The 83,352-nt window shown below is 55.1% G+C and carries 78 protein-coding genes and 1 pseudogene (1 of these 79 cut by a window edge); 36 read left to right on the top strand and 43 right to left on the bottom strand.

The window, feature by feature from the left end; genetic code table 11:
- The coding region (locus HGO37_RS25660) for a hypothetical protein (RefSeq protein ID WP_250985846.1) at nucleotides 1-278 on the top strand (278 nt) is incomplete at its 5' end.
- 93 nt (nucleotides 279-371) lie between these two features.
- Here the strand turns inward: HGO37_RS25660 and HGO37_RS25655 are convergent.
- Complete coding sequence (locus HGO37_RS25655) at nucleotides 372-1,346, bottom strand: MBL fold metallo-hydrolase (RefSeq protein ID WP_250985845.1); 975 nt, start codon at nucleotides 1,344-1,346, stop codon at nucleotides 372-374.
- Nucleotides 1,347-1,437: 91 nt separating this feature from the next.
- Here HGO37_RS25655 and HGO37_RS25650 point away from each other — a divergent pair, with 91 nt between their 5' ends.
- Nucleotides 1,438-2,376, top strand: coding sequence for a LysR substrate-binding domain-containing protein (locus HGO37_RS25650; protein ID WP_250985844.1), 939 nt, complete (start codon nucleotides 1,438-1,440; stop codon nucleotides 2,374-2,376).
- A gap of 69 nt (nucleotides 2,377-2,445) precedes the next feature.
- Here HGO37_RS25650 and HGO37_RS25645 read toward each other — a convergent pair whose 3' ends face one another.
- On the bottom strand, nucleotides 2,446-3,339 hold the full coding sequence (locus HGO37_RS25645; RefSeq protein WP_250985843.1) for a LysR family transcriptional regulator: 894 nt from the start codon (nucleotides 3,337-3,339) through the stop codon (nucleotides 2,446-2,448).
- A 154-nt stretch (nucleotides 3,340-3,493) separates the two neighbouring features.
- On the opposite strand from HGO37_RS25645, the gene HGO37_RS25640 reads away from it, so the two are divergent.
- Nucleotides 3,494-4,138 (top strand): hydrolase, encoded by a 645-nt coding sequence (locus tag HGO37_RS25640; protein WP_250985842.1) that lies wholly within the window; start codon nucleotides 3,494-3,496, stop codon nucleotides 4,136-4,138.
- 78 nt (nucleotides 4,139-4,216) lie between these two features.
- Nucleotides 4,217-5,182 carry a quinone oxidoreductase family protein gene (locus HGO37_RS25635; protein WP_250985841.1) on the top strand — a complete coding sequence of 322 codons (966 nt, stop codon included), beginning with the start codon at nucleotides 4,217-4,219 and terminating at the stop codon, nucleotides 5,180-5,182.
- Nucleotides 5,183-5,361: 179 nt separating this feature from the next.
- Here HGO37_RS25635 and HGO37_RS25630 read toward each other — a convergent pair whose 3' ends face one another.
- Together HGO37_RS25630 and HGO37_RS25625 are read right to left on the bottom strand one after the other, a co-directional pair.
- Entirely contained in the window at nucleotides 5,362-5,973 is a 612-nt protein-coding gene (locus HGO37_RS25630) for a response regulator transcription factor (protein WP_250985840.1), read from the bottom strand.
- Between the two features lie 12 nt (nucleotides 5,974-5,985).
- Nucleotides 5,986-8,025, bottom strand: a complete 2,040-nt coding sequence (locus tag HGO37_RS25625; protein ID WP_250985839.1) for a two-component system sensor histidine kinase NtrB — start codon at nucleotides 8,023-8,025, stop codon at nucleotides 5,986-5,988.
- Between the two features lie 178 nt (nucleotides 8,026-8,203).
- On the opposite strand from HGO37_RS25625, the gene HGO37_RS25620 reads away from it, so the two are divergent.
- The 4 genes from HGO37_RS25620 (at nucleotide 8,204) to HGO37_RS25605 (ending at nucleotide 11,616) form a co-directional block, all read left to right on the top strand.
- The gene (locus HGO37_RS25620) at nucleotides 8,204-9,208 is read left to right on the top strand and encodes a TRAP transporter substrate-binding protein (protein ID WP_250985838.1); all 1,005 of its coding nucleotides are present in this window, start codon (nucleotides 8,204-8,206) and stop codon (nucleotides 9,206-9,208) included.
- Nucleotides 9,209-9,283: 75 nt separating this feature from the next.
- On the top strand, nucleotides 9,284-9,910 hold the full coding sequence (locus HGO37_RS25615) for a TRAP transporter small permease (RefSeq protein ID WP_250985837.1): 627 nt from the start codon (nucleotides 9,284-9,286) through the stop codon (nucleotides 9,908-9,910).
- A complete protein-coding gene (locus HGO37_RS25610; RefSeq protein ID WP_250985836.1) occupies nucleotides 9,910-11,232 on the top strand; it encodes a TRAP transporter large permease in 1,323 nt (440 codons plus the stop codon). The genes HGO37_RS25615 and HGO37_RS25610 overlap by 1 nt, the downstream gene beginning before the upstream one ends.
- Before the next feature lie 165 nt (nucleotides 11,233-11,397).
- Nucleotides 11,398-11,616 carry a hypothetical protein gene (locus HGO37_RS25605; protein ID WP_250985835.1) on the top strand — a complete coding sequence of 73 codons (219 nt, stop codon included), beginning with the start codon at nucleotides 11,398-11,400 and terminating at the stop codon, nucleotides 11,614-11,616.
- Between the two features lie 35 nt (nucleotides 11,617-11,651).
- On the opposite strand, the gene HGO37_RS25600 is transcribed toward HGO37_RS25605, so the two are convergent.
- The 4 genes from HGO37_RS25600 to HGO37_RS25585 form a co-directional block, all read right to left on the bottom strand.
- On the bottom strand, nucleotides 11,652-12,155 hold the full coding sequence (locus tag HGO37_RS25600; RefSeq protein ID WP_250985834.1) for an SRPBCC domain-containing protein: 504 nt from the start codon (nucleotides 12,153-12,155) through the stop codon (nucleotides 11,652-11,654).
- A 166-nt stretch (nucleotides 12,156-12,321) separates the two neighbouring features.
- A complete protein-coding gene (locus HGO37_RS26600) occupies nucleotides 12,322-12,969 on the bottom strand; it encodes a ZinT family metal-binding protein (protein ID WP_502941463.1) in 648 nt (215 codons plus the stop codon).
- A gap of 1,274 nt (nucleotides 12,970-14,243) precedes the next feature.
- The gene (locus HGO37_RS25590) at nucleotides 14,244-14,525 is read right to left on the bottom strand and encodes a hypothetical protein (protein WP_250985832.1); all 282 of its coding nucleotides are present in this window, start codon (nucleotides 14,523-14,525) and stop codon (nucleotides 14,244-14,246) included.
- Nucleotides 14,522-15,646, bottom strand: a complete 1,125-nt coding sequence (locus HGO37_RS25585; RefSeq protein ID WP_250985831.1) for a CobW family GTP-binding protein — start codon at nucleotides 15,644-15,646, stop codon at nucleotides 14,522-14,524. Before HGO37_RS25585 ends, HGO37_RS25590 begins: the two co-directional genes overlap by 4 nt.
- A gap of 322 nt (nucleotides 15,647-15,968) precedes the next feature.
- Here HGO37_RS25585 and HGO37_RS25580 point away from each other — a divergent pair.
- The 5 genes and pseudogenes from HGO37_RS25580 to HGO37_RS25560 form a co-directional block, all read left to right on the top strand.
- A pseudogene (locus tag HGO37_RS25580) lies at nucleotides 15,969-16,984 on the top strand (zinc-binding metallopeptidase family protein); the annotation flags it as partial.
- Nucleotides 16,985-17,056: 72 nt separating this feature from the next.
- Nucleotides 17,057-17,773, top strand: a complete 717-nt coding sequence (locus tag HGO37_RS25575; protein WP_192490289.1) for an ABC transporter permease — start codon at nucleotides 17,057-17,059, stop codon at nucleotides 17,771-17,773.
- On the top strand, nucleotides 17,770-18,489 hold the full coding sequence (locus tag HGO37_RS25570; protein ID WP_250985830.1) for an ABC transporter permease: 720 nt from the start codon (nucleotides 17,770-17,772) through the stop codon (nucleotides 18,487-18,489). The genes HGO37_RS25575 and HGO37_RS25570 overlap by 4 nt, the downstream gene beginning before the upstream one ends.
- Complete coding sequence (locus tag HGO37_RS25565) at nucleotides 18,486-19,280, top strand: ABC transporter ATP-binding protein (RefSeq protein ID WP_192490287.1); 795 nt, start codon at nucleotides 18,486-18,488, stop codon at nucleotides 19,278-19,280. Before HGO37_RS25570 ends, HGO37_RS25565 begins: the two co-directional genes overlap by 4 nt.
- A 66-nt stretch (nucleotides 19,281-19,346) precedes the next feature.
- Nucleotides 19,347-20,198: a transporter substrate-binding domain-containing protein gene (locus HGO37_RS25560; RefSeq protein WP_250985829.1), complete on the top strand. Its 852-nt coding sequence runs from the start codon at nucleotides 19,347-19,349 to the stop codon at nucleotides 20,196-20,198.
- A gap of 144 nt (nucleotides 20,199-20,342) precedes the next feature.
- On the opposite strand, the gene HGO37_RS25555 is transcribed toward HGO37_RS25560, so the two are convergent.
- A complete protein-coding gene (locus HGO37_RS25555; RefSeq protein WP_502941462.1) occupies nucleotides 20,343-20,828 on the bottom strand; it encodes a MarR family winged helix-turn-helix transcriptional regulator in 486 nt (161 codons plus the stop codon).
- Between the two features lie 106 nt (nucleotides 20,829-20,934).
- Here HGO37_RS25555 and HGO37_RS25550 point away from each other — a divergent pair, with 106 nt between their 5' ends.
- Nucleotides 20,935-22,116: an MFS transporter gene (locus tag HGO37_RS25550; protein WP_250985827.1), complete on the top strand. Its 1,182-nt coding sequence runs from the start codon at nucleotides 20,935-20,937 to the stop codon at nucleotides 22,114-22,116.
- Here the strand turns inward: HGO37_RS25550 and HGO37_RS25545 are convergent.
- On the bottom strand, nucleotides 22,104-23,957 hold the full coding sequence (locus HGO37_RS25545) for a GAF domain-containing protein (protein WP_250985826.1): 1,854 nt from the start codon (nucleotides 23,955-23,957) through the stop codon (nucleotides 22,104-22,106). The genes HGO37_RS25550 and HGO37_RS25545 overlap by 13 nt on opposite strands.
- Nucleotides 23,958-24,128: 171 nt before the next feature.
- Between HGO37_RS25545 and HGO37_RS25540 the strand changes: the two genes are divergently transcribed.
- Together HGO37_RS25540 and HGO37_RS25535 are read left to right on the top strand one after the other, a co-directional pair.
- Nucleotides 24,129-25,352, top strand: a complete 1,224-nt coding sequence (locus tag HGO37_RS25540; protein ID WP_192490282.1) for an MFS transporter — start codon at nucleotides 24,129-24,131, stop codon at nucleotides 25,350-25,352.
- A gap of 9 nt (nucleotides 25,353-25,361) precedes the next feature.
- Entirely contained in the window at nucleotides 25,362-26,753 is a 1,392-nt protein-coding gene (locus HGO37_RS25535; protein WP_250985825.1) for an amidohydrolase, read from the top strand.
- 240 nt (nucleotides 26,754-26,993) lie between these two features.
- Here the strand turns inward: HGO37_RS25535 and HGO37_RS25530 are convergent, their stop codons facing one another.
- The 5 genes from HGO37_RS25530 to HGO37_RS26440 all read right to left on the bottom strand — a co-directional run bounded on the left by HGO37_RS25530 (nucleotide 26,994) and on the right by HGO37_RS26440 (nucleotide 31,578).
- A complete protein-coding gene (locus tag HGO37_RS25530; protein ID WP_250985824.1) occupies nucleotides 26,994-28,268 on the bottom strand; it encodes an NtaA/DmoA family FMN-dependent monooxygenase in 1,275 nt (424 codons plus the stop codon).
- Nucleotides 28,269-28,279: 11 nt separating this feature from the next.
- Nucleotides 28,280-29,104 carry an ABC transporter ATP-binding protein gene (locus tag HGO37_RS25525; protein WP_250985823.1) on the bottom strand — a complete coding sequence of 275 codons (825 nt, stop codon included), beginning with the start codon at nucleotides 29,102-29,104 and terminating at the stop codon, nucleotides 28,280-28,282.
- Nucleotides 29,101-30,183, bottom strand: a complete 1,083-nt coding sequence (locus HGO37_RS25520; RefSeq protein ID WP_250985822.1) for a FecCD family ABC transporter permease — start codon at nucleotides 30,181-30,183, stop codon at nucleotides 29,101-29,103. Before HGO37_RS25520 ends, HGO37_RS25525 begins: the two co-directional genes overlap by 4 nt.
- Nucleotides 30,180-31,256, bottom strand: coding sequence for an ABC transporter substrate-binding protein (locus tag HGO37_RS25515; protein ID WP_250985821.1), 1,077 nt, complete (start codon nucleotides 31,254-31,256; stop codon nucleotides 30,180-30,182). The genes HGO37_RS25520 and HGO37_RS25515 overlap by 4 nt, the downstream gene beginning before the upstream one ends.
- A 187-nt stretch (nucleotides 31,257-31,443) precedes the next feature.
- The gene (locus HGO37_RS26440; protein ID WP_259149273.1) at nucleotides 31,444-31,578 is read right to left on the bottom strand and encodes a hypothetical protein; all 135 of its coding nucleotides are present in this window, start codon (nucleotides 31,576-31,578) and stop codon (nucleotides 31,444-31,446) included.
- 315 nt (nucleotides 31,579-31,893) lie between these two features.
- On the opposite strand from HGO37_RS26440, the gene HGO37_RS25510 reads away from it, so the two are divergent.
- Nucleotides 31,894-32,409 carry a GNAT family N-acetyltransferase gene (locus tag HGO37_RS25510; protein ID WP_250985820.1) on the top strand — a complete coding sequence of 172 codons (516 nt, stop codon included), beginning with the start codon at nucleotides 31,894-31,896 and terminating at the stop codon, nucleotides 32,407-32,409.
- Between the two features lie 691 nt (nucleotides 32,410-33,100).
- Complete coding sequence (locus HGO37_RS25505; RefSeq protein WP_250985819.1) at nucleotides 33,101-34,279, top strand: GGDEF domain-containing protein; 1,179 nt, start codon at nucleotides 33,101-33,103, stop codon at nucleotides 34,277-34,279.
- Between the two features lie 475 nt (nucleotides 34,280-34,754).
- On the opposite strand, the gene HGO37_RS25500 is transcribed toward HGO37_RS25505, so the two are convergent.
- The 5 genes from HGO37_RS25500 to HGO37_RS25480 form a co-directional block, all read right to left on the bottom strand.
- Nucleotides 34,755-35,789, bottom strand: a complete 1,035-nt coding sequence (locus tag HGO37_RS25500; protein WP_192490275.1) for a porin — start codon at nucleotides 35,787-35,789, stop codon at nucleotides 34,755-34,757.
- A 550-nt stretch (nucleotides 35,790-36,339) separates the two neighbouring features.
- Complete coding sequence (locus HGO37_RS25495) at nucleotides 36,340-37,134, bottom strand: ABC transporter ATP-binding protein (RefSeq protein WP_250985818.1); 795 nt, start codon at nucleotides 37,132-37,134, stop codon at nucleotides 36,340-36,342.
- Nucleotides 37,131-37,850 (bottom strand): ABC transporter permease, encoded by a 720-nt coding sequence (locus tag HGO37_RS25490; RefSeq protein ID WP_250985817.1) that lies wholly within the window; start codon nucleotides 37,848-37,850, stop codon nucleotides 37,131-37,133. Before HGO37_RS25490 ends, HGO37_RS25495 begins: the two co-directional genes overlap by 4 nt.
- Nucleotides 37,850-38,566, bottom strand: a complete 717-nt coding sequence (locus tag HGO37_RS25485; RefSeq protein ID WP_250985853.1) for an ABC transporter permease — start codon at nucleotides 38,564-38,566, stop codon at nucleotides 37,850-37,852. The genes HGO37_RS25490 and HGO37_RS25485 overlap by 1 nt, the downstream gene beginning before the upstream one ends.
- Before the next feature lie 40 nt (nucleotides 38,567-38,606).
- Nucleotides 38,607-39,356, bottom strand: coding sequence for an SDR family NAD(P)-dependent oxidoreductase (locus HGO37_RS25480; RefSeq protein WP_192490272.1), 750 nt, complete (start codon nucleotides 39,354-39,356; stop codon nucleotides 38,607-38,609).
- Nucleotides 39,357-39,438: 82 nt separating this feature from the next.
- Between HGO37_RS25480 and HGO37_RS25475 the strand changes: the two genes are divergently transcribed.
- From HGO37_RS25475 to HGO37_RS25460, 4 genes are all read left to right on the top strand, one after another.
- Complete coding sequence (locus tag HGO37_RS25475; protein WP_250985816.1) at nucleotides 39,439-40,230, top strand: IclR family transcriptional regulator; 792 nt, start codon at nucleotides 39,439-39,441, stop codon at nucleotides 40,228-40,230.
- Nucleotide 40,231: 1 nt separating this feature from the next.
- On the top strand, nucleotides 40,232-40,999 hold the full coding sequence (locus HGO37_RS25470; RefSeq protein ID WP_250985815.1) for an SDR family NAD(P)-dependent oxidoreductase: 768 nt from the start codon (nucleotides 40,232-40,234) through the stop codon (nucleotides 40,997-40,999).
- A 59-nt stretch (nucleotides 41,000-41,058) separates the two neighbouring features.
- Nucleotides 41,059-41,898 carry a polysaccharide deacetylase family protein gene (locus tag HGO37_RS25465; RefSeq protein WP_250985852.1) on the top strand — a complete coding sequence of 280 codons (840 nt, stop codon included), beginning with the start codon at nucleotides 41,059-41,061 and terminating at the stop codon, nucleotides 41,896-41,898.
- A 235-nt stretch (nucleotides 41,899-42,133) separates the two neighbouring features.
- On the top strand, nucleotides 42,134-42,979 hold the full coding sequence (locus tag HGO37_RS25460) for a transporter substrate-binding domain-containing protein (protein ID WP_250985814.1): 846 nt from the start codon (nucleotides 42,134-42,136) through the stop codon (nucleotides 42,977-42,979).
- A gap of 751 nt (nucleotides 42,980-43,730) precedes the next feature.
- Here HGO37_RS25460 and HGO37_RS25455 read toward each other — a convergent pair.
- From HGO37_RS25455 to HGO37_RS25410, 10 genes are all read right to left on the bottom strand, one after another.
- Nucleotides 43,731-44,354 (bottom strand): outer membrane protein, encoded by a 624-nt coding sequence (locus HGO37_RS25455; RefSeq protein ID WP_192490268.1) that lies wholly within the window; start codon nucleotides 44,352-44,354, stop codon nucleotides 43,731-43,733.
- Nucleotides 44,355-44,936: 582 nt separating this feature from the next.
- Entirely contained in the window at nucleotides 44,937-46,556 is a 1,620-nt protein-coding gene (locus HGO37_RS25450) for a GMC family oxidoreductase (RefSeq protein ID WP_250985813.1), read from the bottom strand.
- A gap of 57 nt (nucleotides 46,557-46,613) precedes the next feature.
- Nucleotides 46,614-48,086, bottom strand: coding sequence for an FGGY-family carbohydrate kinase (locus tag HGO37_RS25445; RefSeq protein ID WP_285201283.1), 1,473 nt, complete (start codon nucleotides 48,084-48,086; stop codon nucleotides 46,614-46,616).
- Nucleotides 48,087-48,099: 13 nt separating this feature from the next.
- Nucleotides 48,100-48,942, bottom strand: coding sequence for a class I fructose-bisphosphate aldolase (locus tag HGO37_RS25440; protein WP_250985851.1), 843 nt, complete (start codon nucleotides 48,940-48,942; stop codon nucleotides 48,100-48,102).
- Nucleotides 48,942-50,669, bottom strand: a complete 1,728-nt coding sequence (locus HGO37_RS25435; RefSeq protein WP_250985811.1) for a glycerol-3-phosphate dehydrogenase/oxidase — start codon at nucleotides 50,667-50,669, stop codon at nucleotides 48,942-48,944. The genes HGO37_RS25440 and HGO37_RS25435 overlap by 1 nt, the downstream gene beginning before the upstream one ends.
- A 161-nt stretch (nucleotides 50,670-50,830) precedes the next feature.
- Complete coding sequence (locus HGO37_RS25430) at nucleotides 50,831-51,829, bottom strand: aldo/keto reductase (RefSeq protein ID WP_250985810.1); 999 nt, start codon at nucleotides 51,827-51,829, stop codon at nucleotides 50,831-50,833.
- Nucleotides 51,822-52,799 (bottom strand): sugar-binding transcriptional regulator, encoded by a 978-nt coding sequence (locus HGO37_RS25425; RefSeq protein WP_250985809.1) that lies wholly within the window; start codon nucleotides 52,797-52,799, stop codon nucleotides 51,822-51,824. Before HGO37_RS25425 ends, HGO37_RS25430 begins: the two co-directional genes overlap by 8 nt.
- A gap of 32 nt (nucleotides 52,800-52,831) precedes the next feature.
- The gene (locus HGO37_RS25420; RefSeq protein WP_250985808.1) at nucleotides 52,832-53,833 is read right to left on the bottom strand and encodes an ABC transporter permease; all 1,002 of its coding nucleotides are present in this window, start codon (nucleotides 53,831-53,833) and stop codon (nucleotides 52,832-52,834) included.
- A 14-nt stretch (nucleotides 53,834-53,847) separates the two neighbouring features.
- The gene (locus HGO37_RS25415) at nucleotides 53,848-55,368 is read right to left on the bottom strand and encodes a sugar ABC transporter ATP-binding protein (RefSeq protein WP_250985807.1); all 1,521 of its coding nucleotides are present in this window, start codon (nucleotides 55,366-55,368) and stop codon (nucleotides 53,848-53,850) included.
- Between the two features lie 76 nt (nucleotides 55,369-55,444).
- The gene (locus tag HGO37_RS25410) at nucleotides 55,445-56,428 is read right to left on the bottom strand and encodes a substrate-binding domain-containing protein (RefSeq protein WP_441296700.1); all 984 of its coding nucleotides are present in this window, start codon (nucleotides 56,426-56,428) and stop codon (nucleotides 55,445-55,447) included.
- Nucleotides 56,429-57,075: 647 nt separating this feature from the next.
- Here HGO37_RS25410 and HGO37_RS25405 point away from each other — a divergent pair.
- Nucleotides 57,076-57,216, top strand: a complete 141-nt coding sequence (locus HGO37_RS25405) for a DUF1127 domain-containing protein (RefSeq protein WP_192490258.1) — start codon at nucleotides 57,076-57,078, stop codon at nucleotides 57,214-57,216.
- Between the two features lie 158 nt (nucleotides 57,217-57,374).
- On the opposite strand, the gene HGO37_RS25400 is transcribed toward HGO37_RS25405, so the two are convergent.
- The 6 genes from HGO37_RS25400 to HGO37_RS25375 all read right to left on the bottom strand — a co-directional run bounded on the left by HGO37_RS25400 (nucleotide 57,375) and on the right by HGO37_RS25375 (nucleotide 66,683).
- On the bottom strand, nucleotides 57,375-58,139 hold the full coding sequence (locus tag HGO37_RS25400) for an ABC transporter ATP-binding protein (protein WP_250985805.1): 765 nt from the start codon (nucleotides 58,137-58,139) through the stop codon (nucleotides 57,375-57,377).
- On the bottom strand, nucleotides 58,136-59,173 hold the full coding sequence (locus HGO37_RS25395; RefSeq protein ID WP_250985804.1) for an ABC transporter substrate-binding protein: 1,038 nt from the start codon (nucleotides 59,171-59,173) through the stop codon (nucleotides 58,136-58,138). The genes HGO37_RS25400 and HGO37_RS25395 overlap by 4 nt, the downstream gene beginning before the upstream one ends.
- A 33-nt stretch (nucleotides 59,174-59,206) precedes the next feature.
- A complete protein-coding gene (locus HGO37_RS25390) occupies nucleotides 59,207-60,040 on the bottom strand; it encodes an ABC transporter permease (RefSeq protein WP_250985803.1) in 834 nt (277 codons plus the stop codon).
- A gap of 107 nt (nucleotides 60,041-60,147) precedes the next feature.
- A complete protein-coding gene (locus HGO37_RS25385; RefSeq protein ID WP_250985802.1) occupies nucleotides 60,148-62,586 on the bottom strand; it encodes a membrane-bound PQQ-dependent dehydrogenase, glucose/quinate/shikimate family in 2,439 nt (812 codons plus the stop codon).
- A 697-nt stretch (nucleotides 62,587-63,283) separates the two neighbouring features.
- Nucleotides 63,284-64,453, bottom strand: coding sequence for a sensor histidine kinase (locus HGO37_RS25380; protein WP_250985801.1), 1,170 nt, complete (start codon nucleotides 64,451-64,453; stop codon nucleotides 63,284-63,286).
- A 139-nt stretch (nucleotides 64,454-64,592) separates the two neighbouring features.
- Entirely contained in the window at nucleotides 64,593-66,683 is a 2,091-nt protein-coding gene (locus tag HGO37_RS25375) for a response regulator (protein ID WP_250985800.1), read from the bottom strand.
- Between the two features lie 213 nt (nucleotides 66,684-66,896).
- Between HGO37_RS25375 and HGO37_RS25370 the strand changes: the two genes are divergently transcribed.
- Nucleotides 66,897-68,021, top strand: a complete 1,125-nt coding sequence (locus tag HGO37_RS25370) for a PAS domain-containing protein (RefSeq protein ID WP_250985799.1) — start codon at nucleotides 66,897-66,899, stop codon at nucleotides 68,019-68,021.
- Nucleotides 68,018-68,440, top strand: coding sequence for a response regulator (locus HGO37_RS25365; protein WP_250985798.1), 423 nt, complete (start codon nucleotides 68,018-68,020; stop codon nucleotides 68,438-68,440). The genes HGO37_RS25370 and HGO37_RS25365 overlap by 4 nt, the downstream gene beginning before the upstream one ends.
- A 125-nt stretch (nucleotides 68,441-68,565) precedes the next feature.
- Here the strand turns inward: HGO37_RS25365 and HGO37_RS25360 are convergent, their stop codons facing one another.
- Nucleotides 68,566-68,742 (bottom strand): hypothetical protein, encoded by a 177-nt coding sequence (locus HGO37_RS25360; protein ID WP_250985797.1) that lies wholly within the window; start codon nucleotides 68,740-68,742, stop codon nucleotides 68,566-68,568.
- Between the two features lie 253 nt (nucleotides 68,743-68,995).
- The gene (locus tag HGO37_RS25355; protein WP_250985796.1) at nucleotides 68,996-69,754 is read right to left on the bottom strand and encodes an inositol monophosphatase family protein; all 759 of its coding nucleotides are present in this window, start codon (nucleotides 69,752-69,754) and stop codon (nucleotides 68,996-68,998) included.
- A 149-nt stretch (nucleotides 69,755-69,903) separates the two neighbouring features.
- Between HGO37_RS25355 and HGO37_RS25350 the strand changes: the two genes are divergently transcribed.
- The 6 genes from HGO37_RS25350 to HGO37_RS25325 all read left to right on the top strand — a co-directional run bounded on the left by HGO37_RS25350 (nucleotide 69,904) and on the right by HGO37_RS25325 (nucleotide 75,867).
- Nucleotides 69,904-70,911: an extracellular solute-binding protein gene (locus HGO37_RS25350; protein WP_250985795.1), complete on the top strand. Its 1,008-nt coding sequence runs from the start codon at nucleotides 69,904-69,906 to the stop codon at nucleotides 70,909-70,911.
- 120 nt (nucleotides 70,912-71,031) lie between these two features.
- The gene (locus HGO37_RS25345; RefSeq protein ID WP_250985794.1) at nucleotides 71,032-72,123 is read left to right on the top strand and encodes an ABC transporter ATP-binding protein; all 1,092 of its coding nucleotides are present in this window, start codon (nucleotides 71,032-71,034) and stop codon (nucleotides 72,121-72,123) included.
- A complete protein-coding gene (locus HGO37_RS25340) occupies nucleotides 72,120-73,811 on the top strand; it encodes an ABC transporter permease (protein WP_250985793.1) in 1,692 nt (563 codons plus the stop codon). Before HGO37_RS25345 ends, HGO37_RS25340 begins: the two co-directional genes overlap by 4 nt.
- 58 nt (nucleotides 73,812-73,869) lie before the next feature.
- Nucleotides 73,870-74,811, top strand: a complete 942-nt coding sequence (locus HGO37_RS25335; protein ID WP_250985792.1) for a sugar-binding transcriptional regulator — start codon at nucleotides 73,870-73,872, stop codon at nucleotides 74,809-74,811.
- Between the two features lie 127 nt (nucleotides 74,812-74,938).
- Nucleotides 74,939-75,559, top strand: a complete 621-nt coding sequence (locus HGO37_RS25330; protein ID WP_250985791.1) for a flavodoxin family protein — start codon at nucleotides 74,939-74,941, stop codon at nucleotides 75,557-75,559.
- Between the two features lie 131 nt (nucleotides 75,560-75,690).
- Complete coding sequence (locus HGO37_RS25325) at nucleotides 75,691-75,867, top strand: hypothetical protein (RefSeq protein WP_192490248.1); 177 nt, start codon at nucleotides 75,691-75,693, stop codon at nucleotides 75,865-75,867.
- A gap of 12 nt (nucleotides 75,868-75,879) precedes the next feature.
- On the opposite strand, the gene HGO37_RS25320 is transcribed toward HGO37_RS25325, so the two are convergent.
- A complete protein-coding gene (locus HGO37_RS25320) occupies nucleotides 75,880-76,098 on the bottom strand; it encodes a hypothetical protein (RefSeq protein ID WP_250985790.1) in 219 nt (72 codons plus the stop codon).
- 135 nt (nucleotides 76,099-76,233) lie between these two features.
- Between HGO37_RS25320 and HGO37_RS25315 the strand changes: the two genes are divergently transcribed.
- Nucleotides 76,234-76,749, top strand: a complete 516-nt coding sequence (locus tag HGO37_RS25315) for an MgtC/SapB family protein (RefSeq protein WP_192490246.1) — start codon at nucleotides 76,234-76,236, stop codon at nucleotides 76,747-76,749.
- A gap of 25 nt (nucleotides 76,750-76,774) precedes the next feature.
- Here the strand turns inward: HGO37_RS25315 and HGO37_RS25310 are convergent, their stop codons facing one another.
- The 3 genes from HGO37_RS25310 to HGO37_RS25300 form a co-directional block, all read right to left on the bottom strand.
- Nucleotides 76,775-77,566, bottom strand: coding sequence for a formate/nitrite transporter family protein (locus HGO37_RS25310; RefSeq protein ID WP_250985789.1), 792 nt, complete (start codon nucleotides 77,564-77,566; stop codon nucleotides 76,775-76,777).
- Complete coding sequence (locus HGO37_RS25305; RefSeq protein WP_250985788.1) at nucleotides 77,563-79,842, bottom strand: FdhF/YdeP family oxidoreductase; 2,280 nt, start codon at nucleotides 79,840-79,842, stop codon at nucleotides 77,563-77,565. The genes HGO37_RS25310 and HGO37_RS25305 overlap by 4 nt, the downstream gene beginning before the upstream one ends.
- 73 nt (nucleotides 79,843-79,915) lie before the next feature.
- Entirely contained in the window at nucleotides 79,916-80,392 is a 477-nt protein-coding gene (locus HGO37_RS25300) for a hypothetical protein (protein WP_250985787.1), read from the bottom strand.
- A gap of 221 nt (nucleotides 80,393-80,613) precedes the next feature.
- On the opposite strand from HGO37_RS25300, the gene HGO37_RS25295 reads away from it, so the two are divergent.
- Nucleotides 80,614-81,318 (top strand): cytochrome c oxidase assembly protein, encoded by a 705-nt coding sequence (locus HGO37_RS25295; protein ID WP_250985786.1) that lies wholly within the window; start codon nucleotides 80,614-80,616, stop codon nucleotides 81,316-81,318.
- Entirely contained in the window at nucleotides 81,318-81,818 is a 501-nt protein-coding gene (locus HGO37_RS25290) for a CopD family protein (protein ID WP_250985785.1), read from the top strand. Before HGO37_RS25295 ends, HGO37_RS25290 begins: the two co-directional genes overlap by 1 nt.
- Here the strand turns inward: HGO37_RS25290 and HGO37_RS25285 are convergent.
- Nucleotides 81,796-82,293, bottom strand: coding sequence for a DUF2231 domain-containing protein (locus tag HGO37_RS25285; RefSeq protein WP_250985784.1), 498 nt, complete (start codon nucleotides 82,291-82,293; stop codon nucleotides 81,796-81,798). The two genes, HGO37_RS25290 and HGO37_RS25285, sit on opposite strands and share 23 nt — an antisense overlap.
- Before the next feature lie 12 nt (nucleotides 82,294-82,305).
- Here HGO37_RS25285 and coxB point away from each other — a divergent pair, with 12 nt between their 5' ends.
- Together coxB and ctaD are read left to right on the top strand one after the other, a co-directional pair.
- Nucleotides 82,306-83,016: a cytochrome c oxidase subunit II gene (gene coxB, locus HGO37_RS25280; RefSeq protein ID WP_250985783.1), complete on the top strand. Its 711-nt coding sequence runs from the start codon at nucleotides 82,306-82,308 to the stop codon at nucleotides 83,014-83,016.
- Nucleotides 83,016-83,352: the start of a cytochrome c oxidase subunit I gene (ctaD, locus tag HGO37_RS25275; protein ID WP_250985850.1), read on the top strand. The gene runs 2,159 nt beyond the window's last position; the window shows 337 of its 2,496 coding nt (coding positions 1-337); the start codon lies at nucleotides 83,016-83,018; its stop codon lies beyond the right edge, outside the window. The genes coxB and ctaD overlap by 1 nt, the downstream gene beginning before the upstream one ends.

Raw genomic sequence — 83,352 nt, 5'->3', positions numbered from 1 at the left:
TAAGGTCCCGCAAGCTTCGCCGCCCACGTTTCTCTTTCTTCTCATATTCAATTGTCAAAAAACTGACACACATCAGTGTCCAAAAATCCAACCCCAAAATCCGAAAACCCTGGGAACAAACCAGCCATAAAAGCCAATCTATCGTGATTTCTCTAGAACGAAGCAGTCCGTCGCTAGCAGCGCCGCCGCCCTCGTTCAGTGAGCGGACTTATAGAGGGGACATTGCCTTATCGTCAATAGGCCTTTGGAAAAAAATCATAAAAAATATTCGCTTATGATGACGACCTGTGGAAAACGGGACGTCTACACCCTCCGAAATCCCTGGCTGGCAAGGCGAAAGGGCGCCATCCCCCGACGGCGCCCGGCTTTATTCAGTAGCCAGCCTTATAGACAAGCGGCACCCAATCGTAATTGCTGTCATCACGACGGACATGGCCGATCCCGGGAAAGGCGTGATGGGCGCCAGCCACCAGATATTTCTGATCCGCGGCTTCCGCAAATGCAATGCCGCGGCTGGCTGCTGCAGCCTTCTGATCAACGTCAAAATCAACGGTGACTTCGGGTTGATCAAATTGCAGGACGTCGCCATGGGCGATATCTCCCCAGAAGATGATCTTCTCGCCTTTGCTCTCGACGATAATACCGCTGTGTCCAGGCGTATGGCCGGCATGCAGCACCGAACCGAAGCCTGGAATTGGCGCAGCGTCATCAGCAAAAGTCTCGAACTTGCCAGCTTCGACATAGGGACCGACGCATTTTTCTGCCTGGGCAATCTGCGGGCCGAGTACCTTGTCTACCTTTGCCTTAGCATCTGCCTTCAACCAGAAATCAGCCTCGCGCTGGTTTACATGCAGCACGGCATTTTCAAACACCCGCTTGCCGCCAATAACAAGACCGCCGGAATGATCGGCATGGATATGGGTGAGGATAACGTGGTCGATCTCAGACGTCTTGTAACCTGATGCTTCGATATTGGCGACCAGCTTGCCAAGCGCCGGTCCCATCAGATCACCTGTCCCGGCATCAACAAGCACAAGTTTTTCGCCAGTATTGATGAGGAAGGCATTGACTGAGGTTTCGGCGTCACCGGCCTGAAAATGACCTTCAAGATAGGCCTCGGCATCCGTTTCCTTGATATTCCGGTAGATCTTCGCCATCGGCAATTTGACCGTACCATCGGAAAGCGCGGTGATTTCATAATCGCCAAGCTTCAGACGGTAATAGCTGGCGGCTTGCCTGCCGATGATTGCTGCCTTGGCAAGCACCGTGGACGGCAAGGCAGTGATGACACCGGCGGCAAGAGCGATACCGGCAGAGGATTTCAGTAGGTTGCGACGGGTTTGCATAAAAGGCTCCAGGGATTGTGTTGACATGGTCTTGAACTGACCCGGAGAGCATTTATGTATCGGACTATCAGTGAACAAATCGATGCGGCTCATGGTAACTATCGATCATTTCAATCTTCGCTCTTTTGATCTCAATCTGCTCATCGCTTTTGATGCTTTGATGTCGGAAGGCAACGTGACCAAGGCGGCGAAGCGGCTGAAAATCCAGCAGCCCGCCATGAGCCATTCGCTCTCCACCTTACGGGTACTTTTACAGGATGAGCTTTTTATCCGTGTCGGCCAGGTCATGCAGCCGACTGCGAGGGCAAGCAGTCTTGCTGTCCCGGTGCGCCAGGCGTTGCGGCAGGCTCAACTTGCACTGTCAGGCGGCGTTGCCTTTGATCCGGCGAGCGAGGAGCGCACATTTCGTATCGCCATGTCGCCGGAGATAGAATTGTTGCTGATCCCTGATCTCACCGCACGACTGCGGCAGCTTGCACCGGGCATCAAGGTGCTTGCCCGGGTTTTCCCCTATGAGGCGATGGAGCCTTCGCTGGAGGATGGCAGCATCGATCTGGCCGTCGGCTGCACTTACACCAAAACCAGCCGCCGTGCCTTCGAACCACTATATGCGACGGATTTTGCCTGCTGTTTCAACCCTGAGCTTCTGGATCTATCGAACCCGGTAGATCTTGAAGCATATCTTGCCGCCAAACATGCAACGATCTCACAGAACGAAACCTTGCAGGGCTGCATCAAGGACGCACTGGAAATTGCCGGCGTCGAACTCGACGTGGTGATGGCAGGGCCGGGTTACATGTCGGTACTTTCCGCAGCGCAGATAAGCCCGGTCATCGCGACTGTGCCAAGCCGCATTGCCGAGCGTTACGGGCCTCTGCTTGGTCTAGAAGTAAGCCCGCTGCCAGTACCACTCAGCTTTCCACCCGTTAACATGGTCTGGGCGCAACACGCTGATGGCGACGCCGCCAACGCCTGGCTGCGTCAGCAAATCCGTGAGATCGTCGCTGATGTCGGCATAACCAGGGAATAACTGTCAACGACAGCTGCTCATTGAGATGACGCGGTTGAAACTCCATCCCAAACGCTTTACCGGGGCCTTTTAATTGTCCGCGCCCCAAAGGTCCGGGTTCTGTGTGAAGTATTCGGCCAGCATTTCGGTAAGTACTCGCACTTTACGGTTGGGATGCTGGCTGGGTGGACGCACGACGTAGACTGCACCCGGAGGAACCGGAAAACGCGTCATGATCGGAACCAGGGTGCCGGCGGCTTCGTACTCATGCGTGATGCACTGCGGGAGCCATGCGACGCCGAGACCTGCCGCAGCGGCGGCGGCAAGTGCTGTGGCGCTATCGGCCTTGAACTTGCCCTGCGGCTGCACCGTAACGATCCTGTCGCCGTCCATGAACTGCCAGGCCTCCGTTCCCTGCATGAGGGCCGGATGGTTGACAAGTTGTTCTATATTGTCCGGCGAGCCGTGTTCCTTGATGTAAGCCGGGCTGGCGACAAGCTTGCCATGGATTGGCCCAACGCGTTTGGCAATAAGGTTCGAGTCCTGAAGATAGGCGCCCCGGATCGCGCAATCAAACCCCTCTGCGATCAGATCGACAAAGCGATCGCTATAAGACGTATGGATGTGAAGCTGCGGATGCAAACGCGCCATTTCCGCAAGTACGGGGGCAAAGTGAGTTGGGCCGAAGGTAAGCGGCATGGCAACCCGCAAACGGCCATGCAGTTGGCCTGTGGGATGGATGGTTTCCCGGGCGGTATCAATCTCAGCACTGGCGCGGGCTGCGTGGTCCCTGAATGTTACTCCCGCTTCCGTCAGCGCGGCACCTCGGGTCGTCCGCGCAAGAAGCTGCACACCAAGCTCCGCTTCAATCCTAAAAAGCCTGCGACTGACAATCGACTTTGATACGCCGAGACGACGGGCGGCCGCCGATACTCCTCCGGCATCAGCCACGGCAACAAATGTCTGGAGGTCTTCGATATCCAAGTCAGCGTTCCTGATTTCGCGACACAGCTAGTCCGGCCTCGAGACTATTACAACATCAATGGGAACGGCAAATTGCCTTCTGGCAGCATCGCCCGCTGGCGTGTGTTTCCTGTGAACCCCTAGCCGTCCACAACGGCAAAAAAAGGAACTCTTGATGACCCCTCGTAACGGCCTCGATTCTCTTCTTCGTCCCGAAGATTCGGTCCTCGTTCTGATCGACCATCAACCTTATCAGCTCGCGAACCTGAACAGCCACGATCCGCAAGCTGTCGTCAACAACACGACCGCGCTGGCGAAGCTGGCAAAAGCCTTCAATGTTCCAACTATTCTTACCAGCGTCATCGCGGCGCGCGGTGGACTGCTTTTCAAGCAGATCACCGACGTCTTTCCGGGCCAGGATGTCATCGATCGCACCTGGGTAAACACCTGGCAGGACGAGAATGTCGTCAACGCCGTCAAGGCGACAGGAAGGAAGCAATTGATCATTGCCGGTCTGTGGACCGAGGTTTGCGTTGCAATGCCTGTAATCCACGCCGCCGGAGAGGGCTGGGACGTGACCGTCATCACCGACGCATCAGGCGGGATTTCGAAGGAGTCCCACGAGGTTGCGGTCCAGCGCATGATCTCGGCCGGCGCCAACGTCATGACCGTCATGGCTTTAGCTGGTGAATTTCAACGTGACTGGGCGCGGACCGAACATGTCGACGAGCTGACCGAAATTCTCATTCAGCACTTCGGCGGCAGCGGCATCGCCTACCTTTGGGAGCAACAGCTACTCAACACACCAGTCCCAGGCTGATCAAGCCAGTAAATCAAACATTTCGGTGAGGGCGGAGATGCCCTCGCCGCCCTTCTCTCAAGCAACGACAGGGCAACCATGAAAGCAGCAGTCTACGATCACGCCGGAGCGCCGGATGTCCTCCGTTTTGTGGAAGTGCCCGATCCAGTCTGCCCAAGCGATGGCGTTCTGATCCGCGTTGAGGCCGCCGCCATTGAAGGTGGCGATTTGATCAATCGTGCGTCCACGCCTCCTCCCCATGCAGCCTTCATCGTCGGTTATGCTGCCTCAGGAGAAATCATTGCGGTCGGGAAAAACGTGGCGGACCGCCATGTCGGCGAGAAGGTGACGAGTTTTGATCTTGCCGGGTCACATGCAGAATTGCGCGCTGTTGCGGCCAGCCGGACATGGCTTGTGCCTGATGGGCTGGACATGGCCGCCGCCGCTGCTTTGCCAATCGCATTTGGTACGGCGTACCACTGCCTCTTCGCAAGGGGAGATATCAAACGCGGCGAGACGGTCCTCATTCAGGCGGGCGCTGGCGGCGTGGGGCTTGCCGCCATCCAACTGGCGCATCAGGCAGGTGCGACGGTGCTTGCAACCGTCTCGGGGGCTGAGAGGACGGAACGCATTCTGCAGCTTGGCCTTGACCATGCAATCGATCACCACTCGACAGATGTCGTCGACGCGGTAATGCACATGACGGCAGGTCGTGGCGTCGATCTGGTCATCGACCCGGTCGGAGCAACCCTGCAAAATTCTCTGGCGGTTCTGCGTCCCGAGGGACGTCTGGTTTTCGTCGGCAATGCCGGCAGTTCAAAGCTTAGCCTTGAACTGTGGCCAGCACTGCAGGCGAACCAGTCGCTTTTTGGCGTTTTCATGGGAACGCAATTGGAAAAGCCGGATGTCTACGACGCAATTTCCCGGATGCTAAAGTGGGTTGCGGCCGGGACACTCAAAGTGGTCGTGGACAGGACGTTCCCGCTTGAAGCGGCAGCGGAGGCGCACGCCTATGCCGAGGACAATTCCATCCTCGGTCGCGTTGTCCTCCTTCCCTCGGGTTGAACGCTAAAGACAAAGAGTAACCGATTTCCAAGTTGCCATTCTGCGGAAAGCATACGGCGAATGGCAGCCCAGCGTTTTATGATGCGCCACCAGACGATGGCTCCCTGTGAAGGAAAGCAGTGAAGCGGCAGGCTGATTACGGTTTCATGGGTTATCGTGTTGCACGCGCCCCAATCGCATCAGACTTTGTGTCTCTCCTGCTTCCGATTGATTGCAGCAAGTTCCAACGCATTGCGAACCCCCATCTTCATCAACACCTTGCCGCGATGGGCCTCCACCGTTCGCATGGCGATGCCAAGAGTGTCGGCGATTTGTTTGTTCATCGCACCAGTCAACATCAAATCCATGACCTCGACCTCGCGCGCAGAAAGTGAAGCATGCCGGGTCTCGAGATCGCGGCGGCTTTCCGCCTGTGCCTGCATCATCTGGCCGGCTTCGATGGCATTAAGCGCGAGATCCACGATTTGATTGTCGTTAAACGGCTTTTCGACAAAATCGAAAGCTCCCGCTTTTAATGTACGTACCGCCACGGGCACGTCAGCGTGACCGGTCAGGAAAATGACGGGAACCTCAGATCCCATAATGCGTAATCGCTCGTAGACCTCAGGCCCGGACAGCGCTCCCATCCGCACATCCATGATGACGCAAATCATGTCGTCCAACGGCTGCGCAGCCAGAAAATCTTCCCCTGAAGCCCATGTCCGGGTCTGCACGCCACGGGAGGCAAGAAGGAAAGACAGTGCGTCGCGAATTGCCTCCTCATCATCGACGATGTCAATCAAGTTACTCATCCGTATCCTCCCTCATACATCCTCCAGTTCCTCCTGCTTCGAGTAGCCCACTTCAGCAAGCGGAATGGAAACACTGAATATGGTTCCTCCCCGATCCGCTGGCCGATGCATCAAGTGGCCTCGATGCAATTCGATAATCGTGCGGCAGATTTTCAACCCCATGCCCATGCCCTGCGTTTTTGTGCTCGCAAAGGCATCGAAGATCGTATCGACCATTTCGGCGGGAATTCCAGAGCCTGCATCCTCGACTTCAATCACCGCCTGCCCGTCGCGTTCAAACAAACGAACGGTGACCGCACCATCTCTTCGCGTGTCGGCCATCGCCTCCATTCCGTTGCGAATGAGGTTGATGAGAACCTGCTCAAGCAGAATGGCATCAGCCGCAACCGCGCAGGCTCCCTCCCCCTCGCGCAGAAGCCGCACGCCATGTTCGCGCGCATCGGCCTGAAGGAAATCGAGTGTCTCATCGATGACATCGGACAGCTGCAGATTGGTAAACCGTGGTTCGCGTTTTTTGACCAGATCCTGAATACGTCTGATGATGAGCCCTGCCCGATCCGCCTGACGCGCCAGCTTTTCCGTCGCTCCCCGCAAAAGTGTGAGATCCGTGTCCGGCCGGTGCATAAGATTGAGCATGCCAGCCGCATAAGACGCAATTGCCGATAGCGGCTGATTAAGCTCATGCGACAATGTTGAGGCCATCTCGCCAAGCGTCACCAGCCGGCCAGTTCTCGCCAGCGTCTCATCGTGGAGACGAGCCCGCCGGGCGGCCTGTCGTGCTTCGGTTACATCGATGATCGAGCCCATCCAGCCACGATGCTCACCACGCGCGTCAATCAATGGCGCCTCATAGACCTCGACTTCGATCTCGCGTCCATCGCGTGACACAAAATAGGTCTCAAATCGCTGGCTGACGGCACCGCCCGCCGCAAGTCGACGATGGCGCTCTTCCGTTTCAGGCAGATGGGCCGGGTCCCAGTAAGGCAAGGGTGGAGAGCGCCCGATAAGTTCATCTGCGCTCCATCCAACCAGCTTGCAGAATGCCGGATTTACAAAAAGAATCCGGCCATCGTGATCTTTGGCCCGCAATCCGACCGTCAAACTTTCTTCCATTGAGCGCCTGAACGCGGTTTCTGCCCAAAGACGCACCTCCGTCGCCCGCCTTCTTTTGCTCGACCGGTGCAGGATAATCATCGTCAAAACAGCGAATGCAGCAAGGCCGGCAATTGCTCCAAAAAGAGCTGTCGAAAGAAATGTCAGCGGGCGGCCATAGGCACTGATGCGAAGCCAGGTGCCGTGTAGAGGCGGATCGATACTGATCACATGTGTCGGGTTTTCAGGATCGATTTCCAACCGTTGCCGGCTGGCGAGCACATTGCCGGACAGATCGACCAGCGTCACGCCATATTGCTCGGCAATCCACCACGGCAGATGCCGATCAAGCACCGACGGCAGTGAAATGGTGGCGGTCAGAACGCCGCGCTGGTCGGCCAGCAAGATGCCGAAAGTCACATAGCCTTCGGGTGTGATTTGTCCATAGACGGGTCTCGATGTGACCGTTGCAACATCCAGAATCTGCGCCGCCAGTGTCGGGTCACCGGGTGCTGCGTTGTCCGGGAGGCCTTTTTGTACCTGACCGTCAGAGCCATACCAGAGAATGGAGAGAACTTCAGGGTTGCTCGTGATATGACTACGCGCTCTGGCCGCAATAACCGGATCTGCCGTTTCGCCGGCATGATCCATCGCCAGGCGAACCAGCATATCTTCATCAACACCGAGCTGAAACCGCAGTGTCTGCTCGACCCACAAGGCATCCGTCGCCAACTTGATACGCGCACTTTCGCTATCGTCACGCGCAACAGCCCAGACGAATGCCCAGACCATTCCTGCCAAAGCAATGATTGCAATCAATGGAACAATCGACAACAAATCAATGCGCATGGCCAATGGACTGGGATTATCATCCGACCATGGATACCAGGCAGCATTTGAAGGATTGTTGGTCTGCGTTAGAGAAGAACGCGTTGATTTTCGAGTTTTCTTGTCTCTCAATACCGGTTCCGTCCCCCAAACGTCCGCGAGCCTTTGCAGGCCTTGTCCGCACCATAGCCTTGTGTGCGTCAGGCCACTATTGCGGGAATCCACAATAGCGAGATTGCAAACATGGTGGCAAGGAAGCGGATGATAATTGTGTCGCAGCTGGAGGGTTGCGACTTTCAGGAGGAAAAGAATGTTCACTCGTCGTTCGTTAGCGGCCCTCGCCAGCGCAGCTATCATCTCGTTGGCTTCGGCCTTGCCAGCTCTGGCAAACCCTGTCGTCATCAAGTTCAGCCATGTTGTCGCCCCAGATACCCCCAAGGGCAAAGGCGCGCTGAAGTTCAAGGAACTGGCAGAGCAATATACCAATGGCGCGGTACTGGTCGAAGTTTATCCCAACAGCCAGCTCTACAAGGATAAGGAAGAACTGGAAGCACTTCAGCTTGGTGCCGTCCAGATGCTGGCACCATCCCTCGCCAAATTTGGTCCATTGGGCGTCCAGCAGTTTGAGCTTTTCGATCTGCCGTATCTGATGTCTAACTACGATGATCTGCGTAAAATAACCGATGGCGAGGTCGGGCAGCATCTTCTTGGCCTGCTCGACAGCAAGGACATAAAGGGCCTGGCCTACTGGGATAACGGCTTCAAACTGATGTCGGCAAATTCGCCGATTGCATCAACCGATGATTTCCTTGGCCTGAAGATGCGTATTCAGTCATCGAAGATCATCGAGGGGCAGATGCTGGCTCTTGATGCAGTCCCGCAGGTTCTGCCATTCTCGGAAGTTTATCAGGCACTGCAAACGGGCGTTGTCGACGGCACCGAGAATCCGCCGTCCAACATGTTCACGCAAAAAATGCACGAAGTACAAAAGCACGCGACCCTGACCAACCACGGCTATCTCGGTTATGCCGTCATCGTCAACAAGGGGTTCTGGGACGCACTGGACCCGGAAATTCGCACACACATTGACCGTGCGATGGACGAATCCACGATCTACGCAAACTCGATCGCCCGCGAAGAAAACGAATGGGCTATGGCCGAGATGGTCAAGACCGGAACGACTAAGTTCCACGAGTTGAGTGACGAAGAGCGTGCCGAATGGATCGAACGTCTGCGTCCACTGCACGAACAGATGTCGTCTCGCATCGGTGCGGACCTCGTCAAACAGGCCCATAGCGTTTTGGGTATCCAGTAATTTCTTCAAAGAACTTGTCCAGTTGCCCAAAGGGGGTGCCTATCGCGCCCCCTCTCTTATTCGTGAGGTTTGACTATGCTGCGCATGCTCGACCGTTTCGAAGAAATCCTTATCGCGGCGCTAATGGCGGCTGCCGTGACATTGATCTTCGTCGCTGTTCTTCACCGTTTTTCGATCGGTTATGCTGCCGATCTCGTTCGTTTCGCTCGTGCCAACAACATGCCCGAACTTCAGGCATGGGCGCGCTGGGTGTTTGCCAACATCAACGCCATCAAGCTGACATGGGCTCAGGAGGCTTGCATCTATCTTTTTGTCTGGATGGCTAAATTTGGCGCCGCCTACGGCGTACGTATCGGCATCCATGTCGGTGTCGACATGCTGGTCAACATGCTGGATGACAACCGTCGTCGGGTCGTGACGATAATTGCAATGTCAGGCGGCGTGATCTTCACCGCAATACTTGTCTGGATCGGCTCGACATTTGTCTACCACGTGGGTGTTGGAGGCCAGATTTCCGCCGACCTCGAAATGCCAATGTGGATCGTCTATCTCGCGGTTCCCCTGGGCTCCGCCTTGATGTGTTTCCGGTTTATTCAGGCGCTCCATCTTTACATCACCAAGGGCATCATCATTCACCACGAACTTGGACACGTGGATGGTGTTGAAGACGAGTCCGCCATTCAGCATGGAGGACATCGATAATGACCGCCCTCATCATTTTTACAATCCTGACCATTCTGCTGGCGACAGGTATGCCTGTCTCGATCGCCCTCGGTTTGACGGTGTTCAGCTTCCTGTTCGCCTTCACCAATATCCCCATGGATTCCATCGCCCTGAAACTTTTCACAGGCATCGAAAAGTTCGAAATCATGGCAATCCCGTTTTTCATTCTGGCGGGCAATTTCCTGACCCATGGCGGTGTCGCGAAACGCATGATCGGGTTCGCCACCTCCATGGTCGGTCATTGGCATGGCGGCATGGGCCTCGCGGCGGTTCTGGCCTGTGCGTTGTTCGCTTCGATCTCAGGCTCAAGCCCAGCAACGGTCATGGCCGTCGGCTCCATCATGATCCCGGCTATGGTCAAAATGGGTTATCCACCGCAGTTTGCCGTCGGTCCGGTCGCCGCAGCCGGTGGTTTGGGAATCCTCATTCCACCTTCCATCGTCATGGTGATGTATGCCGTCGCAACGTCCGGCATGCTCGCAGTAGGACCGGATGGTGAAACGGTATTTTCTCCATCGATCGGACAGATCTTTATCGCCGGTGTGGTGCCGGGGTTGATCCTTGCTGCCATGTATGCCGCAACCACCGTCTGGCGTGCCTGGAAAAATGGTTATCCGCGTCTGCCAAGAGCCGGATGGCGCGAAAGATTTGTCGCGTTTCGAAAGTCGGTGTGGGGCCTTTTGCTGGTCGTTATCATCATGGGCGGCATTTATGGTGGATTGTTCACGCCAACCGAAGCGGCTGCAGTCTCGGCCGTGTACGCCTTCGTGATTGCCGTCTTCGTCTATAAAGACATCCGCATGAAGGATGTACCGCGCATCCTGTTATGGTCCGCAGCCATGTCAGCCATGCTGCTATACATCATCACAAATGCCGTGATGTTCGCGTTCATCCTGACATCGGAACAGATTCCGCAGCTGATGTCCGACTGGATCGTCTCGCTTGGTTTCGGCAAGATTGGCTTTCTGTTGATCGTCAACATCATGCTGTTGGTGATTGGCATGGTTATGGAGCCATCGGCAATCATCCTCATCATGGCGCCAATTCTTTATCCGATCGCCGTCAAATTGGGGGTTGATCCGGTCCATTTCGGGATCATCCTGATCGTGAATATGGAAATCGGTCTCGCCACGCCGCCAGTTGGACTTAACCTCTATGTTGGTTCCGCGATCTCACGACTGGGTCTGACGGAAGTCTCCAAATCTGTCGTGCCCTGGCTGCTGACAGCCATCGTTTTCCTGATGATGATCACCTACATTCCGGAAATCACGCTCTTTTTGCCAAGGCTACTAGGAATGTAAAAAAGCAACGCCTCTTGCCCCATAAGCCGCGGTCGACCTTGCGTCAGCCGCGGTTTTGTTTTGCACATGCCATTGCCTTCGTCGCTCCTCAAAAGCCGCTTGCCAGGACCTTCTTCTGCGGTAGCTTGGTTCTGCACAAAACACGGCAACAAGGGGGGAATACATATGGAGAGTTTTCGCAAAGGCCTGCTGTTTCCTGTGGCGCTTATCATTGCTGGCGTGGCGATATTCTTCCTCTATCTGTTCATCATCGGCCATGATCCGGATGAGCGCCCGCTGACCGTCACGCAATGGGTAATCGGTGGAATATTGATCGGTCCCGGTTTCGGCTATCTGCTGAAGTGGAGGAAAGCGAAGGATAGCCAAAAGGCGAAATTGGACTGAGCCAAAAATCACATTTTTTCATCATCCAAACGACCTTACTCCGCGTGACTGGACAGCAATGCCTCGAGTTGATCCAATTGCTCGGGCAAAGCGGCCGCCGATCCGTGTAGCGCTTCTTCAAGCCCATCACTTGAAGGATAGGCCTCATGGTAAGTCAGCAGTGTTTGACCATCTCGGTCCTCAAAGGTCACGGTCGTGATTGCGCCTTCTTCGCCCTCGTCATTGGTCCAGGCCATACGCGCATTCGGCACGACCTCGAGATACTTGCCGTAAAAGGCCATGGTTTCCGCGCCTGTTACAGCAAACTCCAGCCGATATTTACCGCCGGTTCGAACATCCAGCTCACACGAGACAAGCGAAACACCGGACACCGATTTTGGGAACCACCACCGCCGGAACAGTTCAGACTGGCTCCACGCTTCGTACACCCTGCTCCGCGGCGCATCGAACACCCTGATCACAACGAGTTCGCGATCTCCTCTGCGCTCGACTGACGTACGGTTCCGCGCAGAACCTGCATTGCTAGTGCGCTCGCTCATCGCTTCCTCCTGTTCCACCTCTTGGGTGATGTCACCCAATGCTAGAAATGGATTTCGAAGAATTTGCGGCGGCAATGTCTCCGTCACTCCCGCATGCAAGAGACACATGGTCTTTCACAGGAGCCCTGCGCCCAGCCTTTCCGGCCAGGCGCCGGTTTTAATTGGTTTAGTGAGCCTTCATCTCGCTAACAATCTGTTTTGCGTCCATCGATGACGGATAATAGGTCGGCCAATTCGTGACTTCTTCCAGAAGAGCGGCGCGGTCATTACCCCAGTAGAGATGGTAATGGTCGGCTTTTTTCGGTGCGATACCGTGGTCGCTGAACTGGATGAACTGCGGGGCAGCGGCATCACCTTCGGTTTTCTTGAAGATAAACCGCACACCACGATTGCCCTTCTTGTAGGTCAGAGTTTCCTTGCCGTCATATGCATAGCTGCCTTTCGTCGGCTTTCCGCCCTTGTAGAAACTGACAATATCACCCTCGATGGTGATCCGATCCACATCGGTCTTGTAACCGATCTCGTATTCGGCACGGTATTCCTCGGCACTCATGGAGCCCTTCTCGGCCTTGTGAGCCCATACTGGGTCAAGCGTGCCGTCCTGCAGGAACGGATAAACCGACTGCCAATCGCCGGCATAGTCGGAGATTGGGCGGTCTTTGACCTGCGCATCTTCGAAATAGCCTGCGTAGATCTTCGGATCACCGTGGCTGTGGCCAGCATGGTCATGGTCTTCACCATGTTCATGAACCTTGCCGCTGCCACCTGCTACCGCAATGTTGTAGGGTTTGCCTTCAACAGCGATCGTGCCAATTTCCTTGAGGTCATCCTTGGAGATACGGCGTACCAAGCCGGCATTTGGATCGCTGATGACAATCTCATCACCGGCCATCGCGATACGGGGCCGAGGATCATTCCAGTGGCCATCCATGGAGTAGGGTTCGGTCACTTTGGCAGTCTTGGACAGTGTACCGTCCAGCACATCAACCTGATGAAGGGATCCATCTTCTGTCAGGACATATCCAAACCGGGCATTGGCCGGATCGAGGACAAAATCGATGCGACGGAAGGGAAGCTCGATATAACGGAAGTTGGGGGCATCGACAGGGTCAACGACAACCACGCCCTTTGCTCCATAATTTCCAAGGAACACCTGCATGCTTTTGGCACCAAGCAAGGTGCCTGTGGTCTCGCCTGCAGAAAGGTCATCGGGATAGTTCAGCATGCTGGTGACCAAACCACCTTTACCTGATGTCACCGTGATGATCCCCTCCTTGCACCCGGCCGCCAGATAGGCACCCGAAAAAGCTTCGCCATGGATGCCGGTGCACGTTGCAACATCGCCAACCGGCGTGCCGTCGACGCTTACAACTTGCAAGCCGACGCGTGATGGTGCTGCGTCGCCTTCTACAGGTGCGTCAGAGGCAACCGTCGTCACCCAACCCTTGCCAACAGGTGCGACAAATCCATGATGGGCACGCGCTTGTGTCAACCGTGTTGATTTTATTTCACCTTTGGACAAATCATGTGCCGCGATGATGTCGGCATATCCACCTTTGTCGAAGTGAACGACCACCTTGCCGTCATGATCGATGACGTGGAATGGGCGCGGACCAATCAGCGTTTCTTTTACCGCAGCCGGGTCAGCAATCTCGATGTCAGAATGATTGCCGTGCGAATGAAGGGAAATACCGCTATTGATGAAGTTGACAGCATCATTGTCCGATTGAACGGCAACGATGCCTGCCCCCTCATTGACGCTATAGAGTTTGTTCTGGCCGGTGGTATCAAATGTCCAGCGATTATCCGGCTTTTCCAGATCAAACGCGGTAATCTTGCCCTCGTCATGGTCTCCAACAAAGACGCGGTACAATGTTACATTCTCACTAGCGCTATCATCGGCAAAGGCCATGGGTCCGATCAAACTTGCCGATAGCGCAAGGGCGGATACGCCCAAAAGTAAGTGTCTCACGTTTCTCTCCTTTTTAATGATATATCATTACGTTTTACGGTTGTTGAAACCGGGGAATATCGGGGTTTCAGCCACCGCCTATCGCAGCGGCCAATGTCGAAGTTTCATTCCACACCTCACGAATGCTGAAGCGCTCGAAAAGCATCAGCGACATCGTGTTCCAAGACGTCCGCCATGGCTTTGTGAATGGAGACCTGGATCGTGTCGCCATTGCTCATCACGAGAATGACGGTTTCCTTTGGCGGGCAATCCGGCAGAGCACATGAGATTTCATTGACAGAAACAACCCCAACATCCGGAATTGCCAACACCTGCCGGGCCCATTGTTTGATGGACCGCGCCTTTGCGATGATATCTGAGGTGCCACGCGCCAACGGGTTTTGGAATGCTGCTCTCATGTCCTTGCACCTCGTTTTCGCGAAGGACTTGCTGCCACGGCGCGAAACAGGTCGCGAATTGGACCAAGCGGCATATCCAGCCCGATCAGTACGACACGACTGGAACGGTCGTGATCGGGCCACGCACTCAGCCGTTCAATCGGATAGAGTCGGTGTTGCACCGCGTGAGCAATGGCCGGCTTTTCCAGATTGTCCGCAAGGGCGAATATGCCTTTTAATCTCAACAGGCCGGACCGGGTATTCGTCGTGATAACATGGAGAAAAGTTTGCAAAGCCTGCTGAGACAGGGGCACATCATGCGTCAACACCACAGCTTCTATCTTGTCACCATGCCGGTGAATGTCGTGTGTATGGTCTGCATGTTCGGTCAGCGCTTCCATTGCCAACCAGCCGCCCACATCCTCGGCCTTGCCTGAAATGGAATAAGCATCACCGTCCAAGAGATCCGCAATCTTGAAATCGGCATCATTTTTATCGTGAAAATGTGCTGCCGGGTTGAGCAACTTGAGCTCACGCACCCAATCCTTCCTCTCATCGGCCAGATCTGTTTTTGTCAAAACAATATGATCAGCAAAAGCCAGCTGCTTCCAACCTTCGATGACGCTTTGAAGTGTCATGCGGCCGTTCAAAACATCGAAAGTGGTCACAACTCCAGAAAGTCGGAATTGCCTGGCAACCACATGATCTCTCAGAGCGGTGGCAGGCGCACCTCCGGGTATGATGCTGTTTATGATGGGAGCAGGATCGGCCAGTCCGGTGGTTTCTATGATGACACGATCGATAGCCGGTATTTTCCGCTTTTGCATAGCATCGTGCAATTCATATAAGGACACGCGAATATCGCTGGTCGCGGTACAACAAATGCATCCGGTTGTTGTTTGAAAATACCGTTCCGATCCGACACGCACCAAACCGTGATCAATAGGCACACTACCAAATTCATTGACGATAACAGCCGTGCCCGCCATGCGTGGATCGGTCAGAATCTCATTAAGCAAAGTGGTCTTTCCAGAACCAAGAAACCCCGTCAGGAGCAATACCGGCACGGAAACTTCGTTGCTGTGGCCATCGACTTGAGACGGACCAGACGGTTGCGATCTTTTGAACAGCTGGTGGAGCATTACCATCTTGCAGTAAGGACATGAGAATAGTCTTGTTGTCCGCGGCACCCGGATTCGCTGAACTAGGTGCGTTGGGTCAGCGCAACTCGAATATGTTATGACATTACGTGCGTCAAGCATTATGTATTGTTATAACGTAACTTTCTATCTGATAACCCATTTTGATAATGTCATCGATGCTCTCACTGGGCCAAAAGCGCAGAAACTTATCTGACAAATTGAGCTGCCCGTTAAGCCATCACTCTGATAAATTGAGTGCGATCCTGCTCAGCAGACGCCAATTCGACTCTCACGAGTTAAGATCGATTTTTCGCCTTACAACAAATATTATGGATGTCCGGCCGAAGAAGGTGGTTCAGGCAAAGGTTTCATGGTCCGTGAAGGCCTGTTCGACGATGTGGACATTGCTTTTTGCTGGCACCCGGCACCGTTTTCCGGCGTCAATGATCCAGTTTCACTCGCCTGCAATGAGATAACGTTCCATTTCACCGGCCGTGCCGCCCATGCCGCTTCCGCCCCTCACCTCACCTAGGCCGAAGTGCACTGGATGCAGTCGAACTGATGAATGTCGGCGAAAATTACATGCGTGAGCACATGCAATCCTCTGCACGTATTCATTACGCCGTGATGGATACTGGCGGGTTTGCCCCCAATGTCGTGCAGGCAAAGGCCGTTGTTCGTTAACTGATACGCGCCCGTAGCCTTCCGGACATGCAATCCCTGCTCGAACGCGTCAAAAAGATTGCGGAAGATGCAGCCCTGATGACCGAAACCACAGTACGAAGTGAAATCGTCAGTGGTGACGCGAATCTGATCGGAAATGTCCCGCTCGAACTCCTCATGCAGCGCGAGTTTGAGCGGCTCGGGCCGCCTGTCTTCGATGAAAAAGATCAGGAAACAGCGCGGCGCTTTCAAGCAACGCTGACCAAGGAAGATATCGCTGACGCCTTCCGCCGTTTTGGTGTCGAGCCAAAGACCGATCTCGCGTTATGCGATGCTATTTATCAGCCCTACCACGGCGATAATTCCCTTGTCGGGTCGACCGACGTTGGCACGGTAAGCTGGGTTGTCCCCACCGTGCAGATGCGTGGTGCGACCTGCGCTATTGGCACGCCGCTTCATTCGTGGCAGATGGTGGCGCAGGGAAAATTGCCTGCTGCTCATAAAGGAATGGCTCATGCTGCCAAAGTCATGGGCAACACGGCGGTCGAACTGTTTCGAAATCCCGATCGGATTGCAGAAGCCAAGCGAGACCACGCGCGTAAGCTGGACGGCGTTACGTTCGTAAATCCGATCCCTGACAGCGTGCAGCCGGCTCTGCCCGTCGAAACGAAATGAAAGACAGCTCCTGGAGTTGACGGAAAGTGAAATGACGTTCAATTGCCCCCTCAAATTATGGCCTGATACACCATGAAGGCCTTTTTCGACATTCTCAGCTTCGGTCCTGACGGCTGGGGTTATGTTTTAACCATGGCTGTCCTTGTGACGGTATCGCTGGCGGCGATGGGCTTTGCGCTTGGTGCAGCCATTGGCGTCTTTGCCGCCTGGGCAAAGATTTCCGGCGGGCGTACATTGCGGACAATCGCTGATGGTTACACGACGATCATTCGTGGCATTCCCGACCTGCTGGTTATCTATCTGTTTTATTTCGGCGGCAGCGCGGCCGTGACCGCCATCGGCAAGTTTTTCGGGGCGCAAGGTTTTCTCGGTTTTCCGGCTTTCCTTGCCGGGGTGCTGGCCATCGGCATTTCCTGTGGCGCCCATCATACCGAAGTGTTTCGCGGTGCATTCCGTGCCGTGTCGAAGGGAGAGCTGGAAGCAGCCTCTGCCTGCGGCATGGGACAGGCACTGAAGTTTCGCCGCATCATCGCGCCGCTGGCGCTTCGCCACGCTTTGCCCGGTCTTGGCAATGTCTGGCAAGTCGCACTGAAGGAATCCGCGCTCATTTCTGTCGTTGGTGTTGTTGATATTCTGCGTCAGGCGCAGATCGGTGCCGGGTCTACGGGGTTGCCGTTCAACTTCTTCCTGATCGCAGGCGCGCTCTATCTGCTGATCTCCTCGGTTTCAGGCACGATGCTGCAGGCCGCCGAGCGACACTTCTCACGTGGTGTCAGGAGGGCAAAATGAACCTGGAATTTTACACCGAAGCCTTGATGGCAATGATGGGTGGCGTGCCCCTTACTCTGCAACTGGCAGTCAGCGCCATTATCTGCGGCGCAGTGCTTGCCCTGTTACTGGCGCTGATGCGCCTGTCCGGCGTCACTGTGCTTGACTGGATTGCACGCCTCTACATCTTCCTGTTCCGCGGCACACCACTTCTGGTGCAGATATTCATCATCTATTATGGGCTTAGCCAGTTTCCGGCGATCCGTTACTCCTTCCTGTGGCCCATTCTGCGCGAACCCTACTGGTGTGCGATCATAGCGCTGACCTTGAACAATGCCGCTTATGCCGGTGAAATCATCCGTGGCGGTCTTCTGTCCGTGCCTCACGGCCAGGTTGAAGCAGCCAGGGCCTGCGGCATGTCGCGTTTCACCTGCTTCCGACGCATCGTGATGCCACTTGCCATCCGGCAGGCCCTGCCCGGTTACGGCAATGAGATGATTTCCATGGTCAAGGCAACATCGCTTGCCTCGATCATTACATTGATGGAAGTCACCGGTATTGCGGCGAAACTCATCTCGGAAAGCTACCGCGTCATTGAGGTATTCGTCATTGCCGGTGCAATCTATCTGGCCATCAATTTCGTTCTGACCCGCCTGCTTCTGATCGCGGAATACAGGCTTACACCCTATCTGCGCCAGCCAACGGTCAGCATCCTCACCGAAGGAAAATCACTTTGAGTAAAGTTATCTCTGCCAATGCCCCGGTGGCGCTGAACGTTGAGAACCTGCGAAAAAGCTTCGGCCCGAATGAAGTGCTGAAAGGCATTTCGCTTGAAGCGCGAGAAGGCGAAGTCATTTCAATTCTTGGCTCGTCGGGCTCGGGAAAGTCCACGTTGTTGCGCTGTATCAATCTGCTGGAAATCCCGACCTCCGGCACGGTGACTGTTTCCGGCGAGACCATTCGCATGGCCAAAAATTCGAAGGGTGAGGCTTTTCCTGCCGACAAACAGCAGGTTTCACGCATCCGCTCTGAGCTGGGCATGGTTTTCCAAAGCTTCAATCTTTGGTCACACAAGACCATCCTCGAGAACATTATCGAAGCTCCGATCTATGTTCAGGGCCGCCCCCGTGCCGAATGTGTCGATGAGGCGGAAGCCTTGTTGGCCAAGGTCGGTATCGCGGACAAGCGTGACTTTTATCCGGCTCACCTGTCCGGTGGACAGCAGCAGCGCGCCGCGATTGCCCGTGCATTGGCAATGAAACCCAAAGTCATGCTGTTCGACGAACCTACATCCGCACTCGACCCGGAACTGGTCGGCGAAGTTTTGCGTGTCATGCGTGGGCTAGCCGAAGAAGGACGGACCATGCTGGTCGTCACCCATGAAATGGGTTTTGCCCGCGACGTATCGAACCGTGTCATCTTTGTTCATCAGGGCGTGGTGGAAGAAGACGGCGCGCCGGAAGACGTGTTCACCAACTCCAGATCGGAGCGGTTTCGTAAATTCATCAGCCACGAAAATGCGGGCTGAATATTTTAAACGGCATTCATTCATGCCAAACGCGGTTTGGCATTTAACTGCAGTAAGGGAAGTAAAATGAAGACCAAGGGATTTTTGAAAGCCCTGTTCGTTTCAGCCATCGTTGTGACCGCCGCTTCGGCACACGCTGAAGAAAAGACATGGACCAAGATCACCATCGCGACCGAAGGCGCCTTCCGGCCCTACAACTTCACCAAGCCTGATGGCACGCTGGATGGTTATGAAATTGAGTTGAGCAAAGACCTTTGCGCACGCATGAAGGTGGAATGCACCATGATTGCGCAGCCGTTCGACGGCATCATTCCGGCACTCAACGCTGGCAAGTTCGACGCGATTATGGCAGGCCTCACAGCGACCGCAAAGCGTGAAGAAACCATCGATTTCTCGGTATCTTACGGCCTGACACCACAGACTTTTGCGACGCTGAAGGACAGCCCGTTCGCCAAGCTGCCACACACGGGTGAAACGCTTTATCTTGCCAAGGACGAAGCTGCGGCCCAGAAGGCGATTGACGACGTTGTTGCGGAAATCAAGGGACGGACGATCGGCGTGCAGACTGCGTCGCTGGGCCTGACGCTTCTCGAAAAATATTTCAAGGATTCCACTGATATCCGCGAGTACAAGACCACCGACCAGCACGATCTCGACCTGAAGTCCGGTCGCGTTGATCTCGTTGTCGCATCGCTTGCCTATCTGAGCGACACCGTCAAAAAGCCAGGCAACGAAGACATCGTTATGACCGGTCCATTCTTCAAGGGTGGCATTCTTGGGCGTGGTGTTGCCGTTGGTCTGCGCAAGGGCGAACCTGAGCTGCAGAAGATGTTTAATGAGGCGATCGACGCTGCGAAAGCAGACGGCACTGTGAAGCGCCTGTCTGAAAAGTGGTTCGGCTTCGACGTCACGCCATAATCTTTGAACACGTTTTTAAAAAAAAGGCCGCCTCAGGGCGGCCTTTCTTTTGAGGCGTTACGAGATAAGCAGGTTCTCCGCATTGATCATTTTGAAGGTCATGGCGCATGCCATCAAACGTGCGATCGCGTCACATGAACAATCTCATCGCTGCGAAGACAGCAGCTTTTCCAACAACGCAGACAGGGTTTCCTGCTCATCCTTGCTCAAACCCTCCACAATCAGGTGTTGGTTTGCAACATGGGCAACGACTGCTTTCTCAATCAACGCTAACCCGTCTGCGGTGAGCGCAACGAGCGTACCGCGCTTATCGGATGGGTTTGGGCGACGCTCGATCAGCCCGGCTTTCTCCAACCGATCAATTCGGTTCGTCATGCTGCCGGAGGAGATCATCGCCACTTCGTAAAGTTCCGTCGGCGTCAGCGCGTAGGGAACACCACTGCGTCTAAGCGTCGCCAACACATCGAATTCGCCGGGTTGCAGTCCAAAGCTTGTAAAGACCGGACCAAGCCGGTCGCGACCAATGACCAACGCAGCCTCGTTCAACCGACCAAGCAGGACCATGGGACCAGTCTTTATCGTCGGCATTTCATGGGCCCACTGTGTGGCCGCAAACATCGCTCTATCCATACCCCACCTATCTTGACGTCAAGATATATTGTCTCTACATCGAAACATATAGCTCTACATAGAGATATAATCCTCGAGCCTTCCCGGCAATAGTTCTGGCAGAAAAATGAACAAGTGTCCTTCTTCTCTCCTGTTTTTTACAAGCGTCATACTCGTTGGCCTTAACCTCCGCCCCATTCTTGCATCCATCGGCCCGTTACTCGATGGCATACAACGAGATACCGGCCTTAACGACAGCGCCGCAAGCCTTCTGACAACACTGCCTGTCGTCATGATGGGCGTTTGCCTTCTTGGAACATCATGGCTTCGACGGACTATCGGCGAAGACAGAGGAATCCTTCTTGGGCTGGCACTCATTTTCTTAGGCGCTCTCGCTCGGATCAGCGGGCCGACGTCGACAAAATTGCTGCTCACGGCAACGTTAGGCGGCATTGGCATCGCAATCGTGCAAGCACTGATGCCGACCGTTGTCAGGAGACGCGCTGGTTCTCAGACCGCTCAACTCATGGGGTTATATTCAACCGCCATTATGGGCGGTGCGCTGCTCGCCAGCATGATATCGCCGTGGCTTGCAAATATTTGGGGTTGGCCGTCAGCACTTGGCGCATGGGCACTCCCTGCCCTTTTGGCAATTGCCAGCTGGCTGATAACGCGAGACAGCCCGCAGGTCATAGCAACCTCGTCAGCTTTGAACATTCACAGGTCGCCACGGGCCTGGGCACTGCTTGCTTTTTTTGGATTGGGAACCGGGGCCTACACCCTTGTTCTGGCTTGGCTACCACCATTTTTCACCCAGCTGGGCTGGTCGCCTCAGGCAGCAGGAAACATTCTCGGCGCCCTCACAGCCGCTGAAGTCGTCGCGGGAATTGCCGTCTCTTTGTGTGTGGATCGCAGCCATGATCGCAGACCGGCATTGCTAACCGCATTGGCATCTCTGCTTGTCGGAATGCTTATGCTTTGCCTTGCGCCTCTTGCATTGGCCTGGCCAGCTGCAATTTTTGCGGGACTGGGGATCGGCGCACTGTTTCCTTTGTCGCTAATCGTCTCGCTGGACCACGGTGAGGGTAGTGAAGCTGGTGTAATCCTAGGCTTTGTCCAAGGGGGAGGATATGTACTGGCCGCTACACTCCCCTTTGTCGCCGGCATATTGCGACAAAACCTCTCTGACCTGACACCCGCATGGTGGCTGATGTCTGGGCTTTGTGTGGTGCTTGCCAGTATCGCCATTCGTTTGCGTCCCACTGACAGAATTTGCTCGTCAGAGATACAATCAACTCAATCTGCGTAGGCAACATGAAGCTGGCAGGCGACGCTCAGCAAGGTAAAATCCGCAGCATCAGCAATGTTGCGCCCCGTCAGGGTCTCGATACGGGTCAGTCGCTGATAAAGCGTATTGGTGTGAATTTGTAACGCATCAGCTGTGCGGCCCGCCGACTTTCCCTCCTGCACGTAGCGAAACAAGGTCTGGTAAAGGACGCGATGTTTTTGGTCATTGAGAAGTGGATCCAGGACCTGGCGGGTAAAGCGCAATACTTCTTGCCGGTCACGCCCACCTAATAGCAGCTCGATGCCCATGTCCCTATTGGTTAGTATACCTGGACGGCCCCGTCGCAAAAGGCACTCAGCCGCCTTTATGGCTTGGGCCTGCGCAGACCTGTGATAACCCGGCTGTTCGTAAATATCGCTCGCCCCAATGCATACCGACACCGCACTTGTTGCATCCATCAATACCGCAAGGTTTCTCTCAAGCGCCGCCATGGTCGAGGCCGAAAAAAGCATGACGATCTGCTCGCGCTCATGAAACACAAGAGCATTGGTCAACTTAGTTGCGTTCTGGAGTTCGACCTCATGTTTGTGCAAGGCCAGTTGCGCTCCGACGAGCGCCCGCTCACCGGGAGGCGTCGCAACTAGGATTTGGCTGAAACGATCCGGTCTGAAGCCAAATTGCGATCTGAGAACGTCGCCCTCTATGCCCTCAGCCAGATCCTCGAAATAGGCTTTTTTGCTGGCGTTGAGCACATTGACGCGGGACATGTCTCGAACGAAATCCAGCGCGACAAAGGCGGCCAACGTACCAAACAAAGCGCGGTGAAAACTGGTGTCACCAGACACATCGAAATGGAAGTATCCAACCGGCGCCTCAGCCACCTCAACGACTTGCTGCAGTGTTTCGCGCTCGCTGCTCCACTGCCCGGAGTGATAGTCCATACCAAGAACGTTTTCGAACCGAAACTCGACATTGAACAGCTTGGCGACCATGGCAAGTTGTTCAGCCAGCCCGCCGCTGGTCGAGAATATACGCAGCAATGTGTCGTGTAACTGAACCGCACGATCAAGCTCTGCATTCTTGCGGGCAAGATCGCTCCGCATCGCTTCCAGCCGGTCAGATGTCGCAAGCGCGTTCTGGTAGACAAGCGACCTCTGGTAAGCGATCGCAACCTGCGCCGCTAGGGATTCAAGAACCTGCCGGTCGAACACCGAAAAAGCACCGTCGCGTGAAAAACACAGCGTCGTCAGAGTACCAAGGCGCTTACCTTCGGCCATGACGGGCACACACAGTAGCGCATTGGAAATTTGCGAGCGTTCCATGAAGGATTGATTTTCAGGGCGCATGACCCGGTGGGCATCAATAATGTTTTGACGACCGTTATGGATCGAAGGCCGGCCGGTGGTGAACACTTCACCGGAAACGGATTCGTTTGGTTGCAGGCGATAGTCTTTGTAATCATCAGGAAGTCCGTCATACGAAACGGGGATAAGATAACCGCTGTCTTCATCAAACAAGCGAAATACCCCGGCATCCGAATGAGGCAAGACGTGCATCACTTCGCGCAAGACGTTATCGACAATTTCATTGTCGTCCAGCGAGTTGATGACAGCAGCGTTGACCGATGCCAGCATGCTGACCGTCTTGCTTTGAACAGAAATGATTTCATCCCTGACGATTTGCAGGATTTCGGCGACAATCATCTCACTCTTGCTGCCGAAAATTTCAAACCGCGTTTGCTTTGCAGTAAAATGCGAATGGTCAACAACGAGCAATAAACTGCCACCTGCACGCGTGATGGAGTGGTTCAAAGACAGCGGTGCGTTTTCAATGTCGACATCAAAATCCTGAAAACGGATCATCCCGGATCTCGCCAATTCGCGCAGCCGAGAATGAGAGTGCAAATCGATTTTCATAGAAACCTTTATGGCTGAACACACATAACAATAATCATTCTCATGTATGTTTCAACATAGCTTTATTTTGAGGGGGTGCCACAAAGAACAAAAGCCAAAGCAAGGGGAATTCTAGACATGTTTTCGAATATACAACGTCGCCATGTGATCATAGGAATGTTGTTCCTGTGCTGGGTTGTCGGTTTTATCGACAAGACCGCAATCAACATCGCCATCATCCCGATCAGTGAGGAGTTCGGCCTTAGCTCAGATCATCAGGGCATGATCATCAGCGCGTTTTTTCTTGCATATTCGATGACCCAGCTGATCGGCGGTTATCTGGTGGACCGTTTCGGAGCGCGGCGTGTTCTCAGTTCCGCTGTCGCCGTCTGGTCGCTTGGAACGGCAGTCTCCGGCGCGGTGAGTAACGCAGTGGGTCTTGCCGCTGCGCGTGCCGTTACTGGAGCAGGTGAAGCGGTGTTTCCGGCAGGCGGATCGGTTGCCATCACGGAACATTTTGAAAAGTCGCAGATGGCGCGCGCCAAGTCGGTGCTGCAGTCCGGCGCATCGGTTGGTTTTGCCGTCGGCTCCATCGTCATTACAGCACTGATTGCCGCCCATAGCTGGCAGATGATGTTTTATGTACTGGGCGGCGTCGGCATCTGCATGTCAATCGCGCTTTTCTTCGTCATGAAGCCAGTAGATGACCAGTCCGTTGCCAAGGCAAAGGTTGAAAAGGTTTCCGAAAAGAAACGCATTGGTGCGTTGCTGAAAAACTCGCTGACCTGGAAAATCACGCTCGTCTATTTCTTCACCAACATCGTCTTCTGGGGTCTGCAGTCCTGGCTGCCGTCCTACTGGGTGAAGGTGAAAGGTATGAGCATGGTGCAGATGGGCGCCTATTCGATGATCCCACCAGCACTCGGGTTTATTTCCTTCCTGACTTGCGGCTGGCTGCTCGACCGCTACTTCCACCAAAAGGAAAAGTATCTCATCTGCATCGGCTCTGCCGTGTCTGCGATCTTCATCTACCTGATGGCCAATGAAGAATCCATTCCGCTCGCCTTTGCCTATCTCTCGGTTTCCAACGTCTTCCTCAATGCGATCTCGATCAGCGTCTTCGTCAGCATTATGAAGCACTTCCCACAGAACACCGTCGGAACGGCGACTGGCCTGATCAACTCGCTCGCCCAGCTTGGTTCCTTTGCATCCCCGATGCTGATCGGAGCTGTCCTTTCGGCCACCAATCAAAATTACGGCATCGCGTTCTCGGTGATTGTCGCCTGTGCGGTTCTGGTCTGCATCATCGCCACCACCTTTCCCGCCGTGCACGGCAAAAAGCCTGTCGAACAGACCGCCTGAAGGAATAAAATGACTTACCTCGACATTATCGAACGGACCGTCACGTCCCAATCCGACAATCTCAAATCCGTATCCGATGCGATCTGGTCCTTTGCTGAAATCCGTTATGAAGAAACGCGCTCCGCAGCCCTTCTCGCCGATGAGCTGGAAAAGGCTGGCTTTGATGTGACGCGTAATGCCGGCAACATCGAAACCGCCTTCGTCGCCAGCTACGGCGAAGGCCACCCAGTCGTCGCAATCCTCGGTGAATTCGATGCTTTGACCGGCCTCAGCCAGAAGAGCGGTGTCACCAGCCACGATCCAATCGTTGCAGGCGGTAACGGTCATGGTTGCGGCCACAACCTTCTCGGCACCGGCGCGCTTGCTGCCATTCTGGCGCTCAAGGCCTGCAAGGACGAACTAGGGCTGAAAGGCACGATCCGTTATTATGGCTGCCCCGCAGAAGAAGGCGGCGGCGGCAAGGCCTACATGGCGCGCGAAGGCCTGTTTTCGGATGTTGATGTGGCATTCACCTGGCATCCGTGGGATGAAAATCTCGCCTATAATGCCCGCATGCTGGCGACCAATCAGCTGTATTTCACGTTTCGTGGAACAAGCGCTCACGCAGGTTTTGAACCCCATCTGGGACGCTCGGCGCTGGACGCAGTCGAACTGACCAATGTCGGCTGTAACTATCTGCGCGAACACATCCTTCAGGATGGCCGCATTCACTACGCGATCACCGATACCGGTGGGCGCGCGCCGAATGTAGTGCAGTCGCAGGCACAGGTACTTTACAAGGTGCGTGCCCCGCGCATGGATCAGGTCCGTGACATTACCGAACGGGTCGAGGACGTGGCACGCGGTGCAGCGCTGATGACCGGCACTCAACTGGAAATTACCTTTGATGCGGCATCGGCTGATCTTGTGCCGAATGTCACGCTGGCACGGATGATGCATCAGGAGTTCGAAAAGTTCGGTGTTGCCGGTTTTTCAAACAGCGAAAAGGATTTTGCCGGTAGCATCCAGAAAACGTTTTCGAGTGAAGTTCAGGCCCGAATTGCCAAACGCGGCAAGATCCTGTCAGAGGACCTGAACGCATTTGAGGATGTGCCAACATTCCTGCATGGTTCGACCGATGTCGGCGACGTCAGCTGGCTTGTTCCAACAGGCCAGGTCTATGTGGCGACCGAAGCCTATGGCACACCTCCACACACATGGCAGATGGTGACGCAGGGAACCTCGGGTTATGCCCATAAGGGCATGCTGCAGGCTGGCAAGGTGTTGGCTGCATCCGCTGTTCGCGCATTGACCGACCCGGAACTGATTGCCGTCGCAAAACGCGAACACCAGGAGCAGTTGGGCGGCGAAAGTTACATCCCACTGATCCCGGCAGACGCCACCCCGCAGCGTCTCCGCTGACAGACAATCCGCACCAGATCCAACCGCCCTGACTTGAGAAGCGGATGATTACGTGAAGCCAGACATGTTGACCCGCCCGCAGCCTCTTATCAGCGAAGTCGCCAAACGAACGCTCGCCGGCATCAAAACCATTTGTGCGGTCAGGTTAGCGCAAAGCCTTTGTCCGAAAAGGACAAAGGCAGCCTGACTATCTCTTCCGAAGTCGATACTATCGCCCCCTTGCGTTTCCTCATTGGGAAATCAGGCAGCATCTTTCCTGCGGCCGCCGTAGGTGCGCGGATAGACACCGCGCCGTTGCAAAATCGGCACCACTTCATCAACGAACAACACGAGATCATCTGGCAGATAACGAGGCGAGATGGTGAACCCATCGGCGGCACCGGCCTGCCACCAGGAAATCAGATAGTCTGCAATGCCATCGGGTGTGGCGATCAAACCGGGCAGTTTTTCAACCTCCGCCAGTCCGCGCAAGGACAGCCCATTATCAAGGGCGACGGTCCGTCTTGCCCGCACCACACCGATGGGGATGACGCTTTGCGACACATCCTGGAAGTCTGATACTGACAGAACCTTCTCAGCAGTTGTTCGCGTCAAATCGACACCAAGTACACCCGCCAACTGTTCTATATCCTTGTCGGTGACCGGTGCTGCGGCAAGCCTTTCGCGTTTAAAGGCAGCGACCTCTTCCTCCGTCGATCGAATGATCGGCGATATCGCCGGCATCAACTTAGGCAAGGTATTGTTCGGTCGTCCCAGGGCAAGCGCCGCGTCTCGCAACTCGGTACGGAAAGCGCGAGATCCTTCGAGCGAACCACTGGGCGCATAAACATAATCGGCGTAGCGCGCAGCAAGAGCAACGCCGTCGCGCGAGCCACCCGCCTGCACGATCTTGGGCCGACCCCAGGACGGGCTTGGAAGATTGAGCGGTCCGGCAACATTGAAATACTGGCCTTGGTGGTTGATAGGCTTTACATCGCCGTAGAACGGGCTTTGATCTCCTGCTGTTCCATTCCATGGGAATTGCCAACTGTCCCAGAGCTTATGCACGACGTCCACAAACTCCTCCGCTTTGGCGTAACGGGCCGCGCGACCCGGCAACCCATCGGCTGAAAAATTGGCGGCAATTTCAGGATGCCAGCTTGTGACGATATTCCAGCCGATACGACCGTTTGTCAGAAGATTGAGGCTCTGCAGCTGCCGAGCCATCGTGTAGGGATCGCCATAGGTCGTCGACGCTGTGACGATAGCCCCGATATCCGGGACCTGCGACAGCACCGCAGCGAAAATGACGAAGGGGTCAAATGTCTGTTCAGGGCGGGTATTTTCATTGATTAACAACTGCGGCCTGTCCGACATGAAGATGTTGCTAAACACCCCTCTATGGGCAATCCGCGCGTTATCGACATAATAATCCAGGCTGAAGATACGATCGAGCGGCAGATCCGGGCGTCGCCAGGAATCATTTGCCGAGCCGGACGAATTGATCCAGGCATTGAGTTCAAGTTGCTGCGTCATAATAATTCCCGTTAGGCGGAAAGTTGATGGAACTGGCGCTCGGTATGCCGGAACGACGACGTCTCCAATACGTCCTCATCTTCAACTGGCCGCACAGTCGTGATGCCATCCTGCGTGCTGACATCGACTTGCAGATCAAAAACCTGGCTGAGAATATCAGCGTTGAAAACGGCTTGCGGCGAGCCGTCACTAACCAGCCGCCCTTCGGCAATAATCACTGCCCGGTTACAGTAGCGGGCGGCATGATTGAGATCGTGGACAGCCATAAGCGCTATGCCGCCGCTGCGGGTAAAATCTCTGACAAGCCGCATGGTCTCAACTTGATAGCGGAGATCCAACGCGCTGGTCGGCTCATCAAGCAGCATAACGCGTGTTCCCTGCGCCAATGCGCGTGCGATCATCACCCGTTGCTGCTGGCCGCCAGATAGCTCGTTCACATAGCGATCAGCCAGTGCGGCAAGGCCGAGTTTGTCGATGGCGGCGCAAGCCTTCGCATGGTCCTCCTCACTAAAGCGGATGCCTACGTAAGGGCTGCGGCCAAGCATCACCGCATCATACACCCTCAGATCAAATGGCACGGGTGAGGATTGTGGCACATAGGCGATACGTTTGGCGCGATCACGACGCGATAGTCCCAGCAGATCTTCTCCGGCAAGTTTGACAGAACCGTTGGATATGGGAGCAAGCCCGAGCACGGCTTTCGTCAAGGTCGATTTTCCGGATCCATTCGGCCCCAGCAGTGCACAAAAGTCACCCGGTTCGAGCGAAAACGAAATGCCATGCAAGACCTGCCTGCGCCGGTAGTGCAGATTCAGATTCTCGATCTCAAGGCTCATAGCGTATTCCTTTTCCGTAAGATGAGGTAGATGAACAGCGGCGCCCCGACGAGTGCCACGACAATCCCCACAGGGATGACGCGAGGGGGCAGGATCATCCGCCCGACCGTATCTGCAAGAAGCAGCAAACCGCCGCCTGTGACCATCGAAAACGGAAACAGGAAACGGTGGTCCGATCCGACGATCAGGCGGGCGATATGCGGTGCCACTAGCCCGACAAAACCCACCACGCCGATGAAGCTGACAACAAGGCTCGATCCGCTGACGGCCAGGAAAATCAGCGAGATACGCAAAAGATTGACGTTTACGCCAAGGCTTTTTGCGGTGTCATCACCAGCAAAGGCCAGGCTGTTAACCTGCCCCGCCTTCAACTGAAAATATGGCGTTATAACAAGGATTGTCGCCGCCAGCACTACGACATGGGTCCAGCGTGCTTCATTGACCGAACCAAAGGTCCAGCGTGTGATTGCCGCAAGCGCCTCATCATTGGCGATGTATTGCAGACCGGATGTCAGCGCACTGAAAATCGCGGTCAATGCAGTGCCTAGCAGGATCAGGACTGTGATGTTCATTGATTTTGCCGAAGCAAGACCGAGCACTATCAGTGAGCAAGCCAATGAAAACGCGATGGCGCTGAGGCTGATGGTGATGCCGACGCTTGTTCCATTGGTTTGCGCCACAAGAATAGCAAGCGCCGCACCAAAGGCCGCGGCTGGCGAAAGACCCAACGTATACGGGCTGACCAGGGGATTGCGCAGCAGCCCCTGCATGGCGGCGCCGGACAATGACAGTATCGCTCCGGCAAAGATCGCCAGGAGAACACGCGGCAGCCTGAGCTGCAAAAGCACATTGGCAAGCCGCTCATCTTCGCGGGTCAGCTCGACGCCCAACAGCTTTGCGTAAGCAAGTCGATAAAGTTCGCTGAGCGAATAGCTCGATGTCCCCGATAAGGTCGCATAAACAGCCAAGGCGATCAGAAACGCTATGGAAACGAAAATCCAGAATGCTGTTCGCTTGTGGCGGTGGATGCTGTCACGCGACAGCACCACATCTTTCCGGCCTGCAAAAGCCATGTTCATTGTCCGGCCGTCCCGGCCTTGATGAAGTAAACGCCGTTGTCACCCTTGTACGGCACGCCAAGAAACTCTTCATCCCAGCGACGGGCAATGTCCTCGGGGCGATAATCTTTGAACGCTTCGGGATAAAGCCAATCGGCCACATAAAGGGAAGTCAGGGTCTTCGCCTGCTGGCCCAGATGATAGGCGTTGACGATATAGATATTATTGTTCTTGGCCGCTTCGAGATTGACCCAGCCTGGCCGAGACTGAAGTTCCTTCCACTCTCCGTCAAAGACATCTTTGGTAGAGCCCGTATAGTTGTTGCCAAATTCGCGAATGACGAGATCGGGTTCTCTTGTGAGAATTTCAGCCGCATCAATCGGCGTTTTCCAGACAGTCCCCTGCGTGTGGCCTGCCTCACCAAAAACGACATCTTCAAAGAGGCTGCGTCCGCCACCCTTGACGATTGCCTCATAGAAACCAGACCCCTTGGTCGGAGTCTGGTAGGCGATTTCGTTTTCGTAATAGACAGATTTTGGCGTCAGACCGGCTGTGCGTTTTGCAATCTCGGCGTAGATGTCGCTGCGGAAATCCAGAACCTTTTTCGCTCCGTCTTCGCGACCGAAGATCGAGCCGAACAATTCGACATTTTCGTTGAAGCGATCATTGCGCCAGCCGCTGGCAACAACAACAGGGATCCCGAAGGCCCTCAACTGCCGCTCAATCTCTTCCCAACCGCCATTGGCATAGGAAATGACAACATCCGGATCGGCATTGACGATCGCCTCATAATTGACCTCGCCCGTCTCGCCAATATTATAGGAATTGTCCCATTTACCACCGGCCAACTTGTACTGTTGGACATCGCGACCGGTTACGCCCACGATTTTGTCTCGAGATCCGATCGCAGCGACGATATCGACATTGTAGCTGCCAATGACGATGGCACGTTCGGCAGGTTTTTTGAGTTCAACCGTGCGACCCGCCTCGTCTGTCACGGTAAGCGCGGCAGCGGGTGCTGCCCACACCGTGGCAGCGAGTAAAGCGCCCGTCAGCAAGGCCTTGGATTTTGAAACATTTACAATCGCACTCATGATAAACCTCAAAATAATCTACTAATTTAATAGACTATTTTGATGAATGATAATTCTAAAGCGATGGGGTTCTCAAAAACGGCTCAACACTAAAAAATTAATGCGATTGGAGTTTGCACCTCTGCACAATCATCGGGGTTTGAGAAATGGGGGGCGGGAATGAGGATGCAGGGCAAGTTTAAGAAGGTCAGGAATAATAGACATCGACGACGTCCATCCGATGTCCGCCATCAACAGTCATTCCATTGTTCTTCGTGAGAATGTGTGGCGCATAGCGATTGGCGTGGTCAAGATCATGCATCTGGCCCGAGGCTGAAACCATCGCGGTCTTATCAGCACGAAAAAGCCCGGCATTGCTGCCGGGCTTTCACTAATCGACTGAGCGTCAGATCAGAACGAACGGGTCAGACGAACCCAACCGGAAGTCGCGTCGTCGATATTCGCGCTTTGGGTATAACCTTGTAATTCCAATTCAATCAGTGAAGTTCTGCTGATCAAGCCCGAGAGGCGCGGCAAATGCGCCCGAGCATGAGAGCCAGCGCGCATCATGGGGCAGAGAAATTACAATCTTCCGTTGCAAAGCGTAAGGAGTTTGATAGACAAATAGCCCGATAGGCTTTTTGATGACGAGTGACATATGATCGAAACTGATAGGCTGTTGTTACGGCCATACGTGTTGGCTGAATGTCAGTCTTATCTGGCAATGTGCTCCGATCCCCTCGTACTCAAATTCCTGGGTGGAAAACCCTTTTCACCCGAGGATGCGTGGCATCGGATTTTACGCTACACGGGCCACTGGTCATTGCTGAATTATGGCATCTTCGCCGTCATTGAGAGAAGTTCGGGCGAATATATCGGTGAAACCGGGATCGCGGATTTCCACCGGGGACTTGGTGACGCCTTTGATGGGTACGGTGAAGCCAGCTGGACATTCGCTTCGCGGGTGCACGGGCGTGGATTCGCATTGGAAGCGGCCGAGGCAGCGCACAAATGGTACAATGCCAATTTACACCAGAACCGAACCGTGTGCCTTATCGATCCCGATAACGCAGCGTCTCTTAAAATGGCTGGTCGACTGGGCTACACCGCCTTCGATACGAGAGATTATAAAGGGCAGTCCATGATCGTGCTCGAACGCACGGCCTCTGCTTAGTAAACTATCGGCAGGCCTGTATAGGAGGCAGGTCGGCGGAATGATGAAGTACGATATCGACAAAACACGCACATTGGTGATTATTTCTGCTGGCTTTGTAGGGTGTTGACCCGAAGCCCCGTCAGCTCACCGTCAAACGCGATGACGCTCTGGATGATTTAAAATCACTCAGCGATTTTATCGATTTACCGTCATCTATCGATGCCAGATCGAGTATCACAGTATTGGCAATTGTCATGGGCACGACAAGCAACTGCGATTAACCTCGGTCTCCGCGAGACACCAGGATTTGATGATCGGGCGTGGGGTCGATGCGGGTGCCACCAACTTCTGCCACGGCCAATATTTTTGCTCCTGGTTTTGCCGCGAAGTCACGGATTTCCAGAAGAAGAAGCAGCGGCGCCATTCGGAAAGCAAGCAACCATATAACATCATCCTCAGATAAGGTCTTTCTGCTAACTGGTGCATTTGGCTGGCATGATCGATTGCGACAGAACCGGAACGGTTGAGGCGCAGGCTCTGGCGCCTTTGCCTTACAGATCTGTGCTCACCGATAAGTCGAACGAGATGCAATGATCCAGCAGCGTGAGCCGATGGGTGAGTTTTTAGCAGCGCCAGTAAGAGATTGGTCATGGAAACCCCATAGGCTTCTACCGATATGAAAGGCGGTGGCTGCCATGGTTTTATGGGCATGATCGTTGATTACAGTTCACTTTTGATTGCGCTTGCCGTCTCAACGACGTGTCTTGGTGTGACCCTGCTTGGCAGTTGGTTCGCACGCCGCTCCGAGACCTTTCTACTCAGCTGTACGCTAGGGCTGGTGCTTATCGTTGGCGGCATTGTGACCTACGGTTTCTATGTAGACGATCCTGCTGTGTCGTTTGGCGTTGTGTCGTTCATACTTCTTCATGCAGGTTTCGCAATTATCTGGGGAGCGGGCTGCCAATTTCGCAGCAACATCTTGCCGCTGCGAGTGACAATTGCCTGGGCTTTGACAGCAATGCTTGTCTCCATCCCTCCGTTGCTGATCGGTTATGACGGGATCGCATTTATCGCTCAAAATACGGCGATTGCCGCAATGCTCTTCGCGACTGCCTCGCAATATTGGCGCGCCCGCAGGGAAGCACTTGTTCCTCTCATCGGTATTTCCATCCTCTATTGCCTGGCGGCAACATCCTTTGTTGTCTGCGCCGCCGTTCTAGTTGCCGACGGAAAGACCGTACTGGGAGTTGCGCCAAACAATTGGGCCGAGGATCTCAACATCGCTGTCTGCATCGCCGGCATGACCGGCATCGGCGCCCTTTCACTGGCCCTTCACCAATGGCGGCTCGCCGCACGTCACCTTCTGGAAGCCATCACAGATCCACTAACCGGCCTCCTAAATCGCCGTGCGCTATTCGAGCGCTACGGTCAGCGTTTGATCGGGCCGGAAACGGCAGTATTGGTCTTCGACCTCGATCATTTCAAATCCATCAACGACACTTTCGGGCACGCTGCCGGCGACCGGGTGTTGAAGATTTTTGCTGCTGAGCTTGCGGCTAATTGTGGACCCGGCGACACTGCTGCGCGTCTTGGTGGCGAGGAATTCGCACTGATTCTGACCGACGTCATGCCGAATCGTGCCGAGATGGTGGCAGAGAGCATTCGCAAAGCCTTCGAAGATCACAAAATCCATGTGGAAGGCGACACCTTCACGTCCACGGTCAGCGCCGGGATCGCCTTGGGATGTTCTGTCCCGATGGATTTCGACGCTATGCTGAGTGCGGCAGACAAGGCACTCTATATCGCCAAACGCGCGGGCCGTAACCGGATCGAGCTTGCAAGCCACCTGCACGCTGTATCGATTGGTGCCGCTCGAACCGTATCGTAGGCGAACTGTTCATCAAGTGAACCAAGTACAAGGGCGTCACACCGCTCTCATCGTCGATTACAGCCGAAGCAGTTCGACAACTAACTCGACCCTTCGTGCTTGATCGGCCTCGGGCCTGGCGACGACACCATACACGCAAGAAACGCAAGGTCCATTGGCAGGAAGAGCCCATCAGCCACTGCGGACATAAGCGATATCGCCACCATGATTTACCTCGGTTAGCCGAGGCAAACGATTAGGTCCTGGCCTCGCAAACCAAAGATGTGCCCTGGTAGCACACCTAGCCAAGGAAATCAGGGCGTTGTCGGGGCTGCCGTCGTAGAAAAGGCGATCGACCGTCTCCAGACGACTCCGCTGAGAAAATCGAGTTATTCACGACGCGTCAACTGCGGAACAAGGTTCATTCACGCAAATTATGCGCAAAGAAAAAGCCCGGCATCTCTGCCGGGCTTTCATTAATCGACTTTTCGTCAGATTAGAACGAACGTGTCAGGCGCAAGAAGCCAGAAGTGTTGTCGTCGCCAACGTCTGGGCTAACGTAGTCAACAGTCGCACCAACCTTAAGGCCCGTTGCAAGCTGGTATTCAGCCAATACACCAACACCCCAGATGTCGTTGTTGTCCTGCGTGCTCCAGTAAGCAAGGGAAGGAGCGATTGTCAGCTTCTCTGTTGCCTTCAGAGCGTACGAACCGGAAACGGTCCACTCGTAGGAAGTGGCGGCGAAGTCAGAGTCAAAACGGTCGACGTAAACGTTGTCACCCGAAGACCAGCCTGCGCCGAGTTCCAGAGTGCCTGGGCCGATCGGAGCAACGAGCGTTGCGTAGATGGCGCCTTCTTCAGCTTCGTTGTCGTAAACACCGCGCAGTGCAGCGTTTGCGGAACCGAAATCAACCTGTGCGTAACCCTGCAGACCAAATTCGGAACCTGCACGGTCGGAGTATTCGCCAGACAGATCGTTGATGCCAACACCAATGCGGAATGTACCTGCGTCGTAGAGGTAGCTGACAGTGTTGAAGTTTGTTGCAGCTTCAAACGCGTCAAGCTCACCGTAAATGCCGATGTCATCCCACCAGGTCAGAACTTTACCTGCAGTCAGGCCGCCGATGCTGACCCAGGCCTGCTCAAGCTCGAGAGACGAGGAAGCGTTTCCATCGCGAGGACGGTAGTCACCCTCCAAACGAATGTAGGTGCCGATGGTGCCGAGTTCTGAGTCGGTCTTCGTGTCGAAGAACACGCGAGCACGAACCTGGGAGTTCCAGTCAGACGAACGACCGCCTGGAGCCAGACCACCAATGTCCTCGCCGAATGCGACGGTCGCACGAACTTCGCCACCAATGCGCAGGCAGGTTTCAGTGCCTGGGATGTAGAAGTAGCCAGCACCAAAAGCGTCGCAAACGCGTACGTATTCCAGAGGCTCTGGCTCGGCAGCGACGATAGCGTCAGCGGCATGTGCGCCAGAAACTGCTGCGAGTGCTGCAGCGGAGCCGATGAGAAGGCTCTTGATGTTCATAATGACCTCCAGTGAAGGATTAGATTGCTATCGGTTAGATTTGAGAAAATCATCTCAAAACCTAAACCAGTTAAATAAAAACAGACGAAGCCCGCTTCTTGATCGTTAAAATACGCGACGCACCCACGGTTGCAATCACGTCGCCTCAATTAGTGCAAGTTTTTGGACGCTTCCCGCCGAGACGTTGCAAAATACACACAAAAGTAATGAAGCGGCATCAATCGTCACTTATTTCGATATCCATCTGAAAAACAACGAATTGTGTTAGAAATCTGGTCGAATTACGGCAAAAATATGCCATTTTTTTCGGAATGAAAGCATCAGACAAAGAGGCCGACACGCCTCTTCCGTGAAAACTGAGCGTCTACAAATTTAGCCTGACGACAACAATCATAGATTGTATTTCAATTCAAACATCAGGTCCTCCCGAGCTTTTAAAGCTTGTCGTTAAGGAGAAATCTGAGAAGAGATGCGGACCATCGAGAAGCCATCAAGCCGGTAAATTTGACTTATCTTTCGATCCAGCTGATTGCGTCATCTTCTCGGCACGTTACTCCAAGAGAGCGTGCTGCGTGTTGGAAATGAACTTTCGGAACCGCTCTGATTTAGGATTACGAAACACCTCTTCAGTCGGACCGTCCTCCTCAATGACGCCCTCGTGGAGGAAGACAATACGTGTTGCCACATCGCGTGCGAAAGCGATTTCATGCGTCACTAGCAACATGGTCCTTCCTTCTTTGGCAAGCGCACGCATTACGGCCAGAACCTCGCCCACGCGTTCGGGATCCAGTGCCGAAGTCGGCTCGTCGAACAACATGACCTGGGGATGCATGGCGAGCGCCCGGGCAATCGCAGCACGTTGCTGCTGCCCACCGGAAAGATGACCAGGATAGGCATCGCTTTTGTCGGCAATCCCGACCTTTTCCAGAAGGGCACGAGCTTCAACAACACATTCTGCGCGCGGGCGCCCCTGGACGTGGACCGGTGCCTCGATGAGATTCTCAAGAATGGTCATGTGAGACCATAAATTGAAGCTCTGAAAGACCATAGCGGCGCGTGCACGAATACCATCGATCTGCCGACCATCGGCAATGGCAAGACCGTTACCCTGCTGTTTGAGCTTGACGGCTTCCCCTGTCACCACGACCTCACCAGCTGTCGGAATTTCCAGCATGTTGATGCAACGCAGCATCGTACTCTTGCCGGAACCCGAAGAACCAAGGATCGCGATGACCTCGCCTTTACGGGCATCCAGCGAGATGCCTTTGAGGACTTCGAGCGTCCCGAAGCTTTTGCGCAGGCTGCGCAGAGAGATAACGGGTTGCATGGCTGCCTCTTCAGTCATTGGGCGTGCTCCATTTTGCCGGTTGTCGGAATGCTGCGCAGATGGGGTGTCAACCACCAATCCAAAATCGAGATTGCGCGCGTCAGGAGGAAATTGATGATCAGATATATTGTCCCTGCAGCAATAAACACTTCCACCGGACGGTAAGTCTCGGAGATCAGTCGCGCCGCGATGCCAGTGACTTCCATCATGGTGATGATTGAGACGAGCGAGGTCGCCTTGACCATCAGGATCAGTTCGTTTCCATAAGCCGGCAACGCTTGACGCAGTGCCAGTGGCAGGATGATACGACGGTAGAGTAACAGGCCGGACATGCCGCAAGCACGACCTGCCTCAATTTCGCGTTTGGAGACTGACATCAGGCCGCCACGCAGTACTTCGCTTCCATAGGCAGCGCTGTTGAGCGCCAGCGCAAGAATGCCGCACCAATAGGCTTCGCGGAAGAACTGCCAGAGCCCAAAGCTTTGCAAGGTCGGCCGGAACTGGCCGAGACCATAATAGATCAGGAAGATCTGGACGAGCAGCGGGGTGCCACGAATGGCAAAGACATAAACACTGGCCGGAGCACGCAATATCCAGAAGCTGGAAATTTGCATCAGTGAAATCAGCACTGCCAGCAGCAAGCCCAGACTGAAAGCAAAAACGGTTAGCTCGAGCGTCAGGGGCACACCGGCAATAAGCTGGACGAAGCTGTCGTAGACGAAGCGCGGATCCATCAGGCAAGCCCTCCGGCCATGCGGCGGCGCGCCCGTCTCTCAAGCCATGAAAACACCCGTTGCGACACCCAGGTGATGACAAGGAAAATCGCCCCCGCGATGAGATAGAACTCAAACGGCTTGCGGGTAGATCCAGCGGCGATTTGAGACTGGCGAAGCAATTCGACCAGACCCGTGACGGAAATCAGTGCAGATTCCTTCAGGGCCATTTGCCAGATATTGCCGATACCTGGCAGTGCATGGCGAAAAACCTGAGGTGCAATGATACGACGGAACAGCAAAATAGGGCTCATGCCCGCCGCTTTGCCTGCCTCGATCTCGCCCTTTGCGAGCACGCGGAACGCCCCACGGAACACCTCTGCCTGATAAGCACCGGAAACGACACCGATGGCCGTTGCACCGGCAGCAAAAGGTGGCACGCCGACAAAGCCGGTCTCGCCCCAGAGGTTGAAGAGCCCGGTCACGGCCATGCTACCGCCGAAGTAGAAAAGGTAAATCACCAAGAGGTCGGGAATGCCGCGCAGGACAGTGGTGTAGGCATCGGCAGACAAGCGGACCGGCAAATTACCAGCCAGCTTGCCCCAGGCGATGAAGGCACCAATGATAACACCGATTAGGAAGCCACATCCCGCCACCGCGACAGTCATGAGAGCGGCTGTGAGCAAGGCTGGGCCCCATCCATCGGGACCGAAACTCACCAGTTGCAATAGCTCCATCATCTCTGCCCTGTCCTTCTAAAATCGTTCCGGCAGCGGCTCAAACGTTGAACTGGAAACCGTCGACTGTTAGCGTTTGGCCAGTCATGAAGCACGGTTCGGAGGTTGCGAGGAATGTTACCAGCCGCGCGACGTCATCGGCACAGCCAAGCCGACCGAGTGCAATGCCCTTGATCACCTCATCGGCACGGTCAGTGACGTTGGTGTCGATCTCGGTGCGAATGACACCCGGGCATATAGCGTTGATCGCGATCACGGGCCCAAGTTCCTTGGCCAGTGCACGTGTCATACCGAGAATGCCGGCCTTTGCGGCAGCATAGGCAAAACGGCTGACGGCCGCAGTGACACCACCCGATAGTGCATTGAGGGACGACATGGAGACGATGCGACCCCCGCCCTGCTTCAACATGTGTGGCGCAGTGTGCTGGATATAGTTGAAGCAGCTCTTCAGGTTGATCGCGATGGCCCGGTCGAACTCATCCTCGGAGATATCAAGGATACCCACTGGCGCCGAACGGCCAGCATTATTGAGGAGAAAGTCAATCCGGCCGAAAGCCTCGATGGTCTGCGCAACAACCTCGCCCGCACGCTGATGGCTCGAAACGTCGGCAACGAATGTCAGGACCTTGCGACCTTCCGCCGAAATCAATGCTGCTGTCTCGGCAAGTTCTTTTTCCAGGAGATCAACGAGAACCAGCGTGTATCCCGCTCGTGCAAGATCCATGGCACACGCCTTGCCGATTCCGCGCGCACCGCCAGTGACGATTGCGACCTTCTCATGTGCACTCATGTCTCAAACTACTCCTTTTCAAAATTTCCCACACATGGTATGGCTGCAACAATATTCTTCAATGAGAATTTGGTTCACATATATGAACAACAATACTGACTCTGAAGTGAAGTCCGCCGTTCGTGTTCTGGAAGTTCTGGAGCTTCTTGCCCGCGCACAGAAACCCCTGACCCTGAAGATGATTGTCTCGGAACTGGGATACCCCAAGAGCAGCACCTTCAATTTGCTAGCGACCCTGGTGTCCCGCGCTTACGTCACGCGGGACGAGTCCGAGGCCTATCGTATCCACGAGGCCTTCCGTAACGGACCCGGCTGGTCAAGCGGGCGTGATGCGCAGTTGATCGCGACGGCACAGCCGATCATGGATGCCCTGCGCGATGCCGAGGGAGAAACAGTCTTTCTTGGCGCACGTCGCCGCGATGGTCGCATCAAGCTTCTCGCCAAAAGCGTCAGCCACCAACTGGTGCGGTTTGATTCTGACCTGACCGGGTCAGATGCCTCCTTCTGCACCGCGATGGGCCGTGTTCTGCTCGGTTATTGGAAACCGGAAAAAACGGCAGCCTATCTAGCCCGCGAACGCATCGTGCAGATTACGGATCACACCGTCATCGACCGTGTGCAAATCCGCAGGATTATCGAAACAGCCCGTCAAAACGGATATGCAATCAGCGACCAGGAGGCCGTTGCGGGCGGATCCGGCGTTGCCGCACCAGTTCGCGACGCAACGGGTGAGGTCATCGCTGCTCTCAACATCGCCACTGTCACGGCGCGCTTCGATGCAAGCCGTGACAGAATGATCGCCGCCGTCATCCGCAATGCGGACGAACTCAGCTCCCGGCTCGGCTACAAGAGCCCAAACACGGAAAATCAGTGACATGGATATTCAATTTGAAGGTAAGCGCGTGCTCGTCACGGGTGCTGCCCGCGGTATAGGACGCGCCATCTGCGAAGCCTTTGCAGCCGATGGTGCCGCAGTCGTGGCAACGGATGTCAATCTGGCCGAATTGGAACCCCTGCGCAACAGCTCGATCGCCAAACGCGGAGGCTCAATCATCACTGCCAGGCTGGACGTGACAGATGAGGATAGCATTTCAGAAGTGGTAGCCGAACAAGGCGGTGAATTCGACATCTTCGTTCATGTCGCAGGCGGCGTATTGGGGCAGAAACGTCAGCCGGTCGAGACCGTCCTCGCAGCGGACTGGGACAGCATCTACAACGTCAACGTACGCGGCGCGTTCCTGGTCGCACGCGCCGTCGTTCCCGCCATGAAGGCGCAGGGCGCTGGCAAGATGGTGTTCATTTCGAGTGGTGCTGGGCTCGGTGTCAGCCTCACTGGCATTCAGGCCTATGCCAGTGCCAAGGCGGCCCTCATCAGTCTAGCCCGGCAGCTTGCCCATGAGCTTGGCCCCTTCGGTATCAACGTCAATGCGGTTGCGCCCGGCTTCCTGCGCACCAGCCCGGACTACGAACGCCAATGGGCGTCATATGGCGATGACGGCCAGCAGGCCATGCTCGACCAGATCCCACTGCGTCGTATCGGTCAGCCGGACGACATCTCAAACGCCGTCCTCTTCCTTGCCTCACCCTTTGCCAGCTGGATTACCGGCCAGACCCTTTCAGTCAGCGGAGGACCGGCCTCGTGAGCACCGAAAACACAGTACTTCCCACATGGACCTGGCCTGAAGACCGGCTTCAGGGTTTGATGAACCGTGCTCGCGCCGGGCGTAGTCTCAAACCGACAACCTGGCCAAATGATGCGAAATGTGCCGTCGCGCTTTCGTTTGATTCCGACCACGATACGTTCGAACTGCGCGATGGCGGCAAGTCGATATCCGCCCTGTCGCAGGGTCATTTCGGTCCCCGGCAAGGTATACCGCGTATCCGTCGGCTACTGGCAGAAAAGGCCATCCCGGCAACCTTTTTTGTGCCAGCCATCACCGCCCTGCACTATCCGGACGAACAGCGCGCTGTGATTGCCGAAGGACACGAAATCGGCCTGCATGGCTGGATCCACGAACGCAACACGCTGCTGGATGAAACGACGGAAAGAGATTTGCAGTATCGCGCTGCCGATACTTTAGAAAAGATCACTGGCAGCCGCCCTGTCGGCATTCGTACGCCGTCATGGGATTTCAGCGAAAACACATTGAAGATAACGGCCGAGATGGGTCTGCTTTATGACTCTTCGTTGATGGCGGACGTGGACTGCTATGAGCTGCTGCTTGACGGCGCACCATCAGGCGTCATCGAACTACCTGTCGAGTGGATCCGCGATGACGCCGCCTATCTGGTCATGGATCGCTGGGGCGGACTTCGTCCCCAGATCGCACCGCACGATATTCTGAAAATATTCATGCGGGAATTTGACGAGGCCTATGATGAAGGTGGCCTTTTCCAGTTGACCATGCATCCCGACATCATAGGACATCGCAGCCGGCTGTGGATTTTGAGGGAGCTGATCGGGCACATCCAGACGCGCCAGGATGTCTGGTTTGCAACGCATGCGGATGTTGTGACATACGCAAAATCCTCCTGCCCATAAGGGTAGGCCGCGTTTTACCAAACGCCCCGACCCGGCGCATTCAGCTGCGCCGGGTGTTTTCGTTTTGCATCGAAACATTAGTTGTTTTTCTGAACTTAATTCACATACATGAACGCCATTTCTCTTTTCAGGGACAACGCGCAGGTACAAACTGATTGTTAGTCAGGCCCGGCATCACCTAATCCAGGTGCCGGATGTCGGTCTCCGCTACCCAACCAATAAAAATGAGGGAACCATGTTCAAGAAATCCGCTCTCGCAACAGCCACCGCGCTCTGCGCATTTTCGATGCTTTTCGGCAGCACGGCACTCGCCAAAGACTGGAAGCAGGTCACCATTGGTGTCGAAGGTGCATTTCCGCCCTTTAACTCCACCACCGCCAGCGGTGAACTCCAGGGCCTCGACCTCGATGTAATCAAAGAGGTTTGCAAGCGCGCTCAACTCGAATGCAATATTGTTGCACAGGACTGGGATAGCCAGATTCCGTCGCTTCTTGCCGGCAAGTTTGACGCCGTCTTGACCATGGGTCCGAACGAGGAGCGCCGCAAGGTCATCGACTTCTCTGACCCTTACGTCATCACGCCCAACACGTTCCTGGTTGCCGCAGATGGTCCGCTGACGAAGCTGCCGCACACCGGCGAGCATCTCAACACCGACACCGACGAAGGCAAAAAGGCGATTGCCGAAATCAAGGATGCGCTAAAGGGCATGACACTTGGTGCCTCTCTTTCCACCAGCCAGTTGAAATTTGTTGAGCAGAACTTCGGAGACGTCGTCGAAATCAAGACTTACAAGTCCTCCGAGCAGGTGCAACTTGACATCGAAGGCGGCCGCCTTGACGGGCAGTTCGACAATGTCGTGTTTGCCCGCGACCGCGCAGAGGCCAGCAAAGGTACGCTGGCAACCAGCGGTCCACTGCTTGTCGGCGGCATTCAGGCGACCAATGTTTGCATCGGCCTGCGCAAGGAAGAACCGGAACTTAAGGCCATCCTCGACAAGGCACTTGGCGAAATGGCCAAGGATGGCACGCTCGCCGAACTTTCGACGAAATGGTTTAAGGCGGATCTCAGCCCGAAGGGTTAATTCAAAGCAGTTAACTTTAGCGCATCATATCGACCCCGCGAGACAGCGGGGTTGTTCAATCAGAACCTTTTCACAATGAAAACTTCGGCTCTTGACCCTTTCTAGAGCTCCAGACTTCCGCTAACGCGGATCTTTAACTCGGCACTCTCAACGCATTGACGGCATCAAAGCGAACGAAGACGCCAACGACGTCACTAGTTATGATCTCGCGTCTTCCATCTCATCCACTTCCGGGCCGAATATCATGGCTCGCACGTCCATCTGATCGACCGTGCGTTGTCGCAGATATCCTCTTCAGCTTGGGCCTACTTCGATAACATCGGAGCCGAGATCATGGGAGCCGGCAAATTCGGCCTGCACAACCTCCTAGATAACATTCGCCTGCGAAGACGACTTTGGACCGGTCGTGTTGAGGAACTCGTCATTGTCGTAGCGACCGGAACGCTGCTATCTCCTCGCTATGGCAAGGGAACGCAATGCCACCACGGTGGCTTAATGATAAGTGTGGCATCTACGTTTTGTAGCTGGGGTGATACGGGTGCAGAACTGTTCGCTCTATTGTCTAGCCACGACGTGCGCGGTTTCACCCGCACTGGACTCACCCTCTATTACCCCGGCCAGCGACAGGCTGGCCAAGGGTGATCATCGACAGGTGGTAAATATTGCACTCCCATACGGGATCAACATTTCAGCACCTATTGTCGTCATATGGGGCACACAGCGCTGCTCCTGCCCCATACGAGTGTAGATTTTAGAAGTGGTAGTTCACGCCAGCCTTGACTGTGTGATCGCTTACGGTCGTTTCGCTAAGCGGGCCACCGGTGCTGCTGCGCACATCGCCAGTGCGCGCGTAGTTGTATTCTACTTTGCCGGAAATCTGCTGGTTGAACTTGTGTTCAACGCCAGCGCCGACCAACCAGCCGGGCTTCCAGCCGTCGGGACCCTGCGCCGTACCGTCGCGCATGCTGGTAATCGTGGCGCCTGCCGTGCCGTAGACCAGTGTATCGCCAAGAGGCATGCCTGCCTTGGCCTTGGCAGAGACGCGGTAGCGCTCTTCCAGATTGCCGCCTGGTACGAGCACCTTGGTGTCGCCCAGGTGTGACAGTTCCCCTTCGCCGCCGACGACGAAACCGTTCGTTTCCATGTTGTAGCCACCCTGGATGCCACCCATGAATTCACGGTCGCCGGAGAAAGGATTGCCATGGCGCGAAGCCGTACCGGCATGAAGACCGACATAACCACCGGTCCAGCCGGAAGACTGGGATGCCGGCTCGTTGTACGACGGTGCTTCATAGGAATTGGTGAGGTCGGCTGCGAAAGCAGGACCGGAAATGACAGCGGCTGCAAGCACTGATGCGATGTACTTCTTGATCATGACTTTACTCCATACACAGCCCGCAGATGGTGAATGCGCAGGCGAAACATCGGCTTTCGCCACGGGTGAGTTCAAATCGGAACAGCTCAGTCGCTGACCGTAAGCACACCCGCACCGGTATGCCTTTCATTTTCATTAAAACATTAACAGCCTGTTAACCGAGAGAGGCGAGGTGCCGAGATGAAGTGTTCAATTGGTCGGCTTATACGGTGGCTCACACCGCAATAGTGTAGGGGGGCAGAACGCGAGAGACAACGGAATCAAATGCTTGCAATAGATCCAGGGATCGCCATCCTTCGATTTCCAAACAGAGAACATTTTTTCGTGAGCGTTGCGCTAAAATTACGTGATCGCGACGTCTCGAAACACGATCCATAGACTTTCGTCTGCAGGTGGTATGACAATCGGGTTTCCCGCGGCAATAACCGGCGGCCCTTCTATCATCGTACTCCATTGGCACTATTGCGGCGCTCTGACCAACTTCATCGCGCAATGTTCAAACAACGTGCCAACACCAGGGCCGGTATTGCCTGGCACCGTCTTGGGACGACCTTATGAGCGCATGTTATTCTTGAGCCCACTCTAGGCGCCCCTGCGGTCCATCCGGATCATATCCGCTGCCTTTTCGGCAATCATCACCACTGGCGATGCGGTGTTGCCGGAAATGATACGCGGCATGATAGAGGCATCGACAATACGCAATCCTTGAATGCCTTTTGCCCGCAACGCCGGGTCAACGACCGCGTCGGCGTCCACTCCCATGCGGCATGTGCCGACCGGGTGGAAGATGGTAGTGGCAATGTCGCCTGCTTTTTCCAGGAGCGCGTCATCACTTTCGAACTGGCGGCCGGGAAGAATCTCCTCGGGCTGGTAGGGGCGCAATGCGTTGGCCGCCATTACTTGCCGGGCCTGACGGATCGCTGCGATAGCAACAGAGCGGTCATGGTCGGTCGACAGATAGTTTGGCCGGATTTCCGGTTGCTGGTGCGGATCGGTCGAGCTGATGTGGCATGTGCCCACACTGCTCGGGCGCAATTGGCAGACCGAAACGGTAATGGCCGGGAACGGATGCAGCGGATCGCCGAGCTTGTCGGTGGAGAGCGGCTGGACGTGGTACTCTATATCAGGACGGTTTGCGCCAGGAGTGGATCGCGTGAACATGCCAAATTGGCTCGGTGCCATCGACATCGGTCCGGAGCGCATCAGCGCATATTCCGCTGCGATCCTGATCTTGCCCCGCCAGGAGTTGGCAAGCTGGTTGAGTGTGATGGTGTCCTTGACTTTAAAGACGGTCCGGATTTGCAAATGGTCCTGCAGATTTTCACCGACAGTGGATTTCGCCAGATTGACCTTGATGCCAAGCGATCCGAGACGGCCGGGATCACCGATGCCGGACAATTCCAGCAGCTTCGGTGAGTTGATGGCGCCGGCCGACAGGATCACTTCACCGCTGGCTTTCGCATGAAATGAGCCTTCGGATGTGCGATACTCGACACCGGTGACGCGGCTTCCCTCCATCGTCAACCGCTCCACCAGCGCATGTTTGATGAGGCGCAGGTTTGGGCGCTTCAGAGCGGGTCGCAAGAAGCCGCGCGCCGTGTTCCAGCGCACGCCCTTATACTGGTTCACGTCGAAGAAACCCGATCCTTCATTGTCGCCATCGTTGAAGTCCGCACGAGGCTCAATGCCGAGTTCGCGGGCACCCGTCTGCACCGCCTCGAGGATCTTCCACTTCAGCCGCTGGCGACTGACCTTCCAAGGTCCACCGGTCGAATGCATGTCGCCTTGCGGACCATGGAAATCTTCGGAGCGTTTGAAATAGGGCAGCACATCCGACCACCCCCAACCGTCATTGCCGAGTTCGCGCCAGCCATCATAATCGGCCGCTTGACCACGCATATAGATCATGCCGTTGACCGACGTGCAGCCACCCAGCACCTTGCCGCGCGGGTAAGCGAGACTGCGCCCATTGAGGCCTGCCTCGGCAGCTGTGCGCATCATCCAATCGGTCCGTGGGTTCCCGATGCAATAGAGATAGCCCACGGGGATCTGCACCCAATGATACCGATCGGAGCCCCCGGCTTCCAGTAGCAGGACACGCACGGTTGGATCTTCCGTAAGGCGGGCGGCCAACACACAGCCTGCCGTCCCTGCCCCGACGATCACATAGTCATATTGGCCATCCAGGCCTGTCGCTTCCATGGTTCCTGTCCTCATTGACAACGGTAGTCGCGTTACGTCCTTGCGAACTAACTCACCCTAATTTTTCAAAGCGTTCCAGAAATTCCGCATCTGGTCTGTGAGCGCCGCGTAGATGGCATAGCGTCTGCGAAAATGCTCGAACCGCTTGGCTTCAGGGCGAAAGTCGCGGGCGACCCGTGTCATTGCCTGAACGGCATCTTCGTAAGACGGATAATGGCCAACGGCGACCGTCACGCCAATCGCAGCCCCCAACGCTCCCGTCTCCCTCGCCTCTGCCACGGTCAGAGGGATTTCCAGAACATCCGCCATCATTTGCGGCCAGTGTGGGCTTCGCGAGCCACCGCCCGACATGACAGCCCTACTGACAGACAGTCCGGCATTTTCCAGTACCTCGATATGGCGGCGATGCTCGAAACATACGCCTTCGAACAGCGCCCTCAGCATATGCCCTTCACCGTGCCAGCCCGCCAGCCCATAGAAGCCACCGCGAAACTCCGCCCCTAAACGCGAGCCGAAAATGAAGGGATGGAAGAACGGATCGTCGGCGCGTGGCACGACTTTGCCGACTTCCTGATTGCAGCGCTCGAAGGCCTGGTTACCATGGTCGCCGCGCATGCGGTGAACATACCATTCAAGATTGGCAGCAGAGGTGGCGCTGGACTCGATGTTGACATACCGATCCTTGCCGAAGACTGTCACCATGAAGACATCGTCACTGATAACCGGCTTATCGGCAAAGACCTGGTTGATACTCCAGGTTCCGGCCACCACCGAGGCCTCGCCTGCGTGAATGATGCCGGAGCCCAGCGCGCTCGACACCACATCGAAGAAACCACCGATGACGGGTGTTCCTTCAGCAAGTCCGGTGGCCTGTGCCGCCTTGGCGCTCACACGTCCAGTGATCTCCGCCGATTCAACACGATCAGGAAAGAAGGAAAGCGCATCCTCCAAATGGTAGAGGCTCAGCAAAGCTTCGTCGAGCACGCTTTCCGGCATGGCGAGAAGTCCGGCTCCACTCAGGTCGGAAATGTCGTTGGTCAGACGGTCCGTCAGGCAGAAGTTGATGTAGTCCTTGCAGAACAGTACGGCGCCGATCCGGGCGTAAAGCGCTGCTTCGTGACGTTTTACCCAAGCAAGAAGTGTCGGCGTTTGCGATGGCCAGGGCCGTTGCAAGCACCGTGCCTGAAGAGCCGCGCCATTTTCATGGTCGAGTTCGGTGGCAATATCACAGGCGCGGCTGTCGAGAGACTGGATGCCCTTCAACGGGCGCATCTCCTTATCGAGCAGATAAAGCCCGTTGCCATGGCCGGCGCAGCCGATACCGAGGATCCGGCTGGGATCGACCCCGGAGCTTGAAATCACCTCGCGGATAGCCCTGCAGCCATTCTCCCAGAGCTCGGATAGATCGCGTTCGACATGCCCAGGTTCCGGGAGGCTCGATTTTCCGTCGAGCGCGCATTGCGCAACCTGATGCCCTTTTGTGTCGAACAGCACAGCCTTGATAACCGTGTTGCCCACATCGACGCCCAGAACGTAATTTGTTTCAGCCACGGTTGTAGATATCCCACGCTTCTTCGCCACCGGCACGCTGATGAATGATAGCCATCAGCGCCTTTACGACGGCCTTCGGATTATCATGTTGATAGATATTGCGGCCATAGACCATACCGTTTGCGCCCTGCTCCATGATAGCAGCAGATTTTGCCAGCACGGTACGCAAATCCTCCTTCCCGCCGCCCCGCACCAGAACCGGGCAACGGGCTGCTTCGATCACCTTGTGGAAATCCGCAGGGTCCGTCGTCGGATCGGCCTTGATGATATCGGCGCCCATTTCTGATGCCAGGCGCACCAGGGTTACGATCTTTTCGGCATCTCCATCCACCTGATAACCGCCACGGACATCATTGGGCAGCATCACCAGCGGCTCGATCATCAGGGGCATGCCGTAGCGATGGCAATCTGCGCGCACGCGGCTGATGTTTTCGACGCATTGGCGAAACAGTTCCGGTTCGTCCGGCAGCATGAACAGGTTGACGACAACGCAGGCCGCATCCATTTCCAGCGCGCCAATGATCGGCTCTTCGTGATTTTGCAGTTGCGACCACATGCTGCGGTGGCGCGTGGAATTGTAAGGATTGCCCATATCAATGCGCATCACGAGTGCCGGCTTGTCGCGCTCCGGTCTGGATTGCAGCAGGTCGGCCTGACCATAGGCCATCTGAATGGCATCTGGTCCGGCTTCAATGAGTTTGCCGACAACTCCGGCCATATCTTCCAGACCGACGAGAAAGCTCGGCTCGTTGCAGACCCCGTGATCGAGTGCGACATCGAGGCAGCCGCCTTGACGAAACAGCCTGTTCATTCTTGCCTTGCGGGAAACGCGTATCATGATGCCTTGTCCTTTGCTTTACATCTATCCTGAAGCATTTCGATCGACACGCCGTAATAGGCCTGAAGTTCGTCGATCACCTGTCGCCGTTCGGCGAATGCGTTATCAGCTGTCCAGCCGAGTTCGCGCGACGCGACGGCAAGCAGCGTGTCGAGGATGTCGAGATCAAGCTCGCCGGTAATGGCGAGGCTAGTGCGTCGCAGCACCAGATCGGACAGGTGCCGCACATCCTCTGCCTGGATAAGCCAGGCGATCTCGGCGAGCGTCATGGCCGTCGCGGCAGAGAACGAGACATCGTCGGAGCGCGATCGGCAGAAGTTCATCAATTCGAAGGCCCGCGAGCCATAGGTGGTCGCCAGATGATCGGCACGCGCCTTGCCGATGGCGAACTCACGGGAGAGCTGTTGGGACAAGAGATCCGCGTTACCCGGGTGGTTCATGCCGCCGCCAATCGGGCGATTGTCAGTGGAGGTGACGCGCGACCGTCCTATTCCAGCCAACACCTCGTCGGTAAGCTGCTCACCAAATGCGCGGAAGGTCGTCCACTTGCCGCCGACCATGCACAATTGCGGCGGGTTGGAATCGACGCGATGGATCAGGTGGCTGCGCGAAATCTTTCCTGTGAACTCCGCTTCGCTGCGCGGCAGAGGGCGAATACCGCTATAGCTGAAGACGATATCCGATGCCGCAACATTGACGTTCGGAAAAACGGTGCGCACCGCATCAAGGATGTAGTCGCGCTCTTCCGGTTCGCAGCGTGTCCGGCCAGGCGTGTTCACCTTGATATCAGTCGATCCGGCAAGCACGCGTCCGAGATAGGGAAAGAGAATACAGACCCGATTGTCGACATTCTCAAAGAAGACCATGTGCCCGTTCAACGCCTCATAGAGCGCCTGATTGGCAAGGATGATATGGGAGCCCTTGGTGCCGGTAACGCTCGGCTCACTGGTTTTCGCGGCATTGCCAAGAGCGCCGATCGTCTCGTCGATCCAGGCCCCCGTTGCATTGACGATCATCCCTGTGCGGATCACCAGTGGTTCATCCGCCTCTTCCGCCAGGAGATGATAAGCGTCGCCGCTTCGGTTCAACTGCGCATAGTTCAGGGCGATTGCCTGCGGCGCGTCGCGACGCGTATCCAGCACCAGTTCCAATGCCAGCCGCTCGGGCTGGCGGATCCAGGCGTCGAAATAGGTTGCCGAGAAGCGCACGCGCTCATCCAGTTCTGGCCAGCGCGATCTGGTGGTGCGATTGTTGTGAAACTCGTGCCGTGGCAGGAGACGGTTCTTGCGAGTGACGAAGTCATAAAGCGCAAGCCCAATCTTGATCGCCACCGCCCCACGGCTTGCAGGCTTGCCCGATGAGCCAAAGAACGTCGCCGCAGCATTAAAAAGGCCGCCAAAGATCGAATGAATTGGGATCGTCGTGGGCAAGGGATGAACCAAATGCGGCGCCAGGCGCAGCAGTGTATCCCGCTCCATCAGCGATTCCCGCACAAGGCCGAACTCGCCATTTTCCAGATAGCGGAGACCGCCGTGGATCATGCGGGACGGCGCTGCACTGCATCCGGAAGCAAAATCATTGCGCTCCACAAGAAGCACTCTCAGGCCCTGCAAAGACAGATCGCGGTATGCACCGATACCATTGATCCCGCCACCCACAACGACGACATCGAAATCGGCATCTTGTCGAATTCGTCTGAGCGCATCCTCGCGGAAATTGGACATGGAAATACCGTTCGCTGGTTTTCAAGCCAACGTCCCAATCTGGTGTTGCGGTGTTTAAGACTTAGAGCACCTCCGGGGAACATGAGTTCACCTGCTCTGCTCTAACTATTTGTTTTTACACATTTCCTGGCGCAAAGCCGAGTAAGCGTTCAGGAAATGCTCTAACGGTCCTGGTCGACCAGATGCTCTGCAATGCCATCAGATATGATCGACACCTCGTGCGCTGTCAGGCGCAAGCGCGCCGCTCCAGCATTCTCGATGGCTTGTTTGGGATCACGAGCCCCGCACAGGGAAAAAGTGATCCCAGGCTGGGCCAGCGTCCAGGCAATCACCACCTGCGCGATGGTTGCCTGATGACGATCCGCCACCGGAGTGACAACCTCCATAAGGCGCGCCACTTTCTGGCGATTGCCGGGACTGAAGCGCGGATTGTCTTTCCTTTGGTCATCACCGGTGAAGACCCTGTCCGGCCCCATCTTGCCAGAGAGAAGACCAAGCGCCAGCGACGAGTAGCTGAGGATGGAGACGTCATTGGCACGGCAAGTCGGCACGAAACTGGTTTCGATGTCGCGCTTGACCATCGAGTATTCTTCCTGGATGGCATCGAGCGCACCGGTAGCGATGTAGGCGGCTAGGTCTTCCTTCGAAACGTTGCTTGCGCCAATCGATCGGATCTTGCCCTCCTCCTTCAGCCTCGCCAGTTCACCGACTGTGTCTGCGATCGGTGTCGTGGCATCCTGCCAATGGGTGACGTAGTGATCGATGTAGTCGGTGCCGAGCCGTTTGAGGCTATGTTCGATCTCGTAGCGAATGGAGTGCGGACCAAGATAGCGGTGCACGGGCTTGCCATCCTGGTGAAAGAAATAGGCACCTTCCGCCACATTCCAGACCAGGCCGCATTTGGTCACGAGCACCACCTTGTCGCGCTGGCCAGCAATGGCTTTGCCGACGATCGCCTCTGCAAGACCCATGCCGTAGGCGGGCGCCGTGTCTATGAGAGAAATGCCAGCGTCGATGGAGGCCCGGATCGCATCGATCGATGTCGTCTCGTCGGTGCCACCCCACATCCAGCCGCCGATCGCCCAGGTACCAAGCCCGACAGCAGACGCTTCGATGCCGCTTTTTCCGATGGGCCGCTTCAAGACAGGTGCGTCATTCATTCGTGTTATCCTTCCCAAAAGTTTCAAGCGCCTTGGCGATTTCCTCATCGACAACCAGCGAAGTCAGGAACCGCCCCGCAAGCGCTGCGGACACCGGGCCCGCCTTCAATTCACCCGCAGCAACCCCGATGACCGAAGGGCAATTGGCCAGTTGCTGCGGATCGAGAGCCACGACCCGCGAGTTCAAGTCACTGTCGGCAAGCGAACCATCCGCGCGGATCAGGTGCGCCAGGAACTCGCCTGCAATACCTGCATCCATCAGCGCCTGGCTGCCTCGGGCCGGATCCGGTAAGAGATCGTAGTAGCCAGAGCCCGGAGCCTGGACAGATCCGATGCCGACCAGCGCTACCGTTGCCTGACGCGCCAAATCGAACACGTCGCGGATCGAGGCGACATTCATCAGCACGTCACGTTGCTGCGCGTCCTCGACGAACAGAGGGGCATGAACCAGCTGTGCTGTGCCGCCGAGCTTTTCCGCCAACTGGGTGGCGAGATGGTTGACGTCGGTATAGTGCTTCCCCTGCACTCCCCCTGTCAGCGGCACCACCCGCACGTCAAAGCGCCGCTCCGCCTCCAGACTTTCGACGACTGCGCTCACTGCCTTGCCGCCGGTGATGGCGATGACATCGCCGTCACGGATCGTTTCAAGCAGATGGTTCGCAGCAACGCGTCCGACCATCTGCAAGGTTGTCTCGGGATTGTCCGAAACGGTCGGCGTCACCATGGCCTGCTTGAGACCGAACCGTCCGACGACGTTATTTTCCAGATCGACGAGCCGCTGGTAGGGGCTTGAGATGCTGATCTTGACCATGCCCGCCTTGCGGCCAGCGGCAATCATTCTGTTGACTTTCGTGTGAGACAGATTGAGCTTTTCAGCGATCTCAGACTGTTTCACACCCTCGATAAAATGCAGAACGAGAACGGAATACATCTGGCGCTGCTGATCGAATTCATCCCTGTAGTCCACCATGATGTATCGTCTCCTTCTTGATCGTCGGCACTTTAGCGGCGGCGCTTGACCAGGTAATGGTCGAAGAGCACGGCGGCGAGCAAGATGCTACCCCGAATAATGTCCTGCCAGTAAACGGAAACGTTGAGCAAGGCGAGCGAGCTTGAAACAACCGAAAGCAGAACGGCACCGAGAATTGCGCCGAGGATCGTACCAGATCCGCCCGAAAGGCTTGCCCCACCGATGACTGCAGCAGCGATCACGTTAAGTTCCATGCCGACACCGAAGCTTGGTTGAGCCGAGCCGAAGCGGGCCATGTAGATCACCCCTGCCACGCCGCAAAGCATTGAGCAAAGCGTGGTCGTGGCGAAGACGACGCGGCCGACCCGGATGCCAGAATAGGCGGCGGCTTTCGGGTTGCTGCCGACGTAGAAGACTTTACGGAAGGCCGTCGTGCGGCGCAGCATCAGATCGAAGGCAACGACGACCAGCACGAAGATGATGAGCACGAGCGGAACGCCATAGACCGAACCTTGGCCGATGAACTTGAATTCCGGCGGCAGAGAAAAGAGGCTAAGTGGCCGGCCACCCGTCGCAAGCAGGCACACGCCTCGAGCAATGACCATCACGCCAAGCGAGACGATGAAGTGGTGCAGTCCAACGACCGTCGTCAGAAAGCCCATGGCCATACCGATACAGGTGGTGGCCAGAATTGCGAGAGCGGCGGCGGCCCAGGGGTCTACACCGTTCAGGAACAGCCAACCGGCAACCACCATGGCAAGTGCCGTGACCGAACCGACCGACAGGTCGATGCCGCCGGAAATCAACAGGATCGTCATGCCGACGACGACGATGCTTTCCACCGCGAAGGCCATGGCCATAGCTCGAAGGTTGTCGACCGTCAGGAAGTAGGGCGAGATGAAGGACATCACGGTAAAGAGCGCCAGGATGATGACGATAAGGCCTGTCTCGCGCGCCTTGATCGCGGGCGTCCACCACCGCACACGGGCTTCTGCCGCCGTCGGTGCGTGATGCTGTGTATCGATCGTTGCCATGTCTGCTATTCCCCTCACGCTTCGCAGAGCTGCGATTGACTGCTGATCGATGCGAGATGCATGATCTGTTCTTCCGTCATGTCCGCACCGGTGACCTCGCCGGTGATCCGCCCTTCCCGCACCACGAGAATTCGGTCGCTCACACCGATGAGCTCGGGGAGTTCGGACGATATGACCACCACACCGACACCCTCATTGGCGAGATCGCGGATCTGTCGATGGATTTCCGCCTTGGCGCCGACATCGACACCGCGCGTCGGCTCGTCGAGAAAAACAACCTGCGGCTCGACCGACAGCATTTTCGCCAAGGCCACTTTTTGCTGGTTGCCGCCGCTCAGCGTATTGACCGCCTCACCGACACCATTGGAGCGCAACTTCAGCCGGTCGCCGAAGTAGCTCGCACGCGCAGCCTCTTTCCGTCGGCTGATAAGGCCCAACCCGTTCGAGACGCGTCCGACATCGAGAGCCGAAACATTGGCAGCAATCGACATGTTGAGAAACAGACCGTCTCCCTTGCGGTCTTCCGAAACGTAAACCAGCCCCTCGCGAATGCTGTCGCGATAGTCGCATAACGAAAGCTTTCGACCTCTGAGTCTCACCTCGCCCTCCGGCTTGCCTTCCAGCCGACAGATGGCGCGCACGATCTCGCTGCGCCCTGCCCCGATCAGGCCCGCCAGCCCAAGAATTTCACCGTTATGCAGATCGAAGTTGACATCGCGGACGCGACGCCCCTCGTTAAGTCCGCGCACCGACAGGATCACCTCGTCGGACTTTGCATTCGGTGCCTGTTTTGGCGGATAGAGCTTGTCGAGCACGCGCCCGACCATGCTGTTGACAACATCTTGCGGGTTGACCGAAGCAATATCCGCCGTCTTGATATGGCAGCCATCGCGCATGATGGTGATCCGGTCGCAATGCTGGAAGATTTCCGCCATACGATGGGAAATATAGATAATCGCAATGCCGCGCTCAGCGAGGCGATGCATGATCTTGAACAGTGTCTGCGCCTCGGACTCGGTCAAGGCGGCGGTTGGTTCGTCAAGGATGAGAATGCGGCAATCGAGCGTCAGCGCCTTGGCGATTTCGACGATCTGCTGCTGCGAGATCGAGAGATCGCCGGCACGGCACCTCGGATCGATATCGCCAAGTTCCGTCAGGATGTTTTCGGCACGCACGCAAAGCGAACGATAGTCCATCAATAGCGTGCGGCTACGACCTGTTTCCGCCATGAACATGTTTTCTGCGACCGAGATTTCCGGGCAGAGTGCAATCTCCTGATGGACGAAACCAATACCGAGGCGATTGGCGGCATTGGGTGAGGATATGCGAACTGGCGCACCGTCCAGACGGATTTCACCGCTGTCCGGCTGCAGAATGCCGTCGATGATATGCATCAGGGTCGACTTGCCGGCACCATTTTCACCCGCCAAAGCGTGGATCTCGCCGCGGCGCAATTCAAGCTCGGCGCCCCGCAAGGCCCGGACAGGCCCGAATGACTTGTGAATATTCGTCATGCTGAGTACGACCTCTGCCATGACACCCTCCCGATCAATCATTGTTGATGCCCCCGGCAGTGCAAGCCGCACCGCCGGAGATCTCTAGGGACGTCGCTCAGCGACCCTTCATGTAGGTGTTGAGGTCGAAGGAGTCGGCGTTGTCCTTGGTGATCACAGCAAAACCATTGTCCATTGACGGGATCTGCATCGGATTGAAACCGGAGACCTTATAGTCGTTGAACGGATCGCTTAGATCGGGATGCGCGCCGAGGAAGGTATTGATAAACCCCATGAAGCCCTGAATGCCCTGGTTAGGGTTGATCGCCATATGGATGTTTCCCTGCTTGATCTGCTCAAGCGTTGCGGGCGTGATATCCGCGTGCAGAATAAGGACCTTCTTCTTGGCGGCAAGGACGGCAGCAACTGCACCTTCGGCAGAACCCGCTTCAGGAATCCAGAGAGCGCCGAGGTTCGGATTGGCCTGCAGCATGGCGGAAACCGCCTGATAGGCCGCGTTGGAATCTTGGTTCGTCGCCTGGCGGGCAACGAGCTTCATGCCAGGATGAGTGGTGCCCATGTAATCGACAAGTGCGGTGACGCGCAGGTCATGGTTGCTCTGGCCGGGATTTTCGAGGACGGCATATTCACCCTTCTCACCCAGCACCTTGACGATTTCGTCCGCGGCAAACTTGGCCTCAGCGACGTTATCGGAGGTGATGTAAGCCGTGCGCTTGGATTTCGGAGAGTCTGCGGCGAAGGTTGTGATGGAAATACCGGACTCGATTGCCTTGTTGATCGGCTCGATGAATGGGTCGGCCTGCATCGGGTGCAGCAGGATGCCCTTCGGCTTCTTGACCACCTCCTGCTCGAAGGAGGCGATCTGCTTGGTGATGTCATATTCCGGCGTGCCGGTGAAAACAGCCTCGCAGCCAAGAGACTTGGCGGCCTGCTTGAAGCCTTCGAAGACTGGCACCCAATAAGGATGGCTCGAGACCATCACGTTCATCGCATAGGTTTCACCTGGCTCGCAGGCAAACTTTCCCTCAGCATTGGCAGACTTAACAGACCAGCCAGCAACAACTGCAGCAATCAGAGCCATAGCGGTCGCGGCTTTCAAAGACTTCAGCATTTTCCCCTCCCAGAGATAATTCGGTCAATGAAATAAAAATCTCTATGAGAAATTTATTGCACGAAGGGATAACTAACCTACGGCCCAGCTCGCGTCAATGGCTCTGCATAATATTTCTATCTGTGCAATTTATTTCACATCGGGGAATGATTAAGATAAAAAGCAAATGAATCTCGGTCCGCATGCGCATCAGCTGTACGCCGTCCCAGACCGAAACACCGTCCGACGCATTGCTTGCTCTGCAGCGCAAAACTTGACGGGAGCCACGTAATGTCAGCTTCGACATTCTCCGTTCCACCGGACAACCTGTAAGCTTTCTGTTGCTGGAGGCATTCGAAGATGAAGAGGCGCTTGCTACAATTGCGTGGATGGCTTCCTGCCGTGTACCACAACGTTGAAGTAACCGCTCGGCGGCGTGCTCATATAAGCCAACGAGCGTGTCGTTTGCTGACATTTCCCACATTCCTACGATCGCCTTTCGCGACAAAGTCAGCAATCCGCGAGATGAAGGTGGCGGAAGCTCGCCAAGATTTGCATGCCTCCCGTGCAAGCAGATGCCTACTATCCTCCCTTCAGTTTGCTTATTTTACAGGCAACAGTGTTACTGGAGAACGATCATGAAATTTCGTGAGAAGCTTAAGAAAATGGTTCAAAATCGCCGCGCATTCCGCGAACTGTCGTCGCTTGACGATCGCACATTGGAAGATCTTGGTGTATCGCGTTCGAACATTCTCGCGGCTGTAGAAGGTCGTCGTTGAACTTCAAAATATGCAAACTGACGAATGTTACATCAGGTTGCAAAAGTCTCTACAGGGCGAGCTATCGCCCTGACTTTCCGGAAATCGCGAGTTTTTACGGTCCGCATTCGTGGAAATGTACCGACGTATGTTCCAATTTGTTCTACCGCTGTCCTTTATCAAGCCCTTGCGATGGATCGGAGTTGGTTCGAAATGTCTGCCAGATGTGTGTAAAACTCTGGTGATGCACGACGATCTTCACCATTTGCGCTCAGTGACAAACGGATCTCTTTGACAAAGCGACCCGGCGATCTGGCCATCAAGATGATCCGATCACCAACAATCAGTGCTTCTTCTACCGAATGGGTGACAAGAACAGTTGTCACGGATGCCTCCGATGATAGCGATGTCAGGTTCGTTAACACGCCCTGCATGTCTTCCCTAGCAAGGGGATCGAGATTGGCAAAGGGTTCATCAAGCAGCAAAAGAGGAGCTTGCAGAGCCAGCGCCCTGGCCAGCGCCAGACGCTGTTTCATGCCACCCGAAAGTTCATGTGGCCATTTGCATGCATGATCCTGCAGCCCAACTCGCGACAGCAACTCATCGATGCGCTGTTTTTTCTGCTGTTTTGAGTTCGATTTCAAAACCACGCCGATGTTGCCTGCAGAATTTCGCCATGGCAGCAAGCGCGGATTCTGGAACACCAGCGCCGAACTTACACCCGGCTGTGGCGCTTTTCCCTCAATGTCGACGGTACCGCTGCGGGCGGACATAAGACCACTCAGTATGTGCAAAAGGCTCGTCTTGCCGCAACCGGAAGGTCCCAAAATGACGACCCTTTCTCCCGTAGCAACCTCAAGATTGATGTCGCTCAATACCGCGACACCTGAGTAGTCATGGTTCAGAGCCTTAACATTCAAAAGGGGGCGTTGCGCGCTGGTCATTCACGATCCAACGTATCGCCAAGATCGGAAGTGCCGATTTTTGTGAGAACACGATCCATGGGAGAGAAGTTTGCCCAGTTTTCAACCTCGATACGAAATGGTGTATCTTCGCCATCCACTTTCAGAACAACACCTGACTGAGTGTTCTTGGCAGTATAAATCAGCTCTCCAAATTGCAAGCCGCCATTTACGGTCCAGCTACCCTGATAAATTTTTGCCAGTTCGGAAAGTGTTGCGAATTTGACATCGGGTCGCGCCCGTTCCATGGCTTCCACCCATTTTTCAGGTGACTGTGCATAATCCCTGGCCGCCAGGGTCAGGGCCTCAAGGACCTTGTCCACCTCGTCTGCGCGTGTCTCAAGTGTATCGCGCCGCAAGACGTCAACCTTGGTCACCAGCGGAACGGTCTCGAAGAAGTCGGTGACATCGACCAAAATCTTGAAACGGTCACGTTCAGGCATGGCAAGAAACGAACCGATCGACATGGTGGTTGCGTCGATACGTCCAGTCGCCAGCGCCTGGGCGCGAACCTTTGGTTCACCAAGGGGCACAAGTTGCAAGGTGTCGATATTCACTCGATGACCCTCCAGAACTCGGCTGGACAATTCATGGTCGAGGCTACGGATACGGCCTATTCCAAATGAGGATCCGGCCATGGTTTCAAGCGTCAAATCTTTTCGGCCGGCAATGACGTAGGGGATCGTTTTGCCCGAGGAATGAATGGCAACCACATCATTCACGCCTTCACGATGCAAGGAAATCAGCGCATCAACGGAGATGTTGGCCATTTCGCCCTGCCCCGAGCGAAGGGCCGCCACGGCCATGGGCGTTTGCGCTGTTGGCACCAGCTTCACGTCGACACCAGCCCTGTCGAAGTAACCTTCTTCCTTGGCCAGATAAAGAAGCGAGTTTGGAACGAGCGGTGTTTCGGTTTCCGTCACAATAATGCGAAACGGATCAGCAAGCACAGGCCCCGCTGAAAAGCTCAAGCCGAACGCTATGGTGACACCAATAGCCTTGATAATGTGTTTCATCTCAATTGTTGCCTATCAGGATACGGTAAGATTTCAGGCCAGGTAGCGGCGTCGCGATGGCGGTGAAAGACGATTTTCCAGCAAGGATAGCAGGCCGGTGAACACCGTGCCGATAGCCGCATAAGTCAGGACAACCGCCAGATAACGGTCCATGCGGAAACTGTTGCCATATGCCTGCAGGAGGGCGCCAAGACCGGTCATTGCGGTGTAGAAATCTGCAATAACCGATGTGACAAGGCCGGCAATCGCTCCAAGACGTAAGCCGGCCATGATCTGCGGCAATGCTGCAGGCAGGTAGAAATGCCTGACGCGGCCTGTCAAAGAAATATTATATGCGGCGGCCATCTCGCGCAAATCGGAGTCCAAGGTTTGTACCCCTGTCTGGGTGTTTACAAGCACAGGCATGACCGCACCGAGTGCGATAATCAAAACCTTTGCCTGCCAGCCCAACCCAAGAAGCAGAACGATAAGCGGTATCAGTGCAATGACGGGCAACGCTGCCACGGCATGGATGAAGGGCGCGAAAGTTCTAGACAAAAGCGGTATGCCGCCAAAAAACGCACCGAGCAAAATTCCTACCACGGCGGCGAGCAGAAATCCCGCGAGATAGACAAAAAGTGTTGTCCCCAACGCGATCAGGAAATCCTGACGATTGTCAGCCAGCATCAGGAAAAAGGCATCAATGGTCAGTGTTGGCCCGGCAAAGAAGCCGTTTGGAAGGACGCGGGCCATCCATATCCATGCCAACAAGACAAGCAGCAATACAGGAAGCCGAAGCCAGACATGCAATGGCACACGCCAAAGCCAATCCAGGTCATCGCGGAACGAACCCAGCTCGTTGCATATCCATGCCTTAAGTGACGTCATGAAATTCATCCCGCCGCAAAAGACGCGGCATTTTACAGAATATCACCTGCGACCGACGTGTAACCGGCGCGGTCGAGTTTGCCCGCGCCGGTCTCTCATAGTCTAACTTAATCCAGCCTATAGGCTATGACGGAGTCTCCGGCAGTGGTGCCCAACGATCCGTGGCCGCCTGCGGCAATGACAACATATTGTTTGTCGTCTTTACCACGGTAGGTCATCGGGGTCGCCTGACCGCCTGCTGGCAACTTGTGCTGCCAAAGCGTCTTGCCGGTCTGCATGTCATAGGCGCGGATGATGTCATCAAGAGCCGCGCCCGTGAATGCTACGCCACCTGCCGTTGTCAGTGTTCCGCCATGGGCAAGCATGCCCATTTCGAACGGGATCGGGAACTGGATGCCGGCGACCTTCTGGCCGGCAACAGTGCCATTGCGGTGTTTCCATGCGGTCGTGCCATCAGCGAGATTGACGCCAACCCGAACACCCCATGGCGGCGTGTTGCATGGCACCTGCAGCGACGAACGCATGTGGGAAATGGATACGGCATATGGACCGCCGAGGTTTTCGTTGCCCGGTTTGGACTCACCGCCTGCTTCACCCGGCTTGCCGAACATACGCTTGTTCAAGTCGCCTTCCGGACGCGGAAACAGCTTGTAGACGTATGGCAGATATTGCGGTGTGGCGATCATCCACCGGTTGACCGGGTCAACCGCGACCGAACCCCAGTTGAAGACACCGATATTACCCGGCCAAACAATCGAACCAGTCGTTGTTGGAGGGGTGAACGAATTGCCGTCATAGCGGTTTGAGCGGAACGTGACCCTGCATTCGATCTGGTCGAAAGGTGTTGTTCCCCACATGTCGGCTTCTGTCAGCGGTGCAGGCGTAAAGCTCAGGCCCGACATGGGCTGCACAGGTGACAGTTTTTCGTTCGGTATATCGGTTTCAGTCGATACCTTCATGTCCCGAACTGGCTGGATTGCTTTGCCGTCACGGCGATCTAGAACCCAAATATTACCAATCTTGGTCGGGATGAGGATCGCAGGAACGTCTGCACCATCATGTGGCAGATTCAGCAGAACTGGCTGTGACGGGTTATCACGGTCCCAGAGATCGTGGTAGGACGTCTGGAATTTCCAAACCATTCGGCCGGTCTTGACATCGAGTGCTGCAAGAGCATCGACATAGGCCTGATCTTCTTCCGAACGGAACACGCCAACCTGGTCTGGAGACTTGTTGCCAAACGGCACATAGACGAGACCGAGGTTTTCATCTGCTGCAAACTGTGTCCAGGCAACTGCCGAGTTTGGCTCGTAGAGTTCACCGGCTTGTAGCGGACGTGTGTCGTCCGGTTTGCCAGCATCAAATTTCCAGACGATTTCGCCGGTGCGCACGTCATATGCGCGAATGACGCCCGATGGGTTATTCTCGTAGTAGTTATCGGCAATTGCGCTGCCGAGGATGATAAGATCCTTGGTCACGAGTGGAGCGGACGTTTGCTGATAGGTCGCCCGTTGCAGGTTCGGCATCTGCGCTTTGAGGTCAACATAGCCGTTCTCGCCGAAGGTCGTGCAAAGCGCACCGGTATCAGCATTCAAGGCGTAGAGGCGCGCATCGACAGACGAGGCGATAATGCGGCGTGGGCACTCGGCCACCGCGGCAGAAATCGCCTGTACCTTGACAGGATCGGTGTCAGCAGGTGGAACATAGGCGCTGGAATCGTCGTAGGATACACCACGGCACGTCTGATGCTGGAACTGGTTGTCGCGCTGCATCTTCGGATCGAAGGACCATGCGAGCTTGCCGGTTTCCGGCTCCAAAGCCTGGACGATGTTGTGCGGCGTGCAGAAATAAAGCAGGCCGTTCACTTTGATCGGCGTCGCCTCAAAAGTGTATTCTTTCGCGTCAACTGCGTCACCTTCGCGAAGATCGCCCGTATGGTGCTCCCACGCGACTTTCAAACCGGTGATATTGGTGGTGTTGATGTCTTTCAGCGCGGAATAACGCTGGCCGAGATTTGTGCCGCCATAGGCAATCCAGTCATTGGCAGGATAGGCCACACCGCTGGGATCGACTGCGGTGTCGCCAGCCGTCGCAACCTTTTCAAGGGTGCCCTGCTTTTCCATCGGATCGATGAACCAGACGGCAAGTCCCATGACGGCGATGAGGGCAACCACAGTGCGCAATGCAAGCGGACCGTTGGTGAGGCTGAAGGACCAGAGTTTTGCAGGCTTGTCGCGCAAACCATTGACGACAAATGGCAGGGAAAGCAGCAAGCCGATGAAAATGATCAGCGCGCCTCGTGGAATCCACTGCCACTTATCAAGCCCAACTTCATAGAGGGTCCAGATGAATGACGCAGCAAGGGTCAATGCATATATGCCCAAGCCGTTCTGACGTTGCCGGGCGATTTGAATTCCTGCGATCAACAGGCCGATGCCCATAACCACATAGAAAAAGCTGCCGCCGATGATTGCAAGCCGCGCTCCATAATAAAGGATCGCAGCTCCCAGTAGTGCGGATACAATACCGCCTAACCGAGCTAGCATGGCTCAAACTCCTATTTAATTTCATTGGGGAGGACTGAAAGTCCCGAGATGAGTGCTGAGGCAGAATGTCACATCAGCCTCTATTTAACGTGATAAATGTCAATGCTGCATTGCACAATAGATTAATCAACCGATCTCGAAAATGTTGGATTTTTTATCTACTTTATAGGCGCCTCCAAGAACCTGCATGCGCTGGCCATCGTTTTAAGTCACGGTAGGCGTGTGTAGATCACTTTGATTTCGCTGACTATTTTTACTGTTGCACCCCATCACGTTGACACGTTTGCCTCTATTCCCGCTACGAGGCTTGTTACTTTTCAAGGCGCGCCGGTGGGTGTCTCGCGCGTGCTCAAGGCTGTGATGGTCGTTAATCAGGTTGCGTTACTGTTAGCCTGTCTGTGGCAAATTGAACGCCCCGCTCTGCTGCCTGTCGCAACGGCAAATCGGATAACCGCAGTGGTTCGTCTCATCGACAGGACTGCTGCGAAAGATCGCACATGGCCCGCACAATGTGAGAGATGCCTTGGCAGCGGACATTTTGACAATCACGTGATCATATGAGCAGGCGAGTATGCAATTCACGATACTCCCAGCACCGGTCAACGTCACCATGGCCGCCTCCCGCTATAGGAAACGCTGGCCTGAACTCCTCAACGCATCATCGCGTTAAACCGGACAGGGTTCCTAGGAGAAGCAGTCAGACCAGAAGTGTGCCGAACGGCAGGTCAATGATGATGTCTACACCGTCATTGCGCCATTCGTATGTAATCCTGCCATTCAAATTGCCCACGGTGCGCTTGATCAGCGTCGAACCAAATCCGGTATGATCCGACACGCTTTTTGCCGGTCCATCCCGTTCACTCCAGGTGATTTGCACGCTGTCAACATGTCGACATGAAATGACGAGGTGGCCTTGATCAGAACTTAACGCCCCATATTTCGCGGCATTGGTGGCAAGCTCATGGAGGATCAGGGCAATACCGGTAATGTGCGCCGACGGAACGCGAATATCATCTGTTCCGACAAAGGTGATTTTTTCAGAGGACGCTTCACCGTCATACGGTGCCAGAATATCCGCCATAATCTGCCGAAGCGGAACGGCAGCGTCCGAAAGGTCCTGTGTTGCAGAGGTAGTCTTGGGACGAACGAGATCATGGGCAAGTGCGAGTGCACGCAGACGCCCCCTGACCGCTGCAGAAAAATGATCTACGCCGGTCGCAGATTTCGCGGTCATTGCGACCATCGCATCTGCCAGCGCAAACACGTTTTTCACCCGGTGGTTCAGTTCATGGATGAGAAGAAGACGCTGCTCTTCAGCACGTTCGCGGGCCAGTTCGTTGCGATAGCGCTCAATGGCAATCGCGGTCGTTCGCGTCACCATGCCAATAACTTCGAGGTCTCGCTCGGTCGGCTCACGTGGTTCCTGGTAGTAATTGGCGAAGGTTCCCAGGATGGTGCCATCCGCAGCGCGGATCGGCATTGACCAGCAGGCACGTAAACCATGCTTCAGCGCAATATCACGGTAGTTTGTCCAAAGCGGATCGACAGCGATATCGCTGACCATGACCTGCTCTCCCGTAAAGGCAGCAGTACCACAGGATCCAACCCCGATGGCAACCGGGATACCGTCCACCGCCGCGTTGTATTCCGCAGGCAGGCTTGGCGCCGCTCCTTCAACGAGATTTTTGCCATCCTCTGTGGTCAGAAGTATCGACGCAAGCAACTCGCCATTCGCCGGCTTCTCAATGAGAAGAATAATGTCCCTCAGCACATCCTTGAGTGGGCCACCCAAGGCAACACGTGCGAGAATGTCTCGCTCGGCGATTATCAGGTCAGACGAGACCGACGGGCTGTTTATGTATGTCATCGTCCGTTCTTCTCTGTTGAAGAGAGCCGAATGTCAACGACAGCGGCAAGTTTGTTACAATAGGATATTTGAATCAAAAGTCATCCCAATTGCGGCGCTGAAAGAGGCCTGCGCAAAAATGCAACTTGAACAGGAATTCTCATGACTTACCCGTCAAATCCGCAACGCGTCTCGCAAGTGCATCGGCTGCCACTGGTTTGGTGAGCACCTGCATGCCTCGCTCAAGATGGCCATGGTTCAAAACGGCGTTTTCAGCATAACCCGTTACAAACAACACTGGCAGATCCGGCTGACTGCTGCGCGCGGCATCGGCAAGTTGTCGTCCATTTATACCGTTTGGCAAGCCAACATCAGTGACAAGAAGGTCTATGTCATTGCGGGACGCGAGGACCTTCAACGCGGAGGGTGCGTCTTCCGCTTCAAGAACAAAATAACCAAGTTCCTCAAGCACTTCGACCGCTACCATACGGACCAGAGGTTCGTCATCAACGACCAGAATCGTTGTTTTTCCTGACGCTGGCGCTGCAGGGGTTTCCAGCGCAACAACCTCTACCACTTCGCCATCAGCGTGATGTCGCGGCAAATAGATACAGACCATCGAGCCCTTGCCAACCTCGGAATATATTCGTGCCGCGCCACCCGATTGACCCGCAAAGCCGTAGACCATTGAAAGACCAAGTCCGGTTCCCTGCCCGGTCGGTTTTGTCGTGAAAAATGGATCGAAGGCCCGGGATATAACGTCCTGTGTCATACCCGTCCCGGTATCGCTGACGCACATCGAGACATATTGGCCGGGCTGGACGCCGCGCTCCCTGGCGGCACGTTCGTCGAGCCAGCGGTTTCCCGTCTCAATGGTCAGCTTGCCACCGTCAGGCATCGCATCTCGGGCATTGATACAGAGGTTAAGCAGTGCATTTTCAAGTTGGCCCACATCAACGAAGGCCGTCCAAAGCCCGCCTGCGCAGGCAATTTCGACATCGATTGCCGGCCCGACGCTGCGCGTCACCAGGTCCTGCATGTCCGTGACGACGCGATTGATATTCGAGGGTTTTGGATCAAGTGTCTGGCGCCTTGAGAACGCCAACAGACGCTGTGTCAGACCCGCGGCCCGTTTAACAGCGCCTTGTGCTCCCGTCAGATAGCGGTCAATGTCACCAATACGCCCCTGAGCCATTCGCATCTTCATCAGCTCAAGGCTACCGCCAATACCAGCCAGAATGTTGTTGAAGTCGTGAGCAAGTCCACCCGTGAGTTGCCCAACGGCCTCCATTTTCTGAGACTGTCGCAAAGCATCTTCGGCCTGCATGAGGGCTTTCGTTCGATCCTCGACGCGCTGTTCAAGCGTTTCGGTCAAGGCACGAAGTTCACTTGTCGCCCTGTCCCGTTCCTGCTCAATGGCACGGCGATTTTCGATGTCGAGCAGCACTCCGGGAAAAAGCATCGCACGGCCGTCGGGGCCAAGATCAACACGACCATTTGCCTCCAGCCATCGGTAGTGTCCGTCCGAGCGCCTTGTTCTATACTGGTGAAGAAACGGTCCTCCCCGTTTCAGCGCCTCATCAATCGCTTTGGACAAACTGGCCTGGTCGTCAGGATGGACCGTCTCGACAACCTGCGCCAGACTGAGCCCTGTCCTGCCAAGAGAATGGTCAAATCCGAATGCTGTTGCAAAGGCATCATCGACGGTGAATTTGTCCGCTTGAACATCCCAAGACCATGTGCCGATAATGGCCCCGGCAGCCAGCGCAAGCTGAACACGCTGGATATTTTCTCTTGCCACAGCCTCGCTTTCGCGCAGAGCTTTTTCCGCTTGTTTGCGGGTTGTGATATCCCGGAAGAGAACAGAAACCTGCTTGAGGCTTGCAGGCTCAAGTCGCGTTGCAGATACTTCAATGTGGCGATTGATCGCCTTGAACTCCTGCTCGAAGCGCACCGTCACGCCAGTTGTCAGGACATCCCCGTAAATCTTCAGCCAAACGTCGGCGTTATCAGGTTCGATCTCGCGAAGACGCTTTCCCACAATTCCTTTGATACCAGTCTGGCGTTCATAGCCCGTGTTGGACTCCACATGAACATAATCACTCATCGGGCCATCGGGACCGTCGATAAATTCTATGATGCAAAAACCGTCATCAATCGCTTCGAACAAAGCACGCCTTCGAGCGTCGCTGCGAAATAGCGCATCATCGTCATCACGTTCGGGCTGCTTGACCAAGTTTTCGTTTGTCACCGATGATCCTCAAGGCACACTCGTCCGCTAATAGATATGTGGCTTCGTCTCGAAGTCAATGAAAACACTTGACGATTCGAAAAATTACAAAGGCCAGTAAGCCTCTTGGCTTAAGGGTTGCGTACAACTTTGGCCTATTCTAGTTTTTGCGGCTCAGGAACCAAAATCAACCAGCTTCATTGTGAAGTAAGTTGTGCAGAGTACGGAACCAGAATGACGGATAAAGAGCAGCAACAAACTGATGCCCGCAGTGCCGGTGATCGCCTAGTGTCCGGGCACGTTAGCGAAGATCCATTTGCTGCAGCCTTTAAGGCAACACGGATGCCGATGATCGTCACCGACCCCAATCAACACGACAATCCCATCATCTTCTGCAATGCTGCGTTCAATAAACTCACCGGCTACACCAATGAAGAAGTCATTGGGCAGAACTGTCGCATCTTGCAGGGTCCCGAAAGTGATCCCACGGCCGTTGAAAAGATGCGGAAAGCAATTGCGGCCGGTGAAGACGTCGCGGTCGACGTCACCAATTACCGCAAGGACGGGTCGACATTCTGGAATGCAGTGTTCATCAGCCCCGTGCGAGACGATAGTGGCAAGATCATATACTTCTTCGCTTCGCAACTTGACTTCACGCATGTGAAAAGCCGTGAGGCAGACCTTGCCGCCGCTCGACACAAGGCCGAGGAGGAAGTTGCCAGCCAAACCGCCAACCTTCGATCTGCACTGTCTGCCAAATCACTCCTGGTTCATGAAGTTGATCACCGCGTAAAAAACAACCTACTGACGATGGCCTCCATCGTAAAAATGCAGGCGCGCGTAACCACTGACCAGGGGCAGAAGCAGGCGCTTGAATCCGTTCTTAACAGGATCGAGGCCCTGAGTACCGTTCAGCGCAAACTTTTCACCTTGGATGATGTCTCGAAGTTCGACATTTCCGAGTTCACCCGTGAACTCGTCACCGACCTGGTCGAGGCAACTGGCCGAAAAGACATACACCTGTCCCTTGATCTCTCACCCGTGCATGTTCCGGCCGTCAAAGCAACACCACTATCGCTTGTCGTCAACGAGCTGGTCGGTGATGCGGTATTGCGAGGACTGAGTCAAGGGGGAGATATACATGTTGTCGTCCGACGGACTAACGGTCATTTTATCATCGTGGTTGAAGATACATCAGAGCCGATTGAGGTGGATAAGGAGCGCGCGCAGTTCAGTCGAAAGCTGCTCGAAGCTTCCGCTTTGCAGCTTGGTGCAAAAATCGAGCGGACCGTACAGAACCGAAAGACAAGTGTAAGCGTTACTGTGCTTGTTGATGTAAACTTGGAGACGACGCATTGAAGGTAATGATAGTTGAGGATGAAATGCTGCTCGCAATGGAGCTTGAGAGCGAAGTCGAGCTGGCAGGTCATGAGGTTACTGACATGGTAATGAGCAGCGACCAAGCCCGAAGGGCACTAGCCTCGACAAAACCAGATTTTGCATTTGTCGATATTCATCTCATGGACGGAGCTACCGGCATAGATTTCGGACGCGAACTATCCCAAAACGGCGTACCCTACGTCTTCGTCAGCGGAAACATCAAAAAAATCCCGGACGATTTTGCCGGAGCACTCGGTGCGATCGAAAAACCGTACACCGCAAACGGGATGAAAAATGCTCTGACCTATCTCTCGGCAATCGTCGACGGAGACGAAAGTCTTGAGCCGCCAGCAAGCCTTGTATTGGCGGATGATGCGCGGGCAAGCCGCCGCTCTTAAAAGTAAAACGAGCGTCTGCCACCGGGCTGGCTAACTCCCAGCGACCAGCCCGTCAGCCGTTCGAAAACGACCTCGAATAGCGAACGCAGTTGACGCAGAAAAGCTGAAACACCTACCGAAGTGGATCAGATCTCCTCTACCTCGTTCTGGCTGCTCTCTTCTTCAACAGCCGAATGTGCGACAGTCTTGTGATAGCTGTCATCGGAAAGCTCCGCCGCTTGCTCTGTATTCATGATGCCGAATGGCGTGAGATTTCCGTCCGAGTCAGATACGGACACCTCGATTAGCGTTTTTTTCGTCAACGTCATTTCCTCAGCAATTTCCTGGAGCGGCCACAGACCGATCAATAAAAAAGGCAGCAACCTGTGCAGAAAATGCGCTCGACGAATCATTGTTCCATGATGTGGTGCCGCAAAGGGACGATTTCTGAGCTAAAACCTGCTGTGTGTCTGGGATACATCGGCGAACAGAACGAGGCCCATGATGACCTCGCCGATTTGCGCGAATTAGCCGTGGAATTGTGTTGCAGTCGACTTCGCAGTTGTCGCACTGAGCCTAGAGTGCTGGCTCGAAAAGATCGACAATTTCGGGCGTCCCTGCAACATATGCAAGCCTATCTTCCAGGCCTGTCGCATTCCAGTCGATTGAACATTTACCGCCCATTCGATCAACAATTGCCAGTCCTGCCATCACGTCCCAGCTGCGTGCGCCAAAGCCAAGAACTGCATCGATTTGACCCGTGGCCATCATCATGAAGGCGACTGTCGTGGAGCCGCAGTTGCGGTAGGAAAACTTCAGATCCTCGAGGATAAAGCGCAGTGCCTCAACTTCCGAAGCGACGGGGGTGTCGGTGCTAAAGCCAAGCGATACCACCCCTCTTGAACGATCAAGAACCGCCAGTTGGTCCAATCGCTTTCCGTTGAAGACAACGTCAGCACCTACCCCCCCCGAAATGGTCTCCTGCCGTGCGGGGGCGTGGATCACGCCGTAAATGGGTTTTCCGTTTTCAAAAAGGCCAATTGAAACAGCCCATTGATCCATTCTTCGTACGAAATTGAATGTGCCGTCTATCGGGTCGATCACCCACTGCCGTGCCGCCGCAGGGTTGATCACGGATCCTTCCTCTCCAACTATTCCGTCGTCGGGATAGCGTTTCAGCAGTTCTGCAACGAGGAAGCTCTCCACATCCTTGTCGGCGCGGGTAACAAGATCGAGGTGTCCCTTCTCTTCAACTTCTGGAGCGATGTCTCCGTTGAAATAGGCCAGTGCGATCTCGCCAGCCTGCTGCGCAATTCCGATTAGTACTTCCCGCATTTGCTCTCTCCCTCAACGCTGAAAACACAAATGTCATACGGCATTGACAACTGTCAACAGCCGTGACTAACATTGTGACAGTCGGGAGGAGAGACCGGCTCGTCCGGTTAAATGCCGGACCAATTTCTGGTTTGTGGAGGACCGAAATCATGTCAAATACGCTTTTGAACGTACTCGCATTGACAGGACTATCGTTGCTGGCGGGGACTGCTGCTTGGGCGCAAGGCGCCGATCACGAGAAAAATCTCGTTGTTTATGCTTCCCACCCCTCGGAGATGGTGGATTATTTCACGCAGGAATTCGGGAAGAAATACGGCATCAACGTCACGACTGTGAAGGCCGGAACGGGGGAATTGCTCAACCGTATTCGTGCTGAAAAGGACCGTCCGGGCGGTGATGTGCTCTGGGGTGGATTTTCCGACACCGGGGGCTCGGCCCCTGAACTCTTCGAGCAGTATAAGTCAACGGAACTTGCCAATATTGAGCCTGCTATGCTCGACGCGAAAGGTTACAACACACCGTTCGCAGCCAGTCTCATGGTCATCATGAGCAATTCAGGCCTTGTCAAGCAGGAGGACGAACCAAAAAAATGGACTGATCTCACTGCTCCTCAATGGAAGGGCAAGGTCGTTCACGCCGATCCATCCAAATCAAGCTCGTCGCTTGCAGCGCTGAATACCTGGCTCATGATATACGGTCGCGGTGACGAGGCATGGAAAATCGTCGAGGATATGACGGTCAATATGAACATCGTTCTCAAGTCGAGCCTTGTTTTCCAGCAGGTCGGCCGTGGCGAATACCCTCTCGGCGTCACATATGAAGAAGCAGCCTTCAATTACGTGCTCGCCAACACCGCCAATATTATCTACCCGGAAGACGGCACCCTGGCACAGCCGGAAGGCATGTTCCTGATTAAAGGCTCCACCAATCCCAATGCTGCCAAGCTTTTTTCGGATTATCTGTTGTCTGAAGAGGCTCAGAAGAAACTCGTTGAGCATTTCCCAGGTCGCAGGCCGACCCGTAAGGGCATTGAGAGCCATCCCAAGATGACGCCTTTGAGCGAAATCAAGATCATCGATTACGATAGTGACTGGGCAAGCGCAAAGCGCGGCGAGATTCTTGCACGGATGCAGAAAATCATCATCAAAACCCAGTGAGATTAAAACGATGCAGGGTTTGAATGCCCTGCATCTTCTCCAGCGGCTTTCTACCCTTCGCTTGCCTCGTGGTTTTCTCCGCGCGGACAGGGACATTCATGCAATCAAGGTGCCTGCAAGATGACGACATCTGTCACGATCAATTCTGTAACCAAACGTTTTGGCGATACGACCGCGGTCAACAACGTGAATTTCGAGATCGCCAAGGGTGAATTCTTCACGCTGCTCGGCTCCAGCGGTTGTGGCAAAACCACGCTTTTGCGCATGATCGCCGGCTTTATGCGTCAAACATCCGGCAATATCAGCTTCGGGGACCGGATCATCGACGATGTGCCGCCGCACCAGCGAAATACCGGCATGGTGTTTCAGAATTACGCGATTTTTCCTCATCTCACCGTCTTTGACAATATAGCCTACGGTCTGCGGGCGCGCAGGCGTAGCGCTGCCGACATTGAAAAAGAAGTTCGCCGAATGCTTGATCTCGTCCGCCTAGGCCATCTTGCGCACCGGCGACCGCGTGAGCTTTCCGGGGGGCAACAGCAACGGGTGGTATTGGCCCGTGCCATGGTCATCCAGCCGGACGTGTTGCTGATGGATGAACCACTTTCCAACCTCGATACCGAAATGCGTGTGCATTTGCGCTCGGAAATTCGAAGCCTGCAACGGCAGATCGGCATAACCACGATTTACGTTACACACGATCAGGAAGAAGCCCTGCTGATGTCCGATCGCATCGCGGTGATGAGCGGCGGGCAGATCGAACAGATAGACACGCCGCACAGGACCTACTCGGAACCACAAACGCTGTTCGTTGCGGGCTTCATTGGCGAAAACAATCTTCTTCCGGCATCCATTATTGCCACGGACGCGGATGGCACAACTCTGATTGAGCTTCCGGGCGGCGGACGCATCAAGGGCACGGGTTTTGGCAACCGACAAGCCGGCAGCAGCTGTACGGTATCCATCCGCCCTCAAGACATCGATATTTCGCCCATCGACGGTTCACCCGTCGACGCATTTCAGGGAACGCTGTTTGACCTGCAGTTTCTGGGCGGAGCATTGAAGTTGATCTTCGACATCGGTGCAGAACGATTGCTGACAGTTTCGCTTCAGGGACGACGCGGCATGGAAATGCCAATCATCGGTGGGCGATATCTCCTCAACGTGTCGCGACAGGCTGTCAGAATATTCGAACAGGGGGCGCAATCATGAGCCCTTCAAAGACAAGCCAGATGCAATCCGGGCAGAGTTCCATCGGAAGAATCTTCAGCTTCTGGCCCATTGTTACCGTGTCGGCGCTGGTTATCACCACCCTGCTGCTGCTGTTGCCAGTCTACAATATTATCGGCCTGAGTTTTTCCGGCAAGGATGCCCATCAGAGCATCTTTGATAACTACATCATGTTCTTCTCTGAACCGTATTACTACCGGTCCATCATAAACAGCTTCATTGTCAGCATAAGTGCGACCGTACTGGCGCTTCTGGTCGGGATACCCGCAGCATATTACGTCAACCGCTACAACATCTGGATGCGCAGCCTGATCAAGACGGTTGTTGTACTAACCTTTGTTTCGCCGCCATTTATCGGGTCTTACTCCTGGGTGATCCTGCTCGGCCGAAGCGGCTTGCTAACGACATTTTTTGCACAATACGGCATACCGCTCCCTTCAATCTATGGCGCACCTGGCATCATCTTTGTCTTCACGCTGCAATATTTTCCCTTCGTATTCCTACTGGTCTCGTCCGGTTTGAAATCCATCGATCAGAGTGTTGAAGACGCGGCACGCAATCTCGGTTCAGGGGAGTTTGCAACGTTTGTGAAGGTCATTGCTCCCCTGCTTTTGCCCTCGATCACAACAGCGGGTTTGCTGGTTTTTATCGCATCCTTCACCGATCTTGGAACGCCAATTATTCTTGGCGAAAAGTTCCGTGTTCTGCCGGTCCTGATTTACGGCGAGTTTGTGAATGATTTTGGCGGACAGCCGGTGCTTGCCAGCACACTTTCAGTCTTACTTTTGGCGGTGACAACTGCGGCATTGCTGTTACAGCGCTGGTTTTCGGCCCGCTTTTCCTATGCGACGGCGGCCATACGTCCTTTGACCTTGCAGGAGCAGACATTTGGCAAGCGGCTCGCCGCAGCAGCATATGTCTATACGTTGATGGGTATTGCGGTTTTACCGCTGATCAACATCCTCGTCTCGTCGTTCCTCAAATCCAACGGACCCGTTCTGACTGCAGAGTTCACGCTTGATAACTATCGCAGGATTGCCGCCACGATCTCGAAACCCCTCTGGAACACCATTCTTTACACCAGTAGCGCGACAATACTGTGCGCAATAATTGGCACCATGATAGCCTACATCATTGTCAGAAGACCGGGCAGGATCAGTGCGCTGCTCGACACGATCGTCATGTTCTCCTACGCGGTTCCAGGCATCGTGCTGGGCGTTGGGCTGGTGGTGACATACCATCATCCTCCCTTTGCCCTGACAGGGACAGCACTCATCCTTATCCTGGCCTATTTCATCCGTCGCTTGCCATTCTCTGTCCGCTCGTCGGTCAGCACGCTTCAGCAATTGTCACGCGACACGGAAGAGGCTTCGGTCAATCTGGGGGCCGGGCCAGCCATGACGTTTGTAAAAGTCACGGTGCCCCTTCTCTCCATGGCAATCCTGTCGGGCGTGCTTCTTACCTGGTCGAACACGATCCGCGAACTCAGCGCCACCCTGATCCTGCAATCGGGAGCAACCACGACAGTGAGCATCGAAATCTTCAATGAGGTGGTCAATGGCAATTTCGGGGTCGCATCGGCACTGGGCGGCGTCCTAATTTTGCTGACATTTTTACCCCTTATTGTACTTTTCACATTCATGGGCAAAAACGAGGAGGCATTGGTATAATCACAGCCCCCCAGCCAGATTTCAGGAGCAAAAGGTGCCGCCAAAAAAAGCAGTATCAATGAGCCGCGGCCAGCCGTTTGTTGATGACATCATCCTCGAGGCGGCATGGCTCTATTATTATGAAGAGCGTAACCAGAACGAGATCGCTGAAGCTCTTGGTGTTTCCAGAAGTTCAGTGGTTGGTTATCTACAGCATGCCCGCGAGCGCGGTATCGTTGAGGTCCGCCTCGATCCTTCCAGCTTCGCACGCCATCGATATGCCCGTGAGTTGAAGGAAAGATATGGCCTCATTGATGTTCAGATTGCGCCAGGTGACGGTTTTTCGCTGGATCGGGTCGCTATACTGGCAGCGCGCTGTCTGCCCGATCTCGTCGTGGCAGGCGATACACTCGGCGTTGCCTGGGGACAAACCGTTTTCACGCTCTCCGAACATATCGTGCCGCGGCTTATTCCTGAACTGACCGTTGTGCAGATGGTTGGTGCGATGAGTTCGCCTTATGGCTTCGATACCGAAAGCTGCGCGTCCCAGATTGCCGCATCACTGGGTGGGCGCTGCGTCAATTTGCATGTGCCCGCCATCGTCTCCAGCCATGCCATGGCAGTCGCCATCCAGCAGGAGGCCATTATTGCATCGCAACTTGAAGAGCTGACGCATATCAACAAGGTGCTGTTTGCCGCCGGGTCTTGCAATGCAGACAGCCATATCGTTTCCAGCGGCATAGCATCACTTGATGATCTCGCGGAATATCAGCGCAACGGCGCAGTCGGTGTCGTCTGTGGCCGCTTCATTGACAACCGTGGTCAGCACATCAAAGGCCACCTTGATGATCGGCTGATCGGGGTAACACCGGACCGGGTACGCGGACTTGAGACTGGAATACTGGTCTCCTGTGGTCCGGACAAGATTGAGGCGATCCACGCAGCACTGCTGGGCGGCTATGCTACCCACCTGTTTACGGACATGCCGACTGCGGCAGGTATTTTGCGCTTGAACCAGTAGGAAACGCTGATCCCGGCCGTTGCGGCCACCGTCAAATGTCTATGTGTCTGCAAAGCGGGAACAACATCTGCCCTCGATGGTTCGGCTCAATAACCAACAGCCGACGGTTCGACCGAGGAGATGCCACATGCCACTCAAAGCTCTTGCCCTGAACGGAACTCTGAAACCATCCTCGACGAAAGACAAATCCTCCACGGAAAAGATGCTGCAGCTTATCGCTGACGAATTCTCCGCCCATGATGTGCAAACAGAAATCCTGCGCCTGGCCGATTACGACATCAAGCCGGGCGTCACATCAGACGAAGGCGACGGCGATGCATGGCCGGAAATTCGTGGGAAGATTCTTGCCGCCGATATACTCGTTGTCGGAACTCCAATCTGGCTTGGACATCCATCCAGCGTCTGCAAACGCGCACTTGAACGCATGGATGCCTTTCTCGAGGAAACCGACGACAACGGAAGAATGGTGTCCTACGGAAAGGTCGCTGCGGTTGCGGTCGTGGGGAACGAAGATGGAGCCCACCATGTATCTGCCGAGTTATTCCAGGCCATGAACGACGTCGGTTTTACACTTGCCGCCAACGCAGTGTCATATTGGGTGGGTGAAGCCATGGGCAACAAGAACTTCGTGGATTTCAAAAAGCCGCCTGAAACGGTCACAACCATGGTTTCCATGTTGGCGCGCAACACGGTTCACCTCGCCACGCTGCTCAAGAACAAACAATATCCCGGAGAAAGCGCGAATTGAGGCACGTTGTGAGCAAGTAAAGACGGCGAGAACGTATCGCTATTTTGACTGGTATCGTTGGGTGCGATTCAAGGCCTTGCACTCCGTTTAATGCTTCCCATCTGAGCGGTATTACAGAAGGGAGCATCGTCATGAAACAGTCCAAAGCCGATACTCTGTCGGAATGCAAGATCGAAATCCTGCCACCTGACCGCAGATGCGCACCGGGTCCCAAAACCGTCACCTGCCCTTGCTGCCAAAAAGCGCGACCCGCCTCGACCATGGACGCCGATGGCTGCGGTATTTGCGACGAGTGTCTCGCACCATGATAAATGATGCAGTTAACGAGCCAAAATCTCGACAACGTCTCCTTTTTGGAACTCCAGGGCGTTCGCGGCGTTTGTGATGAGAGTATTTAAAGAAAGGTATTTCATGACGCCGAACGCCCCTGACGACCCAATCTTGCGCAAAACGGAACCGAACGACAGCAAACCGGAAAAGCGGCGGGCTGGTAAATTCGTTATGGCGGCAATCATCATTGTCTGCGTGGTGGTCGTCATAATTTACGCAGCTCTCATCGGCTTCAGTGTTTCGGGGGCTTAGGTGTCTAAATCGACCGATTGCCACGACTCATCGCTGACAGCTTCGCACCTCGAGCTTCCAAATGAGCCCCTGCAATGCGGGGGCTTATCCTTATGATCGAATGGCTCAACTCGCTAGGCGTTCAAATCAATATTGTCCCACACCTGGTCGCACTCCTTTTCGCCTACCTCCTCGCATTGCCGATAGGGTGGGACCGGGAACGCAACGAACGGAGTGCAGGCCTTAGAACGTTTCCGCTGGTGGCAATTGCTGCCTGTGGCTTTATCCAGGCAGCCGAAACAGTGACAGCCGACAATCCCGAGGCCACAGCACGCATTGTTGAAGGCCTTATCAATGGCGTTGGCTTCATTGGTGGTGGCGCCATCCTTGTGGGCAAGGCAAGTACCCGTGGAACCGCGACAGCCGCCAGTCTTTGGGCAACCGGGGCAGTGGGCGCCGCTGTAGGCTTAGGGGCTTACGACACTGCAATCGTATTATCGATTATGACATTTGCAACCTTGCGGCTCTTGTCCGGCTTCAAGTCGGAAACCAATGACAAGGAGCCACCTGCCGGTGATAGCACTGGCGAAAAGGTGGTTTCCTCCGTCAAGAGCGGCGCCGAGACATAGGCAGTAACTCGCCGTTATGGTGTGGTTATCGGTCTCGCAAATAGAGATAACCATAGGTCACGCCGACGATCGCACCCCCGAAGATGTTTCCAAGTGTCGCGGCTGCGATGTTGCTGGCGATTGCCGACATCGCAATGCCGGACAATTCATCTGAGCTGAGCTGAACAATATACCCGTACGGCAGCAAAAACATGTTTGCAACCGAGTGCTCGAACCCACCTGCCACGAAGGCAGCAACAGGCAAAAGCAAACCCAGCAGCCTATGTGAAACAGTATGTCCGGCAAGTGCCAGCCATACACCCAGACACACAAGGAAATTAGCAATTACGCCGCTGAAAAACACCGCGGTGAATGCCTTGTTACCCTTGGTGACGGCAAGTTCCACTGCAGCACCGGCCACGGCATCATCGCCGCCAAGATGAAAGCCGGAGAGAAACACTATCCCTGCCAGTAGCAGAGAACCGGCAAAATTCGCCAGGTAGGCCACGCCGAGAACACGCATAACCGGCCAGAAGGCCAGTTTGCCAAAGGCAACTGACCCAAAGAACAGAGTATTGCCGGTGAAAAGCTCCGCTCCCGCGATTACGACCGCCACTAGGCCAAGCGCAAAAACCAGTCCGGAAAGCAACTGGGCAACACCAAACGGCATGGCGTCAGCACCCGATAAAACTGTGATCGCGAAAACGCCCCCCAGACCAATGAACACGCCCGCAAGGGTGCCGAGGATTGCTATCGTCTTCAGCGGTTGAGAGGCTTTGTCCTCAAGCGTTTCAAAATTCGACGCTGTCAATTCTGCAGGTGTCGGGAATGTACTCATACCGGCACCACGCGCACCGGGACCGATTTGGCGGCGGGTGTTTTACTCTCTTCAGCAAATTGCCACAGAGGGATCAGATTATTGCATTCGGGGTAATAGGCTGCGCAGCTGCCCGGAGGAATATCGTAATCGATAACCTGCAGAACGATATCCCGGACGATGCCGTCATCAACGGCAGTGGACACTTTCGCAAATCCGTCCTTTTGAATGCCTGCGCGAACTCGATCATCGGCGTTCATCATGATGATTAATCGGGACTTGTGAATGCCTCTCAGACGGTCATCGTAGCCATAGACCGTGGTATTGAACTGGTCATTCGATCGAAGGGTTATCAGCCGGAAGATGTCACTGTCGTCAATGCTTGCGAAACTCGAAGAGAGCGCCTTCGGCAGCAGGAAGTTCGCCTTGCCGGTTTCCGTCTCCCACTCGCGGTTACGCGCCGCCACAGGTCTGGGAAATCCTCCTGGAATGTCCAGTCGCTTGTTGAATTCACAAAACTGCTCTGGGAAGGTCGCTTCAATCGCATCTCGAACCAGGGCGTAATTACCGACCCATTCGTCCCACGGAACCGCCGGGTTTGGTGGCAGTGCATGCTTGGCAATCTCTGCAACAATGGCCGGCTCCGACAGAAGCGTATGGCTTGCCGGCTGGTATTTGCCACGTGATGCGTGAATACATGTCGTCGAATCCTCCATCGACACGATCTGTGGTCCCGATGCCTGCTTGTCGATCTCGGAGCGCACAAGGGTGGGCAGGATATAGGTCGTCGCGGTGGTGATCAGGTGGCTGCGATTGAGCTTGGTGGCAATTTGCACTGAGAGATCAAGGTCACGCCATTTTTCTTCCATCAGGTCGCGCTCAGGAATGGCACGCACGAAGTTGCCGCCGAGACTGATGAATGCCTTGATGTGCCCTTTGACGATACTTTCACACGCCTCGACAGTGTTGAGGCCGTCATTGCGTGGTGGCTCAAAGCCATACTGCTCTGCGAGCCGGTCCAGCGGCACCAATTCGGTTTTTTCCGCAATGCCGACTGTTCGCTGGCCCTGAACATTCGAGTGCCCGCGCACAGGACAGATGCCGGCGCCCGGTCGACCGATATTGCCGCGCATCAACAGCAGATTGATCAACATCTGCACATTGCTGACACCGTAACGATGCTGTGTCAGCCCCATGCCATAGATGGCAATGACGGATTTCGCATTCGCGTAGGTACGTGCAGCGGCCTCGATCGACGCCCGGCTCAAGCCGCTGACGTGGAGAATATCCGTCCAGCTCGTGGTGCGGACCATTGTCTCAAAATCAGAAAAACCGTGTGTATGCTCTTGAATGAACGTTTGGTCGATGACCCTTTCGCGGCCATGTAGCTGTGCCTCATCATCCCATTCCAACAGGAACTTGGCCATTCCCATCATGACCGCGATATCGCCACCGGCATTGACCTGATAATATTGCGTGGCAATTTCGGTAGGCTTGTTGGTGATCATCTGGCCGGGTCGTTGTGGATTGACGAACTCTTGCCAGCCGCGTTCTTTCAGCGGATTGAAAACGATCACTGGAGAGCCGCGCTCCCGCACCTCCTGCAAACTGTGAAGCAAGCGCGGCGCATTTGTTCCGACATTTTGACCGAAGGAAAGGATGCAGTCCGTATGAGCGTAATCCTCCAGCAGAATGGTGCCGACAGGCGTGCCGATACTCTGGGGAAGTGCAACCGAGGTTGTCTCATGACACATGTTGGAACTGTCGGGCAGATTGTTGTTGCCATAAAGTCTGGCCAACAGCTGATACATGTAAGATGTCTCGAGAGATGCCCGCCCCGAGGCATAAAATACGACGCTCTGCGGATCGTAGCTTTTCAGCTTTTGACCAATATCGGAAAAGGCCTCCGCCCAACTCACTTCGACATATTTGTCACTTGAGGGATCGAAGCGTAACGGGTGCGTCAGGCGCCCCTGGTTTTCCAGTTCGTAATCAGACCAGCCAAGCAATTCAGTAACGGTATGACGCGAAAAGAAATCGGGTGTTGTTCGTTTCGCCGTTAAATCCCAGAAGGTTGCTTTGGCACCGTTTTCGCAGAATTCCGCCAGATGTGGCTTGCCAGGCTTTGCCCACGCACAGCTAGTGCACATGTAGCCGCCGGTCTTGTTATGATCCTTCAACAGTCCTGGCAAAGTTTTCACGGCCCGTTGCTGCACCGCGTTTTTTGCCAGCGACTTGACGGAGCCCCATCCTCCCGTTGGCATAGTGTATTTGGCATATTTGACTTTGTCTTTCACTGGTACAACCTTTCGCAACTGGCGGGGAGAGCGCCATTCTGACAATCTGCTGGGCTCGATTTGGGCAGCCGCGCTATTGGGCGTTGGCCAGCTTTTGAAATGCATCCTTCACTTCAAAGAAGCGCTTTTCGGGCACCATCACCCTGACGATGGTCGAGCCATGTTTGAGTTTACGGTCCACATCTTCGGGTTCTTCGATGCCACTGCTCATCAGAAACCCAAGTGCCCCCCCTGCGGTTCCCCCGGTCGCAGCACCCGCCATACCTCCTGTGATCGCAGTCACCAGCCAACCGGATGCAACGAGGGGGCCAGCACCAGGTATGGCGACCAGCCCAAGGCCCGTGAGAGCACCGCCAACTGTACCCAGAACTCCACCAATACCAGCGCCGGCTGTTGCGCCCTGCTTGGCGTCCGGATGCGGGGCCAGATCGGCAGTTGGGTCATAAGCGATGATTGAAATTTCGGCGGGATTGATGCCGATATCCTCAAGGTATTTCACCGCGCGGCGGGCACCGTTGAGATGTTGAAACAAACCTGTGACATCTGGCATACGAACCTCCTTAAGCACAATCCAAGGTTAGGTAACGGGCAAAACTCATGCATTGTTCCGATGAAATACCTATTTCAGGTTGTCTCTCACATTTTCCCGACAAATCTTGGAACCGTTGGGAGCCAGACGCGTTGCGATAACTGAACGGATCTCCGAAATCGGACCAAAGGGGGCACCAAAATTTGTCGCGCGTGTTTGAGCCCTACTGCGGCGCTGCTCCCATGCCTGCTAACCTGTCCTCTTCGTGGAATTTTGATCCCGCCCTGATCATCATCTTGGCTGCGGGGCTAACTGCGTTGTATTTCGCGCAACCGCGCGCGCAACGCGGATTGACGACAGCACTTGGCATCGTTGTGTTTGCCGCCTTCATCTCTCCGCTTTGTGCCCTCTCAAGCGCCTTGTTTTCAGCCCGCGCGGTACATCATATTCTTGTTGGAGCAGTCGCCGCACCGATGATTGCGATGATGCTGCCCCTTATGCTCACCTCTCGTGTTAAAGTACCGGTTGAGCTGGTGTTTGTGCTGCACACCGCTATTTACTGGTTGTGGCACTTTCCCGTCGCCTACGACTTTGCGCTGTCTGGCTCATGGCAATACTGGCTGATGCAAAGCGGGCTAATTCTCGCATCTGTCTGGCTTTGGACTGTCATGCTGTCACAGCGCACATCTGTTTTTGCAGCGATCGGTCTGTCAGTCGGCACGATGGTCCAGATGGGATTTCTGGCCGCAGTCATAACCTTCGCGCCTTATCCGATTTTTGAAGCGCACTTTTTGACGACCGAAGCATTTGGTCTCAATCCACTTCAGGATCAGCAACTTGCCGGCCTTTTAATGTGGACCGTTGGTATTTTGCCTTATGCCGTCACTGCGATCTGGATGGTAAGTTCACGGTTGATGGCCCCCGTTGAGCGACGGGGCGGCAACTGATGGTGATGCTCGTCAAATTTATTCATCTGGCTGCAATATCGATCTGGGCCGCCGGCATCGTCAGTTTGCCGGGTCTCTATGTTCAAAGAGCCCATATCCGCAAAGATGATGAACTGTACCGTCTGCAGAAGATCGTCCGGTTTTCCTATGTCAGGATTTTGTCTCCCGCAGCCTTCGTCGCCATCGCCACAGGCACAGGCCTGACGTTCCTGCAACATCCCTATAGTGGCTGGTTCTCTTTGAAGCTGGTACTCGTCGGGATGCTGATTGTCATACATGTCCTGACGGGCCTCGTGATTATCCGCCTGTTTGGAAAGGGAGAGGTATATCCCGTCTGGAGATTTATCATTGCCACCATGCTGAGCTGCCTGGTGGCTGGCGGCATCATTTTTGTGGTGTTGGCACGGCCAGATATCAACTTGACCCTTCCACCTGGCGTTTTTGAACCTGGTGGGCTGAAAAAACTCGTGTCGGAAGTCAGTCCTTGGGAGATACCATGAGGCCGATACCGTGATCAAATATCAGCTTACCGCCGTGCCAGCCTGCCAGTCCTGTGAGCATTGTCGCCAGCACCGACAGACCCAAGCCATGTGGCAAGACAGCAATCACATCCGTGACACGCCCTCCCCAGTTCGCTCCCGCTACGGCGATAAGGCCCATGGCTGCGATGCCATGCGCCCAGCTTGCAACCCGCGCCCTTATGCCGGCTACCAGCAAAAGCTCGGCGGTACCGATCAAACCAGCGGCAACACCACTAAAAAAAGCACCACCCGCCGCCCACAGCCCTGCTCTTTGCCAAAAGGTGTCAGCCGTCCACCAGAACATGATATCGGCAGCAAGGGTGGCGATGACCAAAGCAATGGGAAAATGAACCGTCATGGCATGAAGTGGATGACCGGCGACGGCCACTGCAGAACTGGTCGTTTTCTCTTCAAGTTTGGAAATGACCGGGTTCGGACCTTTAGTATCTGGCATATCTTCTCTCCTGTGTTCAGACCAACACGCGAAGCACTGATCAGGTTCCAGCATCTCTTGGTTGCAGGCCTCGCCACAGCCCTGTTATCCAGCTGCCGCAGTGATCTGTCGACACTCGACCCTGCTGGACCTTCCGCAAGCATGGTCGCCGATCTCTGGTGGGTCATGTTCGGTGGGGCCGCGGTTATTTTTGTACTGGTCATGGCTCTGTTCGCGATGGTGATGTTGCGCACAGACAAGGTACGCCACATCAGCGCAAAACACTGGATTGGAATTGGCGGCATCGGCATGCCTGTTCCGGTCCTTATCGCGCTTCTGATCTTTGCATTTTTTCAGGGCGAAACGCTTTTTGGGGCTAACGCGCCGAAACCCGACGTCACGATAACGGCGACATCGCGCATGTGGAGTTGGGAGTTTACCTACACCATCGATGGAGACCAGGTGCACAGCCGTGACGTTCTTCATATGCCGGTAGGACAAACAGTCCAGATCGACACGACAAGCATCGACGTCATCCATAGTTTCTGGGTGCCAAGGCTGGGCGGCAAGATCGATTCCATACCGGGACAGGTCAACAGCATCGTCCTGAAGGCAGATGTCGAGGGTACGTTTGGCGGTATCTGCTCAGAATATTGCGGAATAGGCCACGACCAGATGAGCTTCCGCGTCAACACGCACAGCCCGAATGATTTTGAAGAATTGCTGAGGAATTTGCGCCAGTGATGGATCGAACAGAAACCCGACGAACATCATCTTTGGCACTGCACCGCCAGCTGGAACATATCTGGGAAACGGGAACGGGTCTGCGCCGCCTTTCAGCGGTCAATCACAATGTCATAGGCAAACGGTTCATGGTAACGGCCCTGGCTTTTTTCGCCATTGGTGGCTTTCTCGGCATGCTAATCCGCACACAGCTTGCAACCTCTGCAAGCGCCTTCATGGACGCTGGCCAGTATGCCCAAGTGTTCACCATGCACGGCACCATCATGATGTTCCTGTTCGCCATACCATTCTTCGAGGGTCTGGCGATCTATCTTTTGCCCAAGATGCTGGGCGCGC

The sequence above is a fragment of the Rhizobium sp. CG4 genome (assembly GCF_023701965.1).
GTDB lineage: Bacteria > Pseudomonadota > Alphaproteobacteria > Rhizobiales > Rhizobiaceae > Agrobacterium.
This window is presented reverse-complemented; position numbering and strand designations above follow the sequence as displayed.

Coding starts and splice junctions, on each gene's coding strand:
- HGO37_RS25600 (WP_250985834.1), bottom strand. CDS start 12,155: ATGAGCGAGCGCACTAGCAATGCAGGTTCTGCGCGGAACCGTACGTCA.
- HGO37_RS25380 (WP_250985801.1), bottom strand. CDS start 64,453: ATGACATACATAAACAGCCCGTCGGTCTCGTCTGACCTGATAATCGCC.
- HGO37_RS25500 (WP_192490275.1), bottom strand. CDS start 35,789: ATGAACATCAAGAGCCTTCTCATCGGCTCCGCTGCAGCACTCGCAGCA.
- HGO37_RS25355 (WP_250985796.1), bottom strand. CDS start 69,754: ATGCGGGAAGTACTAATCGGAATTGCGCAGCAGGCTGGCGAGATCGCA.
- HGO37_RS25610 (WP_250985836.1), top strand. CDS start 9,910: ATGACCGCCCTCATCATTTTTACAATCCTGACCATTCTGCTGGCGACA.
- HGO37_RS25310 (WP_250985789.1), bottom strand. CDS start 77,566: ATGAGTACATTCCCGACACCTGCAGAATTGACAGCGTCGAATTTTGAA.
- HGO37_RS25295 (WP_250985786.1), top strand. CDS start 80,614: ATGCCTGCTAACCTGTCCTCTTCGTGGAATTTTGATCCCGCCCTGATC.
- HGO37_RS25470 (WP_250985815.1), top strand. CDS start 40,232: ATGGATATTCAATTTGAAGGTAAGCGCGTGCTCGTCACGGGTGCTGCC.
- HGO37_RS25555 (WP_502941462.1), bottom strand. CDS start 20,828: ATGGATAGAGCGATGTTTGCGGCCACACAGTGGGCCCATGAAATGCCG.
- HGO37_RS25615 (WP_250985837.1), top strand. CDS start 9,284: ATGCTGCGCATGCTCGACCGTTTCGAAGAAATCCTTATCGCGGCGCTA.
- HGO37_RS25505 (WP_250985819.1), top strand. CDS start 33,101: ATGATCGTTGATTACAGTTCACTTTTGATTGCGCTTGCCGTCTCAACG.
- HGO37_RS25315 (WP_192490246.1), top strand. CDS start 76,234: ATGATCGAATGGCTCAACTCGCTAGGCGTTCAAATCAATATTGTCCCA.
- HGO37_RS25560 (WP_250985829.1), top strand. CDS start 19,347: ATGAAGACCAAGGGATTTTTGAAAGCCCTGTTCGTTTCAGCCATCGTT.
- HGO37_RS25495 (WP_250985818.1), bottom strand. CDS start 37,134: ATGACTGAAGAGGCAGCCATGCAACCCGTTATCTCTCTGCGCAGCCTG.
- HGO37_RS25300 (WP_250985787.1), bottom strand. CDS start 80,392: ATGCCAGATGTCACAGGTTTGTTTCAACATCTCAACGGTGCCCGCCGC.
- HGO37_RS25285 (WP_250985784.1), bottom strand. CDS start 82,293: ATGCCAGATACTAAAGGTCCGAACCCGGTCATTTCCAAACTTGAAGAG.
- HGO37_RS25400 (WP_250985805.1), bottom strand. CDS start 58,139: ATGACCAGCGCGCAACGCCCCCTTTTGAATGTTAAGGCTCTGAACCAT.
- HGO37_RS25335 (WP_250985792.1), top strand. CDS start 73,870: ATGAGCCGCGGCCAGCCGTTTGTTGATGACATCATCCTCGAGGCGGCA.
- HGO37_RS25590 (WP_250985832.1), bottom strand. CDS start 14,525: ATGAGAGCAGCATTCCAAAACCCGTTGGCGCGTGGCACCTCAGATATC.
- HGO37_RS25525 (WP_250985823.1), bottom strand. CDS start 29,104: ATGAGCCTTGAGATCGAGAATCTGAATCTGCACTACCGGCGCAGGCAG.
- HGO37_RS25420 (WP_250985808.1), bottom strand. CDS start 53,833: ATGGCAACGATCGATACACAGCATCACGCACCGACGGCGGCAGAAGCC.
- HGO37_RS25460 (WP_250985814.1), top strand. CDS start 42,134: ATGTTCAAGAAATCCGCTCTCGCAACAGCCACCGCGCTCTGCGCATTT.
- HGO37_RS25340 (WP_250985793.1), top strand. CDS start 72,120: ATGAGCCCTTCAAAGACAAGCCAGATGCAATCCGGGCAGAGTTCCATC.
- HGO37_RS25450 (WP_250985813.1), bottom strand. CDS start 46,556: ATGGAAGCGACAGGCCTGGATGGCCAATATGACTATGTGATCGTCGGG.
- HGO37_RS25395 (WP_250985804.1), bottom strand. CDS start 59,173: ATGAAACACATTATCAAGGCTATTGGTGTCACCATAGCGTTCGGCTTG.
- HGO37_RS25455 (WP_192490268.1), bottom strand. CDS start 44,354: ATGATCAAGAAGTACATCGCATCAGTGCTTGCAGCCGCTGTCATTTCC.
- HGO37_RS25570 (WP_250985830.1), top strand. CDS start 17,770: ATGAACCTGGAATTTTACACCGAAGCCTTGATGGCAATGATGGGTGGC.
- HGO37_RS25540 (WP_192490282.1), top strand. CDS start 24,129: ATGTTTTCGAATATACAACGTCGCCATGTGATCATAGGAATGTTGTTC.
- HGO37_RS25475 (WP_250985816.1), top strand. CDS start 39,439: ATGAACAACAATACTGACTCTGAAGTGAAGTCCGCCGTTCGTGTTCTG.
- HGO37_RS25465 (WP_250985852.1), top strand. CDS start 41,059: ATGAACCGTGCTCGCGCCGGGCGTAGTCTCAAACCGACAACCTGGCCA.
- HGO37_RS25330 (WP_250985791.1), top strand. CDS start 74,939: ATGCCACTCAAAGCTCTTGCCCTGAACGGAACTCTGAAACCATCCTCG.
- HGO37_RS25485 (WP_250985853.1), bottom strand. CDS start 38,566: ATGGAGCTATTGCAACTGGTGAGTTTCGGTCCCGATGGATGGGGCCCA.
- HGO37_RS25655 (WP_250985845.1), bottom strand. CDS start 1,346: ATGCAAACCCGTCGCAACCTACTGAAATCCTCTGCCGGTATCGCTCTT.
- HGO37_RS25490 (WP_250985817.1), bottom strand. CDS start 37,850: ATGGATCCGCGCTTCGTCTACGACAGCTTCGTCCAGCTTATTGCCGGT.
- HGO37_RS25620 (WP_250985838.1), top strand. CDS start 8,204: ATGTTCACTCGTCGTTCGTTAGCGGCCCTCGCCAGCGCAGCTATCATC.
- HGO37_RS25545 (WP_250985826.1), bottom strand. CDS start 23,957: ATGATCCGTTTTCAGGATTTTGATGTCGACATTGAAAACGCACCGCTG.
- HGO37_RS25430 (WP_250985810.1), bottom strand. CDS start 51,829: ATGAATGACGCACCTGTCTTGAAGCGGCCCATCGGAAAAAGCGGCATC.
- HGO37_RS26440 (WP_259149273.1), bottom strand. CDS start 31,578: ATGGTTTCAGCCTCGGGCCAGATGCATGATCTTGACCACGCCAATCGC.
- HGO37_RS25325 (WP_192490248.1), top strand. CDS start 75,691: ATGAAACAGTCCAAAGCCGATACTCTGTCGGAATGCAAGATCGAAATC.
- HGO37_RS25405 (WP_192490258.1), top strand. CDS start 57,076: ATGAAATTTCGTGAGAAGCTTAAGAAAATGGTTCAAAATCGCCGCGCA.
- HGO37_RS25290 (WP_250985785.1), top strand. CDS start 81,318: ATGGTGATGCTCGTCAAATTTATTCATCTGGCTGCAATATCGATCTGG.
- HGO37_RS25530 (WP_250985824.1), bottom strand. CDS start 28,268: ATGACGCAGCAACTTGAACTCAATGCCTGGATCAATTCGTCCGGCTCG.
- HGO37_RS25650 (WP_250985844.1), top strand. CDS start 1,438: ATGGTAACTATCGATCATTTCAATCTTCGCTCTTTTGATCTCAATCTG.
- HGO37_RS25390 (WP_250985803.1), bottom strand. CDS start 60,040: ATGACGTCACTTAAGGCATGGATATGCAACGAGCTGGGTTCGTTCCGC.
- HGO37_RS25535 (WP_250985825.1), top strand. CDS start 25,362: ATGACTTACCTCGACATTATCGAACGGACCGTCACGTCCCAATCCGAC.
- HGO37_RS25425 (WP_250985809.1), bottom strand. CDS start 52,799: ATGGTGGACTACAGGGATGAATTCGATCAGCAGCGCCAGATGTATTCC.
- HGO37_RS25515 (WP_250985821.1), bottom strand. CDS start 31,256: ATGAGTGCGATTGTAAATGTTTCAAAATCCAAGGCCTTGCTGACGGGC.
- HGO37_RS25520 (WP_250985822.1), bottom strand. CDS start 30,183: ATGAACATGGCTTTTGCAGGCCGGAAAGATGTGGTGCTGTCGCGTGAC.
- HGO37_RS25605 (WP_250985835.1), top strand. CDS start 11,398: ATGGAGAGTTTTCGCAAAGGCCTGCTGTTTCCTGTGGCGCTTATCATT.
- HGO37_RS25510 (WP_250985820.1), top strand. CDS start 31,894: ATGATCGAAACTGATAGGCTGTTGTTACGGCCATACGTGTTGGCTGAA.
- HGO37_RS25640 (WP_250985842.1), top strand. CDS start 3,494: ATGACCCCTCGTAACGGCCTCGATTCTCTTCTTCGTCCCGAAGATTCG.
- HGO37_RS25345 (WP_250985794.1), top strand. CDS start 71,032: ATGACGACATCTGTCACGATCAATTCTGTAACCAAACGTTTTGGCGAT.
- HGO37_RS25550 (WP_250985827.1), top strand. CDS start 20,935: ATGAACAAGTGTCCTTCTTCTCTCCTGTTTTTTACAAGCGTCATACTC.
- HGO37_RS25415 (WP_250985807.1), bottom strand. CDS start 55,368: ATGGCAGAGGTCGTACTCAGCATGACGAATATTCACAAGTCATTCGGG.
- HGO37_RS25320 (WP_250985790.1), bottom strand. CDS start 76,098: ATGACGACCACCACGCAGACAATGATGATTGCCGCCATAACGAATTTA.
- HGO37_RS25585 (WP_250985831.1), bottom strand. CDS start 15,646: ATGCTCCACCAGCTGTTCAAAAGATCGCAACCGTCTGGTCCGTCTCAA.
- HGO37_RS25370 (WP_250985799.1), top strand. CDS start 66,897: ATGACGGATAAAGAGCAGCAACAAACTGATGCCCGCAGTGCCGGTGAT.
- HGO37_RS25630 (WP_250985840.1), bottom strand. CDS start 5,973: ATGAGTAACTTGATTGACATCGTCGATGATGAGGAGGCAATTCGCGAC.
- HGO37_RS25635 (WP_250985841.1), top strand. CDS start 4,217: ATGAAAGCAGCAGTCTACGATCACGCCGGAGCGCCGGATGTCCTCCGT.
- HGO37_RS25350 (WP_250985795.1), top strand. CDS start 69,904: ATGTCAAATACGCTTTTGAACGTACTCGCATTGACAGGACTATCGTTG.
- HGO37_RS25575 (WP_192490289.1), top strand. CDS start 17,057: ATGAAGGCCTTTTTCGACATTCTCAGCTTCGGTCCTGACGGCTGGGGT.
- HGO37_RS25385 (WP_250985802.1), bottom strand. CDS start 62,586: ATGCTAGCTCGGTTAGGCGGTATTGTATCCGCACTACTGGGAGCTGCG.
- HGO37_RS25435 (WP_250985811.1), bottom strand. CDS start 50,669: ATGTCCAATTTCCGCGAGGATGCGCTCAGACGAATTCGACAAGATGCC.
- HGO37_RS25410 (WP_441296700.1), bottom strand. CDS start 56,428: ATGGCTCTGATTGCTGCAGTTGTTGCTGGCTGGTCTGTTAAGTCTGCC.
- HGO37_RS25480 (WP_192490272.1), bottom strand. CDS start 39,356: ATGAGTGCACATGAGAAGGTCGCAATCGTCACTGGCGGTGCGCGCGGA.